Origin of the sequence: Pseudomonas asuensis, from assembly GCF_014646755.1 — a bacterium.
Lineage (GTDB): Bacteria > Pseudomonadota > Gammaproteobacteria > Pseudomonadales > Pseudomonadaceae > Chryseomonas > Chryseomonas asuensis.
This window is the reverse complement of the sequence record NZ_BMNW01000008.1, coordinates 115,211-229,706: the sequence shown is the minus strand read 5'-3', so window position 1 is coordinate 229,706 and position 114,496 is coordinate 115,211. Positions and strand designations below refer to the sequence as shown.

Genomic DNA, 114,496 nt, shown 5'->3' with positions numbered 1-114,496 from the left:
TGCTGAGTAGTGAACTTGCGGCTCATCTCAACACGCTTAAGGTTTAGCTCGGAAATCTGGCCATCCAGCGAAACGATTTGATCCAGAACGCCCTTGGTTTCGCTGTCGATATCAACAGAGCGGCGAGTGGTCTGGTACTCGTTCAGTGCACGCTGCGCGTCTTCCAGTTCTTTCTTGACAGAAGGAATCTGACTGCGCAGGAACTCAAGGCTCTGAGTCGATTCTGCTGCGTTACGGTCGATGTTCTGGGCTACATACAGGTCGATCACTTCCTGAACGATACGCTGAGCGCGCAGAGGATCAGAGTCCTGCAGAGCAACAGACAGAATGCCTGACTGCTTGCCACGTTCGCCTGCGCTGATGCGGCCTTGGTATTCCTGAATCGTTCTAGACAGTCGCTTCTTTACAACTGTGAATTCAGTGCCAGGACGCGCCTGCAGCTTACTGACCTGAATGAAGTAACCGTCTTGCTCGACAGGCTGGTTAACCGTCCCGTGTAGCAGGATCTGGTTGTCAGCATCGAAAACAGTGAAGCTCTGGTTTTCTTCAACCTTCAGTGTCATGGGTTTGTCTTGAGCGCTGTCAGGTACACGCAGCTCAGCAACTTCCACATCTTCGCCGCCCCAGGCAAAGCTGTTCAGGCCTAGAACAGGGGAGGCGACTTCGCCTTCGCTTTCAGGTTTGAAATGACGAGCCGCATAACCACCAAAGATAGGGAAGTACTTGGGCGTTACGACAACATCCAGATGAAGGTTCTTGACCGTGTTACCAATCACCAGGCGGGATTTAAGCAACTCGATCTCAGTCACTGCCTCTGGAAGTGGCGGTGGCATGCCGGAGGTTTGATCGGTCAGGCGTGTTACACCTTTCTTTTCTTCGATCTGCAGCATTGCATTGGATGCATACATGGGCGTAGCCAGCATGGCATAAGCAATACCGAGGAAAGTGAAGATACCGATAATGGAAAGAAGCTGCCATTTGTAATCAATTAGGATTCCAAACAGTGCTGAAAAATTAATATCGGTATCGTTCTTAACTTCAGTGGCCGTAAAACGAGGCATCGTGGTCATGAAATTCCTTCTTCCCCTTATCTAATGTATGGAAGCCAGCTATCTACGCATTTTGCTAAAAGTATATGTACTTCTTTGAACATTTCTTTTGAGAGGCGGTATGGATCGGGTACCTCGCGGTTATTCACCCATTTACCAATCAGAAAAACTCTCCCTTTGATTTCTGGCGCCATACTTTCAACAGAACGAGAATGAAATTCTTCCATCGTCAAAATAAGGTCTGCCTTCCGAAGCATTTCTGCATCCGCTTGGCGAGCTTTATGTGTCGATAGCTCAAATCCGTTTTCTCTTAGTACTTCTTGAGCCGTACTATCCATAGGGCGGCCTACCAATGCACCAATGCCCGCTGAACTAACTTCTATATTCCGCCCTTTCAGGCCTTCCCTTAGAAGTGTTTCGGCCATTGGACTTCTGCAAATATTTCCAACGCAAACCACTAAAACTGACTTAATCATGAAAACTCTTCCAGACGGGAAATCAGATGCTCTTGATGGCATTTGCCAATCGTATCTGGAGCTCACCCTGACATGTCTTCCGCATCTGAACTCCTACTGGGATTCGATCAGGCAAGCTCTGACATCTCTACCTTAGAAAGTTCAGCTGTTGCCCGGCCCAATCACCTTCCGGTGGTCAGGCCCGGCAGCAGTTCTCAGTAAGCGTTCTTATTAATGAAGCCTTTAAAGAGAGTCAGGAAGATGATTTTGACGTCCCACCAGAAGGACCAGTGGTGGATGTAGTCCAGATCAAACTCGATGCGCTTTTGCATCTTGTCCAGGGTATCTGTCTCGCCACGCCAGCCATTGACTTGGGCCCATCCCGTGATGCCGGGTTTGACCTTGTGGCGCAGCATGTAGCCTTGAACCAGCTTGCGGTACTGTTCGTTGTGAGCAACCGCATGAGGTCTTGGGCCTACAATCGACATCTCTCCACGCAATACATTAATGAACTGGGGAAGCTCATCGAGTGATGTGCGTCGTAGGAACGAGCCAAAGGGTGTGATACGGCTATCGTTCTTGGTCGCCTGCGTAACCTTCTCGCCATTTTCCATGACTTTCATGCTACGGAACTTCCATACCTCGATCGGCTTGCCGTCCATGCCGTAGCGCTTCTGGCGGAAGAACACCGGGCCAGGAGAGGACAGCTTGATGCCGATAGCAATAACCAGCATAGGGATGGAAATGATCGACAGGATAATCAGGGATAGAACGATATCTTCGATGCGCTTGACGATCAGGCTGGCGCCATCCATAGGCGTATCGAAGATACTAATGCTGGGAAGACCATCGATGCTCTCACTACGGGCGTGTAGCAGATGGAACATGAAGACATCAGGGATGATATAGACCGAAGCAGTCGTATCGCTGAGTTCCTGTACCAGCCAGTTGATGTGCTCCTGGTGCGCCATGCTTAGGGTTATATAGACCTTGTCGATATAACCTGCGCGAGCATCATCTACCAATTGCTCCAGATTACCGCGAATCGAAAAGCCGGGCTCGCTGCGGTTAAGTTCAGGATGGTCAAGCGGGTTCTCAACATAGAAACCGAGCAGTTGCAGTCCCATCCATGGTGCTCTGTCGATTGTATGAGCAAGGCGTTGGCCGATTTTGTCGGCACCTACGATGGCCACTCTACGAGTGTTGAATCCGGCCTTGCGTAGAGAGTGCATGATGGAGCGCAGCAGCATCCGATATCCGCATAGGCCGATCAGCGAAAGGGCCAGCCATGCTTTCATGGTGCTACTGATTAAAAAAGATTCGTTAAAAAAGAAATAATCAACCATGAAAACAGTTGAGAATGTTAATACCCAATAAGTTGATATTTTTATTAGTTCATTGGATATTCTTTCACCACGCCATGAAAGATACATTTGATTCATTTCGGTTAGGAAATGAAATATCAAAAGAGCAAGGAATACTACTACCCAGTGCTCAGGCTTCATGGGGACACCAGGAATTACGGAGCCAGCCAAATAAGCTGTTCCAGAAATTACTGTTAAATCTAACAAGCGATGTGATAGAGAGATCGCTGATGAATTCGAATGTAAAATACCACGTTCTTTAAAATTCATAGTTCCATCCTTGTGCATATACGTATGCACGAACTTCAACAGGACCGAATAGTCATGGACAACGATCGATGAACGTTCGTAGTCGATAACAACCGAACGTGTTTAGGATTTCATCGCGCTGACTCAGGGAGTGCTTCAACGGTGACTATAGCCGTCGGTAGGACCGCCCGAAGATTCAAAGGTTCCTTGCCCCCTATGCCTGCGATAACTGGTTATTGATTCATTCAAGGGGCAAAAGATGAAGAGGTGGTTATAGTCCCTTTAAAGGGTGAATTGGATCACCTTTTAATGGTTAAAATTGAGTGGACGTTCAAATTTCATACGCGATCAAGTACTGATAAACGGTTCCCTACAGGGATAAAAGGTCTCTGTGGATATGTTACAAAATTTGGAAAGTCTTCTCACGTACTGCTAGCCAGCTGATGTGCGGACTAAGGAAGGCTAATGTCAGATACCTGAAGGCATCAGAACAGTACTCAAGAAGATCCCGGGTTTATAGCGTGCGAATGCGATTGTTGGTCCTCTATATAGAGATGCTAAGGGAAATGCCTACAACAGACGAGTCTAGACCAGTGCTGCTTTGCTCATGTCGTACCAGCTACTGCCTGAAACCATAATGCAGTTAGCAGCGTTAGCCTTATAGGGTGGAAGTTGTAAGAGCATTGGTCAGGCCGGCCGTACTGTTTTGAAATAACCGGAAAGGTAGGCCAGGAACATAGCCAGTGGTCAGGCTTGCTCCTTCATTAATTTAAGGCCAGACATAAGTAGCAGAATGCCTAGAAGGAAAAATGGTCTAGCTCAAGGCAACCTGCTTTCCTGCACCAGTCTCTGTGCGAGCCTGGTCAGAGCTATAAAGGTGCAGATGAGGCTATATTATAAAGAGGAAGGCCGCTAACATCATTCTTTGTCGACCGTAAAGATCACTAAATTGCCGTAGAGCAGCAGCGAGACGGTCATGGCAGCGCCTATAGTCCGATACATCCCTGGCAAGAGGCCAGATGTCATTGAGCTATGCAGAAGGGGCGGGTAGCGAAGCCACTGTTAGCTATTCCAGAGCGGTTAGCAAGATAGCCAGCACAGGTGCCGGCGTAATAGCTTTTATACGATTTGAGCGCGTCGTGTATAAGCCTAACTGCACTCCCGGCATGGCAATAGTTCTGTAACTTCGCTTTTATTGCTGACCTATAAGCATGAGCCAGAAGGTAAAGAAATCCTTAACGGGAACAGTCCCCAAGTAGTTTTATAGTGCTTTTTTATAAGGCGCTCATTTTCTTATGCACCTATTGAAAAACGCGGAGAGCCTTGGTATCAGGGCTTTTCCTACAGGGTATACATAAACTGCACACAGAGTTATCCACAGGTTCTAGTGTTCTTCATGGTCATGCTCATGACTATGGGCCACATGAGACATCGGTACGATAAAAGCTCTGCCGTGGCGCACTCCACGTTCTGCTGTAACGTGCTGAGCTAACTCGCGGACATCTGCTGTGGTGCCCTTTAGCACTGAGATCTCCATGCAGCTTCCATGATCCAAATGAACATGTAGCGTTGCCAGCGTAAGGTCATGGTGAGCATGAAACGTACGGGTCAGGCGCTTCGAAAGTTCGCGGGCGCTGTGGTCATAGACATAGCTTAAGGTTGCGATACAGGTGGAGTCGGGTGGTAAATCCTGGGCGACTGGCTCTCGCAGACCCTCTCTCAAAAGATCCCGGATGGCTTCGGAGCGGCCTTGGTAGCCATGGCTGGATACACGCTCGTCGACAGCCGCCAGCAAGTCGTCATCCAGCGTAATCGTTACTCTTTGCATAAAAACCAATCACCTTCAGTATGAGGTTTTCTCGTAGACATCATACTCTTCCCTGACTATTCTCCCGTCCTTGTTAATGTATAACGGGAGTAGGAGTGTGAATCAGCTTGGCTTCAAGAGAAAGCTCGGGGCGTTTTTATTGGCGGCAGGGATGATTCTGCCTGCCTTTACACAAGCTGAAGTGCTTACCTACTCCTGGCCGACCAATGCAGGGCCGCTTGATCCACGGGGGTACTCCCCTAACCAAATGTATGCCCAAGCTATGGTTTACGAGCCGCTGGTACGCTATCGGGCCGATGGTAGTGTCGAGCCATGGCTAGCAACCCACTGGGACATTTCACCTGACGGCTTGATCTATACCTTCACCCTGCGTGACGGCGTGCGCTTCAGTGACGGTAGTGTATTTGATGCAGATGCAGCAAAAACTAATATTGAAGCCGTCATGGCAAACCGCAAGCGGCATGCCTGGATGGAATTGGTAGAAACCATTGACCATGTTGAGACGCCAGACGCTAATACGCTGCGTCTGATTCTCAAACATCCTTATTACCCCACTTTGCTCGAACTGGCTCAGGTTCGCCCTTTACGGTTTGCTGCGCCTGATGCCCAGCCCGGCCGACCCGTGGGGACAGGTCCTTGGCAGCTGGTTGAAAGCCGCCGAGGCGAATTCGACCGCTTTGCCCGTAACCCTTACTACTGGGGACCAAGGCCTGTGTATGACGAGGTACTAGTAAAAGTCATTCCTGATCCAAGTAGTCGGGCGATTGCGCTCGAAACAGGTCAGCTTGATCTGATCCAGGGGTCCGAGGGGGAGGTGTCGGCTGACACATTCGAGCGACTAAAGGGGAAGGGCTACCATACGGCTATTTCAGCACCGCTGGCCACGCGTGTCATCGCGCTCAATTCCAACCTTGCGCCTACCAATGAGTTGGCTGTACGGCAGGCTATCAATTGGGCTGTAAACAAAGATGCAATCGTTAAGCACGTTTTGTATGACCTGGAGCCACGAGCTGATGCACTTTTTTCAACCAATCTGCCGTATACCGACATTGGATTGAAGCCGTATGACTATTCGCCTGACAAAGCACGTGAAGCGCTGGAGCAGGCAGGTTGGGTGCTGAAGTCAGGCGAGAAAATTCGCTACAAGAATGGTCAGCCGCTACGTCTGGAACTGTGCTTCTACGGAGCGAATGCTTTGCAGAAGAGCGTGGCTGAAGTTGTCCAGGCCAATCTAGGCAGTCTGGGATTTGATGTTGTGCTCAAAGGTGAAGACGAAGGCGCCCTGGTGGAGCGCCAGCGGGACGGGCGCTTCGGAATGATCTTTGCCGAGACGTGGGGCGCACCCTATGACCCTCACTCCTTCGTCAGCTCCATGCGTTATGCAGGCCATGCTGATTATCAGGCACAAAAGGGCTTGCCAATGAAGGCCATGATTGATCAGGAGATCGGTGAAGTCTTGGCTTCGGTAGATGAAGACAAGCGTCAGACACTCTACAGGCACCTATTGACCACGCTCCACGAGCAGGCGGTCTACCTGCCGATCTCGTACCTGACCGCCACCAGCGTAAGCCGTGATTCAGTTGAAAACGTACAGTTCGGCTCGACCCTTTTCGATGTGCCTTTCGAGGTCATGAAGCCGGCCGGAAACTAACTCATGCTGCGTTATATCGCCTACCGACTGGCCTTATTAATCCCTATCCTGCTTGCAGTTTCGCTGCTGGTATTTGTGCTGCTACATATGGGGCGGGGTGATCCTGCGCTGGATTATCTGCGTCTTTCCCAAATTCCGCCTACGGATGCGGCGCTGGCGGAGGCACGTCATACGCTGGGGCTTGATCGCCCCCTGGCCGAGCAATATCTGGTATGGCTGTGGCGTGCGTTGCATCTGGACTTCGGGACGTCATTCGTTACAGGAAGACCTGTCCTGGATGATCTCCTGTATTACTTGCCAGCCACGCTTCAGCTCGGCGGGGCTGCTTTGGCCGTTACCCTACTGGTCAGCCTGCCGTTGGGTATTTGGGCGGCCCGGCGGCCAGGTCGGTGGCCGGACCAGCTTGTGCGCTTTATCGCTTTTTTTGGCGTCTCAATGCCTAACTTCTGGTTAGCGTTTCTGATGATAGCCCTGTTTTCTGTGCTCTTGGGGTGGCTGCCTCCCATGGGGCGCGGCGGACTGGAGCATCTGGTCATGCCCGTGCTGGCAGTGGCCTTAATGTCGCTATCGATCAATGCGCGGCTTCTTCGCGCTAGCCTGCTGGAGGCCAGTGGGCAGCGGTATGTCTTATATGCACGCCTGCGTGGGTTGCCGGAGGGACAGGTCTGGCGCAGACATATCTTGCGTAACGCTTGGCTACCTGTTGTGACCGCTATCGGGATGCATGTAGGGGAGTTGATTGGCGGTACGCTGGTTATTGAAACGATTTTCGCCTGGCCCGGGCTGGGGCGCTTTGCGGTTAGTGCTGTCTACAACCGGGATTTCCCGGTATTGCAATGCTTTACCTTGCTGATGACCGGGCTGTTTGTATTCTGCAACCTGATCGTCGATGTGCTGTACGCCTGGCTTGATCCTCGAACCCGATTAGAGGGAGCACAGGTATGTTAACAAATGCAATGTGTTTGCCCCGGTCGCGCTCATGGGGGGCATGGTTGGGGGCCGTGTTGGTAGCCCTCTTATTGCTTTTGACGTTATTGGGACCTTGGCTGGCCCCTTATGACCCCACTGCCGTTGACGTAAGCCAGCGCTTGCAAGGCATGAGTGCGGAGCATTGGTTGGGAACCGATCACCTGGGCCGTGATGTCCTGTCCCGTCTGATGGCAGGCACGCGTTTGTCTTTGGGCACAGTGGTGCTCACGCTGTGCCTGATCCTGGCGCTTGGTATTGTCGTGGGAGGCGTGGCCGGATTTATCGGTGGTCGACTGGATACGGTGCTGATGCGAATCGGCGAGCTGTTCATGACCGTGCCAACATTTGTTCTGGCGCTCTTCTTTATTGGTGTGCTGGGAACAGGACTTTCGAATGTCATTTTAGCCATCGCACTGTCCCACTGGGCCTGGTATGCCCGAATGGTCCGTAGTCTTGTGATCTCTCTACGTGGACGTGACTATCTGTTGGCATCAGGTCTGGCGGGCGCGTCACGCCTGCAAAGCTTTATCAGCCACATCCTGCCCAGTGTACTAGGACAGCTAATGGTCCTGGCCTCGCTGGATATTGGCCACATGATGCTGCACGTATCAGGGTTGTCCTTCCTAGGCTTGGGTGTAAGCCCACCAACGCCGGAATGGGGCGTGATGATCAACGACGCCAAGGAGTATCTCTGGACTCATCCTCAATTGCTGCTCTGGCCCGGCCTCATGATTTTTCTAACCGTGATGGCCTTTAATCTGCTTGGGGATGCGTTGCGCGACCGACTCGACCCTTCGCTGCGCGCAGGAGAACATTGATGAGCCAGGTGTTGGAAGTTCAGGGTTTGACCCTGGCCGCTAATGATCAGTTGTTGGTTGATGGCTTGAGTCTGACGGTCAGAACAGGGCGTATTACAGCGCTGGTAGGCTCCAGTGGTTCAGGCAAGTCCATGACGTGCCTGGGCATATTGGATCAATTGCCTGCAGGCGTGACAAAAGCGTCAGGTCTAACGTTATGTGATGGGCAGCTGTCGAGTGGAAAACAGCTGCGCGGGCGTCAGGTTTCCATGATTATGCAGAACCCTCGTTCGGCCTTTAATCCCGTATTGACGATGCGGGCCCACGCCCATGAGGTGCTGACGCTACGTGGTATTCGTGGGACAGAGGCCCAAAAGCGTCTGGACGCCTGCCTGCTGGATGTTGGTTTGGATGCGTCCTCTCAGCTGCTCTCCCTGTATCCCTTTCAAATGAGTGGCGGCATGCTGCAGCGCATGATGATTGCACTGGCTCTGCTGGCTGAAACGCCTTTTTTACTGGCCGATGAGCCTACGACGGATCTTGATCTGCTTATGCAGGCCCGCGTGCTCGATGTACTTGAGCGCCTGGTTGAAGAGAAGGGACTGGGGATTCTGCTGGTGACGCATGACATGGGGGTTGTTGCCCGTTGCGCCCACGATGTCCTGGTCATGGATAACGGACGCATCGTAGAGGCTACGACGGTCGATCAGTTGTTTAGCGCACCCCATAGTGCAGTAGCCCGTGACCTTTTGGCAGCGCATCAGGCGCTCACTAGGGTGGAGGGTTACGAATGAGGCTGCTCAGTGCTGAGTTCATTACGCATGGTTATCGCTCGGGAAGCTTTTGGTCACGCCAGCCTGTGCAAACGGTATTGCGTGAGCTGAATTTCCATATTGACGAAGGGGAAAGCGTTGGCCTTCTGGGAAACAGTGGTAGCGGTAAAAGTACGCTGGCCCGCCTGCTACTGGGACTTGAGAGGCCTCAAGGTGGGCAGATCTGCTTTCGTGGGGAAGCGCTGCCTCACGTAAAAGGTGAGGCACTTTGTACGTTTCGACGCAGCGTTCAGATGGTCTTCCAGGATGCGCCAAGTGCCTTTAACCCCCGTCATACCGTGGGCTGGAGCCTGTCTGAGCCGTTGCGGCATTTGATGGGGCTTTCCAAGCTGGATTGCTTGCGGCGTGCTGCCCAATTGCTAGAGCAGGTGGGGCTGGATGCGGGGATGGTTAATAGGCTGCCCGGCCAGCTTAGTGGCGGACAGCTCCAGCGTGTCGGTATTGCGCGGGCTTTGGCCTCGCGTCCTTCGCTCATTGTGCTGGACGAAGCGCTATCCAACCTTGATCGAGTTCTTCAGGTACAGATATTGGACATGCTCAGCGAAATACGTGAGGCACAAGGAACAGCCTTTCTGCTGATTACCCATGATCTGAGCCTGGTACAGCGTCTGTGTCGCCGAGTGGCTGTAATGGATCAAGGGCGGCTCGCCGAGGAGTGCAGGGTAGAGGCAGGACTGCGCTTTGAGCATCCGGCTGGAGCTGCGCTGCAGCGAGCTGTTCTGCCGGCAATGCCTGTAAAGCGCGCACCTGTAGCCCTTTAAGGTTTCTCAGCCAATAGCATTAGGTTGCGTGGGGTCAAGTCATAGTCGCAGAAGCGGCCTAACTTGACTTGATAGCCCTGCTCTTGCAGATAGAGTGCTCGATCCAGTAGCAGCCAGAGCTCAAGCGGACGTCGGAAAAGCCCACGAACCAGCTCAAGATTGCGAACAGTGGCCAGGCGCATCCAGCCCGCAGCCTCAAGAGCCTTCCAGTCTTGCTCAGGTACAGGCGGCAGTTTCTTGAGCGTGGCAAGCTCCAGGCAGTAGTCTCGAAACGTACGTTGCAGCCAGCTGGTCGGCAGAGGGGGCGTAGGGAGGTACTCATCGATCTCGCGGATCTCACGCTGGAGCAGGTCAAATCCGAGTCGCCTTGCCATGGAGATATCACGTTGGCGGCGCACGCGTGCACCTGCGGTTACGGTTTCACAGAGAGGTAATCCAAGATCCTCCTTGCTCAAAAGAAGAGTTGAGCCTTTGGCATCTGTGGAGAGTGGGCGGTACTGCTCGCCGCTGATACGGTTATAGCAGCAAGGTGCTATGGCCAGGGCAGAGCACCTTGCTGCGCTGGCGACTTGCATCAGTCGCACGTGCAGATCACCGCATGCATGCAGGGCTACAGGGGTATGGGAGGTCTCTAGTCTGTTCAGTACAGACTCGTCCATCACATCCTGTTCGTAATGATGAGCGCTCAGTCCCAGACGCTTGCTGATACAGCGTCCGGCGTCTACCAGTGAGGGATCGTACTCCAGGCAGTCGAATGCGGTGCCACTAAGGCTTAGGCGCCGCCCCAGATGACCTTTGCCCGAGCACCAGTCCAGCCAGTGTGAAGGTGGGTGCCTGAATAGGGCATGCTGTGTGAACGCCTCTACCTGCTCCCATTTACGACCTGGGACATCAACACTCCAGGCGTTGGGGGCTTCACTGTGCTGCCTCGGCAGTTCGCCAATAGCACATAGCTGGCGTGACTCCTCAGCCCAGCCTGAAAAGGGCAGGGGAGCCTGGAGTGTGTGCGGGCTGTTATGAGCAGCCTCGGCCTCATCAAGTGAGCGGGCTCTGAGCCAGGCGGATAGCGCCTGATAAGTCTGTTCCCATGGCAGCGTCAGCTGGATAAATGGCTTGGGTCGCCAAAGAGGTTGGTGCTGTATCAGAAAGCTATTCAGGGCATTGAAGCGCTCTTCTAGCGCAGCGCCTTGGAGAAAGGAAACAGGTTCGAGCTTACTCATGCCAATCACTGAGGCTAACAGGGCGGCGAAGCATAGCGCACCGCCCTGCTGCTGTGATCAGTAGAGGCTAAACGGAAAGTAACGGGCGTTGATCTGCTGATAGGTGCCGTTGGCCAAGATGTCTTTAAGCGCCTCATCCAGGCGGGCTTTCAACGGGTCGTTCTTGCGTACCGCTATTGCAATGCGGTCCTTTTGGAGGACGGGCTCGCCTTTAAGCTCGAAACGTTGCCCTTCAGCTGTCTGTAACCAGGCGTAATGTGCAAAGCGGTCCCCGAGTACTGCATCCACGCGCCCCTCTGCAAGGGCCTGGTTGGCTTCCTCCTGAGAGTCGTAGAATCGCATGTTGACCTGACCGCCCAGATGGTTGGAGAGCCAATCTGCCGAAAGGGTCGCGCGGCCGGCACCAATAACCTTGCCTTTGAGTCCTCGAGGGTCTGTGCTGAAAGGCTTGTCCTTGGCAGCAATGAACTGAATGCTGTTCATGTAGTACGGGATAGTGAAGGAGACGAGCTGCTCACGCTCCGGTGTAATCGACATCGAGGAAATGATGGCATCGAACTTACGTGCGTTCAGTGAGGGCAGCATGCGATCCCAGCTGGTGATTACGAACTGGCATTGCACTTTGAGCTCTGCACACAAGGCCTGCGCGATATCTACGTCAAAGCCGGTTAGCTTGCCATTCGCGCTAACGCTACTAAAGGGCGGAAGTGAACCCTGGACGCCTACTTTAAGGACATCGGCCGCCATGACTGAGCTGCCTAGACTTAACCCCGCTACCAGGGAAATGACCCATCGCTTGAACCGCTTCATTCGCTCCTCCATCCACAAGTATTTATAAGCTTTACAGCTGGTGGACAGCAGATTGTCAAATAAAAGGCACGAGATAGTACCTGAGCAATGAAAGGAAATAGCTTTCAAGCGCTCGGGGCAACGATTGGTAATAGAGCGAAAATGAGGGCATAAAAAAAGCCCGATCATCTGATCGGGCTTTTTGAATTATGGTGCCCAGGGACGGAATCGAACCGCCGACACGGGGATTTTCAATCCCCTGCTCTACCAACTGAGCTACCTGGGCAACGGGGCGCATTAAACCGTTCTAAACGATTTGTGTCAAGCGCGAGTTGAAAAAAAATTCAATTTTTACCGAGACTTAAGTGTTTACCCCAAAATGAGAGGGGTAGACACCCAGCTTATTCGCTTGGCGGAACATATCCTTCAGCTTGCGCGTACTCTTCGCCTGACAGGAATTTATCCATCTCTTGCTGCAGGAATTTACGGTCGTCAGCATTCATCATGTTCAGACGGCGTTCATTGATCAGCATGGTCTGATGTTTCTGCCAGTCGTCCCAGGCTTGCTTGGATACATTCTGATAGATGTCCTCGCCCTTGGCGCCTGGGTAGGGCGGGCGATCCAGGCCGGGCAATTCCTGCTTTAACTTGCGGCACATGACAGTGCGGGTCATACGGTTTCTCCTTTCAGCGCCTCTTCGGCGCGCTTGAGCAATTTTTTGACCGGGGCCGCGAGCCCCAGACGTGGCGGATTGGCGAGGTTATACCAAAGCCAGTCCGGTTCGGTCATGGATTGATTGCGGCTATCCACATGAATCAACCATGGCTCGATGTTGAGCTGGAAGTGACTAAAGGTATGAGTGAGGCCGGGTAAGGCCTGACGATGCTCCATGACCAGACTATGACGTTCAGCCAGTGCCTCTAGTTGATCTGTTGTGTCGAGTTCGGGTGGGCTCCAGAGGCCGCCCCAGAGCCCGGAGGAGGGACGTCGATAGAGCAGGATGGCATTCTCATCATTGATAATGAGCGGCATTAGCGTGTGCTTTTGAGGTAAGGTCTTTCGCGGCTTGGGTTCAGGAAAGTCAGTCTCACGTCCAAGGCGATGGGCTTGGCATCCTTCTTTGAGCGGGCAGAGCAGGCAAGTGGGTTTGCTACGCGTACACAGTGTAGCGCCCAGGTCCATCATCGCCTGGGTGTAATTGCCTACACGTGTATGCGGCGTATAACGCTCTGCTACATCCCATAGGGCACGGGCTACAGCCGGCTCGCCAGGATAGCCGGACTGTGCCGAGTAGCGTGCCAATACACGTTTGACGTTACCGTCGAGGATGGGCGCGCGAATGTCCATGGACAAGCTGGCAATGGCTCCGGCGGTCGAGCGGCCTATACCTGGCAGGTCCGACAGCGCTTCAACGCCACGGGGGAATTCACCGTTGTGCTCGGCCACGACAATTTTTGCAGTCTTGTGCAGGTTGCGGGCGCGGCTGTAATAGCCCAGCCCTGTCCAGAGATGCAGCACTTCGTCCTCAGACGCAGTCGCCAGCGCCTGGACATCGGGCAAGGCTTCCATGAAGCGGTCAAAATAACCCAGTACCGTACTGACCTGGGTCTGCTGGAGCATGATCTCCGAGACCCACACCCGGTAAGGGTTGATATTTTGCTGCCAGGGCAGGTCCTTGCGGCCATGAATGTCATACCAGTTCAGGACAGCGCTGGAGAAGCGTTCTGGATTCATCGTTTGTGGAATAACCCCTTGATGGCATCTTTGAGTTCGGGACTGACCTTGTCCCCGAGTTTTTCACCCAGTTTTTCATTGAGTCGATCACCCGCCAGTCGGGCGACAATCTTGCTCATGCCTTCGCGATCCAGGCGGCAGGCTTTAGCGCCCAGCTCCAGTGGGCCGCGGCAGTGTAAAGGCCATTCGATGCCGGTATAGCGATCATTGACCTGACAGGCCGGGTCTGGCATGTCGCTCTTGTCGCCCTCGACTGTTACACCTATGCGGTAGTCCAGGCCGAGTACGCGCAGGTCGATATCACCGTTGCCTTTGGCTGTCAGGCCAGGAATGCGCGCAATAAGGTCCTGGTTGCTGGCTACCCCGTTGTTGATCGTCAGGCTACCGCTCAGCTCGCGGAAGGGTGTGTCTTGCCCATCATGTGTGCTGCTAAGCGTCTTTTTGTTAAGTAGCGCAATACCCTGGCAAAGCTGGCCTTCGAGGTTGGCGTTGGCCAGAACGCCGTTGCTCAGGCGGAAGCGTGCCGTTCCGTCCAGACTATCCATCCATGCCTTCTGGCTATTGCCTTGCGCAGTCAGGTTAGCATCCAGATCCAGAGCGCCCCGCACAGGTGGCTTTTGCCCCTGAGCCTGGAGGATCCTTTCAACAGGTACCTGGGCGATGCGTTCAGTGACGTTGAGTTTGGGTGTGATTCCTCGAACATCAAGGGCACCAGTGGCCTGGAAGCGACCGCTGAACAGATCGCCACGCAGTTCGCTCAATGTGACCAGGCCTTCTTTGCCGTTAATCTTGAGGCTGGCGTTGTCGATAGGCAACTTGGTTACCACAAAGTGATCCAGGTTGAGCGAAGCGTTAAGGTCCAATGCCTTCAGTCGTTCGATAGGAAGGATGTCCTCGCTGCTCCAGGCGTGCTGGGTGGGGGAGGAGGGAAGCGGCGAGTTGCCCTGGCTGGCAGCCACATCGGCTGCATTCACTTCGCTCTGGCGAGCTGTATTGGTCTCATGTTGCGCAGCGGCGGCCTTGGCCGGCAGATAGCGATCCAGGTCCAGTCGGTCGCCTTTGAGTTCCACGCGCAGGGCTTTGCGAGCAAGGTCTTCTACGGCAATACGGCCTGAGAAGGTGCCACCATCAAGAACAAGGTTCAGGTCCTCCAGCGCAAGGCTGTTCTGGCTGCCAGTCAGGCGCGTATTGAATTCAACCTGCTTGAGTGTGTTGGCATCAGCCATTTCCGGCAAGGTGACACCAATGCCGCTCAGAAATGCTCGCAGGTCTGTTTGGGCGATCGACAGCCCTCCCTCAAGCTTGGGCGCGTTTTCAAGATCATGCACCTTGAGCTCGCCAAGCGCTTTCAATTGGTTGAAGGTCAGCTTCAGGCCATTCCATTCGGCAACCTTGGCTGCCCGGTCCAGAAGGAGCTGACCCTCTGCCGAGTACTTCAGCAGCTGCCCGCCAAAAGGCTCTCCCGTGGCATCGCCCGATAGGCTGGCATTGTCCAGTTGGTAGCGTTGCAAGGCATTGTCAAAGCGCAGTTCGCCATTCAGCACGACCGATGCGTTGACTGGGGGCTGGTTAGTCGTAAGGGTGCCCAGCAGTTTCAATGGAATATTAGTACCCTCGCGGATGCTGCCAGTAGTCAGGTCTAACCCTTCGAATGCGTAGTGCGCACCGCTGCGGGCATCGTTGTAGTCAACGCGAGAGTCTTTGACTGTCAGGCTGTCGATATCCAGCTTGAGTGGGCGCCGAGGCGTGTCCTCCTTCTCCTCCGGCTGCTGGGCGGGCTGTTCGGTCTGGGCGCCTGTGTTTGAACTGTTAGCCGGGCGGCCGATATTTTCCCAGTTGCCCTTACCTTGCTCATTGCGCGCCAATGTCAGATTCAGGCCATCCACTCGAATGTCGCTCATTTCGAGATCACGGTGAAGCAGCGGCAGGACGCGCACCGAAAAGCCAAGTCTTTGTACGCTGGCCAAGTGCTGTTGTGGTGTATTGGCGCTGGCGATGGTGGCGTCATGCAGTTGCAGACCAATCCACGGGAAGAGGCTCCAGCCAATATCACCATTCAGGGTCAGCTCAACATTGGCTTTGTCCCGGGCAAGTTGGCGGATTTCGTCTTTGTAATCGTTGGGGTCGAACAGGTGGGTCAAGGCAAAGCCCAGTGCCACGATGATCAGCAACAGCCCAAGAAAGACAAGGCCGAGCACTTTTCCGAACGCTTTCATTGACGGGTCCTTATCTAAAACTTAAGTAATGGCCGAGTATAACGCTGCCAGGTGGTCGTTTTGGCTGGATGAGCGTCAGAAGCGCGATATCGACGCAGACTCTCTGTCGTGTTGTGAATGCCGTTTGGCGCGTAGGTATGAAAAATTGAGCAGTGTGCTCTGGTATTTACATGCAGTGCGCTCTATTGTCGCGCCCCGACTAAAGGAGAATTCGTTCGCGTTTTTGAAAAAAACGGTGCGTTGGGGAATGCCCGGCTTTTCCTGCGAACACTTCAGCGAGTCGCCAACACTTCATATAGGGGATTTTTCATGAGCATTACGCTCACACAGAGCGGCGCCTCCGCTCGTCCCGCTTTCCTGTCCAAGGAACGGATCATTGCCACCCATGGCTTTAATCGCTGGTTGGTGCCACCAGCAGCATTGGCCATTCATATGTGTATCGGTATGGCCTACGGTTTCTCCGTATTCTGGTTGCCATTGTCTCGTGCCGTTGGCATCGATGCACCTATTGCCTGCGCGCCCAGCATGGGTTTCTTTGATCAGCTGTTCGCCACGGGCTGCGACTGGAAAATCTCCCAGTTAGGCTGGATGTATACACTGTTCTTCCTGTTCTTGGGATGCTCGGCTGCCTTTTTCGGCAGTTGGCTGGAACACGCCGGCCCTCGCAAGGCAGGGATTGTGTCAGCGTTTCTGTGGTGTGGCGGTCTGGTTATTTCTGCCATGGGCGTCTACACCCACCATATCTGGCTCCTCTGGCTGGGGGCGGGTGTCATCGGGGGGATTGGCCTGGGGCTCGGTTATATCTCGCCCGTTTCGACGCTCATGAAGTGGTTCCCGGACAAGCGGGGCATGGCGGCCGGTATGGCGATCATGGGGTTTGGTGGTGGCGCGATGGTCGGTGCGCCCCTGGCAGACATGCTGATGCGCCATTTTGCAACGGCTGAAGACGTTGGCGTCTGGCAGTGCTTTCTAGTCCTGGCTGGAGTCTATTTTGTTTTCATGGTTGGTGGCGCGCTGGCATATCGCGTTCCGCCGCCAGGTTGGCGTCCCGAAGGATGGTCCCCTTCGCTGAAGAAGGCCGGTAATGACATGATCACCAGCCGCCATGTGCATGTCAGCAAGGCATGGCGCACGCCCCAGTTCTGGTTGGTGTGGGCAGTGCTCTGCCTGAACGTATCGGCTGGTATCGGTATTCTGGGTATGGCATCGCCCATGCTGCAGGAAGTGTTTGGCGGCCGCCTGATCAACGTCGGTATTCGCTTTAACGACTTGAGCAAGGAGCAACTGGCGCAGATCGCCACAATTGCGGCCGGCTTTACAGGCCTGCTCAGCCTCTTCAATATCGGTGGCCGCTTCTTTTGGGCATCGTTCTCGGATTTTATCGGTCGTAAGGTCACATTTTTTGTGTTCTTTGCACTGGGCTTTGCCTTGTACGCGATCATTCCGTGGACCAGCCACATGGGCAGCGTAGCGCTGTTCGTGTTCACGTTCTGCCTGATCCTGTCTATGTATGGTGGCTGCTTCGCTACAGTGCCGGCTTATCTGGCTGACCTCTTCGGTACGCAGATGGTGGGTGCGATCCATGGTCGCCTGCTTACTGCCTGGGCTGCTGCCGGTATTTTTGGTCCGGTGCTGGTGAACTACCTGCGTGAATATCAGCTGAGCCTGGGCGTTCCCCGTGCAGCTGTCTATGACACCACGCTGTATATCCTGTCGGGCCTGTTGATCCTTGGCTTTATTTGCAACCTGCTGGTACGTCCGGTGGCTGACAAGCACTTCATGACTGAGGCAGAGCTTGCTGTTGAGCGTTCCAAAAGCAACGACAACAACTTCGATAACCTTGTGATCGAATGGTCAGCTGATTCATCCAGCAAGACTTGGGTCATCCTGGCCTGGGCTGTTGTAGTTATTCCGTTGGCCTGGGGGGTTCTGATTACCCTGGGTAAAACAGCGGTGCTGCTCGGCTAAGCGACATCACTCGCGGCAGGTGCAATGCCTGCCGCGACTCTCTCCACTCGTCCCATCTTGCCTTCTGTTTCTCTTTAGATGCCTTTCACGGCTTCTGCTTCCTGGCTGTGGCTTCTATACTGTTTACCCTTTTTTGCCCTCTCATTCCGCGGAGCAGGTAATGGCCGAACGCAAGGCAGTCGTCGAGCGCAATACCCTGGAAACCCAGGTCAAGGTATCCATCAATCTGGATGGCACCGGACAAGCCCGATTTGACATCGGGGTTCCCTTTCTTGAGCACATGCTGGATCAGATCGCCCGTCATGGGCTGATTGATCTGGACATCCATTGCAAGGGCGACCTGCATATCGACGATCACCATACCGTTGAGGACGTGGGTATCACGCTGGGACAGGCCTTTGCCCAAGCCATCGGCGATAAGAAAGGCATCTACCGTTATGGACATGCCTATGTGCCGCTGGACGAGGCGTTGTCCCGCGTCGTCATTGATTTTTCCGGTCGTCCCGGCCTGCATTGGCACGTACCGTTTACCCGGGCTACGGTCGGTGGCTTCGATGTCGATCTGTTCATCGAATTTTTCCAGGGCTTTGTCAATCACGCCCAGGTAACCCTGCATGTCGATAATCTGCGTGGTATCAATACCCACCACCAGATCGAGACAGTCTTCAAGGCGTTCGGTCGTGCGTTGCGCATGGCGGTAAGCCACGACGAGCGCATGGCTGGGCAGATGCCGTCTACCAAGGGGTGTCTCTGATGCAGACGGTAGCAGTCATCGACTATGGCATGGGCAACCTGCACTCGGTTGCCAAGGCGCTTGAGTATTCGGGCGGCGCACGTGTGCTGGTCACAGGTGATCCGCAGGTCATTCGGGAGGCAGATCGCATCGTCCTGCCAGGCGTAGGGGCTATCCGCGACTGTATGGGGGAGATTCGTCGCCTGGGTATCGATGCGTTGGTTCGCGAGGTTAGCCAGGACCGCCCGTTCCTGGGCGTCTGTGTGGGCATGCAAGCATTGATGGAAACCAGCGAGGAAAACAACGGCATTGATTGCATCGGCCTGTTTCCTGGCCGTGTGCGCCGCTTCCCTGCAGACATGGCGGAGAATGGTGAAAAGCTCAAAGTCCCGCACATGGGCTGGAACGAGGTCGCACATACGCTTGATCATCCGCTCTGGCATGGTATCCCCGATCAGAGCCGCTTCTACTTTGTGCACAGCTATTACATCGAAGCCGGTAATGCGCGTCAGGTAGCGGGTCGAGGTCATTATGGCGTGGACTTTACCGCAGCGTTGGCTGACGGCTCTCGCTTTGCCACGCAGTTCCATCCTGAGAAGAGTGCAACCTGTGGTTTGCAGCTCTATCAGAACTTCGTTGCCTGGGACGGACGCTGGTAAGTCTGGCTGCCTGAATTAGTCGTCATGGCAAGGCTTGAACACAATTAAAGCCAACCCATGGCGTTTTATCACCATTAGCGAATGCATTCCTGACGGGGCTGAACCTGCGCCAAGCAGACCGTCCTGAGTGCCTTGGGTAGAGATCTATGCTGATTATTCCTGCGATTGATTTGAAAGACGGCGCCTGTGTGCGCCTGCGTCAGGGCCGTATGGACGATTCCACAGTTTTTTCTGACGATCCTGTGAGCATGGCCGCCAAGTGGGTTGATGGCGGTTGCCGCCGCTTGCACTTGGTTGATTTAAACGGGGCGTTCGAAGGCCAGCCGGTCAATGGTGAGGTGGTTACCGCCATTGCCAAGCGCTATCCCTCCCTGCCTATCCAGATTGGCGGTGGCATCCGCTCGCTGGAAACGATCGAGCACTATGTAAAAGCGGGCGTCAGCTACGTCATTATCGGTACCAAGGCTGTTAAGGAACCAGAATTTGTCGCCGAAGCCTGCCGGGCCTTCCCTGGGAAGGTCATTGTTGGGCTGGATGCCAAGGATGGCTTTGTTGCCACCGATGGCTGGGCTGAAGTCAGCCAAGTGCAGGTAATTGATCTGGCCAAGCGCTTCGAAGCTGACGGCGTTTCGGCAATCGTTTATACCGATATTGCCCGTGACGGCATGATGCAGGGATGCAACGTACCGTTTACTGCCGCGCTGGCAAACGCTACCCGAATTCCTGTCATTGCGTCAGGCGGTATCCATAACCTGGGCGATATCCAGAATCTGCTGGATGCCAAGGCGCCCGGCATCATCGGCGCCATTACCGGTCGCGCAATTTACGAAGGCACCCTGGACGTGGCAGAAGCACAAGCCTTGTGCGACCGTTACCAGGCATAACACAGGCCTAAAGACGAGGGATACCGTATGGCACTTGCCAAGAGAATCATCCCCTGCCTCGACGTGGACAATGGTCGCGTGGTGAAGGGTGTCAAGTTTGAAAATATCCGTGATGCTGGAGATCCAGTAGAGATCGCTCGCCGTTACAACGAGCAAGGGGCAGATGAAATCACGTTCCTGGATATTACGGCTAGTCACCAGGGCCGTGATACTACGCTGCATACGGTCGAGCGCATGGCCAGTCAGGTATTCATCCCGCTGACGGTAGGTGGGGGCGTTCGCTCGGTACAGGATATCCGTAACTTGCTCAACGCCGGTGCAGACAAGGTCTCGATCAATACGGCTGCAGTTTTTACGCCTGAGTTTGTGGGAGAGGCGGCGGACCGTTTCGGCTCACAATGCATTGTTGTGGCAATCGACGCCAAGAAAGTATCGGGCCCGGGTGAAACGCCGCGTTGGGAGATCTTTACCCATGGTGGACGTAAGCCAACCGGGCTGGATGCCGTTGTCTGGGCGCGAAAGATGGAGGACTTGGGCGCAGGTGAAATCCTGCTGACCAGCATGGATCAGGACGGCACCAAGAGCGGTTTTGATCTGGGCGTCACTCGGGCCATCAGCGAGGCCGTTAATATTCCTGTTATTGCTTCAGGTGGCGTGGGCAACCTTGAGCATTTGGCAGCAGGTATTTTAGAGGGCAAGGCCTCTGCTGTATTAGCGGCCAGTATCTTCCATTTCGGAGAATACAGCGTGCCTCAGGCCAAGGCTTACATGGCTGAACGAGGCATTGTGGTCCGTTAAATAGAGACTTGCATCACGCTTGGCACGCTTCCTGTTATAGAAACTGCCCAAAAACAAAGCAGGAGGCGTGTCCATGTTGAAGTTTTTCATGGTGTTTTGGGCCAGTGTATTGGTAAGCAGCGCCGGAGCTGTGCAGGCAGCCAGTGCCCACAATCGCATTGATCTACTGACAGAAAATTTTCCGCCCTACAACATGTCAGTCGATGGCAAGAACTTCGCACAGGAAGAAAGCCTGAGCGGAATTGCCGTAGATATCGTCAGGGAAGCCTGTAAGCGGGCTGGGATTCCCTATTCCATGACGCTCCGTTTCCCTTGGGAGCGTATTTACAAAACCGCACTGGAACAACCTGGGTACGGTGTATTTGTAACAGCTCGCCTCCCCGAGAGGGAAGACTCCTTCAAGTGGGTTGGGCCGATTGGGCCGGATGACTGGATTCTCCTTGCCCGAGCAGACTCTTCGCTAAAAATTGGCAGCTTGGATGACGTAAAGCGTCAGGGTTTGCGCATTGGCGCCTATAAAGGTGATGCAATCGCTGAGGATTTAGTGAAGCAGGGCATAAATCCAGACCTTTCACTGCGTGATCAAGAGAATGTTCAGAAACTGCAGACCAACCAGATCGATGTATGGGCAACGGGCGATCCCGCGGGCCGCTATTTAGCACGTCAGCAAGGTATCACCGACTTCAAAACCGTTTTACGGTTTAACGAAAGTCAGCTTTTTCTCGCTTTAAATAAGCAAACTCCAGACGATGTGGTGCAAAAACTGCAAAACACATTGGAGCAGATGCGTAAGGACGGTGAGGTTCAGCGCATCCTGGAGCGTTATCTTTAAATAAGCATGCGACTGTGCTTTGCCGGTGGCACAGCGGTTATAAGAAACAAGGAGCTGAAGTGATGTCCAAGTCGATATTGCGTGTAGTGTTGTTAGGGCTGTTGTTAGGAACAGGTGCGGCAAAGGCCGAGGTCTCTGGAAACTACTCGATGGTCCTGCTGACTGAGAACTTCCCGCCATTCAATATGGCTGTGGACGAAAAGAACTTTGCCAAGGATGACGGGATTGACGGCATCAGCACGGATATCGTCCGTGAAATGTTCAAACGCGCCGGAATCAAGTACTCGCTTTCTCTGCGTTTCCCTTGGGACAGACTCTATAACCTGGCGTTGGAAAATCCGAATTACGCCTTGTTCTCTACCTCTCGTACACCTGCCCGTGAGTCGCAATTCAAATGGGTAGGACCCTTGGGCAAGACCCGTAAGGTATTGATGTCGACCACCGCCAGCAATATCAAGCTGACCAACTTGGAAGGCGCGAACAAGTACAAGATCGGTACTTACAAGAGCTCGGCAGTAAGCCAGATCCTGGCTGACAAGAAGATTCCGTTTACCGAGTCCCTGCGTGATCAGGAGAACGTCAGCAAGCTGGAAAAGGGTGAGATAGACTTCTGGGCAACTACTGACGTTGTGGCACGGTATCTGGCCAAGCAGGAAGGCGTGTCTGATCTGCAAACTGCGCTGGTCATCGATGAGGCCGATCTATACCTGGCGGTTAACAAAGACACACCTGACGACGTAGTCGCCAAGCTTCAGAAGACGTTGGATGAGATGCGTAAAGAAGGCGTAGTCGATCAGATCACCAATAACTACCTGTAATCCCATGAACAGGTGGAAAAACGGAGCGTAGGCTCCGTTTTTTATTTTAGCGATACACACCATTCTTGCCATGACCTGCCATGGCTTTGTTGCTGCGTAGGGCAATCATCTGTTCAACGTCGACAATCTCGATACCGCTGGCTATCAGTTTGGGTAGCTCTCGCTCCAGAACACTGAGAGTGGCCGGGCGAGGGTGACCAATGAGAACAGCCGTCCCTTGCTTGCGTGCCAGTCTGACTCCCTCTTGTAGCTGGGCGGCGATCGCATCGGGCTGGTTTACATTGTCCAGGAATACGTCTCGGGAAAGGCTGGCTAATCCAATCTTTTGGGCCTCGGCTGCGGCTACAGTGGCTGCGCTGGTGCGGCTGTCCAGAAAAAACAAGGATTTGGCCTGCAGCGTTTGCATCAGCTGGCTCATGGCCGGGCGATCAGCTGTCATCCGGCTGCCCTCATGATTGTTGACCCCGCTTACATAAGGGACAGTGGCCAGGGCGTTTTCAAGGCGTTTCAAGCGCTCCTCGGCTGAAAGCTCAGGGTGCCACGCAAACGGTCCGCCGGCAGGGTCCATGGGTAGGTGAAGAATGACCGTACGGCCTGCCTTGTGGGCCTCGCGTGCCAGAATGGCACCGTGGAGGGTATCCGGCATAATAGCCAGGGTCACAGGTCCAGGTAGCCCAAGGACTCGACGGTCTTGAGAAAGGTTCTGCCCCAGGTCATCAATTACGATGCTCATGCGCGGTGGCTCTGCTGCAATGGCTCCTGCTGCCAGAGCAAGCAGCAAGAGCGAGCCGATCCATCGCTTGATCACTGATTACGCGTGATGCTCAGCCCTTTCAAGAGGCTGAGGGCTTGGGACAGCTGGAAGTCATCATCCTGTGGGCGAGGCGTCTGATTAGGCGCCTTGCTACCGGTAGGACGATCCGGGCCACCATTAGCATTACCCAGGTGGCCGGCCAGATCAGCTTCCTTGAAGAACTCTGGGTTATCTTCCGGTGTGACTTTGGCTGGCGCTACTGCCACGTCAGGCGTGATGCCCTGGGCCTGGATCGAGCGGCCCTTTGGCGTGAAGTACAACGCTGTGGTCAGCTTGAGTGCACGGTCGTTGTTAAGTGGCAGAACAGTCTGGACCGATCCCTTGCCGAATGTATCCGTGCCCATCAGGATGCCACGCTTGGAGTCCTGTAAGGCACCCGCCACGATTTCGGCTGCCGATGCACTACCGCCGTTGATGAGAACGACGAGTGGGACACCTTCGCTGGGATCGGCCGCATCGGCCGAGAAGCTCAGTTCGGAGTTCTGAATACGACCTTTCGTGTAGACGATCAGCCCCTTGGTCATGAAGGCATCAGCAACTTCTACAGCCGCCTGTAATACGCCGCCCGGGTTGTTGCGCAGGTCAAGTACCAAGCCGTTGAGCTTATTGCCCTTGTTGTCCTTGCGTAGCTGTTGGAAGGCTTTTACCACTTCATCGCCCGTGTTTACCTGGAACTGCGAGAGGCGCAACAGGCCATAGTTAGGTTCCAGCAGTTGTGCTTTAACGCTTTTAACCTTGATGACCGCCCGGTTGAGTTTGACATCGAAAGGACGCCCACCGCCGCGCACGATAGTCAGCGTAATCGGACTACCGATCTTGCCGCGCATCTTGTCTACCGACTGACTGATGGACTGACCCTTGGTGGGCTGCCCATCGATCTTGACGATCAGATCCCCAGGTTGAATGCCGGCCTTGGCAGCAGGCGTGTCGTCGATGGGGGAGACGACCTTCACGAAGCCATCTTCCTGACCTACCTCGATACCCAGGCCGCCAAACTCACCACTGGTAGTTTCTTGCAGCTCTGCAAAGTCCTTGGGTTCAAGGTATGCAGAGTGAGGGTCCAGATTGCTCAGCATGCCCTTGATGGCATTTTCGAGCAGAGTTTTGTCATCCACCGGCTCGACATAGGCCGCCTTGATACGATCCATCACTTCGGCGAACGTACGCAGCTCTTCGAGTGGAAGCGGGGCGCTGTTGAGTGGCGCTGCTGTCCCATCAACCGGAGTCACCGCGGCGGGCACTTCTCCTGGCGTCTGTTGCTGGGCCCAGGCGGTTGAGACGCCACTCAGCCCTATCAGCGAGAGAGCCAAGGCGGTGAGACGAAAGCAATGCGGCATGCGTAGCTCCTAATGTGTCCGGCACTAACCCTGGGCACGGCACCAGGTAAGTGGATCCGACGGACGACCCTTCTGACGTATGGCGAAATAGAGGGCAGGGGTGTCCTGACCTCCACTGGTCCCGACGGTTGCAATCGCTTCGCCCGCCTTGACTTGATCACCTGCACTCTTTAACAAGCTTTGATTATGCCCATATAAACTGAGGTAGCCGTTGCCATGATCAATAATCACCAGCTGTCCAGCCCCTCGTAACCAGTCGGCAAACACTACCCGGCCCGCGTGAATGGCATGTACCTGGGTTCCTGCGCTGGCTGAAATCAGCACACCGTCCCATTTGGCTCGCGGGTCATCACCACGCGGACTACCAAAGCGCGCCAGCAGGCGACCATTCACAGGCCAGGGCAGCTTGCCCTGTGCACTGGCAAACGGACCGCCAAAGCCTGGTGCAGAACTAGACACCGCAAGGCCCGGTGTGTTCGTTGGTCGTGTCGTTTTGCTGACTGCACGACTACGCTCTTCTGCCTCACGAGCCTGTGCCAATGCGCGCTGGCGAGCCTGCTCGGCCTCACGTGCCTGGCGGGCCAGCGTCTCTTCAATGGTCTTCAGAACTTTGCCGAGCTCTGCCTGATCCTGCTCGCGCGACTGCAACGCACGGTTACGGTTGGAGTAGTCACTGTTCAGCTTGGCCAATGTCTCCTGGCGTGCCTTACGAACTTCGGCCAGCTTCTCCTGACGCTCCTGCAAAGAGGCTTGCTGTGCTGTGAGCTGCGATTGCTCATTACGAATGTCGCTTTCTACACCCGCCAACTGTTTCAGGGTGTCGTTAAAGGTAGCGAGCTGATCGAGGCGGGCCTGATTGACGTAATTGTAATAGGTCAGGGTACGACTGACCTTTTCCGGCTGCTCCTGATTCAAAAGCAGCTTCAAATATTCCTGACGGCCGCTTTGATAAGCGGCCCGAATCTGGATGGCAATTAGTTTTTGTTGCTCAAGGCGTGATTGGTCGAGTTTTTTTTTCTGTTCATCCAGGTCGTTTAGCTTTTCCTGACTTTGGTCTAGCTGATCCTGGAGATCCTTGACCTGCTTTTCCAGGTCGCCCATCTCTGTTTCGGTCGCTTTGAGCTGCTTTTGCACGCCGGACTTTTCTGTCTGGATGCCTTGCAAAAGCTTCTGTAGCTCGGCGATGTCACGCTTGGTAGCTTCCAGCTGGCGCTGAGCATCCTCGCGCTGATCGGCCATGGCCGGAGTAAGCAGGCATGCAAGAAGAACGAGGGTAAGGGCGCGAAGCATCAAGTAACAAATATCCCATGAGGAAGCGCCCTAGTATGCACGGGGCGGCTGGCAAAAAAAACGGCGAGACGAGCCGCAGATGACTAGGTGCTCTTTTATTGGAAGATTACTGCCGTAGACAGGAGTACCGCTGAGCCATTTAAGACGCAACGATACTCCCGATTGGGCACATTGGTAGGCGGCGCTGCCTTAATTCACGGTAATGATCGTACGTCCGGTCATTTCCTTGGGTTGCTCCATGCCCATGAGCGTGAGCAGGGTTGGCGCCACATCGGCCAGCACACCGCCTTCGCGGATGTGAACAGACCGCTTGCCAACATAAACGAACGGAACCGGCTCGGTGGTATGTGCCGTATGCGCCTGGCCTGTCGACTCATCTTCCATCTGCTCGACGTTGCCATGGTCTGCCGTAATAATGGCTTCGCCGCCAACTTTGTCCAGCGCCTCTACAATACGGCCCATGCAGACATCCAGGTATTCGACAGCCTTTACCGCTGCCTCGAATACGCCGGTATGACCCACCATGTCGCCATTGGCATAGTTGGCGATAATGACGTCGTAGCGCTGGTTTTCGATGGCATCGACAATTCTGTCGGTCACTTCCGGTGCGCTCATTTCCGGTTGCATGTCGTAGGTGGCGACTTTGGGTGATGGGATCAGAATGCGCTCTTCGCCTTCAAATGGCTCTTCCCGGCCACCAGAAAAGAAGAACGTCACGTGCGCATACTTCTCGGTTTCGGCAATCCGCAGCTGAGTCTTGCCATTTTTGGCCAGGTACTCACCCAGGACATTGTTCAGGCTTTCTGGCGCAAAGGCGCTGGGTGCAGGAATACTGGCGGCATATTGCGTCAGCATGACGTAGCCTGTCAGGTTCAGCGTGCGGGTGCGGGGGAATTCCTTGAAGTCCGGCTCAACGAACGCACGTGAAAGCTCACGAGCACGGTCAGCACGGAAGTTCATGAACACAACGGCATCGCCGTCTTCCACTTTGACGGGGGCGCCGACGGTTGTTGCCTTGACAAACTCATCGCTCTCGCCGCGCTCATAGGCAGCATTGAGGCCCTCGGTGGCAGTGGCCGCATGGTATTCCGCAGTGCCGTCCGTAATGAGATTGTACGCTGCCGATACACGGTCCCAGCGATTATCGCGGTCCATCGAGAAGTAGCGGCCAATGAGCGAGGCTATACGGCCCTTGCCCAGGCGAGCAAAGGTTGCTTCAAGCAGGTCAATTGAGCTTTGAGCGCTCTTGGGCGGCGTGTCGCGACCGTCGAGAAACGCGTGCAGATAGATCTTTTCGGCGCCGCGTTTGGCTGCCAGCTCAGCCATGGCAACCAGATGGTCTTGGTGGCTATGGACGCCGCCATCGGACATCAGGCCCAGGATGTGGACAGCCTTGCCTGCACCAACAGCCTTGTCGACCGCTTCGCCAATGACCGGATTCTCGAAAAACTCACCATCGCGAATAGCCTTGGTGATGCGGGTGAAATCCTGATATACCACGCGGCCGGCTCCCAGGTTCATATGACCGACCTCAGAGTTACCCATCTGGCCGTCAGGCAGGCCCACATCCATGCCGGAGCCAGAGATCAGACCATGAGGTTGAGTCGCCAGAAGGCGGTCCCAGACCGGCTTTTTTGCCGCGTAAATGGCATTGTGCTTGGTTTCCTCGCTGTGGCCAAAGCCGTCGAGGATGATCAGGACCAGAGGTTTGGGTGTGAATGCCATGATTTCGGACTCTTGTTAGCGCTGTTTCGAAAGGCAACGGGTTATCTGAAGTGTAACTGCCAAACGCCTAACGACGCCACGCACGCAGGGTATGGTGCATGAGGTCGCGTGTGTATACTGGCCAGCATTTTTTGACTCCGGATACTTCGTGCCATGCAATTCGTTTCCCGGCTGATCGAGTTCGCCACTCACCATTACTTGCTTGTTGGCGCCTTGTTGGTGCTCTTGATCCTTCTGCTGATACACGAGACACGTCGTAGCGGGCGTAGCCTGTCAACGGCGGAGCTGACTAAGCTTCTCAATACAGAGCAGGGCATTGTGCTGGACATTCGTCCGAAGAAGGAGTTCGCTACCGGTCACATCGTCGGCGCAGTGAATATTCCTCAGGACAAACTGGCCAGCAGCCTGTCCCAATTAGAGAAGCACAAGGACAAGACCCTTATCGTCGTCGACAGTAACGGCCAACAGGCTGGTGCTGCCTGCACACCACTACAACAGGCTGGGTTTACTACGGCCCGGTTGACTGGAGGTCTCTCCACCTGGCGTGGGGAAAACCTGCCACTCGTGAAAAACTAATTGTCGGACAGGAGGTACTTTCATGCCTGAAGTTATCATCTACACCAGTGCCTGGTGTCCTTACTGCCATCGAGCCAAGCATTTACTCGACAGTAAAGGTGTGAAGTACCAAGAAATTGCCGTCGATGGCCAGCCCGCCGTGCGCAGTGAAATGACACGTAAGGCCGGCCGGACCAGTGTTCCACAGATCTGGATTGGCGAAACCCATGTGGGTGGCTGCGATGATCTGTACGCGCTCGAGCGCTCAGGCCGTCTCGACCCGCTCCTCTCTGCCTGAATCAACCGATAAACGATAAGGTTCTGTCATGACTGATAACCTCAACGGAGCGCAGCAGACTGAAGAAGGCGCTCAGTTCTCCCTGCAACGTATTTATATTCGCGACCTGTCTTTCGAGGCGCCCAAGAGCCCGGACATCTTCCGTCAGGACTGGCAGCCTAACGTCAATCTGGACCTGTCCACTCGGCAAAAAGCGTTAAACGAAGATTTCTATGAAGTTGTTCTCACACTGACTGTAACGGTTAAGAACAATGAAGAGACCGCCTTTGTTGCTGAGGTGCAGCAGGCTGGTATCTTCCTGATCAAAGGTCTGGACGCGTCTTCCATGAGCCATGCTCTGGGCGCTTTCTGCCCGAACATCCTGTTCCCCTACGCGCGTGAAACGCTGGACAACATGGTCGTACGGGGTTCCTTCCCGGCGCTGATGCTGTCGCCAGTAAACTTCGACGCGCTGTATGCTCAAGAGCTCTCTCGCATGCAGACTGCCGGTCAGGCCTGATCCAGGCTGTAAGTTGAAAAACGCCCTTATGGGCGTTTTTTTATGCCGCCGCGCTCTACTCCGGCATGAAAAACCCCAATTGACGCCAACCCTCATACACGGTGATGGCTACTGCATTGGAGAGATTAAGGCTACGGCGGTCTGGCAGCATGGGAAGGCGTAGCAAATGTTCGTGGGGAAGGGCATCGCGGATATCGGCTGGCAGTCCTCGGCTTTCAGGGCCGAACAGCAAGGCATCGCCTATCTGATAGGTGATATCGGCGTAGGATTGTGTGGCCTTGGTGGAAAAGGCCAGCAGCCGGCGGGGTTGTAAATCTGCTATACAAGCTGACAGGGATGGATGACACCGCACGGTTGACCATTCATGGTAGTCCAGTCCGGCGCGCCGCAGTTTCTTGTCATCAAGCGCAAAGCCAAGTGGCTCGATCAGATGCAGACGGCAACCGGTAATGGCACATAAGCGAATGATATTGCCCGTATTGGGCGGAATTTCCGGCTCGAACAGAATGACGTCAAACATGGTAGCTAATACAGAAATAAAGAACGCTATGGTAACCCCACCCGACGGCTATGGCTGCTGCTTCGTGCAGTGGAAATTACCTGTTTATGGAACGGTGGCATGCTGAGCCGTTTGTTTAATGCCATACGCCGTTTGTTTCTCAAGGTTCGTGAAGCCAGGGCCGCTCGGGAAAGTGAACTTCAGCGAGTAGATGATCCAGAAGAGCTACGCCGGGAGTTACAGGTCCGCAATCGTCGTCTATTGGCCTGGATAGGTGCCCTGGCATTAGGTGGGCTACTGGTCGGGCTGATGATCGGCCGGATTTATCATGGTGATGTACGCCCTCGTGAGCCGATCATTCCGCAGGTTCGCTTGGTACACGCGGCAGAGGGTGTTGACGAAGCCTCTGGAAAGTCGGCCTATCACCTGGTGCTGTCTTTGAACAGACCCCTTCGTTATGAACGTTATCATCCTGACGGTGCGTTAAATCTTCGCTTACCCAACATAGGCTTGGCCGGGGGTAGTCAGAGCGCTCAGGTAAAAATGAAGGATTCGGGGAGCTTTTCTTGGTCGGTCACTCAGCAAGGTAAGGATGTGAATGTGCTTGTTGTTGGGCTAGGAAGAGCCCTTGTTACTCAAGATCATCTGGACAAAAAAGAGGATGGCACTTGGGAATTAGTGATTGAAATTCAATGATCTCAGTAGGCTATTAATAATGCGCGAAATGAAGGCATGTTTAGATTTATGCACGGTTTTGGTGCGACATCTGAGTGGAGATCAATAGGCTAACGTTTGAGCTTTTTGGCTCGGCCAAACTCATTCTTATTGGAATGAGTTAAATGAACGGTTTTAACTGTTTGATTTTTAAGGGTTTTATAAGAGCTGTTGTTTAGCTTAGGTAAAAAAAGACCACCCGGAGGTGGCCTTGGAATAAAAAGGGGATTCCCCAGCCTGCCTGTACCGAGGTCCCCAAAAGTTTGGTTACTTAGTACATAGCAGATGGCATGCCAACTTTTGAGATGTACTTAAGACTGGCTGTAAATATAAAAAAAGCGCCTATAAGGCGCCTTTTTTAAAAGACTTATTCCTCGCCCTCATCGTCGGGACCGTCAACCTTCATACCCAATTCTTTGATCTTGCGAGTCAGCGTGTTGCGTCCCCACCCTAGGAGAAGTGCGGCATCACGACGGCGGCCAGCGGTATGTTTGAGAGCGGTTTCAATCATGATCCGCTCAAAAGCAGGTACGGCACTGTCCAGAAGGCTTGATTGTCCACGTGTCAGCGCCTGATCAGCCCAATGCCGCAAGGCTTGCTCCCAGTTGGCAGCGGGCTGCGCATCTTGCGGTTGGCTGAGCAGCTCAGGGGGAAGGTCATCAGTCAGCACTTCTCGGCTAGAGGCCATTACCGTAATCCAGCGGCAGGTGTTTTCGAGCTGGCGCACGTTACCCTGCCAGGGTAGGCCTTTCATGTACTCCTCGGTTTCTGGCCTGAGCGTCTTGGGCTCTACCGCCAGCTCTTGTGCTGCTCGCGCCAGGAAATGTCTAGCCAACGCTGGGATGTCTTCCCGGCGATCGGTCAAGCGAGGGATATGAACGCGAATCACATTTAGGCGATGAAACAGATCCTCGCGAAACTTGCCATCCCGGACCAGTACTTCCAGGTTCTGGTGGGTCGCCGCAATGATGCGCACATCGACCTTGACCGGTGTGTGGCCGCCTACACGATAGAACTCGCCATCAGCCAGCACCCGTAGCAAACGCGTCTGGGTGTCGGCGGGCATGTCCCCAATTTCATCAAGAAATAGCGTACCGCCATCGGCCTGTTCGAAGCGGCCACGACGCTGGTTGGCGGCACCCGTAAAGGCCCCCTTTTCATGACCAAACAGTTCGGACTCCATCAGGTCTTTGGGAATTGCTGCCATGTTCAGTGCAATAAACGGTGCGGCAGCCCGAGGGCTGTGGCGGTGCAGGGCATGGGCGACCAGTTCCTTGCCCGTGCCTGACTCGCCATTGATCAGTACGGTGATGTTGGAATGACTCAGCCGGCCGATGGCGCGAAACACTTCCTGCATCGCTGGTGCTTCGCCAATGATCTCCGGTGTTTGCGCCAGGTGAGCGGGCTCCTCGAACCCCTGCTGTTCCTGGGCATGTTGGCCCGCTCGCTTGACCAGCGCAACAGCTTCATCGACATCAAACGGTTTGGGAAGGTACTCGAACGCACCGCCCTGATAAGAGGCAACAGCACTGTCGAGATCCGAGTGCGCCGTCATGATGATAACGGGTAGGCGAGGGTGGACTTCCCGAATGCGAGACAGCAGATCCAGGCCACTGGCGCCGGGCATACGAATATCGGAAATAATGACATCCGGCTGCTGGCGGCCGAGCCGGTTCATGACGCTATCGGCGCTCTCAAAGGCGACGGTTGTCATGCCTTCCTGCTGAAGGGCCTTTTCTAATACCCAGCGAATGGAACGGTCGTCGTCGACGATCCAGACGGTCTCCGAACGGCTCATAAAGGCTCCTTATCCAACGGCAGGAAAATACTGAAGGCAGTGTGTCCAGGTTGACTCAGGCACTCGATAAGGCCTTGGTGCTGAGAAATGATGTTTTGCGTAATGGCCAAACCCAAGCCGGTCCCGTCCGGACGACCGCTGACCATCGGATAAAAGATGGTTTCCTGCATGTCGGCAGGAATACCCGGGCCGTTATCGATGATTTCGACCTTGCATGCCAGTCGATGACGAACATGGGCGATCGTGAACTGGCGAAGCGCACGGGTTCGCAGTGTTATACGTCCCAGGCGTAGCTCATTATTCTCGGAGATGGCCTGCATGGCGTTTCGCACAATATTGAGCACGGCCTGGATTAATTGCTCCTTGTCTATAAGCAGATCAGGGATGCTAGGGTCATAATCCCTTACCAGCGAGATACCGCCCTGGCTTTCAGCGTCCACAAGGCTGCACACACGCTCTAGCACCTCATGGATATTGGTACGTGCCAGTTTAGGTAGCTTGTTGGAGCCGAGCATACGGTCTACCAAGTTGCGCAGGCGATCGGACTCCTCGATAATGACGTTCGTGTAGTCCTTCAGAGATTCATCCGGTAGCTCTCGTGAGAGCAGTTGCGCGGCACCCCGGATACCGCCCAGAGGGTTCTTGATCTCGTGAGCAAGTCCACGAACCAGCAGCTTGGTTGTTTCCTGCTTGGAAAGCTGGGCTTCTTCCTTGGTAATCCGTAAGAGGCGATCCCGAGGGTGGACCTCTAGCAAGAGGTATGTCCTGGACGGGCTGAGCACGGGCGTGACAGCGTAATCCACGGTCAGGTTGTTGCCTGTCGTGGACACTAGCAGCGCTTCCCGCTTGGTAAAGGGGTGCGAGTGTTCTACTGCCTGACGTAAGGCTTGGAGCGCTTCCGGTGATTCAGTAAACAACTCACTGATGAATTGACCGTGGCTACGCTGACCGCTGACAGCCAACAGCATTTCAGCTGCCGGATTCATATACTCGAGGCGTAGCTCGGCATTGAGCAGAATGACTGCTGTTGTAAGGTTATCCAGCAGCAGGCGATGCATCATTTCCGTGGGCATGGCAGATCAGCTTTGAGATGACGAACCATGAAAATGCAAGAAACAAACCAAGCTACATAAATAGGCTGCCCTGTGTTAGGGCAGGGCCGTAATTCGTGCACTGCACGTAACCTTGGGCGGTTTCCGTTCCAATCATGATGTCTCGTTTTGGTGCGACCTACAGTATTGCACCAAATGTGTGCATCGAGTCTAGCCCTGTTTATTCTTCTTCAGGTTTTTCAGAGAGGGGGCATTCGGGGCGAATGCCCCAGTCATCATCCTTGCAAGGATTAGCGAGGCGACGTTGAGAAAGCGACATACGCTTCATATGAAAGGGTTGGCTGGGTGTACGCTCGATCACGACGCCTTCTTCCGTAGTGATCTCAATAGCAATTTGATGGGTACCCCGATCAAGGTTCTCCAGTGGAAATACTGGACTACGCCCAGGAGCTCCAGCTGGCTGGCCATCCAGAATCAACCGATAGAAATGATTGGGCATCAGCTCCGGATCGCTTGTGGCTGTTACGATCAGCTCACCTGCATTGCTTCTAATCGTAGCGTCTGGCTCCGGGACTAGAATACGTAGCATCTGATAAGACGCAATCTGTGCTGGCTCGGGTATAGAGGGTTTCGCCGATTTGTGAATATCCGGGTTGGCGGGCGATAGCTTGATGGTCCGTGGCGCAGCAGGAGACGGCATGCTGTTGGACGGTTGAATCGTCACGGGTTTGGCCTGGGTGCCTTTGGGAGGGTTATCCGTAAAGATCCGGTTACCTTCCGAGTCAGTATAGGTATACACAGCCGCAAAGGTCGGCTGAGCCAGGCAAAACAGTATGAGCAGATAAACAAAGCGCATCGGTAATAATCAACGACTCGGGCTATTGAGGCTGATGCGTTGCACCGTAATTTCGACGGGCTCGCTTTGCTGGACGACACGCTCGTCCTGGATGACTTCTATGGCAAGTCGATGCGTGCCACGGTCGATATTGGTCAGGTGGAAAAAGGGCGCTCTTGTCGGATCACCATAAGGTTGCCCGTCTAATAAGAGACGGAGTTGGTGGCCGGGTGACAGGGCTGGGGTCACCGTCGCGCTGACTGAGAAGGTACCATTATTCGCTCGCAATGCTTCATCATCAGGCACGTCTAGCTGTAAGGTCTGGTAGGGCTGACTGCTAACAGCACCATTATCGGGCGTGGGCGAAGAGGGTGCGGCTGAGTTAGGTGTCTCGGTCTTCACTGTATTAGGGCGCTGCAACTCTACGCGCTCGGCGGGAGCGTTTTGAGGAGGCTGATCGCTGAAAACGGTCTGACCATTAGGGCCTACCGAGCGATAGATCTCTGCATGGGCGGGCAGGGCCGTAGCAAGCACTAGAGTGGCGAACAGCAGACGCATACCTGTTCCTAGGGTGACGCAGGCGTCACATGAAGAAAGAGTTAGATCATAAGCCTTGCATTGACGAGACCTTATGACAAGCGTCTATAAGCAAAAGGCCTCCCGAAGGAGGCCTCTGCTATACAGCCGGTGGCTTAGACACTGTAGTACAGGTCGTATTCCAGCGGGTGAACGAAGGTGCGAACCTTGATCTCTTCTTCGCTCTTGAGTTCGATGTAAGTATCGATGAACTCATCAGAAAAGACGCCGCCCTTGGTCAGGAACGCGCGGTCGGCATCCAATGATTCCAGAGCTTCCTTCAAGCTGCCACATACCTGTGGGATCTGCTTGGCCTCTTCCGGCGGCAGGTCGTACAGGTTCTTGTCAGCGGCATCGCCAGGATGGATCTTGTTCTGGATGCCATCCAGGCCAGCCATCAGCAGTGCGGCGAAGCACAGGTAGGGGTTGGCAGCCGGATCCGGGAAGCGCGCTTCGATACGGCGAGCTTTCGGGCTGGAAACGTAAGGAATACGGATCGAGGCGGAGCGGTTACGAGCTGAGTAAGCCAGCATGACCGGGGCTTCGAAGCCTGGAACCAGACGCTTGTAGGAGTTGGTGGCCGGGTTGGTAAAGCCGTTCAGGGCCTTGCCATGCTTGATAATGCCACCAATGAAGTACAGGGCCGTTTCGGACAGACCGGCATAGCCTTCGCCTGCGAACGTGTTCTTGCCATCCTTGGAGATGGACATGTGAACGTGCATGCCCGAGCCATTATCGCCATACAGCGGCTTCGGCATAAAGGTCACAGTCTTGCCATAGGCATCGGCAACGTTATGCACGCAGTATTTCAGCGTCTGAACTTCATCCGCCTTGGCAACCAGCGTATTGAATTTCACGCCGATCTCGTTCTGGCCGGCAGTCGCCACTTCGTGGTGGTGAACTTCAACAACCAGGCCCATCTCTTCGAGGGCGTTACACATGGCAGTACGGATTTCGTGGTCGTGATCGACCGGCGGAACCGGGAAATAACCGCCCTTGACGCCTGGACGGTGGCCCTTGTTGCCGCTCTCGAAATCAGCATCGGTATTCCAGGAGGCTTGTTCGGAGAAAATCTTGAACATGGAGCCGGAAATGTCGGACTTGAACTTCACTTCGTCGAAGATGAAGAATTCGGGCTCCGGGCCTACGAATACAGTGTCACCGATACCCGTGGACTTCAGGTATTCTTCAGCGGCCTTGGCGATGGCGCGTGGATCACGATCGTAAGGCTGCATGGTGGACGGTTCGATGATGTCGCAGACCAGAATCAGGGTCGGCTCTTCAGTGAACGGGTCCAGCACGGCTGTGCTGTCGTCCGGCATCAGGATCATGTCGGAAGCTTCGATACCTTTCCAGCCAGCAATCGAGGAGCCATCGAACATTTTGCCGTGTTCGAAGAAATCTTCATCGAGGGCGTCGCGAGCCGGCATAGTGACGTGCTGCTGCTTTCCCTTGGTATCCGTGAAGCGCAGGTCTATCCACTTCACGTCGTTTTCGTTGATCAGTTGAACCGCCTTCGACATGTTTTCCTCCAGAGGGATTGAGGCTGGGAACGGTTGGCGTAACTCCCAGGATCAGGTGTACCCGTAGCAAGGGCACTTCTGAAAACGGCTGCGCTTTCAGAAGAGCCCTATCCTCGCTTAAGGGCTACTGCCTCACAAGGGAGCAAGTAGCGTGCCAGTGCCCCGTAATGGACAGTGCCGCACTAACACTAGGCTTTTGCTATGAGCCATGCATTTACAGTAGACCGCTGAGCACCAAAAGCGTGCTCTAGTTTTTTTATAGCACCAAATTGGTGCTTTTATGTATTTAGACCAATGGAAGTCAGAGCTTTCAGTTTGAGCTATACTTGTCGACCTTTTCTCGCCGTTTCCGCTCTTCTTTAAATTTCATGAAGCTCATCGTCAAAGTCTTTCCGGAAATCACTATCAAAAGTCGTCCGGTGCGTAAGCGTTTCATTCGCCAGTTGGCGAAGAACATCCGGGTGGTCTTGAGAGATCTGGACCCGAACCTGACGGTGGAAGGTGAATGGGATAACCTGGAAGTCGAAACACAGCAGACCGAGTCGAAAGTCCTGCGGGAGATGATCGACCGATTGACCTGCACGCCTGGAGTTGGTCACTTCCTTGAAGTCCATGAATATCCGTTAGGCGACTTCGAAGATATTCTCGACAAATGCATCCAGCATTTTGGTGAGCGCATTCGCGGCAAGGTGTTCTCCCTACGCTGCAAGCGGGCGGGCAAGCACGATTTCAGCTCTATGGATGTAGAGCGCTATGTTGGTGGGGGACTGCGCCAGCGCTGTGAGGGTGCAGGCATTTCTCTTAAAGATCCCGAAGTGCTTGCGCGCATCGAAATTCGCCATGACCGGCTGTTTGTGATTGATCGCCAGCACGATGGCCTGGGTGGTTATCCCCTGGGAGCCCTCGAACAGGTGCTGGTGCTCATGTCCGGCGGTTACGATTCGACGGTAGCGGCCTATCAGATGATGCGTCGCGGTCTGGTCAGTCACTTCTGCTTCTTCAACCTGGGCGGACGTGCCCATGAGTTGGGCGTTATGGAAGTAGCACACTACCTGTGGGAAAAGTTTGGTCGTTCCCAGCGCGTGCTGTTCATCAGCGTGCCATTTGAAGAGGTAGTGGGCGAAATCCTGACCAAGGTCGATGACAGCCAGATGGGTGTTATCCTCAAGCGCATGATGCTACGCGCTGCCAGCCGTATGGCCGAGCGGCTGGACATCGATGCGCTGGTCACGGGCGAGGCGATCTCGCAGGTTTCCAGCCAGACCTTGCCAAACCTAGCGGTAATTGACCGCGTTACCGATACACTGGTGCTGCGTCCGCTTCTGGCCAGCCACAAGCAGGACATCATCGATACGGCCGAGCGAATCGGTACCGCGGCGTTTGCCAAGCACATGCCAGAGTACTGTGGCGTGATTTCAGTAAACCCGACAACCAAGGCCAAAGGCTTCCGTATCGAGCACGAAGAAACCAAATTCGACATGGCCATCCTGGACGCAGCCCTTGAGCGCGCTACGATGATGACTGTTGACAAGGTAATCGATGAGCTTGGCAAGGACCTGAAGGTTGAAGAAGTCAGCCAGGCGCTGCCGGGCCAGATCGTACTGGATATCCGTCACCCGGATAGCCAGGAGGATGACCCTCTGGCCGTAGACGGTGTCGAAGTTCAGGCCATGCCGTTCTTTGCGCTAAACAATCGATTCAAGGAACTGGATGAAAGTCGCCAGTACCTTCTTTACTGTGACAAAGGTGTCATGAGTCGCCTGCATGCTCATCATCTGCTCAATGAGGGGCATGCGAATGTACGTGTTTATCGCCCGGACTAAACAGCCCGGGCTGTTTGGCGGCAGCATTCGCCATCGCCCTCCCGACCGGGGCTGAGGGCAGGCCGGTCTGGCTGTCCACAGGCGCAAAAACCAACAGCGCCTTTGTTTTCTGGATTAAATGCCCTTTGGGCTTGAATGAATTCTGATGAATGTCGTGTCGGGCTTGCTGTGATCAGCCGCTGCGGCCCGGCTCAACTTGATAACGAGACTTAAAAAAGTGATCGAGAATCTTCGTAATATCGCCATTATCGCCCACGTTGACCATGGCAAAACTACGCTGGTAGACAAGCTGCTGAAGCTGTCCGGTACGCTGGACCGCAAGGAAGCCGAAGGCGAGCGCGTCATGGACTCCAACGACCAGGAAAGAGAGCGTGGTATTACCATCCTGGCCAAGAACACGGCGATCAAGTGGAACGGCTACAACATCAACATCGTGGATACACCCGGTCACGCCGACTTCGGCGGTGAAGTAGAGCGTGTCATGTCGATGGTTGACTCCGTACTGCTGGTGGTTGACGCTCAAGACGGTCCTATGCCACAGACCCGTTTCGTGACTCAGAAGGCATTCAAGGCCGGTCTGCGTCCAATCGTGATCGTGAACAAGATCGACCGTCCGGGCGCGCGTCCTGACTGGGTTGTTGACCAGATTTTCGACCTGTTCGACAACCTGGGCGCTACCGATGAGCAGCTGGACTTCCCGATCGTGTATGCCAGTGCCCTGAACGGCATTGCCGGCATGGACTACGAGAAGATGGATGACAACATGGATGCCGTGTTCCAGGCCATCATCGATCACGTACCGGCTCCCCAGGTTGATGTGAATGGTCCGTTCCAGATGCAAATCTCCCAGCTGGACTACAGCAGCTTCCTCGGCGTGATCGGCATTGGCCGTATCGCACGCGGCACCATCAAGGCCAATACACCTGTAACGGCTGTTGGTGCTGACGGTAAGAAACGCAACGGCCGTATCCTGAAGATCATGGGTCACCATGGCCTGCAGCGCGTTGAGGTTCCAGAAGCCCAGGCTGGCGATATCGTTTGCGTCAGCGGCATGGACGAGCTGTTCATTTCCGATACCCTGTGCGACCAGCAGACCGTCGAGGCGCTGCCGCCGCTGACCGTTGACCAGCCGACCGTTTCGATGACCTTCCAGGTCAATGACTCGCCATTCGCTGGCAAGGAAGGCAAGTTCGTAACCAGCCGTAACATCAAGGACCGTCTGGACAAGGAGCTGCTGCACAACGTGGCACTGCGCGTTGAGCAGGGCGAATCTCCTGAGAAGTTCAAGGTTTCTGGTCGTGGTGAGCTACACCTGTCAGTACTGATCGAGAACATGCGTCGCGAGGGTTTCGAACTGGCTGTAGGCCGTCCGGAAGTGGTGATCATCGAGAACGAGGCCGGCGAGAAGCAGGAGCCGTACGAGAACGTCACCATCGACATCGAAGAGCAGCACCAAGGCCCCGTTATGGAGCAAATGGGTCTGCGTAAAGGTGATCTGACCAATATGATCCCTGACGGGAAAGGCCGTGTTCGCCTGGAGTACACCATTCCAGCACGTGGTCTGATCGGCTTCCGTAACAACTTCCTGACCATGACCTCTGGTACTGGCATCCTGACGTCGACCTTCAGCCACTATGGTCCGATCAAGGCTGGCGAAGTGACTAACCGTCAGAACGGTGTGCTGGTGTCCATGGCTACCGGTACTGCACTGACGTACTCGCTGGAAACTCTGCAGAGCCGCGGCAAGCTGTTCCTCGCGCCTGGCGATGAAATCTATGAAGGCCAGCTGTGCGGTATCAACAGCCGTGACAATGACCTCGTGCTGAACCCCACCAAGGGCAAGAAGCTCGATAACATGCGTGCTTCCGGTAAGGACGAAGTGATTGCTCTGGTTCCGCCAATCAAGTTTACCCTTGAGCAGGCACTGGAGTTCATCGCAGAAGATGAGCTGGTTGAAGTGACACCCAAGTCGATTCGTCTGCGCAAGAAGCTGCTGAACGAAAACGACCGTAAGCGTTACGAGCGCAGCAAGGTGTAAGACCCCGGCCGCGCAACTAAAAAGCCCACTCGCTTAAAGGCGGGTGGGCTTTTTTATGCGCTTATAAAAAGAAAAGGCCATAAAAAAGCCCCGGCAAACCGGGGCTTTCATAACCGTAAACTTTACGGCGTGTTCTTGCGCAGTTTTACAGGATGCCCTTCTTGGGCTCTCTTGCGAGCCGCTGCGGTACGCATACGGATGTTGATGGCTTCTACCGCTAGCGAGAACGCCATTGCAAAGTAGACGTAGCCTTTAGGTACATGAATTTCAAAGCTTTCAGCAATCAGCACTGTACCTACGACAATCAGGAAGGAAAGCGCGAGCATCTTCAGACTGGGGTGCTTGTCGATAAAACTGCTGATACCACCGGCTGCCAGCATCATCACCAGCACCGCAACAATGATTGCCGCAACCATGACCGGTACATGTTGCACCATACCCACAGCGGTAATGACTGAGTCCAGTGAAAATACGATATCGATGATCGCTATCTGCACGATGGTAGAGATAAAGCTACCACCCTTGGCACTGGGTTCGTCACTCTCTTCCTCTTCGCCCTCTAGGCCGTGATAGATCTCGGTACTGCTCTTGTACAGAAGAAACAGGCCGCCAAAGAACAGGATGAGATCGCGTCCAGAAATGCCTTGGCCAAACACATGGAATAAATCAGCCGTCAGGCGCATCACCCAAGTGATCGAAAGCAGCAGCAGGATGCGCGTTACCATGGCCAGAGCCAGGCCGAAGAAGCGTGTGCGTGGTTGCATCGCCTTGGGCATACGGCTCACCAAGATCGAAATCATGATGATGTTATCGATACCTAAAACGATTTCCAGGGCAGTCAGGGTAAAAAAAGCCACCCAGATTTCCGGGCTGGTCAGCCACTCCATTCCAATTCCTCTCATTAACGTCGGCACGACCGGTGCCGAAAACAAACCGACAAAGCTAATCAGGCAAATGTGAAAATTCTGTTAGTTCAAGCGCCGCTGAACAGTGGAAACACACCTAGTAACAAAGCTGTTACCAGCATAGCCATGCATGTCACGACCGCCCACTTCAACGTGAAGCGCTGATGGTCACCAAACTCCACTTTGGCTAAACCGACGAGTAGGTAAGTTGAGGGCACTAATGGGCTTAACAGGTGCACAGGCTGGCCGATGATGGACGCACGGGCAATCTCTACTGGGGCAATACCATAATGGCCGGCTGCTTCTGCCAAGACAGGCAATACACCGAAGTAGAAGGCATCGTTGGAGATGAAAAAGGTAAAGGGCATGCTTACCAGCGCCGTGATGACGGCCATATACGGGCCAAGCGCCTCAGGGATCACAGCCAGAAGGCTTTTGGACATGGCGTCCACCATGCCGGTGCCCGAGAGGATGCCTGTAAAGATGCCAGCGGCGAAAATCAGCGAAACCACTGCCAGAACATTTTCTGCATGAGCGGCAACACGCTGTTTCTGCAGATCGATGTTGCGGTAGTTGATAGTCATGGCTATGCCAAAGGCAATCATGAACAGGACCGGCATTGGCAGGATGCCCTTGACCAGTGCTGCCATCAGTACCAGGGTTAGGAGACCGTTGAACCAGCGCAGGTGAGGGCGACGTGCCTCTTCGCATTGGGAAACAGTAACTTTGGCACCTTCGCTTTCATGGATTTGTAGAATGCCCAGTCGCGCACGCTCGCGGCGTCCGTATAAATAGGCCAGGACAAACAGCCATACAATGCTGGCCAGCATGGCAGGGATCATGGGTACGAAGACATCTGCCGGGTCTACATGCAACGCACTGGCCGCACGGGCGGTAGGGCCGCCCCAAGGGGTGAGGTTCATGATGCCACTGGACAGTAGCATCAGACACGTCATGATCAGCGGATTCATTCCCAAGCGTTTGTATAGCGGGAACATGGCCGCTACACAGATCATGTAGGTCGTCGAGCCGTCTCCATCAAGCGACACGACCAGGGTCAGGAATACCGTTCCGATGGCAACCTTTAAGGGGTCACCCTTGACCAGCCTCAGGATCCATCGAACAGCCGGATCAAACAGGCCGGTATCGATCATGATGGCAAAGTACAGAATGGCGAATAGCAACATCACACCGGTAGGTGCCAGTGTACGCAAGCCATCCAGCATCATAGGGCCAAGCGAGTTGAGCTGGATATGCCCAAGGCTGGCAAAGTGAGTACCCAGTGCCCATGCCAGTACGGCAAAGAGAATCGGCACCATGGTCAACGCGATGAGGGGGGTAAGCCGCTTGGTCATGATCAGGAACATGAAGGTCACGACCATGGCGAAGCCAAGGAATGTCAGCATGGAAAGCTCCAACGGTTACGCGTGAAAGGTAAAGAAACGACCGAAGCGCGATTCAGGGATCACGAGTAGCGTATGGAGGGGCGTGGAGCGGCTGAGACCATTGTAGGGAGCAAGCGAGGCATGGATTTAATCCTTTGTTTTTGTTAGACCGCAGGTACACGTCATGGCAGTTGCCATAAGTGGGCCATTAACCCTTTGGATAATTGATCCTAACCGGGCAAGCTTTCATGAACCTTGCGGGAGGCTGCCCCCCAGCAGCGAAATTACCAGCGGTAATGTGAGTACTGCCACAAGTGTTTGCAATGTGATTACGCCTGCCATTAGCGCACTGTCGCCGCCCAGTTGGCGAGTCAAGGCATACGCGGTCGGAGCTGTAGGTAGCGAGAAAAAGAGAACAAGTAGCAGTCGTTCATGTGGCGGCAGGCCTAAAAGATGAGCAATCAACCCTGCCAGAAGAGGGCAAGCTAACAGACGAAACAAAGTCATCATGCCAATGGCCCGCCATTCACCGGCAATCTGTTGGAGTTGCAAGGCAGCGCCTACGCAAAAAAGCCCTAGCGGTAAACTGGTGGCCGCCAGAAGGCCCAGCAGACGATCCGTTCCAAAGGGTAACCCCCAACCAAGTAAATTGACCAATGCGCCTGCTGCGCAAGCCAAAATAAGTGGGTTACGCAACACCGGGAGCAATAATTCTCCCAAGCGAGCGCCGCGCTCGGCTTTCAATGCCCAGACCGACATGACATTCACGGTGGGGACCATCAGAGCCAATATCAACGCGGCCTGTCCCAGGCCTGTCTTACCCAGCAGGCTGCCGACTGTCGCCAGTCCTAAATAAGTATTGAAACGCAGTGTGCTCTGAGCAATGACACCAAACCGCTCGGCGGGCCAATGATAATAACGCCTGGCAATCAGCAGCGCGGCCCATAAAAGCCCTAGTCCCGTCAGGGCTGCCAGTGCCAGATGTGCCAGCGCAGGATCATTGAGCGGCGCTGTAGCAAGGTTGTTGAACAGGAGCGCCGGAAAAAGCAGGAAGTAGTTAAGCCGATCCGCAGCTGGCCAAAAGGCCTCGCCAGGAAAGCCTTTTCGGCGCATCCAATATCCCGCCACGATAAGAGCGAATAGCGGCCAGAGAGCAAGAAGAATCGTAGTCACGGTGGGGTCGGTCAGTAGGTTTTTTATCGTTATAAGCTAAAGTATTGACCATGCTAGCAGCTCACAGTGCTTAGTGACGCGTCGAAGAAAGCAGAGAGCTGCCTTTAAGGCAGCTCCAGTCCTCCCGAAGCCTTGTGCAAGGCTCTCAGGTGATCACCTAACTGCTTGAGGTTGGCTTCGGTGTCATCAAGGCCGTGCTGGATCTTGCTGTCCAGTAGAGAACGGACTTCCGTGTTGAGGGTTTCGCGTAAGCTGAGCAGGTGGGTTTGGCGGCGTTGACTTTCAGCCGTCAATTTATCCCATTCGCCTGGCTGTGGAAGCCCATAGCCACCGGCTCCCAAAAGCTCCGAAGGTCGGCTGAGATAACCGCTATCGGCTAGCAGTTGTTGTAATGCCTCGCCTGCCTTGCTGAAGCGGGCTTTTTCCAGCTCGCCATTTTGGCCCAGGTAGCGGTCCTTTAGCTCATTCTGAGCGAGGAGCAGTTCACGTCGCAGTGCGGCCTGCTCAAGTAGCAGGAGCGCCGCACTGGCGCGCAGGTCGGCACGGTCGAACCATTCGCGGCGCTGCTGTGGCGCTAATTCAAGCCAGTCTTCGACCTTTTGTTGAGGCAGGCTGAGCCGGTCGCGGGCGACTTTGAACATCGATTGAAAGCGATCTCGGAAGGAGTCGAACCGGTAACCCAGCCGCAAAGCTTCGCGCTGGTCGTCCAGTACGGACGTATCTGCTACTTTCTCGATGCGTAAAGCGTCTAGCAGACCGATCGGCGTGATGCTGTCGAGCGGGGTCTGTTGCAGACGCGGTACGCTGTCGTGCAGGAGCTTGAACGTCTCGACGGCGCAGTTATTGGAAACAAAGTAATAGTGTCCGTCATAACTCCAGTGGGTTTGAGCAGTACGCTCCAGGAGATCGGCAATTTCCTGCCGGTTCAGCTTGAGTGGAACAGATTGCAGTCCGCGTAGCTCGATCTTGGTGTATTCCTCAACCACTTGAGCCAGTGGGAGCACAAACAGCCGGGAAGGATAGGAGCCGGTCAGCCCGTCCCAGTTGGAAATCTGCACATCATTGACGAAGGCGCGAAAGGACAGCACGAGATGTTCCTGCAAGTCCAGTCGGCAGTCGGGACCACGCGGGCGTCCGGGGGCGCAGACTACCAAACGCAGCATGCTATGGCCCCAGCGGCTCATGACATGCTCGTTGCCTTCAGCGAAGAGATAATCAACTTCGTAGACGCGCTCGGGATCAAGCCAGCCCAGCGGGGTCTTGCCAAAGTCACTGCCTGCGTTCAGGTAGGGCAGTTTGCTGGAGCATGTCTCTTGTTGAGGTGGAGACCAGCCAAAATGCTCTGTGAAGTAGCGCGCTAGGGCTGGACGTCGGCAGGCGTAGCTTGGGTCCAGAAGGAAGTATTCCATGTTCACTGCCACGAACTCGCGAGGGTTGGTTACCTCATAAATATCAGGGCTGCGAGCGATGAAATTGTTGCGACTCTCACGGGTGCCGTGCTTCTTGACCTTGACCTGCCAGCCCGCCAGATCCAACAGGCGGGGATCGTCTGACAAGGTGTAGCGGCGCCCTGCCTGGCCTTGGCAGTGAAGGGGAAGGTCGGCAGACCTGGTCGAGGATGCCAGGGTGCTGCAAGCAATGATCTCCTTGCGCTCGGTTGTGGTCCAGGCTCGTTCCCGGTCATAGAAATGGGTGAGCTCATGCAGAACGGTTGCCAGCATTTCTTCGCGCTGGGTGCCATGGGGCCGGCCTGTTTGAATACGGGCATCGCTGCCATCCGTCAGCGCCGGTAGCAGTCGTTCATTAAGCAATAAGGTACGGCGGTCTGCACGGCCATACGCCTGCGGCTCAAGATCCTGGCTCCAGCGGACGGAAATGTCCTCGTCAAGCGCCTGCTTGAAGCGGGGTGGCAGCTTGCCCATCGCTTCGTTCAAGAGTTGTCGGGTTGCCTGAGTCTGCTCCGGCGTCAAGGATTGCTCGTCCAGGTGCAAGCTAAGCGCTGCGTTAGCGTTGCCAACACCTAAACAGGCGATGAAAGCGGTACAAATGAAGGTTGGCCTGGTGAGGCGGCCGAGCTTTTCAAGGAAAGCTCGGCTAAGAAGGGGATTCACAGTGCAAGGATCGCCTGGGCAAGTTCTGTATCACTGGCCTGACGTGCTTCCGGTAGACGCTCACGCAGGGTCATGAAGGCTGCTTCGAGCTGAGCGCCTCGGATGTCGCCATTGGATGCAACAAAGCTGGCTGCATCGCTATGTGCTTCCTGAACCACTTTCATGTCACGAATGGAGGTCGTGGTATCGGAGGTGAAATCGATACTGCGATCCAGCGCACGCACGATGATGTTGCTGGTCGCCACAACGGTATGAGCGTGCGCTGCGCTGGACGTACCCAGAACTAGCGCGGCTGCAAGAAATAAGGAACGACGCATGGAAAAATCTCCCGAACAAAACGGTAAAGCCGCTTATTGAGCAAGGATGGCCTCAGCCAGTTCCTTATCGCTGGCTATCAGCGTTGGATTATGTGAACGCAGCCAGCGTAAGGCGGATTCAAGTTCAACACTACGTTGAGCCCCGCCACTGGCTACAAATAATGCCGCATCGTCACGTGCATCACGTACTACTTTGTTATCGAACGGAGCGGACGTCACCTTGCTGGTGACATAGAGGCTACGGACGATAAACCCTGTAGTGGGATCGAACGCGAAAACGGGCGTGGTGATGGCGATGCCTAGAATAAAAAGATAACGCAGACGCATAGGCAGGTGGGATGGCTCTCTTGAAAAACTACAGGCCAAGGCTAACGGAACGACACCGCTGATACCAGTGATGCCGCTCCGATAGGCTTACAGTGTAAGAATAGCCTGAGCCAGCTGGGTGTCGCTTGCATTCAGCTGCGGTTGCAAGGTTCGAATGTGATCCAGGGCCGCTTCGAGGCGCACACCGCGGATGCTGCCTTCACTGGCCACAAAGCTGGCGGCATCGTCGCGTGCAGCCAGGACGATCTTGTCGTTACGAAGGGAATGGGTGATACCCGATGTGGCGTCAGACGTCGCATCGATGGCGTCAACGATCATGTCGGTGGTAACAAAGAAGCTGGATGCTGAGGCAGCCGTAGAAAGGCTGAGCAGGGCAGCAGCGCCCAGCAGGTGCAAACGGGTCATGAATATCTCCTGGACAATAAGGCGCGGTATTTACCGTCCTTACAAGACTAGCGCCAGAACGGCTTGTTCAGCTCGCATTGTTGCTCAGTTTTGGTCAGACCGATGTCCGCTAGTTCACGGTCGCTCAAAAAAGCCAGCTGTCTTCGCGTTTTGGCGTTCTGCTGCCATCTCTGCAGCACATAATAGACGGCGTATAAGCTATTAAGGGCACAGCGAGCACCCCGAGCAGACAGGCGGGTCGGCTGGAGGCGCGGTAAGACAAGCAGGCGTTGCATGGCGGTGTCCAGGGTTATAAAGGCACTTTACTGTGGCCTCAAAGACCCCCTGCCTCCAGACACACCCCCTGAGAATGAAGGGAGTACAGCCCTGTGGCAGGATCTGCTGTACCGTTTAAGGGCACGTTCAGCAAGGCAATGAAAAGTGCTGATCCTATAATGAGTCAGGCAACTGTTTGGTAAGAGGGCTGCGTCAAGCAGGAGGGTCTGGCTACAATGCACATTCCATTGCGGCTGTTAGGTACTTTCATATAAGGCCTGGCCGGCGCGTTTTGCATGAGGGCAAGCCATGACGTTCAAAGTATTCGTTGACGGGCAGGAAGGCACCACAGGGTTGCGTCTGCTCGATTATCTGTCCGGCCGTGATGACATCGAGCTGCTGCGTATCGCCGATGACAAACGCAAGGATTCGGCCGAGCGCGCTCGCTTCCTCAATGCAGCGGATGTCGCTTTTCTCTGCCTGCCTGACGGCGCGTCTCGCGAAGCAGTATCGCTGGTAGATAACCCCAACACCTGCATCATTGATGCAAGCACGGCGTTTCGTACCGACACCAGTTGGACCTATGGCCTACCTGAGCTGGCGGCTGGGCAGCGCGAGAAAATCCGTACCAGCAAACGTATTGCCAATCCTGGCTGTCATGCTACGGCGTTCATCCTGCTGGTTCGTCCATTGGCCGATGCTGGGCTTTTACCGTCTGACTATCCGCTGTCGGCTTTTTCCTTGACCGGCTATAGCGGTGGTGGCAAAAAAATGATTGCCGACTATGAGGCTGACAACCAACCGAAGCTGACCAGCCCGCGGCCGTATGGGATGACCCAGGGGCATAAGCATCTAGCTGAGATGCGTGTGCAAAGCTGTATTGATGACGCGCCGGTCTTTAGCCCTATCGTAGGAAGCTTTCTGAAAGGGCTTGCTGTCACGATCCCCTTGCATGCCAAACACCTGAGCAACGGTGCGAATGCCGAGGCAATCCAGGCGGCGTATGCCAAGCACTACGCAGGCGAGCAGTTCATTCGCGTCATGCCGGTCGAAGACGCCAGCAATCTGGACGAAGGCTTCTTTGATGTGCAGGGCTGCAATGAGACCAACCGTGCTGACTTGTTCGTGTTTGGCAATGGGGAGCGTCTAACCTTGGTGGCTCGCCTGGACAACCTAGGCAAGGGTGCCGCGGGCGCAGCGGTGCAGTGCATGAATATTCACATTGGTGCAGACGAGGCAAAAGGCCTGAACACCGGGCTGTAAGCGTTTTGCTCTTGAGAAGCCGCGTCGGATAACCGGCGCGGCTTTTTTATTGAAAGGCGTCTTTCAAACGATACCAGAGCATGCCCAAGGCAAGCAGGGGAGAGCGGAGGCGCTGTCCTCCTGGGAAGGTAGCGTGAGGAACCTTGTTGAACAGGTCGAATCCGCTTGACTGGGCTGCAATAGCTTCAGCGAGCAGATGGCCTGCCAGGTGTGTGGCGTTCAGCCCGTGGCCCGCATACGCCTGAGCATAAAAGACATTGGGACGATCCTTGAGACGGCCGATTTGAGGCAGACGATTAGCACCGATTCCGATCATGCCGCCCCACTCGAATTCGATAGCGACCCGGTCGAGTTGAGGAAAGACCTTCAGCATCTTAGGACGCATATAGCCTGCAATATCCTTTGGATCACGGCCTGAGTAATGACAGGCGCCTCCAAACAAGAGCCGACGGTCATGTGAGAGACGGAAGTAGTCGACTGTAATCTGCTGATCACAGGCCGCACGGTTATTAGGCAGCAGCTCTTCGGCCAATGCCTCGGGCAACGGCTCTGTTGCAATGATGTAACTACCAGCTGGAAGTACTTGGCCTGAAAGCGTTGGCTCCAGGCCCTTGAGATAGGCGTTGCAGCACAATACCAACGTTTCTGCCCGGACTGCGCCTTGTGCTGTATGGACACGCACTTCCGGGCCATAGTCGATCTGAGTCACTGCAGATTGCTCATGCAGCCTGACCCCTAGCGACTGGGCAGCGGCTGCCTCGCCCAAGGCGAGATTCAAGGGGTGCAAGTGGCCGGAGCCGGAGTCTAAGAGAGCACCCAAATAGCGCTCCGAGCCAACCACGGTATGAATCCTGTCATGGGAGACAAGCTGGGCCGCATGTGGATAGCCCAAGCTATGCAATTCTTCCAGCTCAGCCTGGAAATGTTCCATATGGCGTGGCTTCAGGGCTAAATCACAGTAACCCCAGGTAAGGTCGCATGCGATGCCGTAGCGCTCGATGCGCTGCCGCACCAGGTCTACCGCTTCGAAGCCCATTTGCTTGAAGGCGCGTACACCTTCATCGCCGACGAGTGGACGAAATTGCTCAACATCATGGCCAACGCCCCGGATCAGTTGTCCGCCGTTACGCCCACTGGCACCCCAGCCAATCCGGTGGGCCTCCAGCAGCACGACCGAGTAACCACGCTCCGCCAGCTCAATGGCCGTATTAAGCCCGGAAAACCCACCGCCCACTACGCAGACATCGGCTCGTATCTCACCTGTCAGCGGAGCGAACTCCAGCGTTTGGTTCGCCGTGGCTGCATAGTACGAAGGAGCGTGCTTGTGCGGTTCAGTTAGGGAATTACTCGTTGAATCCATGAAAAGCGATCCTGACGAAGCGTTAAGGCCGGACAATAAACGGTTGGGCGCGCCTACGCCAAGCCAGGAAAAACAGTAGCGCATTCAGAGGGCTCAGTCGGGTACCGGAAGGGTTAGGGATTCCTTGACTTCTTCCATCACGATATAACTTTTGGATTCCCGCACATGTGGCAGTTTGAGCAGAATGTCACCCAGGAGCTTGCGGTAAGAGGCCATTTCCGAAATACGTGCCTTGACCAGATAATCAAACGCGCCGGAAACCAGATGGCATTCCAGCACATGAGGCAACTTCAGGACCGAGCGGCGAAACTCTTCGAAGATGTCCCCTGATTTGTAATCTAGACTGATTTCTACGAAGACCAGTAGGCCAGCTTTAAGGTGCTGCGGATTCAGACGGGCTGAATAGCCAAGAATCACACCTTCTCGTTCCAGTCGCCGTACTCGTTCCGTACAGGGCGTGGTAGACAGGCCGACCTGCTCGCCCAGTTCGGTGAACGAGATGCGACCGTCTTCCTGCAGGATTCGCAGGATGTTGCGATCGATCTTATCGAGCTCGCGTCTCGCTTGGTGCTGGGTTCGCATGCCTGAGCGTCTCCAAAAAAAGTGTCTTAGCCGAAGAATTACACTAAATATAGCCTTTCATTCAGTGAATACCACTGCTTAAGGCTTTTTATACTTTTCATATCTGCCTCATATTTTATGAAACGTAGGCGATTCTTCGCGGCGAGGAGACACAGTTATGCGTGTACTGGTGCTTGGCAGTGGTGTAATCGGTACCGTCAGTGCCTATTACCTGGCGCGGGCCGGCTTTGAAGTAGTGGTGGTAGACCGTCAGGAAGGTCCTGCGCTGGAAACCAGTTTTGCCAATGCAGGCCAAGTGTCTCCTGGTTATGCATCGCCCTGGGCGGCTCCTGGTGTGCCCCTTAAAGCTATCAAGTGGCTGGCAAGCCAGCATGCGCCCTTGGCAATCAAGCCGACCGGTGATATCCAACAATATCTCTGGATGGCCCAGATGCTGCGCAACTGTACGGCTGAGCGTTATGCAATCAACAAAGAGCGCATGGTGCGGTTGTCCGAGTACAGTCGCGATTGTCTGGATGAGCTGCGTGCTGAGACTGGTATTGCTTACGAAGGTCGCCAGCTGGGGACAACGCAGGTATTCCGAACGCAGCAGCAGGTTGATGCCGCTGCCAAGGATATCGCTGTGCTAGAACGTTCCGGCGTGCCTTATGAGCTGCTGGATCGCGACGGCATTGCTCGTGCCGAGCCCGCTTTGGCTCACGTCAAAGACAAGTTGGCCGGTGCGCTACGTTTGCCAAATGACCAGACAGGGGATTGCTTCCTCTTTACTAATCGGCTGGCTGAGCTGGCGCGGCAGTTGGGCGTGGAGTTTCGTTTCGGTCAGAAGATCGAGCGCCTGGAAGCTGTAGGTGATCGCCTGAACGGTGTCTGGATTGATGGCCGGCTAGTAACGGCCGATCATTATGTTCTGGCGCTGGGCAGTTATTCACCGCAGTTGTTGGCACCCATTGGTATCAAGGCACCCGTGTACCCACTCAAGGGCTATTCACTCACAGTGCCAATCACCAACGCCGATATGGCACCTACGTCGACGATTCTCGATGAGACCTACAAGGTAGCCCTGACCCGTTTCGATAACCGTATCCGGGTCGGCGGTATGGCAGAAGTATCCGGTTATGACCTGTCGCTCAACCCGCGCAGACGTGAAACTTTGGAGATGATCGTAAAGGATCTCTACCCGCAGGGCGGTGATTTGCAAGCAGCAATCTTCTGGACCGGATTACGGCCTACTACGCCGGATGGCACACCTATCGTGGGTGCAACCCGTTATCGCAACCTGTTTCTAAATACCGGTCACGGTACACTGGGCTGGACCATGGCCTGCGGCTCCGGTCGCTTCCTGGCCGATATCATTGGCAAGAAGCGTCCGCAGATCAGCACTGAAGGCCTTGATATTTCCCGCTATAGCGACTCCAAGGAGAACCGTAAGAATGGCCATCCAGCGCCTGCACACTAATCGCCGCATGAGTGAAATCGTTATTCATAACGGTACGGTTTATCTGGCCGGTCAGGTCGGTGAAGACCTGAATACCGGTGTAGAGCAGCAGACTCGTGAGACCTTGGCCAACATTGAGCGCTTGCTCAAGGAGGCCGGGACTGACGTCCACCATATCCTTTCTGTAACGGTTTATCTGAAGGATATCGATGCTCACTTTGCCGGTATGAACAGTGTCTGGGATCAGTGGCTGCCTGAAGGCGTCGCGCCAGCACGGGCTACAGTAGAAGCCAAGCTTTGCGAGCCGGAAATTCTGGTCGAAATGAGTGTGATTGCTGCGTTACCGTAAATAAAGAATAAAGGAGCCCGGCCTATGCCGGGCTTTTTGTACGACCTGTCCATCACTATCCGCCTGTTTTCTGAGAGATAACCATGCGTCCCGCCCGTGCCCTGATCGACCTTAACGCCTTGCGCCAAAACTATCGGCTTGCTCGAGAGCTTAGTGGCAGGGCAAAGGCACTGGCTGTTGTTAAGGCAGACGCTTACGGGCATGGGGCTGTCCAGTGTGCGCAGGTATTGGCAAACGAAGCAGATGGCTTCGCTGTCGCCTGTATCGAGGAAGCCCTGGAGCTTCGTGAGGCAGGCATCAAGGCCCCGATTCTCTTACTGGAGGGTTTTTTCGAAGCCAGTGAGCTGGAACTGATTGCCCGTCATGACCTCTGGTGCGTCATTCATTCACCCTGGCAGATTGAGGCGCTTAAACGCACTGCTTTGCCAGCCCCCATTCGGGTCTGGCTGAAGTTGGATTCCGGCATGCATCGGGTAGGATTTTTTCCTGAAGATTATGCGGCGGCCTATGGACGGATCAAAGGGACCGGCAAGGTCGATGAAATTGTGAAAATGACTCACTTTGCCCGTGCCGATGAGCTGGATTGCTCAGCCACGATCGGTCAGCTCAAGGTTTTCCAGCGTGCCACGGCTGGCTTGGAAGGTGCTACCAGTCTGCGCAACTCGCCTGCGGTGCTCGGTTGGCCGGAGGTATCTGGGGATTGGGTGCGCCCTGGCATCATGCTCTACGGGGCTACGCCTTTTGAGTCCGAGCATCCTCTGGCAGAGCGGTTACAGCCAGTCATGACCCTGGAGTCGCGCATCATCAGTGTGCGTGAGCTACCACCGGGTGAGCCGGTAGGGTACGGTGCACGCTTCACAACCCGACAGCCCTCCCGCATTGGCGTGGTTGCCATGGGATACGCAGATGGCTACCCGCGGCATGCGCCTGATGGCGCGCCCGTCATGATTGATGGCCATGCTTCGCGCCTTGTTGGCCGTGTATCGATGGACATGCTAACCGTTGACCTCACAGATCTCCCGCAGGCGGGGGTAGGCAGTGTGGTGGAGCTTTGGGGCAAAGAGGTCTCAGCCAGTCAGCTAGCTAGCCTATGCGGATCAATTCCCTATCAGCTGTTCTGTAACCTGAAGCGGGTTCCACGTCAGTATCGAGATGAATGACTTCTAAAAGGCCTCGCTCGTCGGGTTGCGCAGGATTTTCTATCGTTCTGTTGTAAATACTGAACGCTGTTGCCATGATACGGCGCACCCGGCGCTCTGCCGCGCCTGCCGTTCACCTCTGCCTGTCTGTCATGAGAAGGAGGACATCACCCTTGGACGTCGGTGCTCGTCTACAAACCATCCGTAAACTCAAAGGTCTCTCGCAGCGCGAACTCGCCAAGCGGGCCGGTGTAACAAACAGCACCATCTCGATGATCGAGAAGAACAGTGTCAGTCCTTCAATCAGCTCGCTGAAAAAAGTCCTGAGCGGCATCCCCATGTCCTTAGTGGAATTCTTTTCCCTGGACCTGGCAGATGAATCTGCAACCCAGGTGGTGTACAAGGCCAGTGAGTTGATCGATATTTCCAGCGGTGCCAATACGGTCAGTATGCGACTGATCGGCAAGGCCCATCCCAGCCGCGCCATAGCCTTTCTGGATGAAACCTACCCGCCCGGTTCCGATACCGGTATGGAGATGCTGGCCCACGAAGGAGAGGAGGCTGGGCTGTTGATAGAGGGACGTCTTGAGCTGACGGTCAGTGGCGAAACGTATCTACTTGAGTCGGGTGATAGCTATTACTTTGAAAGCAGCCGCCCGCACCGTTTCCGTAATCCTTTCGATGAGCCGGCGCGCCTGATCAGTGCTACAACGCCAGCCAATTTTTAACAGTGTTCAAGAGACAAGGTGTGAACGTCCGAGGCAGCTTGGTATATGCCTTTATATTGTCGATCTGGGCATTCCCTGCACAGGCCGAACAGGTAGACAGAGACGCCCTGGAGAGGCGGCTGGCACCGGTGGGCAAGGTTTGTATTCAAGGACAGGACTGCTTTGCAAAGCCCGGTAAGGTAAGCCGTGAACAAAAGTCTGCCGGAAAAGATCCCGCTCAGGTCATAGATCGCAGTTGCAAAAGTTGCCACATCAGTGAGCTCCTGGGAGCGCCCAAAATAGGAGATAAAGCCCATTGGGAGGCCCTTGCGCGCCAGCAAGGTGGAGTGGATGGACTGCTGCGCAACGCCATTAAAGGTATCAACGCCATGCCGCCCAGGGGCGCCTGCTCTGACTGTACGGACGATGATTTACGCCGTGCAATCCAGATAATGTCCGGCCTTGAGTAAGGCAAAAGAAAACCCCGCACTAGGCGGGGTTTTCTTGTCGGTCGCAGCCTTACAGGCCAGCCGCCGCGCGCAGCGCTTCGGCCTTGTCCGTCTTCTCCCACGTGAACGCGGTGAAAGTATCTTCGCCTACAATCATCTCGTAAGGTGTGCGGCCAAAGTGACCGTAAGCAGCCGTTGCCCGGTACATTGGGTGTAGCAGGTCCAGCATCTTCGTGATTGCATAAGGACGCAGGTCGAAATGCTCGCGAACCAGCTGAACGATCTTCTCGTCACTTACCTTGCCGGTGCCAAAGGTATTGATCGAAATGGAGGTCGGCTGAGCTACGCCAATGGCATAGGAGACCTGAATCTCGCAGCGGTCGGCCAGGCCGGAAGCTACAATGTTCTTGGCAACATAACGGCCCGCATACGCGGCGGAGCGGTCAACTTTGGACGGGTCCTTGCCAGAGAACGCACCGCCACCGTGACGGGCCATACCACCGTAGGTATCGACAATAATCTTGCGGCCAGTCAGGCCACAGTCACCTACCGGGCCGCCAATGATGAACTGGCCAGTCGGGTTGATGTGGAACTTAGTGTCCTTGTGCAGCAGTTCAGCCGGAATGACATGCTTGATGATCAGTTCCATCACGGCTTCCTGCAGGTCAGTATGTTTGACCTCAGGGTTGTGCTGTGTGGACAGAACAATCGCATCAATACCGACGACCTTGTTGCCATCGTAACGGCAGGTTACCTGGGACTTGGCATCCGGGCGCAGCCAGGGCAGCAGGCCCGACTTGCGTGCTTCAGCCTGGCGCTCGACGAGTGCGTGGGAGAAGCGGATCGGGGCTGGCATCAGCACGTCAGTTTCGTTACAGGCATAACCAAACATCAGGCCCTGGTCACCCGCACCCTGATCTTCAGGCTTGCTGCGGTCAACGCCTTGGGCGATATCCACAGACTGCTTGCCGATGATGTTGACGATACCGCAGGTAGCGCCGTCAAAACCGACGTCAGAGCTGTTGTAGCCGATATCGACGATGACATCGCGAACCAGCTGCTCGAGGTCTACCCAGGCGGATGTGGTTACTTCACCGGCAACAATGGCTACACCGGTCTTGACCAGGGTTTCACAGGCCACACGGGCGTGCTTGTCTTCTGCGATGATGGCGTCTAGCACCGCATCGGAGATCTGGTCGGCGATTTTATCCGGATGTCCTTCAGACACGGACTCGGAGGTAAACAAGGAGTATTCGCTCATCTAACGGTTCCTATATACCGGTGGGTGAGGCGGCCCGAAGGCCATGTCTAAAACAGTCACTCTTGAGGGCTGGCAGACAGGCCACCAGCCTTATACATCGTTTACGAACCAGGGCGGGCAAAGTGCCTGATCTGGATCTGGAAACCATTGCGTAAACCTATATAGAGGCTTTCGCCTGGCACAAGTCCTGCGGCAACAGCCCAGCGGGCCAGTTCCTCCTGATCAAACCCGAGCCAGAGATCACCGCAGGCCGTCCGGGCCCAACTCTGGTCGTGGCTGCACAGCTCCGTAATCAACAGGCTGCCACCTGGGCGAACCCAGTCTGCCAAGTGCTTCATTGACTCGGCAGGTGCTGCGAAATGGTGCAGCACCATATTCAATACTACGCAATCGGCTGTCAGCGAGGCATCAGCCAGAGCATCAGCCTGCTGCAAGGTTACATTGTGCAACTGCTCACGCTCACACAACTGGCGTGCCAGCTCCAACATGGCCGGACTGTTGTCAATTGCCGTGACCAACGCGAAACGTCGAGCCAGTTCTGGCAGAAATCCCCCGTCACCTGGGCCTATCTCGATGGCTGTCGCATCAGGCGCAAACACCATCGTGTCCAGCAACGCTACAAGACTCTCCTGATACTGGGGCAGCCCGGCAATCAAGTCTTGCTGGGCCTTGAACTTATCCGCTATCCGGGCAAAAAAATCCCGGCTGGCTTCAGCACGTACAGCATGTACCGCCTCAATGCGTGCCTGTGCTTCAGCTGGCAGTTGCAACCCATCGACCTCTACTAGCAGGGCTGCATGCAGCGCGCCGCCCAGGGCGTCTGTCCGGGGCAGGGCACGCCGATAAAAAATCGCATTACCTTCGCGGCGCGTCGCCACCAGGCGAGCTTGTGACAGCACTTTCAGGTGATGGCTCATTCCAGATTGACCCGTATCAAAAATATGGGCCAATTCCAGTACACCGAACGAGTCGTTCGCCAAGGCACGTAACACATTCAGGCGCAGCGGATCACCGCCTGCCTTGCACAACGCGGCCAGCTCGTCGCAGTCATCATGGCGAAATGTAGGCACGCGCAAATGGTTCATGGGGGCGCAGTCTAGTGTCCGCCGAGGAGCGCTGCAAGTGAAGCATCAAAAAGTTTTGATATTGGAAGGGTGCTGGTTATGTAAGCATGACCTGCAGTTTTGTCAGAAGGGATGACATATCATGCCTTGCGTGTCTGACGCGTCTTTCGAGCGGCAAAAACAGTGTCATATCTCTGTTGTGCAGCGTCGCCTTCTAGGCCTTGTGGCGGAATCCATCAGGCAATCGTAGCCTTAACCGTCAATTAAGATGCTTGAAGCCAAGCTGGATATGACCATTCGCATTGCTCCGGCGTGCCCGGCTAGGCACAATAAAACTTCCTTTAAACGTTTGACCCCCTTTCAGGAGATCAGCGATGCCCAGTCGTCGTGACCGTGCCAACGCCATCCGCGCGCTCAGCATGGATGCCGTACAAAAAGCTAACAGCGGCCACCCTGGCGCCCCTATGGGGATGGCCGATATCGCCGAAGTGCTCTGGCGCGATTACCTCAAGCACAACCCGGTAAATCCCAAGTGGGCCGACCGTGACCGCTTCGTGCTGTCCAATGGTCACGGCTCCATGCTGATTTACTCCCTGCTGCACCTGACCGGTTACGACCTATCCATCGATGATCTGAAAAACTTCCGTCAACTGCACAGCCGCACGCCAGGCCATCCCGAGTACGGCTATACCGCCGGTGTCGAGACTACAACCGGTCCGCTGGGGCAGGGTATCGCTAACGCTGTCGGCTTCGCTCTGGCAGAAAAAATCATGGCAGCGCAGTTCAACCGCGAAGGCCATAACATTGTTGATCACTACACCTATGTCTTCATGGGTGACGGCTGCATGATGGAAGGGATCTCTCACGAGGTCTGCTCGCTAGCGGGTACGCTGCGTCTATCCAAGCTGATCGCGTTCTATGATGACAATGGCATCTCTATCGACGGCGAGGTACATGGCTGGTTTACCGATGACACGCCTAAGCGTTTCGAGGCCTATGGCTGGCAGGTAATCCGTAACGTTGATGGACATGACCCGGAAGAAATCAAAACGGCACTGGAAACTGCCCGCAAGAGCGACCAGCCGACCCTGATCTGCTGCAAGACCGTTATTGGTTTTGGTTCACCCAATAAGCAGGGCAAGGAAGAGTCTCATGGCTCAGCGCTGGGGGAGGCTGAGGTAGCCGCTACTCGTGAAGCACTGGGTTGGAAGCACGCTGCTTTTGAAATTCCGCAAGATATCTATGCCGAATGGGATGCCAAGGAAGCTGGTTCCAAGGCAGAAGAGAAGTGGAACACGCGTTTCGCCGCTTACGCTGAAGCCCACCCCGAACTGGCTGCTGAGTTTACCCGTCGTATGGCTGGCGAGCTGCCAGCTGATTTCGATGAAAAAGCCTCGGCGTTCATCCGTGAAGTGGCTGCCAAGGGCGAAACCATTGCCAGCCGCAAGGCGAGCCAGAACTGCCTGCATTTCTTCGGTCCGCTGTTACCTGAGTTGTTGGGTGGTTCGGCCGACTTGGCCGGCTCTAACCTGACCATGTGGAAGGGCTGCAAGCCAGTTGTCGAGGAGGACGCCTCCGGTAACTATATGTACTACGGCGTACGTGAGTTCGGCATGAGCGCGATCATGAACGGTGTGGCACTGCATGGCGGTCTGATCCCCTATGGCGGCACCTTCCTGATGTTCATGGAATATGCCCGTAATGCCGTGCGTATGTCGGCTCTGATGAAACAGCGCATCATCTATGTGTTCACGCATGACTCTATTGGTCTGGGTGAAGATGGTCCGACTCACCAGCCGGTTGAGCAGATTGCCTCCCTGCGTTATACGCCTAACCTGGACACTTGGCGTCCGGCTGATGCAGTCGAGGCGGCGGTATCCTGGAAGACCGCTCTGGAGCGCAAGGACGGCCCATCGGCGCTGATTTTCTCCCGCCAGAACCTACCGCACCATCTGCGTGATAATGAGACTGAAGCGGCAATCGCCCATGGTGGTTACGTACTGAAGAGCTGTGAGGGTGAGCCCGAGCTGATTTTCATTGCAACGGGCTCTGAAGTGTCATTGGCTGTTCAAGCGTACGACAAGCTCACCGCAGAAGGTCGCAAGGTCCGAGTGGTTTCCATGCCATGCACCAGCGCATTTGAGCGTCAGAGCCCCGAGTACCGGCAGTCCGTATTGCCGGTTGAAGTAGGCGCCCGTATCGCCATCGAAGCCGGTATTGCAGATTACTGGTACAAGTACGTGGGCCTGGACGGCCGTGTGATCGGCATGACGACCTATGGCGAGTCGGCACCGGCACCGGCACTACTGGAGCACTTCGGGTTTACACTGGACAACGTTCTGGCCGTTGCAGGCGAGCTACTTGAGGACTAATCCTCATTGAGGCATTTAAAAACGCTACGGTGAAAGCCGTGGCGTTTTTTGTTGTCGCCTATCAGAGATAAGTACCTCTATTGTTAATAATACCAGCCCATAGAAGAGGGTAAGGGTAAGGGTAAGGGTAAGGGTAAGGGAAAGCGAGAGCCCTGTTTTATTTTAATAATTAGGTGGTGCAGGCTTTTCCAGGATCAATAAAAGACACGTTCCTCTGATATTTTGTAGCTGGTTAATCTATTTACTACGAAAAAGCGTGCTTCATTTTGCAAATGAAGCGGCATAGGTAGGAAATACGCCTATAGCTACGCTAGTCTTTTTCGAAATCAGCTCGTCAATATTGCCTGAAAGCCTACACTTAGGGCTTGTGTAGTGTGTCATTGCTCAGGCTACACTTGTAACATCAGAAGCCATTGTTTATTCAATCCTGGATATCGAAACCCCTTTTCATGGCTGATTCTCCTTACCGTGTTGCGCTTAATGGCTATGGCCGTGTCGGTCGTTGTCTGGTTCGTGCGCTACATGAGCGCGACGCTTCGGTTAATTTCGAGCTCGTGGCGTTGAACGACCTGGCTGACTTGCCAAGCCTGGAGTACCTGACACGTTTCGACTCGACTCATGGGCGCTTCCCCGGCGAAGTTGCCATAGAAGGGGATCGCTTACGCATCAATGGCTGCAGCATGCAGGTGCAGCGTTGCGCCAACCCTGACGACATTGACTGGAAGCATCTGGGTGTCGATCTGGTTCTCGAGTGTTCTGGCGCCTTCAGTACCCGCGCAGACGGTGAACGGTTTCTTGCAGCCGGCGCGCCACGCGTCTTGTTTTCCCAGCCCATGGCCAGCGAAAGCGATGTAGACGCTACGATCGTGTACGGTGTTAATCAGGGCAGCTTGCACGGTACTGAGAGGCTTGTCTCGAATGCTTCCTGTACCACCAATTGCAGTGTGCCGCTGTTGAAACTTTTGAACGAAGTCGTAGGTCTTGAATACGTCTCGATAACCACGATTCATTCAGCCATGAATGACCAGCCCGTGATCGACGCCTATCATGCCGATGATTTGCGCCGTACCCGCTCGGCCTTTCAGTCGATCATTCCGGTTTCTACGGGTCTGGATCGCGGAATTGAGCGTCTGTTGCCGGAGCTGGTAGGGCGTGTCCAGGCCAAGGCCATTCGTGTGCCGACCGTTAATGTTTCAGCCCTGGATATCACTTGTCATGTTTCCCGTGATACCACTGTTTCTGAAGTCAACGGTCTGCTCCGCGAAGCTGCCCTGAGGGGCCCTTTGCAGCATCTAGTGAACTATACCGAGCTGCCACACGCGTCCTGCGACTTCAATCATGATCCTCATTCTGCCATTGTCGATGGTAGTCAGACCCGTGTATCGGGGCCAAGGCTGGTTAATCTGCTGGCGTGGTTCGACAATGAATGGGGTTTTGCCAACCGCATGATCGACGTAGCAAGTCACTTCTTGCGCGTCGCCAAGCCGATCTGAACAAGCACAACTAAGGGATTGCATACATGTCCGTGTTGAAAATGAGCGACCTCGATCTGAACGGTAAACGTGTCCTGATCCGTGAGGACCTTAACGTTCCGGTAAAGGATGGGCAGATCAAGAGCGATGCTCGTCTGGTTGCGGCGCTACCAACGCTAAAGCTTGCCCTGGAAAAAGGCGCAGCTGTTATTGTCTGTTCCCACCTGGGAAGGCCGACCGAAGGTGAGGCGAGCGCCGAAAATAGCTTGAAGCCAGTGGCTGAATATTTATCCAAAGCCCTGAATCGTGATGTTCCGCTGGTTACCGACTACCTGAGCGGCGTAGACGTAGAGCCCGGTAATCTCGTCTTGTTGGAGAACGTACGCTTCAACAAAGGTGAGAAAAAGAACGCCGATGAGCTGGCTCAGCAGTATGCAGCCCTATGCGATGTCTTCGTCATGGATGCCTTTGGCACTGCTCATCGTGCAGAGGGATCGACCCATGGCGTTGCCAAATTCGCCAAGGTGGCTGCTGCTGGCCCGCTGCTGGCCGCTGAGCTGGATGCCTTGGGTAAGGCCCTTAAAGCGCCTGCGCGCCCCATGGCAGCCATCGTGGCAGGCTCAAAGGTATCGACCAAGCTGGATGTACTGAACTCGCTTTCCAATGTCTGTGATCAGTTGATTGTGGGTGGTGGCATTGCTAACACATTCCTTGCCGCTGCCGGGCATAAAGTAGGCAAGTCCCTATATGAAGCTGACTTGGTCGATACTGCCAGGTCCATTGCCGCCAAGGTGAGCGTACCGCTGCCTGTCGACGTGGTCGTAGCCAAAGAGTTCGCCGAGTCTGCCGAGGCAACAGTTAAGTCCATTAGCGACATCGCTGACGACGACATGATTCTGGATATCGGCCCGGAAACCGCCAAACAGTTTGCTCAGCTGCTCAAGTCAGTTAAGACCATCCTGTGGAATGGCCCGGTTGGCGTCTTTGAATTTGATCAGTTCGGCAACGGTACCAAGGTGCTGGCTCAGGCGATTGCCGACAGTGAAGCCTTCTCGATTGCCGGCGGTGGTGACACGCTGGCGGCTATTGATAAGTACGGCATAAGCGAGAAGATTTCCTATATTTCTACAGGTGGTGGTGCTTTCCTGGAGTTTGTGGAAGGAAAAGTGCTCCCGGCGGTCGAAGTCCTGGAACAACGCGCTAAAGGATAACCGCCATGATACGTCTCGCTGCTTTTTCCGTACTAAGTTGCCTTGTGCTTGCAGGCTGTGCCGGAGCGACCTCCGACAAGGCTTGCCAAGCCTTCACGCCGCCACCGGTTTCTGTTGCGACACCAACCGGCCAGAACGATGAGCGCATAGCCACGGCGACCGGAGCGCATGATCAGACGACAAGCGCCGATGGTTGCCGTTAAACGGGACGTATTCTGCAGATTCTGTGATTAGTCAAAATTGACGAGTTAAACGATACAGCAGGAGCGATGCTCCGCTGTTGCTTGAAAAGCAGCCTGCCACTGGCGCAGGCTGAACACATAATAGGTCCATACCGGGAGATAGGATCACCATGGCACTCATCAGCATGCGTCAGCTGCTGGACCACGCAGCCGAGTTTGGCTACGGCGTACCAGCTTTCAACGTCAACAACCTCGAGCAGATGCGGGCCATCATGGAAGCAGCCGACAAGACCGATTCTCCGGTCATTGTGCAGGCTTCTGCAGGTGCCCGTAAGTATGCAGGTGCGCCTTTCCTGCGCCACCTGATTTTGGCTGCCGTTGAGGAATTCCCTCACATTCCAGTGGTTATGCACCAGGACCATGGAACCAGCCCGGACGTTTGCCAGCGCTCTATCCAGCTGGGCTTCAGCTCGGTCATGATGGATGGCTCGTTGAGAGCCGACGGCAAGACACCTTCCGATTATGAATACAACGTACGTGTTACTCAGCAGACCGTTGCCTTTGCCCACGCGTGTGGTGTTTCGGTAGAAGGTGAGCTGGGCTGCCTGGGTTCTTTGGAAACCGGTATGGCTGGCGAAGAGGACGGCGTAGGCGCTGAAGGGACCCTGGATCATAGCCAGCTTCTGACAGACCCGGAAGAGGCCGCCCAATTCGTCCAGGCTACCAAGGTTGATGCCTTGGCAATCGCTATTGGTACCAGTCATGGTGCATACAAGTTCACCAAGCCACCGACCGGGGATACCCTCTCCATTCAGCGTATCAAGGAAATCCATGCACGGATTCCAGATACCCACTTGGTGATGCACGGTTCCAGTTCTGTCCCTCAGGAATGGCTGGCCATCATTAACGAGTACGGTGGTGACATCAAGGAAACCTACGGTGTACCAGTCGAAGAGATCGTTGAAGGCATTAAGTATGGTGTTCGTAAGGTAAACATCGATACTGACCTGCGTCTGGCCTCTACGGGTGCAATTCGCGAGTTCATGGCGAAGAACCGCAGTGAGTTCGACCCACGTAAATATCTGGCCAAGACTGTATCGGCCATGCGCGATGTCTGTATTGCTCGCTACGAGGCATTTGGCACAGCTGGGCAGGCGTCGAAGATCAAGCCGATCTCGTTGGACAGAATGTTCGAGCGTTACGCAAGCGGTGAGTTGGACCCTAAGGTCAACTGATCAAGCCATAATAAAAAGCCCGCATCCATGCGGGCTTTTTATTGGCTGCTGTTTAATTAGTGCCCCTTGGCGGTTTCAGCTTCAAGGCACCATTTGGCAAGCAGGTTAAAGGTGTGTCGATAGCAATAGGTGAAGGATTCAAGCAAGGCGTCACTCTTCTGGTAAAAGTCTAGAAGGGGGCCTGCTTCAGCCTCAAGGTAAGGATGTTGTTGCTTGAGATAGTCGCCGATGCTATCGCCAGGCAGGATATGTTGCTTGATGGTTTCTGCCTGTTTTACCAGCCGTTGTGCCCGGGCCCGGAAATCCAGGAGCGCATAATGACTGAGTTGGTGGGTTTGCATGCTGCCTTGCAGTCGGTGGAGACTGTTGTATTCCTTGACCAGCAGCTGAGCTTCACGCAGCCGCTCATAGTCGGGATAGAGCTCAGTCAGAGAAAATAGCAGCTGGGCCAGGTCGCGGGCTTGTGCATGTCCTGGGTGATGACTTTTAAGCGTTAGGTCGATACGTTGGCGGAACAGGGCTGCGACGTCACTCATCACAAGACGAGCTGGGCTCTGCCAGGTATCGATATTCCTGTATTCACTCAGATAGCGCTCTGGATCAAACGTATTCACGCCATGAATATGGTTTGTGAGCTGATGAGCGTTCAGCTCATCACAATACGCAAGCGTAAAGCGCCGTTGTACTTCTTTCTGTGCATGCTGCCAGTTAAGACCAGTCTCCTCGGTACGATCTTTCAGGACAGTGAGTAAGGTGGTCCAGTCCATAGAGGCTGTCTCTCTACTGACTGATATATGCAGTGGGAGCCAGGGTAAGTCAGCCCACTGGCCAAGTGTCCACTTGCTCAGGAAAGCCGTTTCGTTGTTCTGACTCATATCGAATGCAGCCACGTTGGCTTCACGAAACTGGGTTAGGCTCACATCGAGTCCAAGTCTTTGGTAATAAGCAGTAGTGACTTGCCGGCAGTATTGCGGAAAGTATTCAAACAACGTGGCCGCAGGAGACAAATCCTTTATCAGGGCGGTGCCGTCTAGTGCTTCTGCCGCTTGGATGCGCTCGATATCAGCCGGGTGAACACGCCAGTAGCGCTGCCTGTCCCGAAGCTTGGCCTCCAGGCGACGTTGCGTCTCGACATCGAGTTGAGTGGCGCCTATCGCAGCAGCCTGTGGCATATCTGCCAACAGAATGCCTTCGTTCCAACTGCTCACATTCTGGCGATCCGCCTGTCTGAAGGCCCAGCGCAGCGCATGATGATGTAGCGTGGTACTTTGAAACGTATCACTGCCCGCAATCTGTGCAGCATAGCGATCTGCATCCAGTTCCAACCGTTTACAGGCAGGCTTGGAAAGGCGGTAGCTAAGCAGGAAGCAATAATGCAAAAGCTGGCGTGGCAGACGCATGCCCACGCGAGCGATCAGGACGCTCAGGCGGGTCAAGCGCGATGTTTGGGCTTCGCTGAGATGTTTCAGGCGCTCGCCCAGCGCATCCTTGAAGTGAGCGCGTTGGTCCAGCCAGGCGTTACAGAAATTGATGAAGTAATAGCAGCGCATATTGAAGCGCCGGGTACAGTGTCCAAGCTCATGCGCCAGGACACCTGCGAGTTGTTGTTTAGAAAAGCCTGCTGCTAAAGGTAGCCCCAGCGTCAGGATCAAGTCGCCTTTTACAAGGCCTTTCCAGCCGGATGCCAGATGGACCCTGGCATCTACCTCATTATTCAAATGAATTTCCGTAGGCGTGCGTACCTGCATGGCTGTACACAGAGGAGTGACAAACTCCCATAAGGCCTGCTCTTGCCCTGGGGTTAGCGTGACGACTGATTTCTCACGGCGACGGACAGAGAAAATAGGCTTCGCTGTAAAGAATAGAATGAGTCCGCCCAAGCCTGCTAATAGGGATTTTACGGCGAGAGGCCCCCATTCAGGCAGCTCAATCGAAGTCAGGCTTTGTACATCAAGTGCAGGCAATTTGATAAGCAAAAGTGCGCCGAGAGTGGCCACGATAGCCATGTAAAACAGCAGAATTGCTGCACAGCTTGTCACAACAAGCACGAGATGAAGCATCTGTAGGAGGCTAAAACCTGAGCGTGGCAGCTTCTCTGGTATTGCAGAGGAGGTGGGGCCTGACGTCTGTGTTGTGCCTGCCTTGGGGGATGAGTCTAGCTCAGCAGCTTGTGCATCCAGACCCATCTGCTGCAGTAATTCAACAGCCAGATCCTTTGGAGCACGCGGATTCAGCTCTTCTCCGCTTATAGCCAAGTCGGTATGAGACATATGCATTCCATTGCAACGCTGAAAGTATGGTTAAAGCTGATCGCTAAATGACAAATAACAACAAGCGTCACGGTATTTTCAGCGAAACAGACAGAATATAAACCACAGGATTAGGCACGCTTTTACACGGTTTTGATGACACTCTGCTGTGCTTGGCTCTCATTTTTAGAGGCTGGGGCTGGCCATGCTTTATAATAGTGGGCTGGTTCACTGTTCAGGTGCTAAGTGGGCTATTTACCAAGCTACGAGTCAAAAGACTAATCATGACGTCTCTTAAATACCTGCAAGGTTATCCGGCTTCTTTGCAGGAGCAGGTTCGCTTACTCTGCGAGCGAGGCCACCTGCAGGCCTACCTATCCAGTCGCTACCCCGGGTCGCACTCTGTGCAAAGTGACAAGACACTCTACACATACACCTTGGAAGTCAAGCAGGCGTACCTTAAGAATGCACCAGGGATAGATAAGGTACTTTACGATGCGAAGCTTGATGTAATGCAGAAAGCATTAGGGTTGCATACCTCTATCTCACGCGTGCATGGCGGCAAGCTCAAGGCAAAGAAAGAGATTCGGATTGCTTCTTTATTCAAAGACGCAGCGCCAGAGTTTCTAAAAATGATTGTGGTCCATGAGCTCGCTCATCTAAAAGAGCATGAGCACAACAAAGCCTTCTACCAGCTATGCGAGCATATGTTGCCGGGCTATCACCAAATCGAATTCGATTTACGTGTTTATCTTCTCTGGCGAGACCAGGAGCAGAACGGCCCGGCAATATCGTAATTAAGCCAGTTCTTTTCCATCGAGCTCAGTCAGCACGTCCGGCTGGCTCTTGAAGGCCTTGGCAAAAACATCCCGATGTCGCGCCATATAGATACCGACATCTTCTGCTTGCTTGTCCGTGAGGTCTGGTACTGCCTTCTGCAATACCACTGCCAGGGATTCAGCAAGCTCCAGCATTTTGTCATAACGATCAGCTTCAGCTTTATCCATGAATAAGCGCTCCGGATCGCGGCTGCTGCGGTACAAGACTTCGACGGCCATTCATCACCTCATCGCCTTCGTGATTACTGTTTATGTATACAGTATATCTTTTCTGGCTGACTTTGAAAATCATCTATATAAAGAAAAGTCCAAAAACTCTGCTTATTTGACTGACAGGACTTCAAACGACTGTCTTGTGCTGCCAATGGAAATATGGACCTCGTCTCCCTCGACTTTACCCATCAGTGCCTGACCGAGCGGTGCATGTGGCGTGATGACCATGACATCTGCAGTAGGCGTCTTTATTTTGAGGCCTGCCCCGGCCGGGCCCAGGAAAAAAGTCTGCTCTCTGCCATGAATGTCGGAGATAACCACTAAAGATGAGAGCTGAACACCGCGTTCTGCTTCGTGAGTCCGCAAGATGAGATTGTTATAGGCTTGTAAGGATTGTTGGATTTCTTCAATGCGTCTTGAATATCCGGCAGCCAGATAGGCCGCTTCGAGCCCTCGGGTATCGTATTTATTTTCCGCTACGTTCTCTTCATGTGTTGCCGTTTCATGTGCAGTCTGCGCGGCAGCTATGGCTGCCTGGAGATCGCTTTGCAAGGCATTCACGATGTGCTGATGGAGCTGCTGTTTCGTCATAAAGGCATCACAAAGGCTTGGATATGAGGTGTTGATAGCCGTTTCTGTACAAATGCTGGGGGCTTGCTAGGGTTGATTTATGACTGATGAGTCACTTTCTGGCTTTGGCCTATAAACAAGTGGGTGTCAGTAAAGCTCGCTTAATAGCTGATTGGACGGCACGGAGCAAATCATGAATACACCAGGGAGCCCGGGAGCACTGTACAAGAGCCGTCGCCAAGCAGGGCAGATCTTGGCGGCCCGTCTACACATTTATATCGATCATGACCCCATCATATTGGCATTACCCCGCGGAGGCGTACCGGTAGGGTATGAGGTAGCTCGAGCGTTAGGAGCCCCTCTGGATGTGCTGATAGTGAGCAAGATTGGTGCGCCAGAAAACAAAGATATGGCTTTGGGGGCTGTAGCCAATGAGTCTGCCAAGCGCTGGGTGGCCAATCAGGAAATGCTGGATTATTTCAATCCGCCAGCAGGGTGGTTCGAGGCGGAGCGAGATCGGCAAGTGGATAATATTGAGCGGCGCAAATATCTATATGGTAGTCACGATTATTCGCTATCACTTACCGGCCGTACGGTTATTGTAGTTGATGATGGCGTAGAAACTGGAAGTACCGCCAGGGTTGCGTTAGTCGCATTGGCTGAGGTTGCGCCTGCTCGGCTGGTATGGGCAACTCCCGTGGGGCCTGTAAATATTATTGATAGCCTTAGTGCATTGGCAGATGACGTAATCTGTCTGGCAACACCGAATTCCGTCAAACGTATCGGCATGTACTATCAGGATTTCCCTATGGTTTCTGACGGTGATGTCGTATCGCTACTGGCACTTTGTCGCGTAGGCAGTAATGTTTGACACTCCATACATCCGGTTTAAGGAATCCTGAAGGGACTGACGTGCTCCGATAGAGAGACATGACTCATTGGAGCTTTCGATGAAACCTGTACCAAAGCCGTTACCCCAACAAACCATCGTTATTACCGGTGCCACCAGCGGCATTGGTTTAGCAACTGCTCGATTGGCCGCCCAGCAAGGTGCAAAATTAGTGCTTGTTTCACGTGATGAGGCTGCCCTGCAGACCCTTCAACATGAGTTGAGCCAGCAGTCGAGTGCGCAGATCATTCATGTCGTCGCAGATGTGGGAAATCGATCCGATTTGGAGCAAGTAGCTAAAAGGGCTGTCGAGCGCTTTGGCGGATTCGACACCTGGATAAATAATGCGGGGACACTGGTATGGGGCAGGCTTTGGGAGGTGAGTGAAGCTGATCTCAGGAAGGTGTTTGAAACGAACTTCTGGGGTGTGGTCAATGGGTCGTTGGTGGCTGTAGAGCATTTCAGGCGGCAGGGATATGGAACACTGATCAACCTGGGAAGTGCGCTCTCAGAAGCCGTTGCCCCCCTGCAAGGTATTTATACTGCCAGTAAACACGCCGTTAAGGCCTTTACAGATGCGCTGCGTATAGAGCTGCGCCATGATAACGCTCCCATCGCCATCACATTAATCAGGCCTTCCTCTACCAATACGCCCATCAATGATAGGGCCAAGAATTATCTGGCCCATGCGCCTCATTTGCCTGGACCTACTTATGCTCCTGAAGTCGTTGCCCGAGCGATCCTACGTGCCGCTGAGTATCCCCAGCGTGACGTTTATATTGGGAATAGTAAGCTCATAACGCGTGCGGCTCAGCTAACGCCACAGTTATTTGATTGGGTAGCGGTAAAAACATTGTTCGCTGCTCAGCAAAGCAAAACGTTAGATACCCTCCAATCAGATGCGCTATACGAGCCTATCGATAGTGGCTCCGTAAGAGGACGCAATCCCGGCCCGATGTTTCGCCATAGCCTGTACACCCACATGAGTCAGCAGCCTAGTAAAACAGCCGTTTTTGCTAGCGTTGCAGGATTGGCGTTATACAGTGGGTGGCGACTCATCAAGACCTTCAAAGCAGATTAGCCACTTGGGCAGCAGGCTAATCTGGAGACTGGCGCACAGATTTTACGTGCGCCAGCTGGGCATCAGCAGGAAAACCCTAAATTTTCGGAATGTTACGAAATATTTTTAGGATTGCGTTGTCAGTGCAGCAGCAAATTCCCGGACGCTAGCGCCTGTTAGGGAAGTACGCCTGCACGGGAGTCGGTAACTCCGTGCTGTGGTATCGAGTCCGAAACCTGCTGTGTCTTATCTAATACCTTGTGTTTGTTGCAAGCGGTCGGGCTTGGTATGGACGTAATTTTTCTAGGAAAGAAACATGAAGAAGACCGTAATTATCCTTCTGATCACCGTTGCGAGTTTTCTTCTCGGATTTTTGCGTGATCTATTGATCGCCAAGGAATTCGGGCTTAGCTGGGAAACGGACCTTATCTTCGTTGCGATGATTCTGCCGTTATTCTTCGAGAACTTTTTTGGCCTCGCATTGCGCGATGCCATGATTCCCTACCTGCAACGCATACGTTCAGAAAGCGAAGATCAGTTCATCCTGTCCAGCCGCTGGCTTTACTGGCGAGTCATGCTGTTTGGTCTTCTGGTTTCGCTCGGCGCGGCCCTGGGTAGTCCTTGGGTTCTCAAGGCGCTGGCACCTGGTTGGACGGCCGATCAGGTCAATGCTGGGCTGTTAGTATTTTCAGTTGGCGCCTTCCTGATTTTTGTACAAGCTATTCTTTACTGCCAAGGTGCATTGCTTAGCCTGGACCGGATCTTTATCCTGCCAATGGCGCGTACAGTGTCTATGAACCTGGGCGCCATCATTGGTATTTATGCGTTTTACCCTAGTGGGATCTATCTCTTTGCAGGGATGTTGATTCCGCAGGTAATCCTGGTCTTTATCCAGCATCAGCGGATTGGCTACCTGACTGGCCGAGCAATAAAGGGGAAGCTGGAAAGCCGAGGCTTTGAATTTGTGCTGAGTTTCGCTCCGGTACTGGTAGCGGCAGGGGCACAACAAGGCTGTATGCTGGCTGAGCGCTTCTTTGCTTCTTTCCTGGCGGAAGGGTCGATCAGTATGCTGTCGTTCTCTTACCGCATCGTCACTATCCCGCTTACACTTTATGCCCTGTCAGTTCTGGCAGTCATGTTTCCTGATATGGCTAAAAGCTGGGCAGACTCCGAGCATGATCGTTTCAATGCAGTATCGCGCAAGGCTTCGCTGGCAACACTGCTCTTTCTAGTGCCTGCTTCGGTAGTGTTGATTTCTTTTCCTGAGCCGGTAGTCAAGGTTTTGCTTGAGCGCGGCGCATTTGGTGCCGCTCAGACAGAGGCTACGGCTTCACTGGTGGTGGCTTATGCCATTGGTTTACCCTGGATGGGACTGGCGCTGATTTGGGGGCGTGCATTACTGGCACAGCAGAGGGGACGTACGTTCCTGGTTATTACTCTAATCAGTTCAGGCCTGACTGTTCTGCTGGATACAGTGCTGTATAAGACCCATGGAGCTGATGGTCTGGCGTATTCGCTATCGATCGGCTTTTTCATACAGGCTCTATGCATGGCGTATTTCCTCCATCGAGCCTCGCCAAAAGGGTTGAGTCTCACAGTGCTTGCGCGTTGGACGGCTGCAGCCCTGGTTGTTACGTTGGCTGCGTTATACGTAGCCCCTCAGCCTGGCGGCATTGTGGAATTAGCTGTCTATATAATGGTTTTGCTAGTGTGCTTGCTGGTCTGCCTGGTGATTTTAGGTGAGCGTGATCTATTCAAGCGCTCGTACTGGACAGCGGTAAAAACAGCCTAAACTTAGTAGCAGGTTAGCTGAGCGTTCAGCTAACCTGCGAATCCCTTATCTGTCATTGCTTCGTAATCGTCACAAATTTTAATTTATTCGCTATTTAAGTTAGCGATTTGATTTAGGCTGGTTATAGGCCTGCTAGCCAAATTTAAACTGTGTTACAGCCTACGCAGGTAGTACGTTGATCTAGAGCGTTGATTAATCCATTGGAATTATAAGGATTAACTCCAGTTAAGAAATTGGCGCTTTCTTTTTGACATTATTTTTCAGTGATAAAACAAGTAACTAGGAACTTTTTAAACTTGTGTTGTGTCCTACAGCACGATTGTGAACGCCTTATGTCTGGATGCAATCGCCAAGGCCTTGCTGCCAACTAATTCAAACTCCTAGTTACGACATATGCAGCCATTTTTTCTTATTGGTTGCATACCTACCACTTCTGAAAGGATTCGTTAGTATGTCCAGCCTCCAAGTAAAACGTGTCGGCGTTGTCGGAACAGGCATGATTTCCCGCTGCTTTGTAAGGTTAATTGCAAAGCATTATAAAGACCTGGTTATTTCTAAGGTCTTTACTCGCCGTAGCCTGAATACTATTACGGATTTTCCGCTTCCTGACTGCCTGACTAATTCGCTGGATGAGGTATTGGACAACTCTGACCTTATCGTTGAGTGCAGCGGTGATGTCTATCATGGTACGGAAGTGATCGAACGTGCTTTCCAGGCAGGTTTGCAGGTTGTAACCATCAATGCTGAACTACAGGTCACCACAGGCTCTTACTTAGCTGGAAAAGGCTTTCTGACCGAGGCGGAGGGTGACCAACCTGGTTCGCTGGCTGCATTGCATGAAGATGCTATGCAGATGGGTTTCAAGCCGCTGGTGTACGGCAATATGAAGGGTTATCTGAACCTGGATCCAAAGCCAGAGGATATGGCTTACTGGGCCAAGCGTCAGGGCATCAGTATCGATCAGACAACATCCTTTACCGATGGTACCAAAGTACAGATCGAGCAAGTCGTTGTAGGCAATGGTTTTGGAGCCACTATTACTCGTCAGGGTCTGGAGGGTCTCAAATCCACCAATTTGAACGAGACGGCCAATGTGCTTGCTCAGATGGCCGAGCAACTGGGTCAGCCTATCGTCGATTATGTCGTGCCGAGCGGCTATCCGGCTGGCGGTGTATTTGTGGTGTGCCGTCATGACGAAGATCAGGCGCCTGCGATCGAGTATTTCAAACTGGGCCCAGGGCCTTATTACGTACTTGTTCGTCCATACCACCTGTGCTCGCTAGAGGTCGGTAAGACGATTCGTCGTGTGGTAGCCGGTGGCGGTGTTCTTCTAAACAACTCTACGACACCTACACTGAGCGTTGCTGCAGTGGTCAAGAATCCCATGAAGACTGGCGATATTATCGAGCGTGGCATCGGTGGTTTCCAGGTCCGTGGTGAGGCTGTCAAAATTGCAGAAAATCCTGACCATCTACCAATTGGTCTGTTGAAACACTCTGTTCTTAAGCGCTCTGTTGCTCCTGGTCAGATTATTACATTCGATGACATCGAACTTGTGCCAAGCCGTGCGTTGGATATCGTGATCGAACAGCATCGGGCGGTTATCCAGGCTCAGATGCCGGGTCTGTTGAATACCAACGAGCCTCGCAAGGCCTTTCCTTTGGGCAAAGGGCTTGATGAGGGTTTTGGTAACATCCCAGTTGTCTAACTAAGACCTGAAAACCCTGTAATGCAGCAACCATTACAGGGTTTTTTATTGTCTGCGCTTTACAGAGTTTAAAACGCAATCGCTGGATTCAACTCACAAGATACAGTTCGTTTCGAACTAAGCTATTTAGAGTGTATAGGGGGAAGAATAAGCTCTTCCTAAAGAGCATTCTTTTAAAGCTTGCTATAGATATTAGTTGATAAGCTCTATTTGAAATTTTAAATGGCAATAAAAAACCGGCTGGAATAGGGCCGGTTTTTTATTGGTGCGTGTAAAAGCTAAATTGAGCTATTAGGCAATGCTTCTGTTGCAACTTCTTTCTTGCGGGTTAGGCGCTTACCTATTGCCACACCTTTAAGCTCGATATAGTTGTAGGTATAACGAGAAACCAGCACTACAGTGATAAGTTGTGCCAGTACGACCAAGTCATCAGTCACTGCGCTGCCGGTTGTAATGTATTTAATTAGACCTGCAGGCGTATCGTGTGAGGGGAGCATGGTTGTGAGTTCCTTGCCTGTCACTTTGGATAACACGATGGCTGCACTTTTGAATACATAAAGAATGGCAGCGTGAGTCATGTATATCGAAAAGGATAGGTTGCCTAACTTTACAAAGTACTCGCCTTGCAGAATGCGTGAAATAGAGCCCTTTTCAAACGAGAAAACCAGAATCAGGCAGCAAAACAATACGCTTGCAATAATGCCCTTATATTCAAGAGGGGAAACGATAACGGCATATGTAATGCCAACGCTAAGCAGTTCAAGCGCTGTAAAGCTTAGTGCGCTGAGCTGAAGGTCTTTGATCTTGGTAAAGATAACGTAAGTACAAACACCTGCGAAAAAGCAGGAGCAGCCTCTGAATATGCCCGTTTTAAGGGGCGATTCCGGCAGACAGAGCACTATAAAAGATAGTAAGGAAATCAGCGCAAAGATCTTGAGATGGCCTCGACGAGCCAGTATCAAGATGGCGCCAAAAAGGAGATACATATAGTACTCAATGCTAATACTCCAGGAAGGATAATTAAATGAGCCTGTAATAGTATTATTAAGCCAGGCCTGTATTAGCAGGAGATTAGGTAGAAACTCATGAGGTGCTGTTGCACCAGAAAATGCACCGTCATTGAAATGTAGACCTTTGCGCTCAGCCAGGTACTTTCCGCATTCCAGCGCTACATAGACTCCAAGCATGGTCAGATGCAAAGGATAAAGACGCAAGGTTCTATTGATAAAAAAGTTCTTATAGTCAGCGAGAGTGGAAAGTCTGTGACTATAGGTGTGGTAGAGAACAAAGCCGCTGAGAACGAAAAAGAATTCAACAAATAAATAGGCGTTTGTGAACAGGCTCAGCTCAGCAAAGCTGTTCACAACATACGTATGAAAGAGAACCACAGCCAGAGCACAGAGGCCGCGAAAGCTATCGAGTACGGTAAATCTTCTCATCAGACTGTCTCGTCCTTACCAGTCATAGTCGATATTCATACTTCAGTAAAAACCAGATGGCGTTTACTTTCCTTGAAGTAGCTGCGGTCTAGACCGCAGTGGCTACCAGCAGGCGCATGGAAAATGGCCTGGCGCGATAGCTTGGGCACCGCTGTCTAGAAGAGGTTATTTCAAGGTAACAAAAACAAACGCTACGAAGTGATGAATAGAACTCATTGCTTGCTTTTCACGTGACGGTACAACGTCGGTTCAATCAAATATGCGACACCGCTAAAATTATTAGGTTAGTTACCTAATGGTCAGGCCCATCTTTTGATCGTTTTGGCTTAGCAAGTTCAGCCTGAAGGAGGAAAAGTAGGAAATATTTTTTCGCAATTAAATACTTGTCTTTTATGAGCCTTTCTATCGCTCAGGCAGCGAGATGCTTGGCAGCAATAAAAGCAGCCGACCGTGGCCAGTCGGCTGCTATCGAGTTACAACATACGGACCTTGAAAGAGCGCCCCTTTATTTTGCCTTCACTCAGCTGTTTCAAGGCCTGGCGTGCCGTATCCCGCTCAATAGCAACATAAGCCTGATAGTCTTGAATAGTGATCTTGCCAACCTTGTCGTTGGGGATGCCTGCTTCACCTGTCAAGGCGCCCAGGATATCGCCTGGCCTTACCTTTTCTTTGCGACCCCCAGCAATACATAGCGTAACCATCGGTGGCACCAGCGCCGCGGGATTATCTAGGGTGAGCGTGTCGATCGACTGCCAGTTCAGTGGCGCCTTCTGCTTGTCTTCGATGGCTTGAGCGCGACCGGCTTCTGCAGGGGCTACCAGAGAAAAGGCCATGCCCGTTTCGCCAGCCCGGCCGCTACGGCCGATTCGGTGAATATGAATGTTAGCATCCCGGGACAGTTCCACATTAATGACGGCTTCGAGCCCGGCTATATCGATCCCGCGAGCGGCGACGTCAGTGGCCACTAGGACCGTGCAGCTGCGATTGGCAAACTGCACAAGAACCTGGTCGCGATCACGCTGCTCCATGTCCCCATGTAATGCCAGCGCAGAGACCTTGTTCGATTTCAGGTAATCGACGACTTCTTGGCATTGCTGGCGTGTGTGGCAGAACGCAACGCAAGATTGCGGCCGAAAATGCTGAATCAGCTGAAGAACCATTTGAAGGCGCTGACGCGGGTCAATTTCATAAAAGCGTTGCTCGATATGGGTATCGTCATGTAACGCTTCGACCCTGATGTTTTTAGGAGAACGTTGAAAATTGCTGGCTAGCTGTTCAATGCCTGAAGGATAGGTCGCGGAAAATAGCAATGTTTGTCGGCGCGTTGGCGTCTGGCCAAGAATATCAGCGATAGCATCATAGAAGCCCATATCCAGCATCCGATCCGCTTCATCCAACACGGCAAGGTTCAAGCCTTCAAGCGAAAGCGTTCCTTTGCGCAAATGCTCCTGAATACGGCCCGGTGTTCCGACTATCACATGAGCGCCATGTTCGAGCGAGGCGATTTGCGGCCCGAAAGGGACTCCGCCGCATAGAGTCAGTACCTTGATGTTATCGGCTGCCCGCGCCAGCCTGCGGATTTCCTGGGCAACCTGATCGGCCAGTTCACGCGTTGGGCAAAGTACCAATGCCTGACAGCCGAAAAAGCGAGGGTTGAGCCCGTTGAGCAGACCCAGGCCGAAGGCGGCAGTTTTGCCCGAGCCGGTCTTGGCCTGGGCAATAAGATCTTCCCCTTTCAAAATGACCGGCAAGCTCAAGGCCTGGATGGGCGTCATCTGCTGATAGCCCAGCGACTCTAGATTGCTAAGCAGCGCGTCGGAAAGTGAAAGGGTGGTAAAAGAGGTAGCGGTCACGGAGGGCCTGCAGCATGCAAAAGTAAACGTGCAGTGTAACAGGCCGCTCGGTAGGCATTGTCCCAGTTGGTCGCCCGAGGCGGCCGTCAGGCTTGACCGCTGGTAGCTGCCTCCCGAAGTACTGCGACCTGTTCTGGAAGCTGATCCATATGATTGATCAGAGCCGTTACGCCAAGGCGTCTCAACGTTTCGGCATGCTCTGGGGGAATGTGACTTGCCCCTGTAAAGCCTATGACTCGCATTCCAGCGGCCAGTGCTGCCCGGACACCCGTAGCGCTGTCTTCGATGACAAGGCAGTTTTCCGGCGCTACGCCCATGGTCCGAGCCGCCAGTAAATAAACATCGGGCGCTGGCTTGGGACGCTCTACCATGTCCGCACTAAAAATATGACCGGCAACGCGCTCGGTCAGATCTGCGCGGGCAACGGATGACGCCACGCTGTGGCGCTGACTGTTAGAGGCAACAGCCAGCGGAAGGTCGATGCTCTCAAGGGCCCGCTTGACGCCGGGAATAGGGTCGACCTGAGTCGCAATCAGCTGCTCGGCGCGCGTGCGAATGTCTTTATATATGCTTTCGGGGAGGGTAATGCCAAAGCGCTCCTGAACCATTTGGATGATGTCACGCGTAATCAGTCCGAACGTTCCTTCAAGTAGCTTTTCAAGCTCCGCCCTGGGCGCGTGACGGCTTAATTCGTCCATGACAATGCGTTCCGACAGAATCTCACTGTCGACAAGTACGCCATCGCAGTCGCTGATGAGAAGTTCGATTGCGTGTGGTTTCATCAAAAAGCGTCCTTAGTGCGGCAGGCCATTATGGCCACATACAAGAGGAAGAGATACCGAGCTGGTATGACAGGTTATTTGCAGGCAGCGTTATGCTGGCCATTGGCTTACGCTGCTGGGCTGTCTGTCACGTTGCATATGAGACAAGAGGCAAACCATTCAAAGTCAGGCTATGGTATGGGCAAAAAGCACTATCTCGACGTAGTGTAATCGCTTCTGCCTTGTTCATAGATTACGTCTCCAGGAGCGGAGACAGGACTCTCGGCTGTAAAAACCAAGCCTTAACGGCTTTGGAGTCGCCTTATTAGAAGGGTTTGCACAAAGAAAGTTTTACAGTCGCGAACGTTAGGGCCTTTCGGTGTGGAGTCTTAGGATGAGCCACGATGCGCTGTGCGTATCGGCTTGTGAGCCGGCGGAGTTGGTTAGGGATGCAAACCGGTTGTCAGCGTTGTACAAGACGCAGCTTTTGGATACACCAGCAGAAGAGGGTTTTGATCGGCTGACCACCATGGCTGCTCGCTTGCTGGACGTGCCTATGGCGTTTATCTCGCTAGTGGATGATCAGCGTGCTTTTGTGAAAAGCCACTATGGCCTGCCAAAGCCTCTGGCTAATGATTGGGCGCATCCAAGCTATGTGATGGGCCAGTGCGTCCTGGCTAAGGGTGGCCCTCTGATTATCGATGATGCGGCTCAACATCCTGTTGCTGCGTCTCTAAGCAAGTTTCTTCCTGCTATGGGGGCCTTTCTGGGAGTGCCGCTCAAGGACGATAGTGGTGAGTTGCTCGGCTATTTTGCTGTCGCCGATTATCGACCTCGGCTTTGGTATCCCCGTGATCTTGACCTCCTAAGTGAGCTGACACACTCCGCCACACGTGAAATCAGACTACGCCTGGCTGTCCAGGAGGTGCAGCAGCATGCCCGGTGCGCCCGTATCGCTGTACGGGCGCGTGAAGAGCTTTTAGCCGTTGTGGCGCATGACTTGAGAACACCTTTGTCGGTTCTAACCATGGCGTTCAGTCTCTTCGATGGGATTATCCTGAATGAGCGGCAGCGTGAGGTGGTCAACCACGCACAAAAGGCCAGTGGTCATATGGGTAAGCTGATCGATGAGCTGCTTGAAATTTCTCAAATGGAGCAGAGCCAGCTGGAGCTTCGGCTCTCTCAGCTCGACCCGCATAAGTTGCTGGAGGATGCCGTAGCGATGCTGCAACCGTTGGCTGAGCGTAGCGGCATACGCCTGTTGACCTCTTGCGAGCAGGCACTGCCAGTCATTAAGGGGGATTATGAGCGCCTGCTGCGAGTGTTTTCCAATCTGGTCAGCAATGCCGTGAAATTCAGTTTGCCTGGTTCAACAGTCTGGGTGTCGGTAGTACGTGACTCTCAGGGGGTCCGCTTTACCGTCAGCGATAATGGGCCGGGCATTGCGGAAAGTGATCTGCCATTTATTTTCGATCGCTATTGGCAGGTTAAAAAGCGTGAGCATCAGGGAGTTGGCTTAGGGCTGGCCATCGTGAAAACCATTGTCGAGGCGCATGGCGGTACGATTCGGGTCAGCAGTACGTTGGGGGAGGGCAGCGATTTCTGTTTTCATCTGCCGCTGGCGTAAATCAGCCTTAGGCGCTACACAATAAGGAATACCTTGTTCGTTGTATCGTCATGCAGGTAGGGAGGCTCTATGCGTGTCCTCACCTTTTTTTGTCTTGCTTTGACTTGGTCTTGCTCTTTCCTTGCATGGGCCAGCCCTCCACTTCGGCTTGTCGGAAACCAGTGGGAGCCCTATGCCATGGCGTCACCGGCAGGCGAAGGACTGGTGGTGGATATCGTCAGGACGGCGTTTGACCGCCTGGGCTATACGACAACGTTTCGTGAGGAGCCTTGGGAGCGAGCGTTATACGGTGTGGAACGTGGCTTGTATGAAGTGATTGTCGATATCTGGTACACGCCTGAGCGCGAACGTCTTGGGCAGTTTTCCAAGCCTCTCCTGACGACTCGGTTGCGCTTTATTGCGTTGAAAGAGCGTGAAATTGCCTTTTCTACTCTGAAGGATTTACGCCCCTATCGCTTGGCCGTTGTGCGTGGCTATGTCCACTCAGAGGAGTTCGATCAGGATCAAACCCTGAATAAGGTTGCGGTTAGTGACTTTGAACAAGCCTTGCGAATGTTATTGGCTGGGCGAATTGATCTGGTAGTGGAGGAGGAGCAGGTCGCCAAGCGCGTCATCGAGCGAACCTTAGGCGCCCAAGCATCTTTGCTTCAATTTCTGGACAAGCCATTGGCGGAAAAAGGCTTGCATATCCTGGTGTCGGAAAAGCTTCCTGAAAGAGAAAAAGTTGTCGATCAATTTGACGAAATGATTGAACAGATGAGAGCAGATGGCACCTATGCAAAAATTTTTGCCCGATATGACCTCGCTTGGCCGTTAACTGAGCAGAATTATTGACTTAGTGTCATGCCTCGTCCGCTGCGTTTGGCTTGGTAAAGGCGTTGATCGGCCAAATGAAGTGCGGGTCCTAGTGCCTGGTCACCTAAGTTGGCAATGCCTGCACTAAAGGAAAGCAGCGGTGCGTTGGGCAGGTAATTGAGCCGGCTGCACAGCTTGCGAAAGATATCCAGACGTCTGGCCAGTTCCTGCTCTGTTGTCTGGCTGAGCAGTGCAAACTCCTCTCCGCCCAGCCGACCGATGATATCGTGCGGGAAGTGAGTCCGCAGGGCATGGGCAAAGGCTATCAATGCGGTATCGCCACCGGCGTGGCCCATCTGATCGTTGATGTTTTTGAAGAAATCGATATCCAACAGGGCAATGCTGATGGGCTGTGATTGGGCATGAGCCAGCGTGATTTGCATTTCGGCCTTTTCCTGGAAAGCCCGCCGGTTCAGGAGATTAGTCAGTGAGTCGTAGCGGGCTGCCTGCTGCAAAGCCTCTAACAGGTCTCGCCGTTCCAGCATAGCCATGACCCGGCAGTTAAGCTCCTCCGGGCAGAAGGGCTTGCGTAGAAAGTCATCAGCACCGTGCTTGATGAATCGCGCGCTCAAAATGCCTTGGGGATCAGCCGAGACTCCCAAGATCAAAAGATCGTGCCGTTTGAGTTGCTGACGCAGCCGCTTGACCAACTCGAAGCCTAACAAGCCAGGCATGTCATGATCCAGGATCAAGAGGTCAATACCCGTTTGCTCTTGGAGAACCTTGAGGGTTTCATGCCCGTCAGTGGTTTGTTGCAGTTGAAAGAGCTGGGACGAAAGAACCCGGCACATATACTGCCGCGAGACTGAAGAGTCCTCTGCAACCAGTATCCTGACGTTCTGGTTTTGAACGAGACGATTCAAAAGCCGCAGTACATAGTCATAGGAGTACTGGCTCTCCTTGATGATGTAGTCAACGACTCCCTTGTTGATGAGTTCATCGCGATGGCGCTCATCGTAGCGGCCGCTCAGAACGATACAGGGCACCTTGTGGGCAAGTATGACATCCACAACCTCGCCACTGGGCGAGTCGGGTAGGTTCAGATCGGCTATGGCTGCAAAGAACTGACCGGGACTGGTCTCCAGAAGCAGCTCAGCCTCAGCCAGCGACGCGCAAAATACCGGCTCGAACAGCGATTCCTGCCGAAACAGATGCGACAAAAGCTTGAGGACCAGCTGGCTATCTTCAACAACCAAAATATTACGCACAAGGTGTATTCCCACAGTGATGCTTATTGAGCATGGAACACGTCAAAAACACTGATTCAGTGTTCTATAGACATAGTCATCCTGGGAAATGTAGGCATCATGAGGATATGGCCTACACCACTGATCGCTTCTAGACTACCGATTATCTCGTGTGCGACCGTCGGCTTTAGTGTAATCGCTTTCGTAATAAATTTATCGTAGAGTTCGAGCCACTGTGTTTGCTTGGGTCGCTGTTGATCGTGACCTGAGGCGGTAGGTTTCCATGTGGCCCCGTCCTGCTCGATTCGTGTTTCTCCTTGCAACTCAGTCTCTGGCGAATGCTCTGATAGCGCATCGCTTGGGCAAAAAGCTTTAATAACAAAACCGATCTACCAAGGAGCAACATCTTCATGTCGAATCGTCAGAACGGCACCGTCAAGTGGTTCAACGAAACCAAGGGCTATGGCTTCATTACTCCTGAAAGCGGCCCTGACCTTTTTGTTCACTTCCGTGCCATTGAGGGCAGTGGCTTCAAGACCCTGGCTGAAGGCCAACGTGTCAGCTTCGAAGCGGTGCAGGGCCAGAAGGGCATGCAGGCTGAGCACGTTCAGGTTATCTGATCACTGAGCGCCGAAGCAAAAACCCGAGAGCCTTCTCGGGTTTTTTTATGTCTGCTGAGTGGTCAGCCCTCTGCGCTTTGAGGACTTTTTTCCGGCTCCTCGACACGGTGTGACGGTGCCTTGCGATCAGGGTTGCCCGGCAGCTGCCCAAAAATCGCGGCTGCAAGGATGGAGAGTAGCCCAACACTGAGGTAGGTGGCATGGAAAGCAGACAGTACATCTGTATCTGTGTAATCATCCTTGAAGCCGCCTAGCAGGGCTGCCGCACAGGCGACGCCGAAGCTCATCGACAACTGCATGACCACGGACAAGAGGCTGTTGCCGCTGCTGGCCTGCTCATCCCGTAGATCGATGAGCGTCACAGTATTCATGGCGGTGAATTGCATGGAGTTGACGGCGCCCAGTAATCCCAGGTGAGCCAACAACAAGGGATAAGGCGTTTCCGTGCTGATCAGGCTAAGGCTGGCGATCATGCCGCCTAGCAGAATAGTGTTGCCAATCAGTAATCGACGATAGCCCAGGCGGTCAATGATGGGCTTGGCAATGGGCTTAACCAGCATGGCCGACAGCGCAAGCGGAATCATGGTCATGCCTGCCTTGGCCGGTGGAAAGTTCATGCCCACCTGAAGCAGCAGAGGCGTCAGAAAGGGTAGAGACCCACTGCCCAAGCGGGCAAACAGATTACCGAATATGCCAACGGCAAAACTGCGGGTGCGGAACAGCTGTGGAGAGAAAAGCGGACGCTCAATACGCAAGGCACGCAGCCAGTAGGCGATCATACAGGCGAGGCCCCCAACCAATAGCAATACCACGCGGGCATGGGGCATATGCAGCTCGCCCAGGCCTTCCAGCGCAATTGATATCAAGACCATCGCCGCCCCGAACAGCAGGAATCCAATGCCATCGAAGCGCATAGGGATCGGGCTTCGCAGGTCGGGCATGAGTTTTGAAGTGACGTAGCAGCCCAGTAAGCCTACAGGCAGGTTAATTAAAAATATCCAATGCCAGGAGGCGACTTCGACCAGCCAGCCGCCCAGGGTTGGCCCTGTCAGGGGGCCGATCAGGCCCGGAACGGTTACGAAGCTAAGTATCCGCACCAGCTCAGTGCGAGGGTAGGCCCGCAGGATGACGAGCCTGCCGACTGGCAGCATTAGGGAGCCGCCTAAACCCTGGATAACCCGCGCAGCGATCAGCAGGGGTAGCGAGGGGGAAAGTGCACATAACAGCGAGCCAAAGGTAAACAAGGCGATGGCGCTGAAAAAGACCCGCCGTGTCCCAAAACGATCGGCGATCCAGCCCGACGCAGGAATCAGCAGCGCGACAGTTAGCATGTAAGCGATCACGACGCCCTGCATACGTAGCGGATCCTCATTGAGATCACGTGCCATGCTGGGGAGTGCAGTGTTGAGAATCGTGGCATCCAGCGATTGCATGAAAAAGGCGATCGCAATCAGCCAGGGTAAATAGCGGGCGGTACGGGCATCGAGTAGAGAAGCGGACATGAGGGATCGTACTTCCTTTGTGGCGCAAAGGGTTGGAACGCAGGGCGCTTCAAGCGTTCGGCTCGTGTCGTGAGGAGAAGGGGGAGAGACATCGGATAGGTCGCCTGAGACGACAGGCGACCTATCCAGATGGTCAGCGGGACGTATCGAGCTGGCTGACAGGTGTGATGGGGCTGATCAGCTGGAGCTGCTGACGGTATTCGTCAGTGATCTGGCTTGCCTGGCTATTGCTGGTGATTACACGAGGCGTGATCAGGACGATAAGCTCCGTTCGGTTCTTGTTGCGTGAGGTATTACCAAAGAGCCAATGCAGGCCTGGAATACGACCCAGGTACGGCACGCTACTGTCGCTTTGCGAGTCATTCTGCTGGATCAGGCCGCCCAGCAGGACAGTCTGGCCGCTTTGTACTGCGACCTGAGTAGTGACGGCACGTGTCGAAATCGACGGGTTGCCATTGCTGTCCGTTCGGGAGCCTGTGTCGCTACTGACCTGCTGCTGGATATCCATATAGACGAGACCGCCCGGATTGATACGGGGCACGACGTCAAGAATGACGCCCGTCTGGATGTATTGAACGCTATTGAAGGTCAGGTCGCTCGTAGTATTGACCGAGGTCTGGCTGATCGGAATGTTGTCACCTACCTGGATTTGCGCTTCCTGGTTGTTCATGACCACTAGCGAGGGCGCGGAAAGCACCCGCGTGTTGCCATTGGTTTCCAGTGCATGCAGGGCAACTTGCAGGTTATTGCTGACAAAAGAATAGAAGAGCGCGTCAGCAGCGCCAAGTCCGGCGCCGCCCCGACCCAGTGCACCTTGGCTTCCGGCTGTATTGGCCACGCTATTGGTCACGTTACCGTTCGAGTCGGTAACCGGCGCATTGCCTGCCAGCCGGCCCAGATACCACTGTACGCCCAGGCTCAGGCTGCCTGTCAGGCTGACCTCAAGGATGCGCGTCTCGATCTGGACTTGCATCGGAGGGTTGTCCAGGCGGCGAATGGCAGACTGAATCTCGTTCCATTGCGAGGGCCGTGCGCGAATCAGAAGCTGGTTGCTGCTCTTCTGCGCAGTAATCCGAACGCCCGTATCGTTGTTGCCGTTCTGGTTGTTGGTACTGCTCGAGCTGCTGTCATCGCTGCTGTCGTTATCCGACCCGGTTCCCGTGTTGTTTCCACGATTGTTACCCAGGCCGCCGCCAATACCGTTATTACTGCTTAGGCCACCGCCGGTGCTCAGGCCTTGGCTGCTACCAATGGTATTGCCGCCTGTATTGCTGCCGCCATTGCTAAATCCGTTACTGGTCGAAAGAGTCGTGGTGCGTAGGCCGGGTGCGACCTTGGCTTCCGGCTCTTCGTTTACGGCCTCGTTGCTATAGATCTGGCGCAGGTATCGTGACAGATCGGTCGCCTTCATGTTGCGTACGTCGTACACATACATTTGCGGCTCGTTGCCACCGCCCTTGTCAATGGTCTCGATCCACTGACGGACTTCGTTCAGGTACTCTGGCTGTGAGGAAATGGCTACTACCGCATTGGTGCGCTCGATCGGCAGGAATCTGATCATGCCGGCCAGCGGTGTTCCACTCTGCGGGCCGAACAGGCGATCCAGCTCAGGCATCAGCTCTGCCACGCTGGCGCGCTGCAGACCAAAGACGCCAATGGACATTCCCTTCAGCCAGTTCACATCAAAGGTGCTGATGGTTCGCTGGTAATTGGCAAGCTCGTCAGGCGTACCAGCCATGGCGATGACGTTACGTGAGGGGTCTACCAATAGGAAGGCGTTCTCACGGGCAAAGGGTTTGAGCAGCTTTTGCATTTCCGTAGCGGAAATGTAGTCCAGCTGGAACAGGCGCGCTGACAGGCCGCTACCTGGCTCAGGCATCTGCAGGGCTGGCACCATGCGACCAGCCACGGCTTGGTTGGCTGGTACCACCATGTACCGGTCGCCTTCGCGTACTAGAGCGTTATTGGTCCAGGACAACAGTGTTTCCAGGATCGACAAGGCCTCTGTCTTGGCCACAGGTTTGGACGTGGAGAAGGTCACTTCTCCTTTTACGTCCTGTGCAATGGTGTAGTTCACCTGAAGCAGGTCGCCCAGGATGCTGTTGATCACTGCGCGGATCGGTTGATTGTTGAAGTTGAATACCACACCGCCGTCTTGCGCGGCAGAAGGTTTGGCTGCTGGCGCTACTCGACTGTTGATAAAGCGATTGTCGCCCCGAATGATCTGGCTGCGAGCGGGGGTGCTTGGGTTATCACTCGTTTCAGCCGAACTTGGAACGTTGGGCGAGGGCTCTCTTACCAAGGGACGTTGGCTGCCAGTCCCTGCCAGACCTTCACGCAGCAGGGCATCGTCCTGCTGCGTGTCAGTGGCGGGTGAGATACAACCTGCCAGCAAAGTGGCGGTGGCCATGCAGGCCAGGGGGTAACGCAAGGTCACGATTGTATTGCTCCTGATAATAGGGGGCGGCCATGTCAGCCACTAAATCCGGGTTCCGTATCAATCTTCGCTATCGGAATCATCATCCTCTTCCGGGGACGTTTCCGTGGTAGAGCTGGGCGTATCGGTGGTGGGTGCCGATGCGCCATCAAGGGGTGCTTTTTCAATAATGAGCGGCAGGCTTTGTTGGCGATCACCTGAAGCAAATATCGCCTTATTGGCAGTTACGGACGCTAGTGTCCAGCCGTTGGGTAGTGCTTTACCCTGAGTCACACTGAATGCCTTGCCTGCATTGTCCTTAAGCAGGGCCAGCTGCAATGAGTCGGTCATAATGATGCCGGTCAACACATAACCTGTTAGGTAAGTCGGCTGATCCGGCGCGGCCATTTTCTGATCAGACTGGCGATCAGGGCTGAACAGGGGCTGCTGCCAGGTATTGGCATAGGCATTCAGGGGGGGCGCGCTCGGTAATTCTGGCGACCTGACGGTTGCAGTTGAGTGTTGTGCCTCAAGGGGAGGCAGCCATTCTACGTTACGGCCAATGCCCAGTGCGAGCATGACCAGAAGAGCGGTAAGCAATCCCGCGGTGAGGGCGAGCCAGGGCGTAAGGCGACGTTGATCAGCGGCATTCATGTCGGGTCATCCGGATCCGTATTCTCATTATCATCCGTACTAGCTTTACGCTGCATGTAGCCCGTGACCAGCATCTGGACTTCAAGCTTGCCAGCCCCACCTTTGGGTGGGGCATCCTCATGACGCTCAACGCGCAGCTCTTCGACAAAGAGGAAGGGCCGGTCATTTTCTATGTCGTACAGAATGGCTTCCAGCGGCTCGATGGAGCAGCTGAGGTTAAAGCTGACTTTGACCTGGGCGTAAGGCTCATCGCCAGGATTGCCGGCAATGGGGGTACGGTTGAGGAGCTCACAGCCAGCGCCGTCCAGTTTGTGCGACTCGATCAGCTCTGCAGTGTGTTGCATCAGGTTAGCCGCCACGGCGCTAGGGTCGTCACCCGGCAGCAGGCTATCGCTACCGGCATTCCGCTCCTGTGCTGTTTCAAGCTGGCGCTGCAAAGGCTCGCGCTGGGCTTGCAGAGCTGCATAGCGGCGCTGCGTCTGGCGGAGCTGTTCCATTTCATCATTCATGGCCTGCTGAGGGGCCACGAACCACCATTCCAGGCAGATCCAGTACAGCACATACAGTGCGAATGCCAGAACGGCAAGCGCGGCTATACGGCTTTCACGGGGTGTCAGTGACCGGCGCATTGCTGGCTTCCTCCTTACGCAAGTGAGCGAGCAGGTAGAAGCGCTCTTTCTTCGTATTCTCGTCCGGCTGGATAACGCCCTGGAACTGAGCGCCTGTCAGTGAGTGGCAGTTCTTCATCTCGCCAATCAAAGCGCCCGCCTTTTGGCTCTGGCCTGCCAGATTGACTTGTCCATCACCTTCAACGGACAGCTCTGTTAGCCAGGTGTCCTTGGGCAGGCACTGGGTTAGCTCGCTCAGCATCACGCTCAAGGGGGGAGTGCCTGCCTTTCGCTCTGTGAGGTAGCGGGTTGCGCCCAGACCATTCTGTATCTGCTGGCGCAGGCTTTCGATTTCCTGGGCGCCCGCGCGAAGTTGGCTGACTTCGTGACGCATGGCTTCGAGCGCGACAGCACGGTTATGTAGCCAGACCTGCATGGCTGCGAAGATCAGCACGACAGCCAGCACTGCCAGGCCAATGTTCAGCTGGCGGCGTGGGTTTGTGCGAAGTTGGCGGTGTTCGGCCGGCAGTAGATTGATGCCCAGGCGCCCCCCTTCGGGCAGCTGTACATCAACCTCATCAGGTCGGATACCACGTGCCAGCAAATGCTCCAGTAAAGGGTCGAGGCGATCCTTCAGCGCAGTAGCAACGGTCACCCGGAGCGGCTGCTTGGGCTGGTTTGGCCAGCGACGAACCGCGTAATACACCTGACTGGCCTTGAAGGGAGTATGGCGGTCCATTTCAAAGGCAACGGCCGCGGAGATATCCTGAGCTGCACCCGCGGGCAGGTTAATCGTCCTGACCAGCGCCTGCCGAGGGGAAAGCAATAGAACGCAGCGTTCTGTGCCTAGTGATTCAGCGCCGCTTAACGGACGTTCACCCTCGGCCGTGCGGAGCCAGACTTCCTCATTGTCCCAACGGATAATCTGCTCGTGCTCGCTCCGCTGGAATACGCTACGCAGGCGAGGGGGCAGGCAGGCGCGTAGTTCGGTAAACCACCAGCTGAAGAAGCGGGGAAATACGGAGGCATGCCATTGCGCCTGAAAGGCATTCACAGCAGGGCGCAGGCTATTAGGCCATTCCAGTCGAATTGTTTTCATTCTTGCCAGCGCAGCACGCGGTAAGGTTGCATGTTGCTATCCGTTGGGTTGAGTAAAAGGGTCACGTTCAAAGCAGAGCGGAAACCATTGTCCAGTTCAGCTTGGCTATACACATTCAATACTTGCCCTGGATCTTCTCCTTCCAGGGAAATAATGTTCTTCTGCCCCATGGCCTGCCGTATGGGCGGTGCTGCAAAAGTCGTCACTGGCTGATCGTACCCGCTCCAGACAGTGATATAGGGCTCCAGGCGAGTAAACATCGCATTATCCATACCGGGGAGTTGAATCAGCTCCTCCAGGGTCCGCATAGGCGTTGGATCACTTCCATTCTGGCGGGCTTGCAAGGCTGCCGCGACTTGCTTCGCTTGTCCAGCCGGAACGCCCAATGTAGTCGCCACTTTGATGAACAGGGTGGGAGAGGTGCTATTGAGATCCAGCTTGCCCAACTCGCTGCGCACTTGAATGGTCAGGCGCATCCGGTCGAATTCGAGCTGATAGGGGCGGCCGTCAGCAATCCAGCGTTGCTCTCGCTGCAGGCCAGTCAGGTGCTGAATGGCTAATGCCAGACCCGCCTCCGCTGCAAGGTGCGCCCGGGCATCCTGGAGCTGATGTACGCTCTGTTTGTTTTCCAGGCGTACAGCTGTCACTACGCCCGCCATGATCAAGCTGAGCAGTGCCAACGCCCATAGGGTAATGAGCAGGGCCACTCCACATTGCTGCCGCCTCACTGTATGGCTCCCATGCTGTTGGAGTTACCCAGGTCGAGGCGTACGGCGATTTGCAGGGGCGGCCATGCAATAGGACCGTCGGCAGTCAGGTCAACCCTGACCCGCTGGGGCAGATGCTGTGGCCATGGCCAGCGTGGTAACCAGTCTGTGGGATGTCCATTCTGATCGAGTCCACTATAGGCGAAACGCAGATTTCTAACCTGTCGCAGAAGGCGTTGGGGATCACCCCAAGGCTCGGTACGGTTGCTGCCGACGATCTTGGCGAAATCGACCTGTAGCCATTGGTCGCGCTCGCCGCCCGCCAGACGGACCGTCTGGATATGAATGCCTCCACCAAGGTGTGAAGGCAGCGTCGCGATGAAGCGCATTTCCTGCGGCTCGCCGATAAATACTATTCCCTGCCCAGTCGGTGTGCGCTGAATGGACAAGGGAAGTGCTTGCTGCAACTCGCGGCGTAAAAAATTCTGTGTAGACCGTAGCTCATCCAGTCGGGCGCTATATTGCTCGCTACGCGCCAACGTACGATTCGCGCTGATCAGTGCAGAGCCAATGAGGACCAGCAGGATACCCAGCAGGCTGATAGCCAAGAGGACCTCAAGCAACGTAAAGCCGCGCATGGAGGGCTTCATTGCGGGACCTCGGATACACCTTGCAACCGTAGCGTACTAAAGCGTTCCTGATGTCGGCCTGCTGTCAGTAACAGATCAAGGCGGTACAGTTGACTGGTCGTCGCTGCGCCTGACTTACTGATATCCAGCTTCCAGCGTGTACCGTCAGGCAGAGAGCCTTGGCTGGAGCCTGGCCTTAAAGGGCGGTGAACCGTGTCGTCCAGAAGCGAGCGGGCCGTCAAAGCCATCTGAGTCGCCCGGCTGTCTTTCAATAGGGCATGTGTAGCTTGGCCGATACCGCCCATCAAGACGAAAAAGGTTATGGCGAGCAATGCTACAGCTGCCAGCAGCTCCAGCAGGGTAAAGCCACCCTCCGCTCTGGGCATTTGGCGTCCTGTCACGGAATTACCTCTTGCCATTTGACCGTGCCGGTCAGCCAGGCGATATCCACTCGCCAAGCGCGCCCATCCTTTTCCAGTCGCACATTTCCGCCTGTCGAACTGCCGTCTGGAAAGAAGGCGATGGCAGTCTTGCGACCGGTACTCAAGTCAGCTGCTGTAGTCACCCGCATTCGCATCCCTTTGGGTAGCGTTTGGGGATTCTGGCCGGGTCGCTGGTATCGCTGGTTGGCGAGATCGAAGTTCAGTGTTGCGGTTTGGCCGGTTGTAATGGCCTGGGTGCGAACGGCACGGAGTGCCAGGGTCAAATCGCGACCTGCTTCGCGGGCTCGTGCACTGTCAAGCCCTCGGGTGACGCCAAAGGAGACAAGGGTCAATCCAATGGCGATCAAAATGACAACGACGATCAGTTCAAGAAGCGTAAAGCCGCGCTGTTGCGCCTGAACCTGTACGCGTGGCTTGACCGTACCGCTTGATACGGTTCGAAAAACACGTCGACAGGAGGGCTGGCGCGGCATGACACCCTTTATTCCCAGTTGCCAACGTCAGCGTTGTAGCCTTCGCCGCCTGGTTGTCCATCCTGACCATAAAAGATCAGGTCAAACGAGCCATGCTGGCCGGGCGAGCGATAGCCGAATTCATGGCCGAACGGATCCTGCAAGTCGGATGGCTTGGCATAAGGGCCATTCCAGTTACGGGCGTTGGCGGGTTTGGAGATGAGTTGCTGAAGGTTCTTGGGCGGTGCGCCGACATCCAACGCATAGTTTTCGATCTTCATGCTCAGGCTGGCAAGCTGAGCCTTACCGGCACCGTATTTACCCTTATCGACATTGCCACCGACCTGGCGGACCACAATGGTCGCCACGATGCCCAGCAGCACAATTACGGCCAGCATTTCAAGCAGGGTAAAACCCCGGCTGCGGCGGGGAAGGGAGCGCATTTTTCTAGTCATAAACAAGGCTCGTTACGGTTAGATGTTACTGGTGAGGCTCATCAATGGAAGCATGATGGCCAGCATGATAAAGGCCACAAGTACCGCCATGACAATGGTCAGGCTGGGTACCAGTGCCGCAAGGAGTCGATCGATACCACGTTTGGCTTCAGCATCAAAGACGTCGGCAACCTTGATCAGCATGGTATCGAGCTGGCCGGATTCTTCACCGACCTGAATCATTTGCAGTGATAGCTGTGGCAGCAGTTTACTGGTGCTGAGCGCAGCGGCTAGAGAGCCACCATCCTTGACCTGATCGGCCGCCTGCGAAACGGCGCCCTGCAAGGCATGATTGGAACAAACCTGACGACCGATCGAAAGCGCCGTCAACAATGGAACGCCGTTGGTCAACAGTGTACCCAGCGTTCTGGCCAGTCGTGCTGTTTCCAGGCGCTGTACAAGGGGGCCCATCATTCGAATGCTGAGCATTCGTCGATCCCAGCGTACACGGCGCTCTGGGTCGCGCAGACGAGCACCTGTAAACCAGATGAGGGCAACCAACACTGCTAGCAGCAGTAAGCCGTATTGTGAAAGAAACTGACCCATCCAGAGCACAGACTGGGTCATGAAGGGTACAGGAACGCCCAAGTCAGCGAAGATCGGCACAAATTGTGGCACGACATACGCCATCAACAGGGCCAGCGAGCCAAGAACGCCCACAACCAGAAAGGCTGGATAGATCAAGGCGTTGATTACTTCACCCCTCAAGGCTTGTGAGCGCTCAAGGTATTGAGCGAGCTGCGCCAGGGTTTCTTCCAGCGAGCCGCCGGCTTCTCCTGCACGCACCATGCTGATGTAGAGCTGTGAGAACTGCCCGCCTTCTTCAGAAAGCGCGGCAGAAAGAGGCTTGCCACCTTTGACGCGCTCGCGGATGCGCTCGATCAGGCGTCGGGATTTATCTTCCGTGGGCTGGCTGAGCAGAATATTCAAGGCCCGGTCGAGAGGCTGTCCAGCGCCCAGGAGAGTCGCCAACTGCTGGGTAAACTGGGCAAGCCCGGCACCACTTAACGGGTCACGGTTGAGCCAGGCGCGCCATCCCTGCGAGGCATTGCCTTGCGTCGGCGTGACCTGTAGCACCATAAACCCTCGGTCCTGCAGCTGGCTGACGGCTTCATCCTGGCCAGCCGCCTCCAGATGGCCGGTAACGGACTCACCGGCAGCGTCCAGTGCGCGATAACGAAACTGGGCCATGCTCAGTCTCCGCTCGTCACACGCAAGACCTCTTCCAAGGTAGTCGTACCGGCCAGCGCCTGGCGCAGCCCGTCTTCATACAGGGTATACATCCCTTCGGCACGAGCAGCCTGCTCCAGCGTGGCGGCATCGGCGCGCTGCATAAGCAGGCTGCGTAGCGTATCGCTCATGACCAGCAGTTCGCTAATGGCGCTGCGGCCCCGGTAGCCTTCGTTAGGCGGCAGGTCTTGGCGTGGCCTGTACAGGCGGATTGGGCGTTCATCCGTGTATTTCTCGAGTTCATATTCCTTGATGACTTCCGGGAGCGGTTCATAAGCCTCTGACAGGGCAGGCTCCAGGCGGCGCACAAGGCGCTGGGCCAGAATGCCATTGATTGTAGAAGCTAGCAGATAGTCCTCCACCCCCATATCCAGCAAACGCGTGATGCTACCGGCTGCGCTGTTGGTATGCAGTGTTGAAAGCACCAGGTGACCGGTCAGGGATGACTGAATGGCGATCCTGCAGGTTTCCAGGTCACGCATTTCACCAATCATGATGACATCCGGGTCCTGACGCACGATAGAGCGCAGGGCGCCAGCGAAATCCAATCCAATGGATGGTTTCACCTGAATCTGGTTGATGCCTTCAATCTGATATTCGACCGGGTCTTCTACAGTGATGATCTTGCGCTCGGCAGTGTTCAGGCGCGACAGCGCAGTATACAGCGTAGTGGTCTTGCCTGAGCCGGTGGGGCCTGTTACCAACAGAATGCCGTGGGGCCGCTCCAATACATGCAGGAAGTTATCCAGCGACTTGCCGGCAAAACCCAAGGTGTCGAAGTCAAAGCTCACGGATTCGCGGTCAAGCAGACGCATTACCACGGATTCGCCAAAGCTGGTCGGAACGGTCGATACCCGCAGGTCCAATTCCTTGCCCTGAATGCGCAACATGATCCGGCCATCCTGGGGGAGGCGGCGTTCAGCAATATCGAGCTTGGCCATGATCTTGACCCGCGAGATAACAGCAGCTGTAGAGCTGGAAGGCGGTGCTTCGGATTCATGCAGCACGCCATCGATGCGGTAACGCACCTTGAGTCGATTCTCGAAAGGCTCAATATGGATATCCGAAGCGCGGTTTTCTACAGCGCGCTGGATAATCAGGTTGACCAGACGAATGACCGGCGCTTCTGACGCCAGGTCCTTCAGGTGTTCGATGTCATCTTCCGAGTTGGCCTGAGCATCGAGGTTTTCCACGATAGTACCCATGGCTGATCGACCCTGGCCGTAATAGCGTTCGATCAGGTTTTCAATATCACTGCGCAGCCCTATGGACAGCCGAGCCGAGCGACCACAGGCGTACTCGAATGCCTCGATGGCATAACGTTCGGCCGGATTAGCTACCAGCAGATGGACCTCACCGCTTTTGTCTTGCCCTAATGGGACAATCTGGTGCTGCTTTAAAAAGCGCGTGGAGACGTCGATCAGTTCTTCCAATATTTCCGGCGCATCGCTTTCCAGAACCAGAGGAACGTTCAGCAAGGACGCCCAAGCCTGTGCCATGTCGCGCTCGGACACCATACCCAGGCGCAGTAGCAGATGACTGAAGCTTTCGCCGGATGAGCTCTCGTGAAGTCGGCGTGCCCGCTCCAGATCGCTGGGCTTGATCTTGCCCTGGCTGACCAGCCATTCGCATACAACACTGTCATTCAGCTCGTGAGTATCCTCGGCTGTACGTGGTGGTTCAGCCGTTGGTACAGAGGACAGCGAAGCGCTCTGAGAAGGGCTGCGTTCAGCCGTTGTCGACGGGGCGGATTGGAGTAGGTTCATGGCTATAGGCGGTAGCGTAAAAAGCTGTGAGCGTTGGCTAAACGAAAAAACAAAGCCTAACGGATGATAATCGCACCGTTAAATGAACACTTAGTGTACAGGTCGAAACTCAATAATATGTGTTTACTGCTAAATCCTGCTCAATAGAGCCTGTGAGCCAAATCGCTTTTTAGCAGCAAAGTTATCTCTATTACCTGTTTTTAGCTGAACGATTGCTGACAAAAGCACAGGCGGCACTTCGTCGATTTTGCTTTGTGAAGGGCGTAGGGGAAAGAAGGCATGGCTAAACATCCTGCTTGGATAAAGACAAAACCCAAGAGGTGCACTGAAAGCCAGGCCGTGGAGCAGTAAGAGTCGCGCTATCTAAACTGACTGAAAAGCGCCCGCCCTTATGAAAAGGCAGGCGCTCCTTATGCGCCGGGCTGAGCTTATTTGGTGCTCAGGGCATTCGGGTTATATACGCCGTCGGGCCGGCCACCTTTGGTGTCCTGCTCCTGTTTGGCTTTCTGGGCGGCCTTGCTGTTGTGCTCCTGTTGCATCAGGCCGTTGGAGGTGCCGGACGCCTGAGTTGCAGTGGCTGTGTCGTCAGCAGCCAGGGCGCATCCTGTTACGGCAAAACCGGCTACCAGGCATAGGCTGGAAATAAACTTTTTCATTACGCTCTCACTCTTCAGATAAATATCTGCCTAAGTTAGGTAGATATATTTAGCTAATTTCTTCTGGAAGAAAAAATCAAATCTAAATTCTCGATTTTTGATTCGGTTCTAATCGATATATTTTGGTGAATAGCTTTGCCAGACAGCGGTTTGGCGCAGAAGTTCAAGTGAAATTAGAGAAATGGTTAGCTACTTGGTAAAACGTTTCATTTGACAATTTTTCGTCTTTTTTGCATTAATATCTTCGGGTTTTTTGCCATATAATGCGACTTTCTGTTGCCATCATTTTGCTATCTTTGTTCTCGTTCGTTCTTCCATAATAAAAAAATCTCAACTCGTGGAAGAGACTTTAATTAATTTTTAAGGCTCTTTTTTGCAGGACACGAGACGCTGTTAAGTCAGTAAAACTTGATATTCGGCAATATCGAAGTGACTCATTTTTATTAACTTAAAAGCAGGACTTAATTAATAATGGGAAGTATGAAGCTACAGGGAGCTGTACTTACAGCTTTGGCTCTGGCGGTTGGTCAAGCATATGCGGTAACCCAGGCAAACCCTGCCCAGGTTGAAAAGAAAGTCCAGAGCACATTGAGTCAAATGTCTCTCTCTGAGAAGCTTTCGCTTATCGGTGGAACAGGCCCTTGGGATATCAAGGGGCTAGATAAGTTTGGTTTGCCGCAAATTCATGGCGCCGACGGTGGTGTAGGTATTCGCTATACCAGCCAGAATAACAATCAGGGCATCGTTTATCCTTCAGGTCCAAACCTTGCTGCTACTTGGAACGTTGAGCGCGCCAAGCAGTTTGGTCAGGCGCTGGGCTACGATACACGCGCTGGCGGATATCACTTTGTAACTGGCCCAGGTGCGGCCATGTATCGCTCGCCCTACAGCGGTCGCGCATTTGAGTACCTTTCTGGCGAAGACCCTTATCTAGGCGCGGTCATGGCTCCAGCCGTTATTAACGGCATTCAATCCCAGGGCGTTTGGGCTAACGCCAAACACTTCGTTGCCAACGACCAGGAAACCAACCGCTTCACCCTAGATGAGCGGATCGGCGAGCGTACTCTTCGCGAAATGTACCTGCCAGCCTTCGAGTCGTCTGCGAAGAACGGCAACGTAGCCATGATGATGTGCGCATTCCAGATGATCAATGGCGTTTACGCCTGTGAGCATCAGCATCTGCTAAGCAACGTACTGAAAAAGGAGTGGGGCTGGAAGGGTCTCGTACAAAGCGACTATAACGCTGTTATACATGGCTATCTGGCCGCAGATGCAGGGACCGATCTGGACATGATGGGCTATCAGATGAATAGCACCGTCCTGATGCCTTATATCAAGGCAGGCAAGCTGTCGAACGAGACCATCGATGACAAGGTTCGTCGTATTTTGCGTCAAATCTATGCATATCGCTTCGATAAGCCCATGGCGGCAGCCTCCAAAGATATGGACAGTGTTGGCAGTCAGCTAGCTGCTCTGGAAGGTGCCCGCGAAGGTATCGTTCTGCTCAAAAACAAGGATCAGCTACTGCCGCTTGCCAAGGACAAAGTGAAGTCCGTTGCGGTCATCGGCAACCTGGCCAAGTACGCTCCGCCTACTGGCTTTGGTAGTGCTAATGTCGACGCCCGTAACTTCGTCAGCGAGCTGAGCGGTCTGAGGCAAGTGGCAGGCAATGCCCAAGTTGATTTCATCGATGCTCTGTCGCTTGACCCAAATGTAGCTGAGTGGACAAGTGTTGATGAGTCGGGTGAAACCCAGAAAGGCCTGAAGGCCGAGTTCTTCAACAACGCCACCTGGTCCGGTACCCCTTCCGATACTCGTATCGACGAGCACGTGAATCTGGACTGGGCCAATGGCAACAAAACCACTACGGTGGATTACGTTTTCAACAGCACTAACGGTGCAAATTATCCAGTTACGGGCGATGACCAGAACACTTCTGTTCGTTGGACCGGTTCTGTAACGCCGACTATTTCCGGCGAACAGATCTTCAAGGTTCGCGCTGACGGTGCTGTACGCCTGTACGTGAACGGTCAAAAGATCATTGATAACGGTGACGGTAATCCGCTGCCCAAAAACAGCATTCCGCCAACCATTCCTGTGTATGGCAAGGTCATGCTGGAGGCAGGTAAATCTTACGACATCAAGCTTGAGTACTCCCGTCGCAAAGGCTACATCTCTACCATGGGTGGCATGGTTGGCGTTCAGATGAGCTGGGCGTCCCTGGCCGCCCCGCAGGACCTCTCCAAGTACGATGCGGTCGTCATGGCTGTGGGTAACAGCAACGAGTATGAAGGCGAAGGTTTCGACCACGGCTTTGATTTGCCTGAGTACCAGAGCCAGTTGATCCAGAGCGTTGCCAAGGTCAACCCGAAAACTGTGGTTGTTATGCATGGCGGCACCGGTCTGAACATGACCGACTGGATAGACCAAGTCGATGGTGCATTGCATGCCTTCTATCCTGGCCAGTATGGTGGCCAGGCGCTGGCAGAAATCCTGTACGGGGTAGTCAACCCGTCCGCGAAAATGCCGTATAGCATCGAGAAGAAGTTGCAGGATAACCCTGTCTATGCCGGTTTCCCCGAGTTTGATAACACCGGGAAAATTACTCGCATGGCGTACAGTGAAGGTTTGTATGTAGGCTACCGTGGTTACGAGATGAGCGGTATCAAGCCGCTGTATCCGTTCGGCTATGGCCTGTCTTACACCAGCTTCAAATACTCCAACATCAAGGTAACGCCAAAGGTCGTGGTGGGTAACGCGCCGATCAAGGTGTCCTTCGATGTGACCAACACTGGCAAGCGTGCAGGCGCTGAAGTTGCTCAGTTGTATATTGGTCAGAACAAGGCACAGGTGGCACGTCCGATCAAGGAGCTCAAGGGCTTTGGTAAGGTATTCCTGAACCCAGGCGAGACCAAGCGCGTGACGCTGCAACTCAACGACCGTTCGTTGGCTTACTTCAGTGAAGCGACCAACAATTGGGTGGTGGATGCCGACACGTTCAAGATCTCGGTAGGTGCAGCGTCCAACGACATTCGTCTGACGTCAACCCTGACCAACCCATACCGCCAGGAGCTGTCCAATTCGACCAGCAACCCGCTGTCGAAGGCCGATATCAAGGCGGTAACGGTCAAGGCCGCCAAGCAGTAAACCTGTCCGGGCACGGATTTCGATCCGTGCCTGTGTACGGTTCCTCCCAATGCGCCAGGGTTACTCCTGGCGCATTTCTTTTTGCAGCGTTTCGATCCGCTGATCTTTTTCGGCCCATAGCCTGCCGACCCATTGCTGAACGTGCTCCCGAAAGAGGGGATCGTTCTGATAGTCGCCTTCACACAGTGAAGGGTCCAGTGGAAGCGTCCGTATATCTACAATGACGCGCCTTACCTGGCCGCTAAGCAAAGCCCAGAAGCCGGGAATTTTCTCATCGGCATAGATGATTGTGACGTCCAGGATGGCATCGAGCTGCTTGCCCAGTGAGGCCAGCACGAACGCGACGCCGCCTGCTTTAGGTTTGAGCAGATGGCGATAGGGCGATTGCTGCTGAGCCTGTTTGGCGGGCGTAAAGCGCGTACCTTCCAGATAGTTGACGACCGTAACAGGCTGGTCGCGAAACTTCTCGCAGGCCCTGCGGGTGATTTCCAGATCGATCCCCTTGAGTTCTGGCCGCTTTTCCAATGTGGCCTTTGAGTAGCGCTTCATGAAAGGATAGTCCAGCGCCCAGAATGCCAGGCCGAGAAAGGGAACCCAGATCAGCTCTTTTTTCAGGAAAAACTTGAAGTAGGGTGAGCGGCGATTGAAGGTCTGTACAAGGGCCGGAATATCAACCCAGGACTGATGATTGGAGATGATGAGATAGGAACGATCCTTACGCAGGTTTTCGTCGCCTCGTATGTCCCAAACCGTAGGTGTGCAAAGCGCAAAAATACGCTTGTCGATTTCTGCCCAGGTTTCTGCAATGGTCATGACCCCCCGTGAACAGGCATCTCGCCATGGCTTATAGGGAAAAAGCAGCTTGAGTAGTGCAATCAACATCAAGGGGATGATCAGGATAATCGTATTAATCAAGAGCAGGATGCTGCTTGTCAGCCCGACAATCAGATGACGCATAAATTCTCCCTAGGTACTATTCTTCTCGTTAGCGCCATAAACACACTGAGCCTCTACTGGGCCGCTTAGGCAGCAATGGCGTCTAGTCTATGGATTATCTAGAACACCGATAACGGCTGTAGTTGTTCATTATGCTTAAGCGTATTCCTGTTTCGCAGGCCCGTCTGGGTATGTATGTAAACGAGTTTTGTGCCCCGTGGGTAGATCACCCTTTCTGGAAAGGGGACTTTCTCATTCGTTCGCCGAGTGAGCTGCAGCGTATTCTTGAGAGTGATATCGAGGGGTTATGGATCGATATTGCTAAGGGGGTCGACGTCGATCCTGCCCAGGCAGAAGGCCCTTCAAAAGTACGTAGCCCCGTGGCCGTCGTTCAGGTCGAAATGGCCGAGGAAATAGAGCGGGCCAAGGTGCTCTGTGACAGCGCCAAGGCCGCAGTCAAGGGTATGCTCGAAGATGCGCGGATGGGCCAGGTTGTCGAGATGGGCAACGCCGCTGGCCTGGTTGAGGAAATTTCCGATTCGGTTCTGCGCCATCCTAATGCGTTGATCAGCCTGGCACGACTCAAAACCTCTGACGAGTACACTTATCTGCATTCCGTAGCGGTGTCGGCCCTGATGATTGCTGTGGCCCGAACACTGGGTTTGGATGAAGCCACGGCGCGGCAGGCGGGGCTGGCCGGTTTGCTTCATGATGTTGGCAAGATGTCGATGCCGCTGGATGTACTCAACAAGCCGGGCAAGCTGACGGACGAAGAGTTCGAAATCATGCGGGGCCACCCAAGGGCCGGTGAGCAAATTCTCAGGGCGTGGCAGGCAGATGAAATAGCAATCGATGTTTGTCTGCATCACCATGAGAAATACGATGGTAACGGCTACCCGGATAGACTGCTGGGTGAACAGATCAGTCTGATGTCTCGCATCGCCACTGTGTGTGACGTGTATGACGCGGTGACGTCGGATCGCCCCTATAAAATGGGCTGGGATCCGGCCGAGTCGGTCAAGCGCATGGCGGAGTGGAAAGGGCATTTCGATCCACACATCTTTCAAGCGTTTGTTAAAGCCGTTGGCATCTACCCGGTCGGTTCGCTGGTTAGGCTAGAGAGCGAGCGACTCGCCGTTGTAATGGAGCAAAATCCCAAGTCACTGCTAACGCCCACCGTAAAAGTGTTTTATGACGCAAGGCATAAGGAGCCGATTAGGCATGAGGTGATCGATCTGCCACGCCGGAAGGGGTATGACCGTATCATCAGCCGTGAGTCGCCAGAGGCATGGGGTTTCGATAATCTCAGTACATTGTGGACATAGCGACCCTGGCGCGGGAGACTTCAATTAATGATCCTGCCGGAGTAGTTGAGTGAAACGTTTTTTATCCCTGTTAGGCCTTTTAAGCCTGCCGTTGCTCGCAACAGCCGAGCCTACCCTTTATGGTCGCTATGAGACGTTCCGCCTTCCGGAGCTGGGTGTATCCCTGCCGGCCAAGATGGATACAGGCGCCTGGACAGCCTCGTTGTCGGCCAAGGACATCAAGACGTTCGAGCGTGATGGCGACCAGTGGGTAAGTTTCCGCCTGGCAACGGAAAAGGCGAACGATACGACATTCGAGCACCGCTTGGCGCGAATCAGCAAGATCAAAAGTCGTTCGGATGAAGGCGATGAGGAGGGGGACGACGAAGCGCCGTCCAGCGCCCAGCGTCCGGTGATCGAGATGGAGGTGTGCGTAGGGGATGTATCCCGCACCATCGAAGTCAACCTGACGGACCGCAGTCATTTCCGCTATCCGCTGCTGATCGGCGCCAAGGCATTACGCAAGCTGGATGCAGCGGTTGACCCCAGGGAAAAGTACGTGTCTGGGTCGCCTCGCTGCTAAAACCGAGAGGGTGAGGCGCCAAGTAATGCTGGCGCCTCGGAAAAGTTAGCGTGCCTCGGGGCGGGTCGCCTGCATCGAGGGGCGCTGATCCGCCTCGGTATACCAGGCGGCCAGCTTGGGGTATTCGCCACGCCAGTGCCAATTGGCTACACGCAAGTCCAGATAACCCAATAGACAGGCCAGTCCGATACAGGCCATATCAAAGTGCCCTTCAAGCTCGGGTAGGGCCGTTTGCTCGAAGTAATCCAGCGAGCGCGCAATCTTCTCATGCTGATTGTCCAGCCAAAGCTTCCACTGCAAGCCTTGTGGCCGCATGAAGGTTTCATAGCGGATCTGCACGGCTGATTCAGTCATGGCATCGGCCAAAGAGGCCAGCGTCATGCGCCGCCAACGCTCAGGCCCATGATGAGGAATCATAGGGGTGTGCTGATGCAGCGTGTCCAGGTAATCCAGAATGACGCGGCTGTCATGCAGGGTGGTGCCATCTTCCAGGCGCAGTGCCGGAATCTTGCCGGACGGGTTGGCATCGATGACATCACGGTTAGGGTTGAGGGGCGTTTGCTGGACGATCTCCAGCTCGACCTGCTCGATCAGGTCGGTCTCGTGCAGCATCACGACGACCTTGCGGCCGAATGGGGATGCAGGGGTGTGATAGAGGATCATCGACATCACGCACTCTCTTCATCAAAAGCTTAACGAAAGCTGAACCGTGATCGTCCGCGATGCACGGGCTGTTATGCAAGCGTTCTGCGTGATCAATGCTACTAGTGTCGAATCATCAGGTCTCTTCCTGATGGACAAAAGCCGGCTGCAGGCCGGCTTTGTCACAGCGCTAAGCGATTACCACTTGTAGGTGACGTTGGCGATCACGCTACGTTGGTCGCCGTAGTAGCAGTAATAACCATCACAGGTAGAAATATAGTCCTTGTTGAACAGGTTGGTGGCATTCACGCCTACGGAGGCGCCTTTCAGGCGGCTGTCGAGGCGGCCCAAGTCATAGTGCGCGGCAGCGTCATATAGGGTGTAGGAGCCGGCATAGCCTTCCGGCTTATTACCTCTATCACCATATGTATCGCCTACGTAGCGAACGCCAGCGCCTATGCCGAAGCCGTCTAAGAGGCCTGTGTTCCAAGTGTAGTCAGCCCAGAGCGCGGCTTGGTGTTCAGGGATGAGCTGCAGGCGCTTGTCGTTGTATAGCGGGTCACGTACATCCGTGTGAGTATATGAGTAAGCTGCAATGAGCTTTAGATTTGCCGTTAGATTTGAGGTGGCTTCTAGCTCCACACCGCGTACCTTAACTTTCCCAACTTGCGACTGAGCCCCACCAACCAAGTTGGATGTTTTGACATTCTCTTGAGTCAACTCATAGATGGCCGCTGTGAGTAAAGTATCTGACCCAATAGGCTGATATTTCACACCAAGTTCGTACTGCTTACCCTCCGTGGGCTTGAGTGGCTCATTGGTATCTATATCTGCACCAGTACTGGGCTGAAAAGACTCTGAATAGGAAATATAAGGTGCTATTCCAGAGTCGAAGATGTAACTCAGGGACGCATTACCGGTAAACGCTGTGTCGCTGTGTTTGGGGTGGGCACCGTTTGCTAAAGCGGTGTAGAACTGAGTATCAGTGGTAACCCAGTCCTTACGTCCGCCCAGGGTAAGGCGCCAGCGATCAAGAGCGATCTGATCCTGAATGTAAAGACCAGTCTGGTGAATCTTCTGGTCATAGTCGTAATATGCTGCTGATCGCGCTGGTTTATCGATAGGCAGGCCATACACGGGGTTATGAATATTGCTCGCAGGCGCAGATCCAAAAATGGAGGTGTAGTTATTGTTGGAGCGCTGGTAGTCCAGGCCTAGAAGCAGCGTATGCTGCAGGTTGCCTGTGTTGAAGTCCCCTTGGAAATTGTTATCGATAGCGAACTGGCTGATATCCTCATTTACAGACGTAGTGCTACGTTGCAAGGTGCCGTCAGCCAAAACGGTTGGGATTGTCGTATTGTCGTCTACATACAGGCCAGGATAAGCCGCCGGTGTGATTGTCCGAAACGACAGATCGCTCTTGGTATAACGTGCGTTCTGGCGGAACTGCCAGACATCGTTTAGACGGTGATCGAACGCATATCCAAGAGAGTAGTAGGTTCGATCGTAGTGTTCCCAATCCGGATCGCCCAAATTCTTGTGGTGGGAAACCTTGCCCCACGGGCCATCAATTTTGGTGCCTTGGAGGGGCAGGAACTGACTGGTCGTTCCCGTATCATCGCGCGTGTATTGCGACAGAAGCGTCAGGTGTGTGTCATCGTCGATGTTCCAGGTGATGCTTGGCGCGATGTTGTAGCGTTTGTTTTCGATGTGATCAATCTGCGTATCGCTGTCGCGGACTACACCGCTCACGCGGTAGAGCACATTGGCATTTTCATCAATTGCACCCGTCGTATCGAAATTAATCTGGCGATGATTGTCGCTACCGACCTCTGCGCGTACCTCATGGCTGGTCTCCGCCTGAGGGCGAAGGCTAACCATATCGATCAGGCCGCCGGGTGGCGTCTGCCCATAGATGGAGGACGCCGGGCCGCGCAGGAGGGTCAGGCGTTCAAGGTTCCAGGTTTCAGGCTTGGGGTCGACATAGACGCCATCTGGCAAGCGCAGCCCGTCGAGAAAGCGGGTCGGCTCAAAGCCTCGTACACGTAGCCAGTCGGCACGGGTATCGCTGCCGTAACTACTGGCCACGATGCCTGGCATGTAGCGCACGGCATCATCAATGTTGTGTACGGCGCGGTCGCGCATTTGCTCACGGGTTGCAACCGACATGGAGCGAGCCGTTTCCAGGATCGGCGTATCGGTCTTTGTGCCAGAGGCTGAGCGCGTAGCTACATAGCCTTCAGCAGGTCCCCAGGCATTTTCCAGCTCACCGGCCGTAATGGTGGTGGCTGCCATGCTCAGTGTTTCGCTTTGTACCGGCAATGTGCGTACGGTATAGACGCCAGGTTCGCGCTCGGTCAGTTCAAGTCCAGTGCCGCGTAAGGCTTCACGCAGGGCTTCGGTTGCTTCGTAGCGGCCGTTAACCGGGCTGGAGGTGCGACCGGAAGCCATCGACGGGTCAAGGCTGAGGGTTAGGCCCGCCTCGCTGGCAATGCGGTTGAGCGTGCTGGCCAAGGGCGCAGCAGGCAGTTGATAGGCTCGTTCAGTCGTGGCTGTTTGGGCATGGACTAACGTGACGTGGCCTAAGACAAGTGCAGCGGCAAGCAAGGATGGACGGAACAGCGACGACATGGCTCTCTCCAAGAGGCGAATGCGAATTCGTTTCATTGCCGAATGAGAATGGCAAAGTGATAGAGCTGTCTTGGAATATTTTCGAATAAGGGAAATAGAAAAATGAGCAAAAGAGGGAAGCCACACCCAAGCCCTGGCAGTTAGCGAGGCTTTACGGCTAGCCACCAGCGTGTATGTTGCTCTACTCGTATGGGGGTATTGAGCGCAAGGGCGCGTAGGGCCTGGTCGGCATCATGCAGAGGAAAGGTCCCGGTAACACGCAGTTTCGCAATGGCAGGATCCACGGTAATCAGCCCGGTGCGCTCACGGCTCAGGGCGGCCACGACATCACCCAGAGGCTGATTATCGACCACCAGCATCCCATGGACCCATGCATCAGCGCTTGCCGGAGCGTTTTTAAGCTCATCCAGCCGGTCCGCCATCATGAGCACTTGCTCGCCTTGAGGAATAACAGCTTCGGCAAGACCAAAGCGCGGCTGTGCGGCCACCGCGGATTGCAATACTGTCAGCCGCGAGCCGCGTGACTCCTCTTCCACAAGAAAGCGGGTACCCAGCGCGCGTAGCCGTCCAGCCTGGGTTTGGACTATAAAGGGGCGGCTGGTGGTGTCATGTCCGGTTTCAATAAAGGCTTCCCCGGCCAAAAGGATCACCCGACGTTCCTCTTCATCGAAGCGAACATCCAGAGCGCTGCGGCTGCCGAGGACGATACGCGTGTGATCCGGCAGCATCAGGGTGCGCTGCTCGCCAGTGGGGGTCACGTTATCAGCAAAGACATAACGAACCGGAATGTAACGATCAATAGCAACCAAGCCCAGAACACCGGCAAAGGCGACGGCCAGAGCGCTTTGGCCCAGGCGTCGACGTCCATTGGACGGCGGTCTTAACAAGGCAGTTCGTGCCGCGGGTTGCTCGGCAATACGCAGGCGCTGGTTAATGCCGTTCAGCTGTTCCCAGGCGCGACGATGCTCGGCGTGTTCTGCAAGCCAGGTCTGCAAGGCACTTAGCTCATCCTGACTGGCTTCCCCCATTTCCAGGCGCACTTGCCAGTCTATGGCCTGATCCAGAACCTGGCGGCTTACAGGTCTTACATTCACACCGGTTCCCCGTAGAGGGCTATATAGCATTGCTGCAGCCCCTGAGCGATGTATTGGCGAACCCGTGGAACCGATACGCCCAGTCGCTGGGCAATTTCAGGGTGGGTGAGGCCATCGAGGCGACTATAGAGAAATGCCGCCCGCGCCTTGCTAGAAAGTTTGCCAAGCAGACGATCAAGCTCGGCCAGTGCTTCGGTGATCATCGCCAGTTCTTCGGCAGAGGGGTAATGCTCATCGCCCAGAGTGGAGAGGGCTTCAAGGTAGCTGCGTTCAAGACTGGCACGGCGATAATGATCGATCAGAAGACCTTTGGCGATCTGGGTCAGGAAGGCTCGAGGCTCACGCATGGTTGGCAACTCAGGCTTGGCCAGTAGCCGTACGAATGTGTCCTGCCGCAGGTCTTCCGCGCGCTGGATGCACCCTGTTTGCCTGCGTAGCCATCCCGTCAGCCAGTCACCATGGTTGCGGTACAGCACGTTTAACTCAGGAGCTGTTTTTATTTCGCCCGTTGCCATGAACCTTTCCATAAATGGAAAAATGAGAACCGTTCTCACATATTCTAAAGACAGGGCGAGCTGCGGTAAAGGCCCTCGAAAAGCATTGATCTTGCCTGGAACGAGACGTTTTAACAGGCTAATCAGCGAAGGGAGGAAGCCCCTGAATGCCAATTTAGGAAAAGCAGGGACCTTGACTGATTTTTCATGGTCGTTGTTTTAAGCGCTTCGCCGGTTACGAGGGACGAAGTGCTACACACCCTCATCGAATAAAAAGGATCTGGTGTGATTGCTTTGATATCTCCTTCTAGTGACGGTTTCGCTACCCGTACTGACCAGCCCATGAGCTTGTCCAGGGGCGGCCTATGAAAGTGGAACGCGAGCTTAGTCTGCGCGCCGTATTGACTGGCCTGGTGTTGGGTATTGTATTAACCCCATCCAATGTCTACGCGGGGCTCAAGATCGGCTGGTCGTTCAATATGTCGATCATTGCGCTCTTGATCGGCTTTAGTTTCTGGCAGGGGCTTGCCAGCCGCTCGCGAAGCTGTCCTGCTTGGACCATACATGAGAGCAATATCAACCAGACCGTTGCGTCTGCTGCCGCGTCCATTATTTCGGGTGGTCTGGTTGCGCCAATTCCTGCTTATACACTGCTAACCGGTGAACAATTGCAAGCCGGTCCAATGATGGCCTGGGTATTTTCAGTCAGCTTTCTGGGAATCTGGATCGCCTGGTATCTACGGCCTTCGCTCATTGCCGACAACAACCTCAAGTTTCCCGAAGGCATGGCAACGCTGGAAACCATGACCCATATCTACAACCATGGGCAGGAAGCCATGCGCCGCCTATGGGTGCTCATTGGGGCGGCTGTTTTTTCCGGGCTGGTCAAAGCGGTCGATACCTTCTACTGGGCCTTTCCACGGTGGTCACCTACGGCTCACCTGGAGCGGCTGACCTTTACCTTCGACCCGTCGCTACTGCTGGTCGGCTTTGGCGGCATTATCGGGCTTCGTGTCGGGCTGACGCTTCTATTGGGCGCTGCTTTAACCTGGGGTGGCATAGCGCCCTGGCTGCTGGCACAAGGCTTGGTGGAGCTTCCGCCTGGCAGCGAAGGGCCGCAGTTTGCGGTGCTTGTAGAATGGCTCTTATGGCCAGGGGTGACCATCATGGTGATCTCTACCTTGGCATCTCTAGCCTTGCGCATAGTGCAGGTACGAAACGTTGGTAAATCCGCCTCTACGGGCACGTCCGTTGTCTGGCAGCGGCCTAAGCTCGGTCCGCTGGCAGGATTGGCGGTCGCCATTGGGTTGATCGTGACGCTACAAGCGGCCCTGTTTGGTATTAACTGGCTCATGGCCCTGCTGACCATTCCACTCGCGCTGTGTCTGGCGGCTGTGGCTGCACGCGTCGTAGGAGCAACCGGCATCCCTCCTATTGGTGCCATCGGGCAACTGTCTCAGTTGGGCTTTGGTATCGTGGCGCCGGGGCAGGTGCCAATCAATCTGATGAGTGCCAATACTGCGGGTGGCGCTGCCGGGCAGTGCACGGATCTGATGAACGATTTCAAGGTGGGCCATGCTATTGGGGCAACGCCAGCCAAGCAGGTGATCGCCCAATGCCTGGGCATTGCAATAGGCAGTGTCGTGGGGGTGCTGGTCTATCAGACGCTGATTCCCGACCCCCAGACCATGCTGCTGACTGAGGAGTGGCCTGCGCCCGCTGTGGCTACCTGGAAGGCCGTGGCGCAGACGCTGACATCAGGGTTGGACTCGCTTTCAACCAGTATCCGGTGGGCCATGCTCATTGCTGCCGTAGTCGGGCTGGTTCTGGGAATATTAGATGCCTGCGCGAAAGCTCGCTTGGCCCGCTATCTGCCCAGTGCAGCCGCGCTGGGGTTAGCGTTCATCCTGCCAGCCTCGATTTCCCTGATGATGGCCTTGGGCGCAATCCTGACCTGGGCTGCCAGCTTGCGCTGGCGTAGTTTGACAGAGCGCTTTGCTATTGCGGCAGCGGCAGGGCTGATCGCAGGCGAAAGCATCACAGGCATTGGCGCCTCGCTGTGGCAGCTGCTGCAAAATCTGTAATACCTGTCAGGCATTAAATGAGAGTTGGTATCTGACAGTTTGGACTCCATCGCAATTTTGTCCCGATCACCCGCACGTTTTGAACTAACGTAACGGTTATCGGTATGTATACAGCGATTGCACGGAACGCTCAGGGAAACGGAGCAGAGAAAGGACGCCAGGGCGAGGCGTGGTGCGATACGGACTTCAAGGTCAGCGCTCATGAAAAAGAATGCGTGGCTCTTTCTCTGCCTCTCGGGACTTCTGGCGGCATTGCCTGCCCACGGTGCCTCCAAGCCGGTGGGGTATGTCATGACCGTACAGGGTAACGTGACCACTACGCTCAAGGGGACGCCTACTGTGATCAAGGTAGGCACGCCAGTGAGTGTGGGTACCACTTTCGAAACCGGGGAAAATGGCTCCTTCGGGATTACGCTTGAGGATGGCTCCGTCATGTCATTCGGGCCGCAGTCAACGTTCACGCTCGAAGCTTTCCAATTTGCTCCTGCCAAGGGTGCCTTGAAGCTGGCCGCCAGCCTCAAGCGAGGTACATTGAATTACGTGGCAGGGACCATTGCCAGGCTCAAACCCGAGGCGGTCGAGATCCTGACACCTAACGGAACCATTGCCTCCCGCAGCGCCCAGTTTATGGCCAAGATCGACCATGAGTGAGGCGTTTCGCCGGGGCGTCTGGCTTTTGTTTGCGGTCTGGCTGACGGGATGCAGCTCCAAGTCCTATGTGGTCCTGGTGGATAGCCCTTATGGCGAGACGCGGGACGTCACGGTCACTACGCCAACAGGCACGACTCAGATCGACAGGACCCAGCAGGCCGTCAGCCTCGACAAACAGGCTCCCGGACGAACCTTTACCCTGCCTCCCAAGCAGATCCTGATGGATTTTACTCCGGCCCTGGCGGCCCAGCCGACGCTGCCGGTGTATTACACGCTGTATTTTGATGGTGCCAGCAATCGGCTTACTAACGCGTCGCAAGAAACCTTGCAGCGTATTCTCGCTACGCTGCGTAAACGCACACCCGCAGCCGTCTCTGTTATCGGGCATACCGACACCCTGGGCAGTGCCTCAATCAATGAAAAAGTGGGCCTGCAACGTGCCCAGCTTATTGCCCGCCAGTTACAGGCCCGGCATCTTGATCTGCTGGAGTTGACGGTTGCCTCTCATGGTGAAGAGAACCTCCTTATCAAGACCCCGCCCAATACGGCGGAACTGCGCAATCGCCGCGTGGAAGTCATTATTCGTTAAGAGTCACCGCCTGTCCTGAACCGGCTGCGGGTTCGCCAGTCTTAGCTGTACGAGTAAGGCTAGCCGGGTCTGATCGGCAGTGTTTGCCATGTCTGCTCGGCCGCCACCCTTGCTTATCAGACCGCACGCCACGCTACCGAAAAGGAGCTGCAGTGAGCATTTACGGCGAGTATAAGATCGACTGCCATACCTACCTGTTAGAACCCACCCGCTTTCCTCTTTCTGATAACGCTGCTTATACCCCTGTTGCACAGGAAGTAGGGACTGCAACGCAGCTTCAGCATGTATTCAATGCCTATGGGGTCCGCCATGCCCTTGTCATAACGCCACCTTCGGTCTATGGCTCGGACAATCGCTGTTTATTGGATGCGCTCTCCCTGGGGTTCGGCCGGTGGAAGGGTATCGCCATGGTGGGCTCGCGTACCAGTACCCGTGAGCTTAAGCGACTCAAGGATGCGGGTGTCGTCGGTGTGTTGATCGATATGGCCTCGAATGGCATCTCGGCTGGCCTGAACGCTGAGGAGTTGTTCAACCAATTAGCGGATCTCGATATGGTCGCGCAGTTGCATATCGAGAAGGAGCAGTTGAGCGAGCTGATGCCGTTGATCGAGCGAACCCAGACCCGGCTCATCATTGATCATTGCGGCAAACCTGAGGTGGCTGCTGGCGTAGGGCAACCTGGTTTTCAGGCCTTACTGTCTCTGGCGGGAAGAGGGCGCGTCTATATCAAATTCTCCGGTCTTTCGCATTTCTCAGCAGAGTCCTACCCCTACGTCGATACTCACCCCTATGTTCAGGCGCTGCTTGAAACCTTTGGCCCGGAAGCCTGCTTGTGGGGATCGGACTGGCCCTTCCTGAACTCGCCCGAGCGTGTTGATTACGGACTCTTGCTCAAGCTCATCGAAAACTTGATCCCAAGCCCGGGCGCACGCCGACAAGTGCTCTGGGATACACCTCGCACGCTGTTTGGCTTCAAGTGGTAGCACGTGAGGGGTTCGGTTAACGCGGATCTGGCAAGAGCTTCAAGTACAAAGGCTGCCTATGCTCAAAGCCCTTTACCTACGTGGTAAGTGAAGGGCTTTTTATTTGGCTCAGTTCAATTGCTTACCCAACACTGCCAGTTGAGCATGCACTTCGCTCAAGCTCGGGCGAGCCAGTACGTCAGCGTCCAGGCAGCGCGCTTGCAAGCTCATCAGTGCCGTGTAGATAGCGCTCTCTTCAGGTGCAGGCTCGCAGCGTTCCAGCAGCTCTTCCAGCAAACAGCCAAATGCGCGCGTTTCGAGACGCTGCAACGCCTTCTGTTGCGTCGGATTGTCGGTTGGTAGGAAGGACGCGCCGCCAAAATCACCCAGCAGGGCATCACCTTGCTCCGTCCACAGGATATTGTGAGCGTACAGGTCGCCATGCACGATACCGTGTTCATGCAGGTGCTCAGTGGCCGAGGCAATGCCTTGGGCCATACGCAGTGCTACCCGCAGTGAGAAGCGTGTCTCGGCAGGGTAAACGTCACGGGTGCAGGTAGCAAAGCTGGGCGGGCCGGCCAGGTTCTGGAAGTGTGGATCAATCAACTGCATAACGAGGCCATCCGTACCGTCAGGATGGTTGACTAGCTTGCCCTCTACGTCGATCACGTTCGGGTGAGCGCCCACAGCAATCGAGGCAGCCATTTCGCTTTGCGGTGTACCGTCGCTGGTCATGCTGCCCTTGAACAGCTTGATCGCGACCGTCTTGGACTGACCCGTGGCCTGCCTCCACTGTGCCTGGTAGATCAGGCCCGAGGCGCCTTCGCCCAGCTTGTGCTGAAGCGTAAGGTTGTTCCAGTCGATCCGGTTGATAGCCGCGCCGGGCGAAACATTGGCTGTTTCTCGCGCCTCGCTCAGCGGGTTGTCGGCATAGGCGAGCCACGTCAGACGGGGCAGCGCCAGCAGCCAATCCGGCAAGGCGGCGAAGCGGTTGGAGGAGATGCGGAGCAGTTCCAGCATGTGGCAGCTGGTCATCGAATCGGGAAGCGCTTGCAAGCGATTGCCTGCGAGCATGAGCTTTTGCATGCGGCTGCACAGGCCTAGCGTGTCGGGCAGCGTTTCAATCCGATTGTTGGTCAGGATCAACCAGCGCAGCGCGGGTGAAAGTGCAGCGGCTGGTACATGAGCGATCTGGTTGGCCTTGAAGCCGACCATGCTCAGTTGCGGGCACTCGGCTAACACTTCAGGCAGGTGGGTAAATGGGTTGTCGGAACAGAACAGGATACGCAGCTTCTTGAGCCGACCCAGATCGTCTGGCAGCTGGCTCAGTTGGTTGCCGGAGAGATTCAGTATCTCCAGGGAGTCAGCCAGTTCGAAGATTTCGCGGGGAAACTCTGTGAGCCCGCACGACAGGTCCAGTCGCTTCGTACCGGCCAGCTTGCCCGTTCGCAAATCCGAGAGTGTGTCCATGACAGTGTTCCAATCCTGAGGTAGAAGCCATTTTGACACAGTGTGTAGCGAGTCACTGTGCATCCCGGCGTCTTTGGGCCGGGCCGGCGTAAGTAAGTGGCTCAAACAGAGGCGTTAAAAGCTATTTGGTTCAGGGTAAACCGTGAAAGTGTGATAGCGGTTGGCTGCACGGCTATGGTGAATCGCTAACAGACAGAATGACCATGGCATAAAGGCGGTATTACACGCTTCAGAGATCCGCAGTAAACCGAAGCAGCCCTTGTCGCTTGAGTTTCAGGGCGATCTTGATAAATGCCTGCGTGGCGGGTGATGCCTGGCGTTCATCGAGCAGGGCCAGTCCGACGCTGCGCTTCACACGTGGGCGCAACGGCTTTTTTACATAGCCCACCTTTCCGCGCTCCGCCGGCAGCGCCAGCTCGGCCAGGATCGTCACGCCGTCGCCGCGCTCGACCATGGCTAGCGTACTGAGCAGCTGCGTGCTGTGGTAGCGCGTATTGGGGACCAGCTTGGCGGCATTGAACATATGAGCGACCAGATGCGCAGAGCCTGCTTCGGTCATGATGAAGGGGTCGGGGCAAAGCTCCTTGAGCGTGACGTCAGCTTTGCTGGCTAGTGCGTGGTGAATGGGCACCAGTGCAACCATCTGGTCTTCGGCAATAGGAAAGGTATCGAAGCGCTCGTCGGGCAGCACAACAAACCCTACATCAATGCGGCGGTCTTGTAGCCATTGGACGACCTCCCGGTCCCGTCCTTCATCGATATGCACTTCGATACCGGGGTACGCCTGGCGGTACGCATCCAGAATAAGCGGCAACAGCTTGACCGATGAGGTCGGACCAAAGGAGCCAATGCGTAGCGTTCCACGCTTCATGCCCCGCGCATCACCCGCTTCCTGACGCATCGTCTCAGCCAGCCCGAGAATCGAGCGTGCACGCAGGACAAGGCGTTCGCCCACGGCGGTCAGCTCCAGCGTCGACTGATGTCGATTGATCAGCTCAACGCCCAGTTCTGCCTCCAGTGCCTTGATTGCATGGGAGACGGCCGACTGGGTAATGGACAGCCGCGAAGCCGCCGAGGTAAAGCCCTTCAGCTCCGCCACGCGCACGAAAATTTCAAGCTGGGTGAAGGTCATGGAGCCTCGTGTGGATCATGAGTAAATACTCATTTCTCTATGAGTAAGGATTAGTGGAATTATACGCATCGCTCAGGACATACCAACAGCCACAACGAGTCCTGCGCTCTGCCTGATGTGCCTATAGGCGCTTTGGATAGAACGACGGCCTGCCGGTTAACTCGGCGGCTGGCGCCATGCACGACAAGATCAACAACAGCAGGTGCTATCCAGTTAACGCTATCCAGGGCTTTTCTTACTCGACATATGGATATAGAGGGGCGGGTATGAGTGCTAATGTCAGGTACTTCAACGGCTGTTTGATCACTGACGGCTGTTCAGCGATATGGCCCGAAATCAACGTGCCATTTCTGTCGCTCAAGGGGATACCCGAAGCGGCCATCGCACAAGAGCCCAATCAGGCTATCTTTCGCTCGCTGCTCAAGGGCTTTGACGCCATTACTGGCTGCGAACTGAAGGATGTCTACAAGTTTGCCCGCTACCTGAGCGCCCTCTCGGAAGACATGCCCGCCGAACTGATCAATATCGTGCGTGCATTCCGCAAATGGGTGGAGTTCGACTACGCCGGAGCACGTGCGCTGTTTCAAGCGCATATCCAGGCCTATCCCACGGATGTACAGGCAATCTTCTTTATTCATATGCTCGACTTTTGCACCGGACGAACCGCCGCGCTAAAGCCGATATTTACCTTGTGCGACGAGTACATTGAAGAGTCCCATCCGCTGTACTCGTTCTACCTGTCAATCAAGTCGTTCGTGCTGTGTGAGTCTGGGCTGTTCGATGAGTCGCTGGCCGTAGGACTGGAGTCCGTTCGGTACTGCGCCGCCAATATCTACGGCATGCATGCTGTTGCTCATGCCTTGCACGAGAAAGGCATGTGGGTTGAGCTAAGGGACTTTCTCGAAGACTCCAAGGAAGAGTGGATACGCAACCCTGGCATGCGCATGCATGTGTATTGGCATCTGGCGATTACCTACAAACAGTTGGGTAATTATGCTGCGGCAAAGATGGCCTTTCTGGAGTTCTATGCGCTCAAGAATGATCGCTTCTCCAAGCAGGATCTGGATGCGGTGGGTTTTCTCTGGCGCTTCAAGCTTGAAGACATTACCAGCCACGAATTTGATGAAGTCTGGAAGGAGCTGGCCCTTCTGTGGTCCGGCAGCATCGCGACCTCAACGTCCCATTTTCACAATATGCATGCGGCCTTCGCCTTTGCTGGCGCCAATCAGCCACTGCTCATCGACAAGATGATGGCGGAGTGTGATGGATTTGGTGTCGAGGCTGAAGCGCATCTGGCCGGGCTGGACATTATTCGCGCCATTGCCTTGTTCGCGCGGGGTCAATACGAGGAGTGCTACTACATTCTTGCCGGTTGCCGGCATCAGTGGGCGAGCCTGGGTGGCAGCCGCGCGCAACGGGAGCTGCTCGACCTGACCCTGAATTTCTGCAAGGCCCATATACAGTCTCAAGCCGAGCTTGAGCGACTGATGTTGATGTAGGCGAGGGTGATTTAGATGTCGGACGCAACAGCCCTGGCGCAGCCAGATGACAAGCTTCTGGTGTATATGAAATTGACCGCCGTCTCGGTGATCTGGGGCGGCACCTTTGTGGCTGGGCGTTACCTGTCGGCCGGAGTACCGCCGCTGGCCTCGGCAGGGCTGCGTTTCCTGCTGGCCAGCCTGACCCTGGTCCTTGTGCTGGCTGTCACCCGGCGCCTGTTTATAACGCTCAGCGTAAAGCAGGTCATTCACCTCTTCTGGCTCGGGTTCTTTGGCATCTTTACGTATAACCTGTGCTTCTTCTACGGGTTGCACCTGATCAGTGCGTCCCAGGCTTCGCTGATTGTGGCGCTGAATCCGGCCATGATCGCGTTGACGACATTTTTCGTCGACCGTGAACGGTTGGGGCTGGTCAAGACTGGCGGGATTGCAGCCTGCATTCTGGGCGCAACGACCGTTATCGTCAGCAAGGATGCCTCGGTACTTGAGGCGGCGGGCGGAAGCTGGCTGGGTAACCTTGTGATTTTTGGCTGTGTGGTCAGTTGGGTGATCTACAGCGTCTTTTCACGGCCTCTGGTACGTGAGATCGGCCCGCTGCATACCGTAAGTTTCTCGGTCTTGTGCGGGACGGTGCTGCTGCTGTGCACCGCTATCGGAACGGGTGACCTGAACTGGACCGTTGTTGCCAGCCTGACAAAGGCGCAGTGCTTCAGCCTGGCCTATCTGGGCGTGATCGGCTCGGCCTTGGCCTATATCTGGTACTACGATGGCATCAAGCGGATCGGGGCAACCCAGTCGGGTGTATTCATCGCCTTGAACCCGGTTTCTGCTGTGTTGATGGGCGTGGTGATTCTCGGCGAGCAGCTCACCCCTTTGATGATTGTGGGCGGGGGTTTGGTTCTACTGGGTATCTACTACTGCAACAAACCTCCCAAGACGCTTTCTCTCGGCGTAAGCCGTACCGCGTAATCCGGCGGGCAGGCCAGAGCGCTCCACCTCAGGCCCAGCCACCACCCCGGATGTTGGGTAGCCAAGGAAGGCTGCCATTTTTTAAATCAAAATACGCCTGTACTTAATGCGGTATCACCGGTTTCTGCAACAGTATTGGCCGGCACGCCACGCTGGGATGACGCGCAGTCTTGCAAGACGGGCAATAAGCGGAACCGGGCATTGACGCTGACCGCAGACGCTCCTAGGCTCCGCTTCTCCAAACCCTGGCGCGTATTCTTCATGTATCCGAAAGTCGATGCTACCGATTGGCAACTGATTCGCCTGCTTCAAGCCAATGCCCGCGAGTCCACGGCAACGCTGGCGCGTAAGCTCAATCTGGCGAGGACAACGGTTGTCTCACGGCTCGCCCGGCTTGAGCGCGAAGGCGTGATTACAGGGTATGGCGTACGTTTGGGTGCTTCGGTGGAGGCGGGTGCAGTCAGGGCTTATTGCAGCATCAGCGTGTTGCCAAGAAGCGCAGCGCAGGTGATCAAGGCATTGGCGTCAATGCCGGAAGTAGAAGAAGTATCAGCAGTAAGCGGTGCGTTCGATTATCTTGCGTTCATCTGCTGCGAGCGGCATGAGCAGCTCGATGAATTGCTTGATCGAATCGGCGCCATCGATGGGGTCAAGCAAACCCAGACATCGATCATCCTGACCCGCAAGATTGACCGCCGCAGTGAGCCGTCCCGATAGCTGACGGCTCACGACGCGTAGCCTTATGCCGGTTCGCCGTAAACGCGGCCGAACCGGTTGTTCAGAAAGACGTTCAGATCAATCTCTTCCTGGCGGATAAAACCGGACTGCGGCAGTTTCTTCTCGCGGAACAGGTCCAGTGCAGTGCAAATTCCGGCAGCAGTAGTGATCTGAATGGCGCTGGTCAGCTTGCCGCGCTGCTCGGCAGCGAAAATCTTGCGGCTGAATACCTCCTGCACCAGTTTGCCGTCGCGCATGCCATTTACCGTTACGAACACCAGCACCACGTCCTGCATGGTAGTGGGCACCGAGTCGCGCATGATGCGCTTGA

The 114,496-nt window shown here is 54.5% G+C and carries 106 protein-coding genes and 1 tRNA gene (2 of these 107 cut by a window edge); 47 read left to right on the top strand and 60 right to left on the bottom strand.

What is annotated here, in order from left to right; all coding sequences use genetic code 11:
* The 4 genes from IEX86_RS17780 to nikR form a co-directional block, all read right to left on the bottom strand.
* A protein-coding gene (locus IEX86_RS17780; protein WP_188867473.1) for a polysaccharide biosynthesis tyrosine autokinase crosses the window boundary here: on the bottom strand, positions 1–1,070 show its beginning. The gene continues 1,153 nt to the left of window position 1, outside the view; the window shows 1,070 of its 2,223 coding nt (coding positions 1–1,070); it begins with the start codon at positions 1,068–1,070; its stop codon lies beyond the left edge, outside the window.
* 17 nt (positions 1,071–1,087) lie between these two features.
* The gene (locus IEX86_RS17775) at positions 1,088–1,525 is read right to left on the bottom strand and encodes a low molecular weight protein-tyrosine-phosphatase (protein ID WP_188867472.1); all 438 of its coding nucleotides are present in this window, start codon (positions 1,523–1,525) and stop codon (positions 1,088–1,090) included.
* A gap of 194 nt (positions 1,526–1,719) precedes the next feature.
* Complete coding sequence (locus IEX86_RS17770; protein WP_188867471.1) at positions 1,720–3,138, bottom strand: undecaprenyl-phosphate glucose phosphotransferase; 1,419 nt, start codon at positions 3,136–3,138, stop codon at positions 1,720–1,722.
* Between the two features lie 1,363 nt (positions 3,139–4,501).
* Positions 4,502–4,945 (bottom strand): nickel-responsive transcriptional regulator NikR, encoded by a 444-nt coding sequence (gene nikR / locus IEX86_RS17765; RefSeq protein WP_188867470.1) that lies wholly within the window; start codon positions 4,943–4,945, stop codon positions 4,502–4,504.
* A 97-nt stretch (positions 4,946–5,042) separates the two neighbouring features.
* Between nikR and nikA the strand changes: the two genes are divergently transcribed.
* Genes nikA through nikE form a run of 5 tightly spaced genes read left to right on the top strand, consistent with a single transcriptional unit; the run spans position 5,043 to position 9,956 of the window.
* On the top strand, positions 5,043–6,596 hold the full coding sequence (nikA, locus tag IEX86_RS17760) for a nickel ABC transporter substrate-binding protein (RefSeq protein WP_373290460.1): 1,554 nt from the start codon (positions 5,043–5,045) through the stop codon (positions 6,594–6,596).
* 3 nt (positions 6,597–6,599) lie between these two features.
* Positions 6,600–7,544: a nickel ABC transporter permease subunit NikB gene (gene nikB, locus IEX86_RS17755; RefSeq protein ID WP_188867469.1), complete on the top strand. Its 945-nt coding sequence runs from the start codon at positions 6,600–6,602 to the stop codon at positions 7,542–7,544.
* A complete protein-coding gene (nikC, locus tag IEX86_RS17750; protein WP_188867468.1) occupies positions 7,538–8,383 on the top strand; it encodes a nickel ABC transporter permease subunit NikC in 846 nt (281 codons plus the stop codon). The genes nikB and nikC overlap by 7 nt, the downstream gene beginning before the upstream one ends.
* On the top strand, positions 8,383–9,156 hold the full coding sequence (locus tag IEX86_RS17745) for an ATP-binding cassette domain-containing protein (protein WP_229685402.1): 774 nt from the start codon (positions 8,383–8,385) through the stop codon (positions 9,154–9,156). Before nikC ends, IEX86_RS17745 begins: the two co-directional genes overlap by 1 nt.
* Positions 9,153–9,956: a nickel import ATP-binding protein NikE gene (gene nikE / locus IEX86_RS17740; protein WP_188867466.1), complete on the top strand. Its 804-nt coding sequence runs from the start codon at positions 9,153–9,155 to the stop codon at positions 9,954–9,956. Before IEX86_RS17745 ends, nikE begins: the two co-directional genes overlap by 4 nt.
* Here nikE and IEX86_RS17735 read toward each other — a convergent pair.
* The 6 genes from IEX86_RS17735 to IEX86_RS17710 form a co-directional block, all read right to left on the bottom strand.
* The gene (locus IEX86_RS17735) at positions 9,953–11,176 is read right to left on the bottom strand and encodes a methyltransferase (RefSeq protein ID WP_188867465.1); all 1,224 of its coding nucleotides are present in this window, start codon (positions 11,174–11,176) and stop codon (positions 9,953–9,955) included. The genes nikE and IEX86_RS17735 overlap by 4 nt on opposite strands.
* A 57-nt stretch (positions 11,177–11,233) precedes the next feature.
* A complete protein-coding gene (locus IEX86_RS17730; RefSeq protein WP_188867464.1) occupies positions 11,234–11,986 on the bottom strand; it encodes a transporter substrate-binding domain-containing protein in 753 nt (250 codons plus the stop codon).
* A 189-nt stretch (positions 11,987–12,175) separates the two neighbouring features.
* Positions 12,176–12,251 (bottom strand) — tRNA-Phe (locus tag IEX86_RS17725).
* 115 nt (positions 12,252–12,366) lie between these two features.
* Positions 12,367–12,639 (bottom strand): oxidative damage protection protein, encoded by a 273-nt coding sequence (locus tag IEX86_RS17720; protein ID WP_188867463.1) that lies wholly within the window; start codon positions 12,637–12,639, stop codon positions 12,367–12,369.
* Positions 12,636–13,700, bottom strand: coding sequence for an A/G-specific adenine glycosylase (mutY, locus tag IEX86_RS17715; RefSeq protein ID WP_188867462.1), 1,065 nt, complete (start codon positions 13,698–13,700; stop codon positions 12,636–12,638). The genes IEX86_RS17720 and mutY overlap by 4 nt, the downstream gene beginning before the upstream one ends.
* Positions 13,697–15,916 carry an AsmA family protein gene (locus IEX86_RS17710; RefSeq protein WP_188867461.1) on the bottom strand — a complete coding sequence of 740 codons (2,220 nt, stop codon included), beginning with the start codon at positions 15,914–15,916 and terminating at the stop codon, positions 13,697–13,699. The genes mutY and IEX86_RS17710 overlap by 4 nt, the downstream gene beginning before the upstream one ends.
* Before the next feature lie 309 nt (positions 15,917–16,225).
* Here IEX86_RS17710 and IEX86_RS17705 point away from each other — a divergent pair, with 309 nt between their 5' ends.
* The 7 genes from IEX86_RS17705 (at position 16,226) to IEX86_RS17675 (ending at position 22,608) form a co-directional block, all read left to right on the top strand.
* Entirely contained in the window at positions 16,226–17,884 is a 1,659-nt protein-coding gene (locus IEX86_RS17705) for an OFA family MFS transporter (protein ID WP_188867460.1), read from the top strand.
* 160 nt (positions 17,885–18,044) lie between these two features.
* Positions 18,045–18,638, top strand: a complete 594-nt coding sequence (hisB, locus tag IEX86_RS17700; protein ID WP_188867459.1) for an imidazoleglycerol-phosphate dehydratase HisB — start codon at positions 18,045–18,047, stop codon at positions 18,636–18,638.
* Positions 18,638–19,276 carry an imidazole glycerol phosphate synthase subunit HisH gene (gene hisH, locus IEX86_RS17695; protein WP_188867458.1) on the top strand — a complete coding sequence of 213 codons (639 nt, stop codon included), beginning with the start codon at positions 18,638–18,640 and terminating at the stop codon, positions 19,274–19,276. The genes hisB and hisH overlap by 1 nt, the downstream gene beginning before the upstream one ends.
* A 146-nt stretch (positions 19,277–19,422) precedes the next feature.
* Positions 19,423–20,160 carry a 1-(5-phosphoribosyl)-5-[(5-phosphoribosylamino)methylideneamino]imidazole-4-carboxamide isomerase gene (gene hisA, locus IEX86_RS17690; protein ID WP_188867457.1) on the top strand — a complete coding sequence of 246 codons (738 nt, stop codon included), beginning with the start codon at positions 19,423–19,425 and terminating at the stop codon, positions 20,158–20,160.
* 27 nt (positions 20,161–20,187) lie between these two features.
* The gene (gene hisF, locus IEX86_RS17685; RefSeq protein ID WP_188867456.1) at positions 20,188–20,958 is read left to right on the top strand and encodes an imidazole glycerol phosphate synthase subunit HisF; all 771 of its coding nucleotides are present in this window, start codon (positions 20,188–20,190) and stop codon (positions 20,956–20,958) included.
* 73 nt (positions 20,959–21,031) lie between these two features.
* Positions 21,032–21,790, top strand: a complete 759-nt coding sequence (locus tag IEX86_RS17680) for a substrate-binding periplasmic protein (RefSeq protein ID WP_188867455.1) — start codon at positions 21,032–21,034, stop codon at positions 21,788–21,790.
* A gap of 62 nt (positions 21,791–21,852) precedes the next feature.
* Positions 21,853–22,608, top strand: a complete 756-nt coding sequence (locus tag IEX86_RS17675) for a substrate-binding periplasmic protein (protein WP_188867454.1) — start codon at positions 21,853–21,855, stop codon at positions 22,606–22,608.
* A 46-nt stretch (positions 22,609–22,654) separates the two neighbouring features.
* Here IEX86_RS17675 and IEX86_RS17670 read toward each other — a convergent pair whose 3' ends face one another.
* The 4 genes from IEX86_RS17670 to gpmI all read right to left on the bottom strand — a co-directional run bounded on the left by IEX86_RS17670 (position 22,655) and on the right by gpmI (position 27,774).
* Positions 22,655–23,416, bottom strand: coding sequence for a divergent polysaccharide deacetylase family protein (locus tag IEX86_RS17670; RefSeq protein ID WP_188867453.1), 762 nt, complete (start codon positions 23,414–23,416; stop codon positions 22,655–22,657).
* On the bottom strand, positions 23,413–24,759 hold the full coding sequence (locus tag IEX86_RS17665) for a S41 family peptidase (RefSeq protein WP_188867452.1): 1,347 nt from the start codon (positions 24,757–24,759) through the stop codon (positions 23,413–23,415). The genes IEX86_RS17670 and IEX86_RS17665 overlap by 4 nt, the downstream gene beginning before the upstream one ends.
* A 24-nt stretch (positions 24,760–24,783) precedes the next feature.
* Positions 24,784–26,049 carry a murein hydrolase activator EnvC family protein gene (locus IEX86_RS17660; protein ID WP_188867558.1) on the bottom strand — a complete coding sequence of 422 codons (1,266 nt, stop codon included), beginning with the start codon at positions 26,047–26,049 and terminating at the stop codon, positions 24,784–24,786.
* Positions 26,050–26,238: 189 nt separating this feature from the next.
* Positions 26,239–27,774: a 2,3-bisphosphoglycerate-independent phosphoglycerate mutase gene (gene gpmI / locus IEX86_RS17655; protein WP_188867451.1), complete on the bottom strand. Its 1,536-nt coding sequence runs from the start codon at positions 27,772–27,774 to the stop codon at positions 26,239–26,241.
* A gap of 153 nt (positions 27,775–27,927) precedes the next feature.
* Between gpmI and IEX86_RS17650 the strand changes: the two genes are divergently transcribed.
* From IEX86_RS17650 to secB, 3 genes are read left to right on the top strand one after another with little or no spacing between them, the layout of a single operon-like run.
* On the top strand, positions 27,928–28,350 hold the full coding sequence (locus tag IEX86_RS17650) for a rhodanese-like domain-containing protein (RefSeq protein ID WP_010796137.1): 423 nt from the start codon (positions 27,928–27,930) through the stop codon (positions 28,348–28,350).
* A gap of 22 nt (positions 28,351–28,372) precedes the next feature.
* On the top strand, positions 28,373–28,627 hold the full coding sequence (gene grxC / locus IEX86_RS17645) for a glutaredoxin 3 (protein WP_010796136.1): 255 nt from the start codon (positions 28,373–28,375) through the stop codon (positions 28,625–28,627).
* A 28-nt stretch (positions 28,628–28,655) separates the two neighbouring features.
* A complete protein-coding gene (secB, locus tag IEX86_RS17640; RefSeq protein WP_188867450.1) occupies positions 28,656–29,126 on the top strand; it encodes a protein-export chaperone SecB in 471 nt (156 codons plus the stop codon).
* 55 nt (positions 29,127–29,181) lie between these two features.
* On the opposite strand, the gene IEX86_RS17635 is transcribed toward secB, so the two are convergent.
* The gene (locus tag IEX86_RS17635) at positions 29,182–29,646 is read right to left on the bottom strand and encodes a tRNA (cytidine(34)-2'-O)-methyltransferase (RefSeq protein ID WP_188867449.1); all 465 of its coding nucleotides are present in this window, start codon (positions 29,644–29,646) and stop codon (positions 29,182–29,184) included.
* A gap of 99 nt (positions 29,647–29,745) precedes the next feature.
* Between IEX86_RS17635 and IEX86_RS17630 the strand changes: the two genes are divergently transcribed.
* Positions 29,746–30,321, top strand: a complete 576-nt coding sequence (locus IEX86_RS17630) for a hypothetical protein (RefSeq protein WP_188867448.1) — start codon at positions 29,746–29,748, stop codon at positions 30,319–30,321.
* Between the two features lie 385 nt (positions 30,322–30,706).
* Here IEX86_RS17630 and ntrC read toward each other — a convergent pair whose 3' ends face one another.
* The 5 genes from ntrC to glnA all read right to left on the bottom strand — a co-directional run bounded on the left by ntrC (position 30,707) and on the right by glnA (position 36,123).
* The gene (ntrC, locus tag IEX86_RS17625; RefSeq protein ID WP_188867447.1) at positions 30,707–32,137 is read right to left on the bottom strand and encodes a nitrogen regulation protein NR(I); all 1,431 of its coding nucleotides are present in this window, start codon (positions 32,135–32,137) and stop codon (positions 30,707–30,709) included.
* Positions 32,134–33,210 (bottom strand): nitrogen regulation protein NR(II), encoded by a 1,077-nt coding sequence (gene glnL, locus IEX86_RS17620; RefSeq protein ID WP_188867446.1) that lies wholly within the window; start codon positions 33,208–33,210, stop codon positions 32,134–32,136. The genes ntrC and glnL overlap by 4 nt, the downstream gene beginning before the upstream one ends.
* Before the next feature lie 199 nt (positions 33,211–33,409).
* Positions 33,410–34,045, bottom strand: a complete 636-nt coding sequence (locus IEX86_RS17615; RefSeq protein ID WP_188867445.1) for a DUF4124 domain-containing protein — start codon at positions 34,043–34,045, stop codon at positions 33,410–33,412.
* A 9-nt stretch (positions 34,046–34,054) separates the two neighbouring features.
* On the bottom strand, positions 34,055–34,582 hold the full coding sequence (locus tag IEX86_RS17610) for a DUF4124 domain-containing protein (protein WP_188867444.1): 528 nt from the start codon (positions 34,580–34,582) through the stop codon (positions 34,055–34,057).
* Between the two features lie 134 nt (positions 34,583–34,716).
* Positions 34,717–36,123 (bottom strand): glutamate--ammonia ligase, encoded by a 1,407-nt coding sequence (gene glnA / locus IEX86_RS17605; RefSeq protein WP_188867443.1) that lies wholly within the window; start codon positions 36,121–36,123, stop codon positions 34,717–34,719.
* Positions 36,124–36,491: 368 nt separating this feature from the next.
* Here glnA and thiI point away from each other — a divergent pair, with 368 nt between their 5' ends.
* Together thiI and typA are read left to right on the top strand one after the other, a co-directional pair.
* The gene (gene thiI / locus IEX86_RS17600; protein WP_188867557.1) at positions 36,492–37,946 is read left to right on the top strand and encodes a tRNA uracil 4-sulfurtransferase ThiI; all 1,455 of its coding nucleotides are present in this window, start codon (positions 36,492–36,494) and stop codon (positions 37,944–37,946) included.
* 217 nt (positions 37,947–38,163) lie between these two features.
* Positions 38,164–39,984: a translational GTPase TypA gene (gene typA / locus IEX86_RS17595; protein ID WP_188867442.1), complete on the top strand. Its 1,821-nt coding sequence runs from the start codon at positions 38,164–38,166 to the stop codon at positions 39,982–39,984.
* 122 nt (positions 39,985–40,106) lie between these two features.
* On the opposite strand, the gene IEX86_RS17590 is transcribed toward typA, so the two are convergent.
* The 8 genes from IEX86_RS17590 to IEX86_RS17555 form a co-directional block, all read right to left on the bottom strand.
* Complete coding sequence (locus IEX86_RS17590) at positions 40,107–40,871, bottom strand: TerC family protein (RefSeq protein ID WP_188867441.1); 765 nt, start codon at positions 40,869–40,871, stop codon at positions 40,107–40,109.
* Between the two features lie 86 nt (positions 40,872–40,957).
* Entirely contained in the window at positions 40,958–42,295 is a 1,338-nt protein-coding gene (locus tag IEX86_RS17585; protein ID WP_188867440.1) for a CitMHS family transporter, read from the bottom strand.
* Positions 42,296–42,520: 225 nt separating this feature from the next.
* Positions 42,521–43,447, bottom strand: a complete 927-nt coding sequence (locus IEX86_RS17580) for an AEC family transporter (RefSeq protein ID WP_188867439.1) — start codon at positions 43,445–43,447, stop codon at positions 42,521–42,523.
* Between the two features lie 104 nt (positions 43,448–43,551).
* Positions 43,552–45,495 (bottom strand): DUF7844 domain-containing protein, encoded by a 1,944-nt coding sequence (locus tag IEX86_RS17575; RefSeq protein ID WP_188867556.1) that lies wholly within the window; start codon positions 45,493–45,495, stop codon positions 43,552–43,554.
* A 59-nt stretch (positions 45,496–45,554) separates the two neighbouring features.
* A complete protein-coding gene (locus tag IEX86_RS17570) occupies positions 45,555–45,875 on the bottom strand; it encodes a DUF2388 domain-containing protein (RefSeq protein WP_188867438.1) in 321 nt (106 codons plus the stop codon).
* Positions 45,876–45,908: 33 nt separating this feature from the next.
* A complete protein-coding gene (locus IEX86_RS17565) occupies positions 45,909–46,202 on the bottom strand; it encodes a DUF2388 domain-containing protein (protein ID WP_188867437.1) in 294 nt (97 codons plus the stop codon).
* 87 nt (positions 46,203–46,289) lie between these two features.
* Positions 46,290–46,607, bottom strand: coding sequence for a DUF2388 domain-containing protein (locus IEX86_RS17560; RefSeq protein WP_188867436.1), 318 nt, complete (start codon positions 46,605–46,607; stop codon positions 46,290–46,292).
* A 47-nt stretch (positions 46,608–46,654) separates the two neighbouring features.
* Positions 46,655–46,882 carry a DUF1127 domain-containing protein gene (locus tag IEX86_RS17555; protein WP_188867435.1) on the bottom strand — a complete coding sequence of 76 codons (228 nt, stop codon included), beginning with the start codon at positions 46,880–46,882 and terminating at the stop codon, positions 46,655–46,657.
* Positions 46,883–47,171: 289 nt separating this feature from the next.
* Here IEX86_RS17555 and argC point away from each other — a divergent pair, with 289 nt between their 5' ends.
* Positions 47,172–48,125 (top strand): N-acetyl-gamma-glutamyl-phosphate reductase, encoded by a 954-nt coding sequence (gene argC, locus IEX86_RS17550; protein ID WP_188867434.1) that lies wholly within the window; start codon positions 47,172–47,174, stop codon positions 48,123–48,125.
* A 46-nt stretch (positions 48,126–48,171) separates the two neighbouring features.
* Here the strand turns inward: argC and IEX86_RS17545 are convergent, their stop codons facing one another.
* Positions 48,172–49,485, bottom strand: a complete 1,314-nt coding sequence (locus IEX86_RS17545; protein WP_188867433.1) for an NAD(P)/FAD-dependent oxidoreductase — start codon at positions 49,483–49,485, stop codon at positions 48,172–48,174.
* Positions 49,486–49,578: 93 nt separating this feature from the next.
* Positions 49,579–50,067, bottom strand: a complete 489-nt coding sequence (locus IEX86_RS17540) for an Lrp/AsnC ligand binding domain-containing protein (protein ID WP_188867432.1) — start codon at positions 50,065–50,067, stop codon at positions 49,579–49,581.
* 157 nt (positions 50,068–50,224) lie between these two features.
* On the opposite strand from IEX86_RS17540, the gene dadA reads away from it, so the two are divergent.
* The 5 genes from dadA to IEX86_RS17515 all read left to right on the top strand — a co-directional run bounded on the left by dadA (position 50,225) and on the right by IEX86_RS17515 (position 54,167).
* Complete coding sequence (gene dadA / locus IEX86_RS17535; protein WP_188867431.1) at positions 50,225–51,523, top strand: D-amino acid dehydrogenase; 1,299 nt, start codon at positions 50,225–50,227, stop codon at positions 51,521–51,523.
* Positions 51,498–51,851: a RidA family protein gene (locus IEX86_RS17530; protein ID WP_188867430.1), complete on the top strand. Its 354-nt coding sequence runs from the start codon at positions 51,498–51,500 to the stop codon at positions 51,849–51,851. Before dadA ends, IEX86_RS17530 begins: the two co-directional genes overlap by 26 nt.
* Before the next feature lie 83 nt (positions 51,852–51,934).
* Positions 51,935–53,011, top strand: a complete 1,077-nt coding sequence (alr, locus tag IEX86_RS17525; protein WP_188867429.1) for an alanine racemase — start codon at positions 51,935–51,937, stop codon at positions 53,009–53,011.
* A 152-nt stretch (positions 53,012–53,163) separates the two neighbouring features.
* A complete protein-coding gene (locus tag IEX86_RS17520; RefSeq protein ID WP_188867428.1) occupies positions 53,164–53,718 on the top strand; it encodes a cupin domain-containing protein in 555 nt (184 codons plus the stop codon).
* A 20-nt stretch (positions 53,719–53,738) separates the two neighbouring features.
* Positions 53,739–54,167, top strand: coding sequence for a c-type cytochrome (locus IEX86_RS17515; RefSeq protein WP_229685401.1), 429 nt, complete (start codon positions 53,739–53,741; stop codon positions 54,165–54,167).
* A 49-nt stretch (positions 54,168–54,216) separates the two neighbouring features.
* Here IEX86_RS17515 and metK read toward each other — a convergent pair whose 3' ends face one another.
* On the bottom strand, positions 54,217–55,407 hold the full coding sequence (gene metK / locus IEX86_RS17510) for a methionine adenosyltransferase (RefSeq protein ID WP_188867427.1): 1,191 nt from the start codon (positions 55,405–55,407) through the stop codon (positions 54,217–54,219).
* 101 nt (positions 55,408–55,508) lie between these two features.
* The gene (locus IEX86_RS17505) at positions 55,509–56,492 is read right to left on the bottom strand and encodes an ArsR/SmtB family transcription factor (protein WP_188867426.1); all 984 of its coding nucleotides are present in this window, start codon (positions 56,490–56,492) and stop codon (positions 55,509–55,511) included.
* Positions 56,493–56,845: 353 nt separating this feature from the next.
* Between IEX86_RS17505 and tkt the strand changes: the two genes are divergently transcribed.
* The 5 genes from tkt (at position 56,846) to fba (ending at position 62,943) form a co-directional block, all read left to right on the top strand.
* Positions 56,846–58,843, top strand: a complete 1,998-nt coding sequence (gene tkt, locus IEX86_RS17500) for a transketolase (RefSeq protein ID WP_188867425.1) — start codon at positions 56,846–56,848, stop codon at positions 58,841–58,843.
* A gap of 449 nt (positions 58,844–59,292) precedes the next feature.
* Positions 59,293–60,336, top strand: coding sequence for an erythrose-4-phosphate dehydrogenase (gene epd / locus IEX86_RS17495; protein ID WP_188867424.1), 1,044 nt, complete (start codon positions 59,293–59,295; stop codon positions 60,334–60,336).
* 26 nt (positions 60,337–60,362) lie between these two features.
* Positions 60,363–61,526 carry a phosphoglycerate kinase gene (locus IEX86_RS17490; RefSeq protein WP_188867423.1) on the top strand — a complete coding sequence of 388 codons (1,164 nt, stop codon included), beginning with the start codon at positions 60,363–60,365 and terminating at the stop codon, positions 61,524–61,526.
* Between the two features lie 5 nt (positions 61,527–61,531).
* The gene (locus IEX86_RS17485) at positions 61,532–61,729 is read left to right on the top strand and encodes a hypothetical protein (protein WP_308423907.1); all 198 of its coding nucleotides are present in this window, start codon (positions 61,532–61,534) and stop codon (positions 61,727–61,729) included.
* A gap of 149 nt (positions 61,730–61,878) precedes the next feature.
* Positions 61,879–62,943, top strand: a complete 1,065-nt coding sequence (fba, locus tag IEX86_RS17480) for a class II fructose-bisphosphate aldolase (protein WP_188867422.1) — start codon at positions 61,879–61,881, stop codon at positions 62,941–62,943.
* Positions 62,944–62,999: 56 nt separating this feature from the next.
* On the opposite strand, the gene IEX86_RS17475 is transcribed toward fba, so the two are convergent.
* Positions 63,000–65,213 carry a M48 family metallopeptidase gene (locus IEX86_RS17475; protein WP_188867421.1) on the bottom strand — a complete coding sequence of 738 codons (2,214 nt, stop codon included), beginning with the start codon at positions 65,211–65,213 and terminating at the stop codon, positions 63,000–63,002.
* Between the two features lie 263 nt (positions 65,214–65,476).
* Between IEX86_RS17475 and IEX86_RS17470 the strand changes: the two genes are divergently transcribed.
* Positions 65,477–65,989 (top strand): YgjP-like metallopeptidase domain-containing protein, encoded by a 513-nt coding sequence (locus IEX86_RS17470; RefSeq protein ID WP_188867420.1) that lies wholly within the window; start codon positions 65,477–65,479, stop codon positions 65,987–65,989.
* On the opposite strand, the gene IEX86_RS17465 is transcribed toward IEX86_RS17470, so the two are convergent.
* On the bottom strand, positions 65,990–66,250 hold the full coding sequence (locus IEX86_RS17465; protein ID WP_188867419.1) for a YebG family protein: 261 nt from the start codon (positions 66,248–66,250) through the stop codon (positions 65,990–65,992).
* 102 nt (positions 66,251–66,352) lie between these two features.
* Entirely contained in the window at positions 66,353–66,835 is a 483-nt protein-coding gene (locus IEX86_RS17460) for a GreA/GreB family elongation factor (protein ID WP_188867418.1), read from the bottom strand.
* 172 nt (positions 66,836–67,007) lie between these two features.
* Here IEX86_RS17460 and IEX86_RS17455 point away from each other — a divergent pair, with 172 nt between their 5' ends.
* The 4 genes from IEX86_RS17455 to IEX86_RS17440 all read left to right on the top strand — a co-directional run bounded on the left by IEX86_RS17455 (position 67,008) and on the right by IEX86_RS17440 (position 72,263).
* A complete protein-coding gene (locus tag IEX86_RS17455) occupies positions 67,008–67,685 on the top strand; it encodes a phosphoribosyltransferase (RefSeq protein WP_188867417.1) in 678 nt (225 codons plus the stop codon).
* Positions 67,686–67,764: 79 nt separating this feature from the next.
* The gene (locus IEX86_RS17450; RefSeq protein ID WP_188867416.1) at positions 67,765–68,784 is read left to right on the top strand and encodes an SDR family oxidoreductase; all 1,020 of its coding nucleotides are present in this window, start codon (positions 67,765–67,767) and stop codon (positions 68,782–68,784) included.
* A 295-nt stretch (positions 68,785–69,079) separates the two neighbouring features.
* Entirely contained in the window at positions 69,080–70,555 is a 1,476-nt protein-coding gene (locus IEX86_RS17445) for a lipid II flippase MurJ (RefSeq protein WP_188867415.1), read from the top strand.
* A 496-nt stretch (positions 70,556–71,051) separates the two neighbouring features.
* A complete protein-coding gene (locus IEX86_RS17440; protein WP_373290462.1) occupies positions 71,052–72,263 on the top strand; it encodes an NAD(P)-dependent oxidoreductase in 1,212 nt (403 codons plus the stop codon).
* A 278-nt stretch (positions 72,264–72,541) separates the two neighbouring features.
* Here IEX86_RS17440 and IEX86_RS17435 read toward each other — a convergent pair whose 3' ends face one another.
* From IEX86_RS17435 to IEX86_RS17425, 3 genes are all read right to left on the bottom strand, one after another.
* Positions 72,542–73,702 (bottom strand): acyltransferase family protein, encoded by a 1,161-nt coding sequence (locus IEX86_RS17435; RefSeq protein ID WP_188867413.1) that lies wholly within the window; start codon positions 73,700–73,702, stop codon positions 72,542–72,544.
* Positions 73,703–74,175: 473 nt separating this feature from the next.
* Complete coding sequence (gene dbpA / locus IEX86_RS17430; protein ID WP_188867412.1) at positions 74,176–75,555, bottom strand: ATP-dependent RNA helicase DbpA; 1,380 nt, start codon at positions 75,553–75,555, stop codon at positions 74,176–74,178.
* A gap of 86 nt (positions 75,556–75,641) precedes the next feature.
* Positions 75,642–76,337 (bottom strand): HAD family hydrolase, encoded by a 696-nt coding sequence (locus IEX86_RS17425; protein ID WP_188867411.1) that lies wholly within the window; start codon positions 76,335–76,337, stop codon positions 75,642–75,644.
* A gap of 373 nt (positions 76,338–76,710) precedes the next feature.
* Between IEX86_RS17425 and IEX86_RS17420 the strand changes: the two genes are divergently transcribed.
* Both IEX86_RS17420 and IEX86_RS17415 read left to right on the top strand, forming a co-directional pair.
* Entirely contained in the window at positions 76,711–77,943 is a 1,233-nt protein-coding gene (locus IEX86_RS17420) for a sensor histidine kinase (RefSeq protein ID WP_188867410.1), read from the top strand.
* Between the two features lie 69 nt (positions 77,944–78,012).
* Entirely contained in the window at positions 78,013–78,777 is a 765-nt protein-coding gene (locus IEX86_RS17415; RefSeq protein WP_268239873.1) for a substrate-binding periplasmic protein, read from the top strand.
* Here IEX86_RS17415 and IEX86_RS17410 read toward each other — a convergent pair.
* Complete coding sequence (locus IEX86_RS17410) at positions 78,771–80,006, bottom strand: diguanylate cyclase domain-containing protein (RefSeq protein WP_188867408.1); 1,236 nt, start codon at positions 80,004–80,006, stop codon at positions 78,771–78,773. The two genes, IEX86_RS17415 and IEX86_RS17410, sit on opposite strands and share 7 nt — an antisense overlap.
* 389 nt (positions 80,007–80,395) lie before the next feature.
* Here IEX86_RS17410 and IEX86_RS17405 point away from each other — a divergent pair, with 389 nt between their 5' ends.
* The gene (locus tag IEX86_RS17405; protein ID WP_188867407.1) at positions 80,396–80,605 is read left to right on the top strand and encodes a cold-shock protein; all 210 of its coding nucleotides are present in this window, start codon (positions 80,396–80,398) and stop codon (positions 80,603–80,605) included.
* A gap of 62 nt (positions 80,606–80,667) precedes the next feature.
* On the opposite strand, the gene mdtD is transcribed toward IEX86_RS17405, so the two are convergent.
* The 13 genes from mdtD to IEX86_RS17340 all read right to left on the bottom strand — a co-directional run bounded on the left by mdtD (position 80,668) and on the right by IEX86_RS17340 (position 93,261).
* Entirely contained in the window at positions 80,668–82,107 is a 1,440-nt protein-coding gene (gene mdtD, locus IEX86_RS17400; protein WP_188867406.1) for a multidrug transporter subunit MdtD, read from the bottom strand.
* A gap of 133 nt (positions 82,108–82,240) precedes the next feature.
* The gene (gene gspD, locus IEX86_RS17395) at positions 82,241–84,517 is read right to left on the bottom strand and encodes a type II secretion system secretin GspD (protein WP_188867553.1); all 2,277 of its coding nucleotides are present in this window, start codon (positions 84,515–84,517) and stop codon (positions 82,241–82,243) included.
* A gap of 87 nt (positions 84,518–84,604) precedes the next feature.
* On the bottom strand, positions 84,605–85,177 hold the full coding sequence (locus IEX86_RS17390; RefSeq protein ID WP_188867405.1) for a type II secretion system protein, XpsN-like: 573 nt from the start codon (positions 85,175–85,177) through the stop codon (positions 84,605–84,607).
* The gene (gene gspM, locus IEX86_RS17385) at positions 85,174–85,806 is read right to left on the bottom strand and encodes a type II secretion system protein GspM (RefSeq protein WP_188867404.1); all 633 of its coding nucleotides are present in this window, start codon (positions 85,804–85,806) and stop codon (positions 85,174–85,176) included. Before gspM ends, IEX86_RS17390 begins: the two co-directional genes overlap by 4 nt.
* Positions 85,781–86,884, bottom strand: a complete 1,104-nt coding sequence (locus IEX86_RS17380; protein ID WP_188867403.1) for a PilN domain-containing protein — start codon at positions 86,882–86,884, stop codon at positions 85,781–85,783. Before IEX86_RS17380 ends, gspM begins: the two co-directional genes overlap by 26 nt.
* On the bottom strand, positions 86,881–87,612 hold the full coding sequence (locus IEX86_RS17375; protein ID WP_188867402.1) for a type II secretion system protein GspK: 732 nt from the start codon (positions 87,610–87,612) through the stop codon (positions 86,881–86,883). Before IEX86_RS17375 ends, IEX86_RS17380 begins: the two co-directional genes overlap by 4 nt.
* Positions 87,609–88,229 carry a type II secretion system protein GspJ gene (locus tag IEX86_RS17370; RefSeq protein ID WP_229685399.1) on the bottom strand — a complete coding sequence of 207 codons (621 nt, stop codon included), beginning with the start codon at positions 88,227–88,229 and terminating at the stop codon, positions 87,609–87,611. Before IEX86_RS17370 ends, IEX86_RS17375 begins: the two co-directional genes overlap by 4 nt.
* Before the next feature lie 8 nt (positions 88,230–88,237).
* Positions 88,238–88,606: a prepilin-type N-terminal cleavage/methylation domain-containing protein gene (locus IEX86_RS17365; RefSeq protein WP_188867400.1), complete on the bottom strand. Its 369-nt coding sequence runs from the start codon at positions 88,604–88,606 to the stop codon at positions 88,238–88,240.
* A gap of 11 nt (positions 88,607–88,617) precedes the next feature.
* The gene (locus tag IEX86_RS17360) at positions 88,618–89,136 is read right to left on the bottom strand and encodes a GspH/FimT family pseudopilin (RefSeq protein ID WP_188867399.1); all 519 of its coding nucleotides are present in this window, start codon (positions 89,134–89,136) and stop codon (positions 88,618–88,620) included.
* 8 nt (positions 89,137–89,144) lie between these two features.
* On the bottom strand, positions 89,145–89,570 hold the full coding sequence (gspG, locus tag IEX86_RS17355; protein ID WP_229685398.1) for a type II secretion system major pseudopilin GspG: 426 nt from the start codon (positions 89,568–89,570) through the stop codon (positions 89,145–89,147).
* Positions 89,571–89,588: 18 nt separating this feature from the next.
* Entirely contained in the window at positions 89,589–90,800 is a 1,212-nt protein-coding gene (gene gspF, locus IEX86_RS17350; protein ID WP_188867398.1) for a type II secretion system inner membrane protein GspF, read from the bottom strand.
* Between the two features lie 2 nt (positions 90,801–90,802).
* On the bottom strand, positions 90,803–92,542 hold the full coding sequence (gspE, locus tag IEX86_RS17345) for a type II secretion system ATPase GspE (protein WP_373290461.1): 1,740 nt from the start codon (positions 92,540–92,542) through the stop codon (positions 90,803–90,805).
* Positions 92,543–93,033: 491 nt separating this feature from the next.
* Entirely contained in the window at positions 93,034–93,261 is a 228-nt protein-coding gene (locus tag IEX86_RS17340) for a hypothetical protein (protein ID WP_188867397.1), read from the bottom strand.
* A 471-nt stretch (positions 93,262–93,732) separates the two neighbouring features.
* Here IEX86_RS17340 and IEX86_RS17335 point away from each other — a divergent pair, with 471 nt between their 5' ends.
* On the top strand, positions 93,733–96,408 hold the full coding sequence (locus IEX86_RS17335; protein WP_188867396.1) for a beta-glucosidase: 2,676 nt from the start codon (positions 93,733–93,735) through the stop codon (positions 96,406–96,408).
* Between the two features lie 60 nt (positions 96,409–96,468).
* Here IEX86_RS17335 and yihG read toward each other — a convergent pair whose 3' ends face one another.
* Entirely contained in the window at positions 96,469–97,365 is an 897-nt protein-coding gene (gene yihG, locus IEX86_RS17330) for a 1-acylglycerol-3-phosphate O-acyltransferase, YihG family (RefSeq protein ID WP_188867395.1), read from the bottom strand.
* Positions 97,366–97,496: 131 nt separating this feature from the next.
* On the opposite strand from yihG, the gene IEX86_RS17325 reads away from it, so the two are divergent.
* Together IEX86_RS17325 and rloA2 are read left to right on the top strand one after the other, a co-directional pair.
* A complete protein-coding gene (locus tag IEX86_RS17325) occupies positions 97,497–98,669 on the top strand; it encodes an HD-GYP domain-containing protein (protein ID WP_188867394.1) in 1,173 nt (390 codons plus the stop codon).
* A 49-nt stretch (positions 98,670–98,718) separates the two neighbouring features.
* A complete protein-coding gene (rloA2, locus tag IEX86_RS17320; RefSeq protein ID WP_188867393.1) occupies positions 98,719–99,231 on the top strand; it encodes a retropepsin-like aspartic peptidase RloA2 in 513 nt (170 codons plus the stop codon).
* 45 nt (positions 99,232–99,276) lie between these two features.
* Here rloA2 and IEX86_RS17315 read toward each other — a convergent pair whose 3' ends face one another.
* The 4 genes from IEX86_RS17315 to IEX86_RS17300 form a co-directional block, all read right to left on the bottom strand.
* Positions 99,277–99,900, bottom strand: a complete 624-nt coding sequence (locus IEX86_RS17315) for a glutathione S-transferase (protein ID WP_188867392.1) — start codon at positions 99,898–99,900, stop codon at positions 99,277–99,279.
* 171 nt (positions 99,901–100,071) lie between these two features.
* On the bottom strand, positions 100,072–102,504 hold the full coding sequence (locus tag IEX86_RS17310) for a TonB-dependent siderophore receptor (RefSeq protein ID WP_373290459.1): 2,433 nt from the start codon (positions 102,502–102,504) through the stop codon (positions 100,072–100,074).
* A 140-nt stretch (positions 102,505–102,644) separates the two neighbouring features.
* A complete protein-coding gene (locus IEX86_RS17305; RefSeq protein WP_188867391.1) occupies positions 102,645–103,628 on the bottom strand; it encodes a FecR family protein in 984 nt (327 codons plus the stop codon).
* Positions 103,595–104,113 (bottom strand): sigma-70 family RNA polymerase sigma factor, encoded by a 519-nt coding sequence (locus tag IEX86_RS17300; protein ID WP_188867390.1) that lies wholly within the window; start codon positions 104,111–104,113, stop codon positions 103,595–103,597. The genes IEX86_RS17305 and IEX86_RS17300 overlap by 34 nt, the downstream gene beginning before the upstream one ends.
* Before the next feature lie 344 nt (positions 104,114–104,457).
* On the opposite strand from IEX86_RS17300, the gene IEX86_RS17295 reads away from it, so the two are divergent.
* The 4 genes from IEX86_RS17295 to IEX86_RS17280 all read left to right on the top strand — a co-directional run bounded on the left by IEX86_RS17295 (position 104,458) and on the right by IEX86_RS17280 (position 108,399).
* Positions 104,458–106,176, top strand: coding sequence for an OPT family oligopeptide transporter (locus IEX86_RS17295; RefSeq protein WP_188867389.1), 1,719 nt, complete (start codon positions 104,458–104,460; stop codon positions 106,174–106,176).
* A 201-nt stretch (positions 106,177–106,377) separates the two neighbouring features.
* Positions 106,378–106,827, top strand: a complete 450-nt coding sequence (locus IEX86_RS17290; RefSeq protein WP_188867388.1) for a FecR family protein — start codon at positions 106,378–106,380, stop codon at positions 106,825–106,827.
* Complete coding sequence (locus IEX86_RS17285) at positions 106,820–107,416, top strand: OmpA family protein (RefSeq protein WP_188867387.1); 597 nt, start codon at positions 106,820–106,822, stop codon at positions 107,414–107,416. The genes IEX86_RS17290 and IEX86_RS17285 overlap by 8 nt, the downstream gene beginning before the upstream one ends.
* A gap of 152 nt (positions 107,417–107,568) precedes the next feature.
* A complete protein-coding gene (locus IEX86_RS17280) occupies positions 107,569–108,399 on the top strand; it encodes an amidohydrolase family protein (protein ID WP_188867386.1) in 831 nt (276 codons plus the stop codon).
* Positions 108,400–108,507: 108 nt separating this feature from the next.
* On the opposite strand, the gene IEX86_RS17275 is transcribed toward IEX86_RS17280, so the two are convergent.
* Positions 108,508–109,848, bottom strand: a complete 1,341-nt coding sequence (locus IEX86_RS17275) for a leucine-rich repeat-containing protein kinase family protein (protein ID WP_188867385.1) — start codon at positions 109,846–109,848, stop codon at positions 108,508–108,510.
* Between the two features lie 229 nt (positions 109,849–110,077).
* Complete coding sequence (locus tag IEX86_RS17270) at positions 110,078–110,980, bottom strand: LysR family transcriptional regulator (protein ID WP_188867384.1); 903 nt, start codon at positions 110,978–110,980, stop codon at positions 110,078–110,080.
* A gap of 266 nt (positions 110,981–111,246) precedes the next feature.
* Between IEX86_RS17270 and IEX86_RS17265 the strand changes: the two genes are divergently transcribed.
* The 3 genes from IEX86_RS17265 (at position 111,247) to IEX86_RS17255 (ending at position 114,165) form a co-directional block, all read left to right on the top strand.
* Complete coding sequence (locus IEX86_RS17265) at positions 111,247–112,479, top strand: tetratricopeptide repeat protein (protein WP_188867383.1); 1,233 nt, start codon at positions 111,247–111,249, stop codon at positions 112,477–112,479.
* Between the two features lie 15 nt (positions 112,480–112,494).
* A complete protein-coding gene (locus IEX86_RS17260; protein WP_188867382.1) occupies positions 112,495–113,448 on the top strand; it encodes a DMT family transporter in 954 nt (317 codons plus the stop codon).
* Positions 113,449–113,709: 261 nt separating this feature from the next.
* Positions 113,710–114,165 carry an Lrp/AsnC family transcriptional regulator gene (locus tag IEX86_RS17255; RefSeq protein WP_150348536.1) on the top strand — a complete coding sequence of 152 codons (456 nt, stop codon included), beginning with the start codon at positions 113,710–113,712 and terminating at the stop codon, positions 114,163–114,165.
* 23 nt (positions 114,166–114,188) lie between these two features.
* Here IEX86_RS17255 and IEX86_RS17250 read toward each other — a convergent pair whose 3' ends face one another.
* On the bottom strand, positions 114,189–114,496 hold the 3' end of the coding sequence (locus IEX86_RS17250) for a saccharopine dehydrogenase family protein (protein WP_188867381.1). 766 nt of this gene lie beyond the right edge of the window; the window shows 308 of its 1,074 coding nt (coding positions 767–1,074); its start codon lies beyond the right edge, outside the window; the stop codon is at positions 114,189–114,191.

Bases quoted from the DNA above. Each gene is read 5' to 3' on its own strand.
- IEX86_RS17420 (WP_188867410.1), top strand. From the start codon at position 76,711: ATGAGCCACGATGCGCTGTGCGTATCGGCTTGTGAGCCGGCGGAGTTG.
- metK (WP_188867427.1), bottom strand. From the start codon at position 55,407: ATGAGCGAATACTCCTTGTTTACCTCCGAGTCCGTGTCTGAAGGACAT.
- IEX86_RS17775 (WP_188867472.1), bottom strand. From the start codon at position 1,525: ATGATTAAGTCAGTTTTAGTGGTTTGCGTTGGAAATATTTGCAGAAGT.
- IEX86_RS17390 (WP_188867405.1), bottom strand. From the start codon at position 85,177: ATGAATGCCGCTGATCAACGTCGCCTTACGCCCTGGCTCGCCCTCACC.
- argC (WP_188867434.1), top strand. From the start codon at position 47,172: ATGACGTTCAAAGTATTCGTTGACGGGCAGGAAGGCACCACAGGGTTG.
- IEX86_RS17380 (WP_188867403.1), bottom strand. From the start codon at position 86,884: ATGAAAACAATTCGACTGGAATGGCCTAATAGCCTGCGCCCTGCTGTG.
- IEX86_RS17675 (WP_188867454.1), top strand. From the start codon at position 21,853: ATGTCCAAGTCGATATTGCGTGTAGTGTTGTTAGGGCTGTTGTTAGGA.
- IEX86_RS17445 (WP_188867415.1), top strand. From the start codon at position 69,080: ATGAAGAAGACCGTAATTATCCTTCTGATCACCGTTGCGAGTTTTCTT.
- IEX86_RS17540 (WP_188867432.1), bottom strand. From the start codon at position 50,067: ATGCGAACCCAGCACCAAGCGAGACGCGAGCTCGATAAGATCGATCGC.
- gspM (WP_188867404.1), bottom strand. From the start codon at position 85,806: ATGCGCCGGTCACTGACACCCCGTGAAAGCCGTATAGCCGCGCTTGCC.
- IEX86_RS17745 (WP_229685402.1), top strand. From the start codon at position 8,383: ATGAGCCAGGTGTTGGAAGTTCAGGGTTTGACCCTGGCCGCTAATGAT.
- epd (WP_188867424.1), top strand. From the start codon at position 59,293: ATGGCTGATTCTCCTTACCGTGTTGCGCTTAATGGCTATGGCCGTGTC.
- grxC (WP_010796136.1), top strand. From the start codon at position 28,373: ATGCCTGAAGTTATCATCTACACCAGTGCCTGGTGTCCTTACTGCCAT.
- IEX86_RS17665 (WP_188867452.1), bottom strand. From the start codon at position 24,759: ATGCCGCATTGCTTTCGTCTCACCGCCTTGGCTCTCTCGCTGATAGGG.
- IEX86_RS17255 (WP_150348536.1), top strand. From the start codon at position 113,710: ATGTATCCGAAAGTCGATGCTACCGATTGGCAACTGATTCGCCTGCTT.
- IEX86_RS17490 (WP_188867423.1), top strand. From the start codon at position 60,363: ATGTCCGTGTTGAAAATGAGCGACCTCGATCTGAACGGTAAACGTGTC.
- IEX86_RS17735 (WP_188867465.1), bottom strand. From the start codon at position 11,176: ATGAGTAAGCTCGAACCTGTTTCCTTTCTCCAAGGCGCTGCGCTAGAA.
- IEX86_RS17260 (WP_188867382.1), top strand. From the start codon at position 112,495: ATGTCGGACGCAACAGCCCTGGCGCAGCCAGATGACAAGCTTCTGGTG.
- thiI (WP_188867557.1), top strand. From the start codon at position 36,492: ATGAAGCTCATCGTCAAAGTCTTTCCGGAAATCACTATCAAAAGTCGT.
- IEX86_RS17310 (WP_373290459.1), bottom strand. From the start codon at position 102,504: ATGTCGTCGCTGTTCCGTCCATCCTTGCTTGCCGCTGCACTTGTCTTA.
- IEX86_RS17720 (WP_188867463.1), bottom strand. From the start codon at position 12,639: ATGACCCGCACTGTCATGTGCCGCAAGTTAAAGCAGGAATTGCCCGGC.
- IEX86_RS17650 (WP_010796137.1), top strand. From the start codon at position 27,928: ATGCAATTCGTTTCCCGGCTGATCGAGTTCGCCACTCACCATTACTTG.
- IEX86_RS17405 (WP_188867407.1), top strand. From the start codon at position 80,396: ATGTCGAATCGTCAGAACGGCACCGTCAAGTGGTTCAACGAAACCAAG.
- nikB (WP_188867469.1), top strand. From the start codon at position 6,600: ATGCTGCGTTATATCGCCTACCGACTGGCCTTATTAATCCCTATCCTG.
- IEX86_RS17705 (WP_188867460.1), top strand. From the start codon at position 16,226: ATGAGCATTACGCTCACACAGAGCGGCGCCTCCGCTCGTCCCGCTTTC.
- IEX86_RS17565 (WP_188867437.1), bottom strand. From the start codon at position 46,202: ATGCGTCTGCGTTATCTTTTTATTCTAGGCATCGCCATCACCACGCCC.
- IEX86_RS17415 (WP_268239873.1), top strand. From the start codon at position 78,013: ATGCGTGTCCTCACCTTTTTTTGTCTTGCTTTGACTTGGTCTTGCTCT.
- IEX86_RS17710 (WP_188867461.1), bottom strand. From the start codon at position 15,916: ATGAAAGCGTTCGGAAAAGTGCTCGGCCTTGTCTTTCTTGGGCTGTTG.
- nikR (WP_188867470.1), bottom strand. From the start codon at position 4,945: ATGCAAAGAGTAACGATTACGCTGGATGACGACTTGCTGGCGGCTGTC.
- alr (WP_188867429.1), top strand. From the start codon at position 51,935: ATGCGTCCCGCCCGTGCCCTGATCGACCTTAACGCCTTGCGCCAAAAC.
- hisF (WP_188867456.1), top strand. From the start codon at position 20,188: ATGGCACTTGCCAAGAGAATCATCCCCTGCCTCGACGTGGACAATGGT.
- IEX86_RS17435 (WP_188867413.1), bottom strand. From the start codon at position 73,702: ATGAGAAGATTTACCGTACTCGATAGCTTTCGCGGCCTCTGTGCTCTG.
- IEX86_RS17425 (WP_188867411.1), bottom strand. From the start codon at position 76,337: ATGAAACCACACGCAATCGAACTTCTCATCAGCGACTGCGATGGCGTA.
- IEX86_RS17570 (WP_188867438.1), bottom strand. From the start codon at position 45,875: ATGCGTCGTTCCTTATTTCTTGCAGCCGCGCTAGTTCTGGGTACGTCC.
- IEX86_RS17555 (WP_188867435.1), bottom strand. From the start codon at position 46,882: ATGCAACGCCTGCTTGTCTTACCGCGCCTCCAGCCGACCCGCCTGTCT.
- IEX86_RS17440 (WP_373290462.1), top strand. From the start codon at position 71,052: ATGATTTCCCGCTGCTTTGTAAGGTTAATTGCAAAGCATTATAAAGAC.
- IEX86_RS17315 (WP_188867392.1), bottom strand. From the start codon at position 99,900: ATGTCGATGATCCTCTATCACACCCCTGCATCCCCATTCGGCCGCAAG.
- nikE (WP_188867466.1), top strand. From the start codon at position 9,153: ATGAGGCTGCTCAGTGCTGAGTTCATTACGCATGGTTATCGCTCGGGA.
- IEX86_RS17340 (WP_188867397.1), bottom strand. From the start codon at position 93,261: ATGAAAAAGTTTATTTCCAGCCTATGCCTGGTAGCCGGTTTTGCCGTA.
- IEX86_RS17365 (WP_188867400.1), bottom strand. From the start codon at position 88,606: ATGCCCAGAGCGGAGGGTGGCTTTACCCTGCTGGAGCTGCTGGCAGCT.
- ntrC (WP_188867447.1), bottom strand. From the start codon at position 32,137: ATGAGCCGTTCGGAGACCGTCTGGATCGTCGACGACGACCGTTCCATT.
- IEX86_RS17455 (WP_188867417.1), top strand. From the start codon at position 67,008: ATGAATACACCAGGGAGCCCGGGAGCACTGTACAAGAGCCGTCGCCAA.
- IEX86_RS17450 (WP_188867416.1), top strand. From the start codon at position 67,765: ATGAAACCTGTACCAAAGCCGTTACCCCAACAAACCATCGTTATTACC.
- IEX86_RS17680 (WP_188867455.1), top strand. From the start codon at position 21,032: ATGTTGAAGTTTTTCATGGTGTTTTGGGCCAGTGTATTGGTAAGCAGC.
- IEX86_RS17615 (WP_188867445.1), bottom strand. From the start codon at position 34,045: ATGCGCTTTGTTTATCTGCTCATACTGTTTTGCCTGGCTCAGCCGACC.
- IEX86_RS17360 (WP_188867399.1), bottom strand. From the start codon at position 89,136: ATGCCGCGCCAGCCCTCCTGTCGACGTGTTTTTCGAACCGTATCAAGC.
- mdtD (WP_188867406.1), bottom strand. From the start codon at position 82,107: ATGTCCGCTTCTCTACTCGATGCCCGTACCGCCCGCTATTTACCCTGG.
- dadA (WP_188867431.1), top strand. From the start codon at position 50,225: ATGCGTGTACTGGTGCTTGGCAGTGGTGTAATCGGTACCGTCAGTGCC.
- IEX86_RS17485 (WP_308423907.1), top strand. From the start codon at position 61,532: ATGATACGTCTCGCTGCTTTTTCCGTACTAAGTTGCCTTGTGCTTGCA.
- IEX86_RS17305 (WP_188867391.1), bottom strand. From the start codon at position 103,628: ATGCTATATAGCCCTCTACGGGGAACCGGTGTGAATGTAAGACCTGTA.
- IEX86_RS17295 (WP_188867389.1), top strand. From the start codon at position 104,458: ATGAAAGTGGAACGCGAGCTTAGTCTGCGCGCCGTATTGACTGGCCTG.
- tkt (WP_188867425.1), top strand. From the start codon at position 56,846: ATGCCCAGTCGTCGTGACCGTGCCAACGCCATCCGCGCGCTCAGCATG.
- IEX86_RS17470 (WP_188867420.1), top strand. From the start codon at position 65,477: ATGACGTCTCTTAAATACCTGCAAGGTTATCCGGCTTCTTTGCAGGAG.
- glnA (WP_188867443.1), bottom strand. From the start codon at position 36,123: ATGTCGAAGGCGGTTCAACTGATCAACGAAAACGACGTGAAGTGGATA.
- fba (WP_188867422.1), top strand. From the start codon at position 61,879: ATGGCACTCATCAGCATGCGTCAGCTGCTGGACCACGCAGCCGAGTTT.
- hisB (WP_188867459.1), top strand. From the start codon at position 18,045: ATGGCCGAACGCAAGGCAGTCGTCGAGCGCAATACCCTGGAAACCCAG.
- glnL (WP_188867446.1), bottom strand. From the start codon at position 33,210: ATGCCCACGGAAATGATGCATCGCCTGCTGCTGGATAACCTTACAACA.
- IEX86_RS17465 (WP_188867419.1), bottom strand. From the start codon at position 66,250: ATGGCCGTCGAAGTCTTGTACCGCAGCAGCCGCGATCCGGAGCGCTTA.
- IEX86_RS17660 (WP_188867558.1), bottom strand. From the start codon at position 26,049: ATGCTTCGCGCCCTTACCCTCGTTCTTCTTGCATGCCTGCTTACTCCG.
- hisH (WP_188867458.1), top strand. From the start codon at position 18,638: ATGCAGACGGTAGCAGTCATCGACTATGGCATGGGCAACCTGCACTCG.
- IEX86_RS17270 (WP_188867384.1), bottom strand. From the start codon at position 110,980: ATGACCTTCACCCAGCTTGAAATTTTCGTGCGCGTGGCGGAGCTGAAG.
- IEX86_RS17530 (WP_188867430.1), top strand. From the start codon at position 51,498: ATGGCCATCCAGCGCCTGCACACTAATCGCCGCATGAGTGAAATCGTT.
- IEX86_RS17265 (WP_188867383.1), top strand. From the start codon at position 111,247: ATGAGTGCTAATGTCAGGTACTTCAACGGCTGTTTGATCACTGACGGC.
- nikC (WP_188867468.1), top strand. From the start codon at position 7,538: ATGTTAACAAATGCAATGTGTTTGCCCCGGTCGCGCTCATGGGGGGCA.
- IEX86_RS17275 (WP_188867385.1), bottom strand. From the start codon at position 109,848: ATGGACACACTCTCGGATTTGCGAACGGGCAAGCTGGCCGGTACGAAG.
- IEX86_RS17370 (WP_229685399.1), bottom strand. From the start codon at position 88,229: ATGCGCGGCTTTACGTTGCTTGAGGTCCTCTTGGCTATCAGCCTGCTG.
- yihG (WP_188867395.1), bottom strand. From the start codon at position 97,365: ATGCGTCATCTGATTGTCGGGCTGACAAGCAGCATCCTGCTCTTGATT.
- gspG (WP_229685398.1), bottom strand. From the start codon at position 89,570: ATGACTAGAAAAATGCGCTCCCTTCCCCGCCGCAGCCGGGGTTTTACC.
- IEX86_RS17585 (WP_188867440.1), bottom strand. From the start codon at position 42,295: ATGCTGACATTCCTTGGCTTCGCCATGGTCGTGACCTTCATGTTCCTG.
- IEX86_RS17505 (WP_188867426.1), bottom strand. From the start codon at position 56,492: ATGAACCATTTGCGCGTGCCTACATTTCGCCATGATGACTGCGACGAG.
- IEX86_RS17460 (WP_188867418.1), bottom strand. From the start codon at position 66,835: ATGACGAAACAGCAGCTCCATCAGCACATCGTGAATGCCTTGCAAAGC.
- IEX86_RS17300 (WP_188867390.1), bottom strand. From the start codon at position 104,113: ATGGCAACGGGCGAAATAAAAACAGCTCCTGAGTTAAACGTGCTGTAC.
- IEX86_RS17325 (WP_188867394.1), top strand. From the start codon at position 97,497: ATGCTTAAGCGTATTCCTGTTTCGCAGGCCCGTCTGGGTATGTATGTA.
- IEX86_RS17545 (WP_188867433.1), bottom strand. From the start codon at position 49,485: ATGGATTCAACGAGTAATTCCCTAACTGAACCGCACAAGCACGCTCCT.
- IEX86_RS17285 (WP_188867387.1), top strand. From the start codon at position 106,820: ATGAGTGAGGCGTTTCGCCGGGGCGTCTGGCTTTTGTTTGCGGTCTGG.
- hisA (WP_188867457.1), top strand. From the start codon at position 19,423: ATGCTGATTATTCCTGCGATTGATTTGAAAGACGGCGCCTGTGTGCGC.
- IEX86_RS17630 (WP_188867448.1), top strand. From the start codon at position 29,746: ATGCTGAGCCGTTTGTTTAATGCCATACGCCGTTTGTTTCTCAAGGTT.
- IEX86_RS17770 (WP_188867471.1), bottom strand. From the start codon at position 3,138: ATGAATTTTAAAGAACGTGGTATTTTACATTCGAATTCATCAGCGATC.
- IEX86_RS17590 (WP_188867441.1), bottom strand. From the start codon at position 40,871: ATGGAGTGGCTGACCAGCCCGGAAATCTGGGTGGCTTTTTTTACCCTG.
- IEX86_RS17475 (WP_188867421.1), bottom strand. From the start codon at position 65,213: ATGTCTCATACCGACTTGGCTATAAGCGGAGAAGAGCTGAATCCGCGT.
- gspF (WP_188867398.1), bottom strand. From the start codon at position 90,800: ATGGCCCAGTTTCGTTATCGCGCACTGGACGCTGCCGGTGAGTCCGTT.
- IEX86_RS17335 (WP_188867396.1), top strand. From the start codon at position 93,733: ATGGGAAGTATGAAGCTACAGGGAGCTGTACTTACAGCTTTGGCTCTG.
- IEX86_RS17730 (WP_188867464.1), bottom strand. From the start codon at position 11,986: ATGAAGCGGTTCAAGCGATGGGTCATTTCCCTGGTAGCGGGGTTAAGT.
- secB (WP_188867450.1), top strand. From the start codon at position 28,656: ATGACTGATAACCTCAACGGAGCGCAGCAGACTGAAGAAGGCGCTCAG.
- gspD (WP_188867553.1), bottom strand. From the start codon at position 84,517: ATGGCCACCGCCACTTTGCTGGCAGGTTGTATCTCACCCGCCACTGAC.
- IEX86_RS17560 (WP_188867436.1), bottom strand. From the start codon at position 46,607: ATGACCCGTTTGCACCTGCTGGGCGCTGCTGCCCTGCTCAGCCTTTCT.
- gpmI (WP_188867451.1), bottom strand. From the start codon at position 27,774: ATGGCATTCACACCCAAACCTCTGGTCCTGATCATCCTCGACGGCTTT.
- IEX86_RS17635 (WP_188867449.1), bottom strand. From the start codon at position 29,646: ATGTTTGACGTCATTCTGTTCGAGCCGGAAATTCCGCCCAATACGGGC.
- IEX86_RS17290 (WP_188867388.1), top strand. From the start codon at position 106,378: ATGAAAAAGAATGCGTGGCTCTTTCTCTGCCTCTCGGGACTTCTGGCG.
- mutY (WP_188867462.1), bottom strand. From the start codon at position 13,700: ATGAATCCAGAACGCTTCTCCAGCGCTGTCCTGAACTGGTATGACATT.
- IEX86_RS17610 (WP_188867444.1), bottom strand. From the start codon at position 34,582: ATGCGTCTGCTGTTCGCCACTCTAGTGCTTGCTACGGCCCTGCCCGCC.